The organism is Bradyrhizobium sp. JR3.5 (genome assembly GCF_054057015.1).
Map to the genome: position 1 here is coordinate 3,191,581 of NZ_JBSRYV010000002.1, position 115,343 is coordinate 3,306,923.

The 115,343-nt window shown below is 60.6% G+C and carries 89 protein-coding genes, 1 tRNA gene and 11 pseudogenes (2 of these 101 only partly in view); 64 read left to right on the forward strand and 37 right to left on the reverse strand.

The features are described 5' to 3' along the window. Positions 1-494: the 5' portion of an AraC family transcriptional regulator gene (locus tag ACVWW1_RS32210; protein WP_456658643.1), read on the reverse strand. The gene continues 325 nt to the left of window position 1, outside the view; only the first 494 of its 819 coding nucleotides appear in the window; its start codon is at positions 492-494; the stop codon falls past the left edge of the window. Between the two features lie 228 nt (positions 495-722). On the opposite strand from ACVWW1_RS32210, the gene ACVWW1_RS32215 reads away from it, so the two are divergent. The 5 genes and pseudogenes from ACVWW1_RS32215 to ACVWW1_RS32235 all read left to right on the forward strand — a co-directional run bounded on the left by ACVWW1_RS32215 (position 723) and on the right by ACVWW1_RS32235 (position 6,488). Beyond that, positions 723-2,300 carry an ABC transporter substrate-binding protein gene (locus tag ACVWW1_RS32215; protein WP_456658644.1) on the forward strand — a complete coding sequence of 526 codons (1,578 nt, stop codon included), beginning with the start codon at positions 723-725 and terminating at the stop codon, positions 2,298-2,300. Continuing rightward, positions 2,297-3,298 carry an ABC transporter permease gene (locus tag ACVWW1_RS32220; protein WP_456658645.1) on the forward strand — a complete coding sequence of 334 codons (1,002 nt, stop codon included), beginning with the start codon at positions 2,297-2,299 and terminating at the stop codon, positions 3,296-3,298. The genes ACVWW1_RS32215 and ACVWW1_RS32220 overlap by 4 nt, the downstream gene beginning before the upstream one ends. Continuing rightward, entirely contained in the window at positions 3,298-4,131 is an 834-nt protein-coding gene (locus tag ACVWW1_RS32225) for an ABC transporter permease (protein WP_176534272.1), read from the forward strand. The genes ACVWW1_RS32220 and ACVWW1_RS32225 overlap by 1 nt, the downstream gene beginning before the upstream one ends. Then, positions 4,128-5,834 (forward strand): annotated as a pseudogene (locus tag ACVWW1_RS32230) (dipeptide ABC transporter ATP-binding protein). Before ACVWW1_RS32225 ends, ACVWW1_RS32230 begins: the two are co-directional and overlap by 4 nt. Before the next feature lie 24 nt (positions 5,835-5,858). After that, the gene (locus ACVWW1_RS32235; RefSeq protein ID WP_456658646.1) at positions 5,859-6,488 is read left to right on the forward strand and encodes a pyridoxamine 5'-phosphate oxidase family protein; all 630 of its coding nucleotides are present in this window, start codon (positions 5,859-5,861) and stop codon (positions 6,486-6,488) included. 305 nt (positions 6,489-6,793) lie between these two features. Here ACVWW1_RS32235 and ACVWW1_RS32240 read toward each other — a convergent pair. From ACVWW1_RS32240 to ACVWW1_RS32255, 4 genes and pseudogenes are all read right to left on the reverse strand, one after another. Further along, positions 6,794-9,947: pseudogene (locus tag ACVWW1_RS32240) on the reverse strand (efflux RND transporter permease subunit). 13 nt (positions 9,948-9,960) lie between these two features. Further along, positions 9,961-10,878 (reverse strand): efflux RND transporter periplasmic adaptor subunit, encoded by a 918-nt coding sequence (locus ACVWW1_RS32245; protein ID WP_456658647.1) that lies wholly within the window; start codon positions 10,876-10,878, stop codon positions 9,961-9,963. A 256-nt stretch (positions 10,879-11,134) separates the two neighbouring features. Beyond that, on the reverse strand, positions 11,135-11,782 hold the full coding sequence (locus ACVWW1_RS32250; protein ID WP_456658648.1) for an OmpA family protein: 648 nt from the start codon (positions 11,780-11,782) through the stop codon (positions 11,135-11,137). Between the two features lie 140 nt (positions 11,783-11,922). Beyond that, the gene (locus tag ACVWW1_RS32255) at positions 11,923-13,536 is read right to left on the reverse strand and encodes a caspase family protein (protein WP_456658649.1); all 1,614 of its coding nucleotides are present in this window, start codon (positions 13,534-13,536) and stop codon (positions 11,923-11,925) included. Between the two features lie 368 nt (positions 13,537-13,904). Here ACVWW1_RS32255 and ACVWW1_RS32260 point away from each other — a divergent pair, with 368 nt between their 5' ends. Together ACVWW1_RS32260 and ACVWW1_RS32265 are read left to right on the forward strand one after the other, a co-directional pair. Beyond that, positions 13,905-14,711, forward strand: coding sequence for an N-acyl homoserine lactonase family protein (locus ACVWW1_RS32260; protein ID WP_456658650.1), 807 nt, complete (start codon positions 13,905-13,907; stop codon positions 14,709-14,711). Continuing rightward, complete coding sequence (locus ACVWW1_RS32265) at positions 14,665-15,651, forward strand: NAD(P)-dependent oxidoreductase (protein WP_456658651.1); 987 nt, start codon at positions 14,665-14,667, stop codon at positions 15,649-15,651. Before ACVWW1_RS32260 ends, ACVWW1_RS32265 begins: the two co-directional genes overlap by 47 nt. Positions 15,652-15,789: 138 nt before the next feature. On the opposite strand, the gene ACVWW1_RS32270 is transcribed toward ACVWW1_RS32265, so the two are convergent. Then, positions 15,790-16,239, reverse strand: coding sequence for a MarR family winged helix-turn-helix transcriptional regulator (locus tag ACVWW1_RS32270; RefSeq protein WP_456660724.1), 450 nt, complete (start codon positions 16,237-16,239; stop codon positions 15,790-15,792). Between the two features lie 210 nt (positions 16,240-16,449). Here ACVWW1_RS32270 and ACVWW1_RS32275 point away from each other — a divergent pair, with 210 nt between their 5' ends. From ACVWW1_RS32275 to fahA, 5 genes are all read left to right on the forward strand, one after another. Beyond that, positions 16,450-18,177 carry an FAD-dependent oxidoreductase gene (locus ACVWW1_RS32275; RefSeq protein WP_456658652.1) on the forward strand — a complete coding sequence of 576 codons (1,728 nt, stop codon included), beginning with the start codon at positions 16,450-16,452 and terminating at the stop codon, positions 18,175-18,177. 9 nt (positions 18,178-18,186) lie between these two features. Beyond that, positions 18,187-18,420 (forward strand): DUF2783 domain-containing protein, encoded by a 234-nt coding sequence (locus ACVWW1_RS32280; protein ID WP_456658653.1) that lies wholly within the window; start codon positions 18,187-18,189, stop codon positions 18,418-18,420. A 28-nt stretch (positions 18,421-18,448) separates the two neighbouring features. Continuing rightward, entirely contained in the window at positions 18,449-19,405 is a 957-nt protein-coding gene (locus ACVWW1_RS32285) for an MBL fold metallo-hydrolase (RefSeq protein WP_456658654.1), read from the forward strand. Continuing rightward, the gene (gene hmgA, locus ACVWW1_RS32290) at positions 19,405-20,751 is read left to right on the forward strand and encodes a homogentisate 1,2-dioxygenase (protein ID WP_456658655.1); all 1,347 of its coding nucleotides are present in this window, start codon (positions 19,405-19,407) and stop codon (positions 20,749-20,751) included. The genes ACVWW1_RS32285 and hmgA overlap by 1 nt, the downstream gene beginning before the upstream one ends. A gap of 210 nt (positions 20,752-20,961) precedes the next feature. Further along, positions 20,962-22,233, forward strand: coding sequence for a fumarylacetoacetase (gene fahA / locus ACVWW1_RS32295; protein ID WP_456658656.1), 1,272 nt, complete (start codon positions 20,962-20,964; stop codon positions 22,231-22,233). 525 nt (positions 22,234-22,758) lie between these two features. On the opposite strand, the pseudogene ACVWW1_RS32300 reads toward fahA, so the two are convergent. The 3 genes and pseudogenes from ACVWW1_RS32300 to ACVWW1_RS32310 all read right to left on the reverse strand — a co-directional run bounded on the left by ACVWW1_RS32300 (position 22,759) and on the right by ACVWW1_RS32310 (position 24,897). Then, positions 22,759-23,917: pseudogene (locus ACVWW1_RS32300) on the reverse strand (IS110 family RNA-guided transposase). Between the two features lie 104 nt (positions 23,918-24,021). Continuing rightward, positions 24,022-24,333 (reverse strand): DUF1272 domain-containing protein, encoded by a 312-nt coding sequence (locus ACVWW1_RS32305; protein WP_456658657.1) that lies wholly within the window; start codon positions 24,331-24,333, stop codon positions 24,022-24,024. Positions 24,334-24,419: 86 nt separating this feature from the next. Continuing rightward, positions 24,420-24,897 (reverse strand): annotated as a pseudogene (locus ACVWW1_RS32310) (Lrp/AsnC family transcriptional regulator). A 123-nt stretch (positions 24,898-25,020) separates the two neighbouring features. Between ACVWW1_RS32310 and hppD the strand changes: the two are divergent. Next, positions 25,021-26,139 (forward strand): 4-hydroxyphenylpyruvate dioxygenase, encoded by a 1,119-nt coding sequence (gene hppD, locus ACVWW1_RS32315; RefSeq protein WP_456658658.1) that lies wholly within the window; start codon positions 25,021-25,023, stop codon positions 26,137-26,139. Positions 26,140-26,258: 119 nt separating this feature from the next. Here hppD and ACVWW1_RS32320 read toward each other — a convergent pair whose 3' ends face one another. From ACVWW1_RS32320 to ACVWW1_RS32340, 5 genes are all read right to left on the reverse strand, one after another. After that, positions 26,259-27,371 carry a CaiB/BaiF CoA transferase family protein gene (locus tag ACVWW1_RS32320; protein ID WP_456658659.1) on the reverse strand — a complete coding sequence of 371 codons (1,113 nt, stop codon included), beginning with the start codon at positions 27,369-27,371 and terminating at the stop codon, positions 26,259-26,261. Between the two features lie 249 nt (positions 27,372-27,620). Further along, a complete protein-coding gene (locus ACVWW1_RS32325; protein ID WP_207833872.1) occupies positions 27,621-28,421 on the reverse strand; it encodes an FAD binding domain-containing protein in 801 nt (266 codons plus the stop codon). A gap of 13 nt (positions 28,422-28,434) precedes the next feature. Then, positions 28,435-30,774, reverse strand: coding sequence for a xanthine dehydrogenase family protein molybdopterin-binding subunit (locus ACVWW1_RS32330; protein ID WP_456658660.1), 2,340 nt, complete (start codon positions 30,772-30,774; stop codon positions 28,435-28,437). A gap of 90 nt (positions 30,775-30,864) precedes the next feature. Then, the gene (locus tag ACVWW1_RS32335) at positions 30,865-31,350 is read right to left on the reverse strand and encodes a (2Fe-2S)-binding protein (RefSeq protein WP_097675807.1); all 486 of its coding nucleotides are present in this window, start codon (positions 31,348-31,350) and stop codon (positions 30,865-30,867) included. A gap of 268 nt (positions 31,351-31,618) precedes the next feature. Then, positions 31,619-31,819 (reverse strand): hypothetical protein, encoded by a 201-nt coding sequence (locus ACVWW1_RS32340; RefSeq protein WP_224924731.1) that lies wholly within the window; start codon positions 31,817-31,819, stop codon positions 31,619-31,621. Here ACVWW1_RS32340 and ACVWW1_RS32345 point away from each other — a divergent pair. The 4 genes from ACVWW1_RS32345 (at position 31,803) to ACVWW1_RS32360 (ending at position 36,391) form a co-directional block, all read left to right on the forward strand. Continuing rightward, complete coding sequence (locus ACVWW1_RS32345) at positions 31,803-33,470, forward strand: PQQ-dependent dehydrogenase, methanol/ethanol family (protein ID WP_207833871.1); 1,668 nt, start codon at positions 31,803-31,805, stop codon at positions 33,468-33,470. The genes ACVWW1_RS32340 and ACVWW1_RS32345 overlap by 17 nt on opposite strands. A 26-nt stretch (positions 33,471-33,496) precedes the next feature. Further along, positions 33,497-34,711 (forward strand): c-type cytochrome, encoded by a 1,215-nt coding sequence (locus ACVWW1_RS32350; RefSeq protein WP_456660725.1) that lies wholly within the window; start codon positions 33,497-33,499, stop codon positions 34,709-34,711. 138 nt (positions 34,712-34,849) lie between these two features. Next, positions 34,850-35,530, forward strand: coding sequence for a response regulator (locus ACVWW1_RS32355; RefSeq protein ID WP_456658661.1), 681 nt, complete (start codon positions 34,850-34,852; stop codon positions 35,528-35,530). Positions 35,531-35,611: 81 nt separating this feature from the next. Next, positions 35,612-36,391 carry a LuxR C-terminal-related transcriptional regulator gene (locus ACVWW1_RS32360; RefSeq protein ID WP_456658662.1) on the forward strand — a complete coding sequence of 260 codons (780 nt, stop codon included), beginning with the start codon at positions 35,612-35,614 and terminating at the stop codon, positions 36,389-36,391. Here ACVWW1_RS32360 and ACVWW1_RS32365 read toward each other — a convergent pair. Together ACVWW1_RS32365 and ACVWW1_RS32370 are read right to left on the reverse strand one after the other, a co-directional pair. Then, a complete protein-coding gene (locus ACVWW1_RS32365) occupies positions 36,312-37,868 on the reverse strand; it encodes a sensor histidine kinase (protein ID WP_456658663.1) in 1,557 nt (518 codons plus the stop codon). The genes ACVWW1_RS32360 and ACVWW1_RS32365 overlap by 80 nt on opposite strands. Further along, complete coding sequence (locus tag ACVWW1_RS32370; protein WP_456658664.1) at positions 37,865-39,037, reverse strand: FIST N-terminal domain-containing protein; 1,173 nt, start codon at positions 39,035-39,037, stop codon at positions 37,865-37,867. The genes ACVWW1_RS32365 and ACVWW1_RS32370 overlap by 4 nt, the downstream gene beginning before the upstream one ends. A gap of 463 nt (positions 39,038-39,500) precedes the next feature. Here ACVWW1_RS32370 and ACVWW1_RS32375 point away from each other — a divergent pair, with 463 nt between their 5' ends. Then, positions 39,501-41,534, forward strand: a complete 2,034-nt coding sequence (locus ACVWW1_RS32375) for a methyl-accepting chemotaxis protein (protein WP_456658665.1) — start codon at positions 39,501-39,503, stop codon at positions 41,532-41,534. Positions 41,535-41,681: 147 nt separating this feature from the next. On the opposite strand, the gene ACVWW1_RS32380 is transcribed toward ACVWW1_RS32375, so the two are convergent. Then, positions 41,682-42,074: a DUF3175 domain-containing protein gene (locus ACVWW1_RS32380; protein ID WP_456658666.1), complete on the reverse strand. Its 393-nt coding sequence runs from the start codon at positions 42,072-42,074 to the stop codon at positions 41,682-41,684. Positions 42,075-42,258: 184 nt separating this feature from the next. Here ACVWW1_RS32380 and ACVWW1_RS32385 point away from each other — a divergent pair, with 184 nt between their 5' ends. The 3 genes from ACVWW1_RS32385 to ACVWW1_RS32395 all read left to right on the forward strand — a co-directional run bounded on the left by ACVWW1_RS32385 (position 42,259) and on the right by ACVWW1_RS32395 (position 46,233). After that, the gene (locus ACVWW1_RS32385; RefSeq protein WP_456658667.1) at positions 42,259-43,749 is read left to right on the forward strand and encodes an MFS transporter; all 1,491 of its coding nucleotides are present in this window, start codon (positions 42,259-42,261) and stop codon (positions 43,747-43,749) included. Between the two features lie 3 nt (positions 43,750-43,752). Beyond that, positions 43,753-44,580, forward strand: a complete 828-nt coding sequence (otsB, locus tag ACVWW1_RS32390; RefSeq protein WP_456658668.1) for a trehalose-phosphatase — start codon at positions 43,753-43,755, stop codon at positions 44,578-44,580. Positions 44,581-44,781: 201 nt separating this feature from the next. Next, positions 44,782-46,233, forward strand: a complete 1,452-nt coding sequence (locus ACVWW1_RS32395) for a trehalose-6-phosphate synthase (protein ID WP_456658669.1) — start codon at positions 44,782-44,784, stop codon at positions 46,231-46,233. A 170-nt stretch (positions 46,234-46,403) separates the two neighbouring features. Here ACVWW1_RS32395 and ACVWW1_RS32400 read toward each other — a convergent pair. Beyond that, positions 46,404-47,561: pseudogene (locus ACVWW1_RS32400) on the reverse strand (IS30 family transposase); the annotation flags it as partial. Positions 47,562-48,028: 467 nt separating this feature from the next. On the opposite strand from ACVWW1_RS32400, the gene ACVWW1_RS32405 reads away from it, so the two are divergent. The 6 genes from ACVWW1_RS32405 (at position 48,029) to ACVWW1_RS32430 (ending at position 53,080) form a co-directional block, all read left to right on the forward strand. Continuing rightward, positions 48,029-48,118: transfer RNA gene (locus ACVWW1_RS32405), tRNA-Ser, on the forward strand. Positions 48,119-48,610: 492 nt separating this feature from the next. After that, positions 48,611-49,330 carry a hypothetical protein gene (locus tag ACVWW1_RS32410; protein ID WP_456658670.1) on the forward strand — a complete coding sequence of 240 codons (720 nt, stop codon included), beginning with the start codon at positions 48,611-48,613 and terminating at the stop codon, positions 49,328-49,330. 84 nt (positions 49,331-49,414) lie between these two features. Further along, entirely contained in the window at positions 49,415-50,557 is a 1,143-nt protein-coding gene (locus ACVWW1_RS32415) for a hypothetical protein (protein ID WP_456658671.1), read from the forward strand. 87 nt (positions 50,558-50,644) lie between these two features. Beyond that, positions 50,645-52,033, forward strand: a complete 1,389-nt coding sequence (locus ACVWW1_RS32420) for a hypothetical protein (RefSeq protein WP_456658672.1) — start codon at positions 50,645-50,647, stop codon at positions 52,031-52,033. A gap of 38 nt (positions 52,034-52,071) precedes the next feature. Continuing rightward, positions 52,072-52,371, forward strand: coding sequence for a DUF4062 domain-containing protein (locus ACVWW1_RS32425; RefSeq protein WP_456658673.1), 300 nt, complete (start codon positions 52,072-52,074; stop codon positions 52,369-52,371). Beyond that, on the forward strand, positions 52,352-53,080 hold the full coding sequence (locus ACVWW1_RS32430; RefSeq protein WP_456658674.1) for a hypothetical protein: 729 nt from the start codon (positions 52,352-52,354) through the stop codon (positions 53,078-53,080). Before ACVWW1_RS32425 ends, ACVWW1_RS32430 begins: the two co-directional genes overlap by 20 nt. 670 nt (positions 53,081-53,750) lie before the next feature. On the opposite strand, the gene ACVWW1_RS32435 is transcribed toward ACVWW1_RS32430, so the two are convergent. The 4 genes from ACVWW1_RS32435 to ACVWW1_RS32450 all read right to left on the reverse strand — a co-directional run bounded on the left by ACVWW1_RS32435 (position 53,751) and on the right by ACVWW1_RS32450 (position 57,149). Next, positions 53,751-54,305 carry a septal ring lytic transglycosylase RlpA family protein gene (locus ACVWW1_RS32435; protein ID WP_456658675.1) on the reverse strand — a complete coding sequence of 185 codons (555 nt, stop codon included), beginning with the start codon at positions 54,303-54,305 and terminating at the stop codon, positions 53,751-53,753. 575 nt (positions 54,306-54,880) lie between these two features. After that, positions 54,881-55,252: a hypothetical protein gene (locus tag ACVWW1_RS32440; RefSeq protein WP_456658676.1), complete on the reverse strand. Its 372-nt coding sequence runs from the start codon at positions 55,250-55,252 to the stop codon at positions 54,881-54,883. 71 nt (positions 55,253-55,323) lie between these two features. Beyond that, positions 55,324-56,706, reverse strand: coding sequence for a recombinase family protein (locus tag ACVWW1_RS32445; protein WP_456658677.1), 1,383 nt, complete (start codon positions 56,704-56,706; stop codon positions 55,324-55,326). Further along, positions 56,703-57,149 (reverse strand): DUF2924 domain-containing protein, encoded by a 447-nt coding sequence (locus ACVWW1_RS32450; protein WP_456658678.1) that lies wholly within the window; start codon positions 57,147-57,149, stop codon positions 56,703-56,705. Before ACVWW1_RS32450 ends, ACVWW1_RS32445 begins: the two co-directional genes overlap by 4 nt. 237 nt (positions 57,150-57,386) lie before the next feature. Between ACVWW1_RS32450 and ACVWW1_RS32455 the strand changes: the two genes are divergently transcribed. The 3 genes from ACVWW1_RS32455 (at position 57,387) to ACVWW1_RS32465 (ending at position 59,675) form a co-directional block, all read left to right on the forward strand. After that, entirely contained in the window at positions 57,387-58,286 is a 900-nt protein-coding gene (locus ACVWW1_RS32455; protein ID WP_456658679.1) for a hypothetical protein, read from the forward strand. 141 nt (positions 58,287-58,427) lie between these two features. After that, on the forward strand, positions 58,428-58,625 hold the full coding sequence (locus ACVWW1_RS32460; protein ID WP_456658680.1) for a helix-turn-helix transcriptional regulator: 198 nt from the start codon (positions 58,428-58,430) through the stop codon (positions 58,623-58,625). Between the two features lie 408 nt (positions 58,626-59,033). Next, entirely contained in the window at positions 59,034-59,675 is a 642-nt protein-coding gene (locus tag ACVWW1_RS32465; protein ID WP_456658681.1) for a hypothetical protein, read from the forward strand. Between the two features lie 603 nt (positions 59,676-60,278). Here ACVWW1_RS32465 and ACVWW1_RS32470 read toward each other — a convergent pair. Both ACVWW1_RS32470 and ACVWW1_RS32475 read right to left on the reverse strand, forming a co-directional pair. Then, positions 60,279-61,268 carry a methyltransferase gene (locus ACVWW1_RS32470; RefSeq protein ID WP_456658682.1) on the reverse strand — a complete coding sequence of 330 codons (990 nt, stop codon included), beginning with the start codon at positions 61,266-61,268 and terminating at the stop codon, positions 60,279-60,281. Positions 61,269-61,276: 8 nt separating this feature from the next. Further along, positions 61,277-62,242, reverse strand: a complete 966-nt coding sequence (locus ACVWW1_RS32475; protein ID WP_456658683.1) for a tripartite tricarboxylate transporter substrate-binding protein — start codon at positions 62,240-62,242, stop codon at positions 61,277-61,279. Between the two features lie 129 nt (positions 62,243-62,371). On the opposite strand from ACVWW1_RS32475, the gene ACVWW1_RS32480 reads away from it, so the two are divergent. The 3 genes from ACVWW1_RS32480 (at position 62,372) to ACVWW1_RS32490 (ending at position 64,714) form a co-directional block, all read left to right on the forward strand. Next, positions 62,372-63,313, forward strand: a complete 942-nt coding sequence (locus ACVWW1_RS32480) for a LysR family transcriptional regulator (RefSeq protein WP_456658684.1) — start codon at positions 62,372-62,374, stop codon at positions 63,311-63,313. A gap of 286 nt (positions 63,314-63,599) precedes the next feature. Then, positions 63,600-64,295, forward strand: a complete 696-nt coding sequence (locus ACVWW1_RS32485; protein ID WP_456658685.1) for a CarD family transcriptional regulator — start codon at positions 63,600-63,602, stop codon at positions 64,293-64,295. Between the two features lie 194 nt (positions 64,296-64,489). Beyond that, positions 64,490-64,714 (forward strand): hypothetical protein, encoded by a 225-nt coding sequence (locus ACVWW1_RS32490; protein WP_456658686.1) that lies wholly within the window; start codon positions 64,490-64,492, stop codon positions 64,712-64,714. Positions 64,715-65,906: 1,192 nt separating this feature from the next. Here ACVWW1_RS32490 and ACVWW1_RS32495 read toward each other — a convergent pair. Continuing rightward, on the reverse strand, positions 65,907-66,611 hold the full coding sequence (locus ACVWW1_RS32495; protein ID WP_456658687.1) for a tetratricopeptide repeat protein: 705 nt from the start codon (positions 66,609-66,611) through the stop codon (positions 65,907-65,909). Positions 66,612-67,075: 464 nt separating this feature from the next. Here ACVWW1_RS32495 and ACVWW1_RS32500 point away from each other — a divergent pair. From ACVWW1_RS32500 to ACVWW1_RS32515, 4 genes and pseudogenes are all read left to right on the forward strand, one after another. Further along, positions 67,076-68,195 (forward strand): annotated as a pseudogene (locus tag ACVWW1_RS32500) (SphA family protein). Positions 68,196-68,563: 368 nt separating this feature from the next. Further along, positions 68,564-68,791 carry a hypothetical protein gene (locus ACVWW1_RS32505; RefSeq protein WP_456658688.1) on the forward strand — a complete coding sequence of 76 codons (228 nt, stop codon included), beginning with the start codon at positions 68,564-68,566 and terminating at the stop codon, positions 68,789-68,791. Positions 68,792-69,571: 780 nt separating this feature from the next. Then, positions 69,572-70,400, forward strand: a pseudogene (locus ACVWW1_RS32510) (transposase); the annotation flags it as partial. Positions 70,401-71,143: 743 nt separating this feature from the next. Beyond that, a complete protein-coding gene (locus tag ACVWW1_RS32515; protein WP_456658689.1) occupies positions 71,144-71,899 on the forward strand; it encodes a bestrophin-like domain in 756 nt (251 codons plus the stop codon). Between the two features lie 384 nt (positions 71,900-72,283). Here the strand turns inward: ACVWW1_RS32515 and ACVWW1_RS32520 are convergent, their stop codons facing one another. Beyond that, positions 72,284-73,189 (reverse strand): LysR family transcriptional regulator, encoded by a 906-nt coding sequence (locus tag ACVWW1_RS32520; RefSeq protein ID WP_456658690.1) that lies wholly within the window; start codon positions 73,187-73,189, stop codon positions 72,284-72,286. Positions 73,190-73,300: 111 nt separating this feature from the next. Between ACVWW1_RS32520 and ACVWW1_RS32525 the strand changes: the two genes are divergently transcribed. Continuing rightward, positions 73,301-74,197 (forward strand): sterol desaturase family protein, encoded by an 897-nt coding sequence (locus tag ACVWW1_RS32525; RefSeq protein WP_456658691.1) that lies wholly within the window; start codon positions 73,301-73,303, stop codon positions 74,195-74,197. Positions 74,198-74,487: 290 nt separating this feature from the next. Here the strand turns inward: ACVWW1_RS32525 and ACVWW1_RS32530 are convergent, their stop codons facing one another. Beyond that, complete coding sequence (locus ACVWW1_RS32530; RefSeq protein WP_456658692.1) at positions 74,488-75,291, reverse strand: LssY C-terminal domain-containing protein; 804 nt, start codon at positions 75,289-75,291, stop codon at positions 74,488-74,490. A gap of 666 nt (positions 75,292-75,957) precedes the next feature. Here ACVWW1_RS32530 and ACVWW1_RS32535 point away from each other — a divergent pair. Together ACVWW1_RS32535 and ACVWW1_RS32540 are read left to right on the forward strand one after the other, a co-directional pair. Further along, positions 75,958-77,061, forward strand: coding sequence for a helix-turn-helix domain-containing protein (locus ACVWW1_RS32535; protein ID WP_456658693.1), 1,104 nt, complete (start codon positions 75,958-75,960; stop codon positions 77,059-77,061). A gap of 317 nt (positions 77,062-77,378) precedes the next feature. Beyond that, complete coding sequence (locus ACVWW1_RS32540; RefSeq protein ID WP_456658694.1) at positions 77,379-78,377, forward strand: helix-turn-helix domain-containing protein; 999 nt, start codon at positions 77,379-77,381, stop codon at positions 78,375-78,377. A gap of 56 nt (positions 78,378-78,433) precedes the next feature. Here the strand turns inward: ACVWW1_RS32540 and ACVWW1_RS32545 are convergent, their stop codons facing one another. Continuing rightward, the gene (locus ACVWW1_RS32545) at positions 78,434-78,730 is read right to left on the reverse strand and encodes a hypothetical protein (protein WP_456658695.1); all 297 of its coding nucleotides are present in this window, start codon (positions 78,728-78,730) and stop codon (positions 78,434-78,436) included. A gap of 455 nt (positions 78,731-79,185) precedes the next feature. Between ACVWW1_RS32545 and ACVWW1_RS32550 the strand changes: the two genes are divergently transcribed. The 15 genes and pseudogenes from ACVWW1_RS32550 (at position 79,186) to ACVWW1_RS32620 (ending at position 99,592) form a co-directional block, all read left to right on the forward strand. Then, positions 79,186-80,142 (forward strand): helix-turn-helix domain-containing protein, encoded by a 957-nt coding sequence (locus ACVWW1_RS32550; RefSeq protein WP_456658696.1) that lies wholly within the window; start codon positions 79,186-79,188, stop codon positions 80,140-80,142. Positions 80,143-80,401: 259 nt separating this feature from the next. Beyond that, positions 80,402-82,051, forward strand: a complete 1,650-nt coding sequence (locus ACVWW1_RS32555) for an arylsulfatase (protein WP_173640520.1) — start codon at positions 80,402-80,404, stop codon at positions 82,049-82,051. Positions 82,052-82,343: 292 nt separating this feature from the next. Further along, positions 82,344-82,886, forward strand: a pseudogene (locus ACVWW1_RS32560) (haloacid dehalogenase-like hydrolase); the annotation flags it as partial. 182 nt (positions 82,887-83,068) lie between these two features. Beyond that, positions 83,069-83,993, forward strand: a pseudogene (locus ACVWW1_RS32565) (formylglycine-generating enzyme family protein). Further along, positions 83,990-85,699, forward strand: coding sequence for an arylsulfatase (locus ACVWW1_RS32570; RefSeq protein ID WP_456658697.1), 1,710 nt, complete (start codon positions 83,990-83,992; stop codon positions 85,697-85,699). Before ACVWW1_RS32565 ends, ACVWW1_RS32570 begins: the two are co-directional and overlap by 4 nt. An 844-nt stretch (positions 85,700-86,543) precedes the next feature. Continuing rightward, positions 86,544-86,951: an ABC transporter substrate-binding protein gene (locus ACVWW1_RS32575; RefSeq protein WP_456658698.1), complete on the forward strand. Its 408-nt coding sequence runs from the start codon at positions 86,544-86,546 to the stop codon at positions 86,949-86,951. Then, positions 86,833-89,727, forward strand: coding sequence for an ABC transporter substrate-binding protein (locus ACVWW1_RS32580; RefSeq protein WP_456658699.1), 2,895 nt, complete (start codon positions 86,833-86,835; stop codon positions 89,725-89,727). Before ACVWW1_RS32575 ends, ACVWW1_RS32580 begins: the two co-directional genes overlap by 119 nt. Before the next feature lie 720 nt (positions 89,728-90,447). Beyond that, positions 90,448-91,791: an IS1380 family transposase gene (locus tag ACVWW1_RS32585; RefSeq protein WP_176528776.1), complete on the forward strand. Its 1,344-nt coding sequence runs from the start codon at positions 90,448-90,450 to the stop codon at positions 91,789-91,791. A gap of 351 nt (positions 91,792-92,142) precedes the next feature. Further along, positions 92,143-93,735, forward strand: coding sequence for a peroxide stress protein YaaA (gene yaaA / locus ACVWW1_RS32590; RefSeq protein WP_456658700.1), 1,593 nt, complete (start codon positions 92,143-92,145; stop codon positions 93,733-93,735). Further along, complete coding sequence (locus tag ACVWW1_RS32595; RefSeq protein ID WP_456658701.1) at positions 93,732-94,775, forward strand: hypothetical protein; 1,044 nt, start codon at positions 93,732-93,734, stop codon at positions 94,773-94,775. The genes yaaA and ACVWW1_RS32595 overlap by 4 nt, the downstream gene beginning before the upstream one ends. A 123-nt stretch (positions 94,776-94,898) precedes the next feature. After that, on the forward strand, positions 94,899-97,061 hold the full coding sequence (locus tag ACVWW1_RS32600; RefSeq protein ID WP_456658702.1) for an AIPR family protein: 2,163 nt from the start codon (positions 94,899-94,901) through the stop codon (positions 97,059-97,061). A gap of 5 nt (positions 97,062-97,066) precedes the next feature. Then, positions 97,067-97,174 carry an SEL1-like repeat protein gene (locus ACVWW1_RS32605; protein ID WP_456658703.1) on the forward strand — a complete coding sequence of 36 codons (108 nt, stop codon included), beginning with the start codon at positions 97,067-97,069 and terminating at the stop codon, positions 97,172-97,174. 56 nt (positions 97,175-97,230) lie between these two features. Then, entirely contained in the window at positions 97,231-97,626 is a 396-nt protein-coding gene (gene tnpA / locus ACVWW1_RS32610; RefSeq protein ID WP_456658704.1) for an IS66-like element accessory protein TnpA, read from the forward strand. 471 nt (positions 97,627-98,097) lie between these two features. After that, positions 98,098-98,913 carry an IS1380 family transposase gene (locus tag ACVWW1_RS32615; protein ID WP_456658705.1) on the forward strand — a complete coding sequence of 272 codons (816 nt, stop codon included), beginning with the start codon at positions 98,098-98,100 and terminating at the stop codon, positions 98,911-98,913. Then, a complete protein-coding gene (locus ACVWW1_RS32620) occupies positions 98,825-99,592 on the forward strand; it encodes a transposase (RefSeq protein ID WP_456658706.1) in 768 nt (255 codons plus the stop codon). Before ACVWW1_RS32615 ends, ACVWW1_RS32620 begins: the two co-directional genes overlap by 89 nt. Here ACVWW1_RS32620 and ACVWW1_RS32625 read toward each other — a convergent pair. The 3 genes from ACVWW1_RS32625 to ACVWW1_RS32635 form a co-directional block, all read right to left on the reverse strand. After that, positions 99,547-99,732, reverse strand: coding sequence for a hypothetical protein (locus ACVWW1_RS32625; protein WP_456660853.1), 186 nt, complete (start codon positions 99,730-99,732; stop codon positions 99,547-99,549). The two genes, ACVWW1_RS32620 and ACVWW1_RS32625, sit on opposite strands and share 46 nt — an antisense overlap. A 1,766-nt stretch (positions 99,733-101,498) precedes the next feature. Beyond that, complete coding sequence (locus ACVWW1_RS32630) at positions 101,499-101,702, reverse strand: DUF3606 domain-containing protein (protein ID WP_456658707.1); 204 nt, start codon at positions 101,700-101,702, stop codon at positions 101,499-101,501. Positions 101,703-102,265: 563 nt separating this feature from the next. Further along, a complete protein-coding gene (locus tag ACVWW1_RS32635; RefSeq protein WP_456658708.1) occupies positions 102,266-102,481 on the reverse strand; it encodes a hypothetical protein in 216 nt (71 codons plus the stop codon). A gap of 192 nt (positions 102,482-102,673) precedes the next feature. On the opposite strand from ACVWW1_RS32635, the pseudogene ACVWW1_RS32640 reads away from it, so the two are divergent. Further along, positions 102,674-103,130, forward strand: a pseudogene (locus ACVWW1_RS32640) (TspO/MBR family protein). Positions 103,131-103,560: 430 nt separating this feature from the next. Here the strand turns inward: ACVWW1_RS32640 and ACVWW1_RS32645 are convergent. From ACVWW1_RS32645 to ACVWW1_RS32660, 4 genes are all read right to left on the reverse strand, one after another. Next, the gene (locus tag ACVWW1_RS32645; RefSeq protein ID WP_456658709.1) at positions 103,561-103,833 is read right to left on the reverse strand and encodes a hypothetical protein; all 273 of its coding nucleotides are present in this window, start codon (positions 103,831-103,833) and stop codon (positions 103,561-103,563) included. Between the two features lie 176 nt (positions 103,834-104,009). Beyond that, positions 104,010-105,389 carry a recombinase family protein gene (locus ACVWW1_RS32650; RefSeq protein ID WP_456658710.1) on the reverse strand — a complete coding sequence of 460 codons (1,380 nt, stop codon included), beginning with the start codon at positions 105,387-105,389 and terminating at the stop codon, positions 104,010-104,012. Further along, positions 105,386-105,832: a DUF2924 domain-containing protein gene (locus ACVWW1_RS32655; protein ID WP_456658711.1), complete on the reverse strand. Its 447-nt coding sequence runs from the start codon at positions 105,830-105,832 to the stop codon at positions 105,386-105,388. The genes ACVWW1_RS32650 and ACVWW1_RS32655 overlap by 4 nt, the downstream gene beginning before the upstream one ends. A gap of 676 nt (positions 105,833-106,508) precedes the next feature. Beyond that, positions 106,509-106,679, reverse strand: a complete 171-nt coding sequence (locus ACVWW1_RS32660) for a hypothetical protein (protein WP_456658712.1) — start codon at positions 106,677-106,679, stop codon at positions 106,509-106,511. 444 nt (positions 106,680-107,123) lie between these two features. Here ACVWW1_RS32660 and ACVWW1_RS32665 point away from each other — a divergent pair, with 444 nt between their 5' ends. From ACVWW1_RS32665 to ACVWW1_RS32695, 7 genes are all read left to right on the forward strand, one after another. Further along, positions 107,124-107,348, forward strand: coding sequence for a helix-turn-helix transcriptional regulator (locus tag ACVWW1_RS32665; RefSeq protein ID WP_456658713.1), 225 nt, complete (start codon positions 107,124-107,126; stop codon positions 107,346-107,348). Between the two features lie 235 nt (positions 107,349-107,583). Further along, positions 107,584-108,327, forward strand: a complete 744-nt coding sequence (locus tag ACVWW1_RS32670) for a helix-turn-helix domain-containing protein (RefSeq protein ID WP_456658714.1) — start codon at positions 107,584-107,586, stop codon at positions 108,325-108,327. 336 nt (positions 108,328-108,663) lie between these two features. Continuing rightward, a complete protein-coding gene (locus ACVWW1_RS32675; protein ID WP_456658715.1) occupies positions 108,664-109,989 on the forward strand; it encodes an adenylate/guanylate cyclase domain-containing protein in 1,326 nt (441 codons plus the stop codon). 1,389 nt (positions 109,990-111,378) lie between these two features. Continuing rightward, entirely contained in the window at positions 111,379-111,624 is a 246-nt protein-coding gene (locus ACVWW1_RS32680) for a hypothetical protein (RefSeq protein ID WP_456658716.1), read from the forward strand. Between the two features lie 293 nt (positions 111,625-111,917). Continuing rightward, on the forward strand, positions 111,918-112,061 hold the full coding sequence (locus ACVWW1_RS32685; RefSeq protein WP_456658717.1) for a hypothetical protein: 144 nt from the start codon (positions 111,918-111,920) through the stop codon (positions 112,059-112,061). A gap of 208 nt (positions 112,062-112,269) precedes the next feature. After that, a complete protein-coding gene (locus ACVWW1_RS32690; RefSeq protein WP_456658718.1) occupies positions 112,270-112,446 on the forward strand; it encodes a DUF2934 domain-containing protein in 177 nt (58 codons plus the stop codon). 916 nt (positions 112,447-113,362) lie between these two features. Next, entirely contained in the window at positions 113,363-113,587 is a 225-nt protein-coding gene (locus ACVWW1_RS32695; protein WP_456658719.1) for a hypothetical protein, read from the forward strand. A gap of 53 nt (positions 113,588-113,640) precedes the next feature. On the opposite strand, the pseudogene ACVWW1_RS32700 reads toward ACVWW1_RS32695, so the two are convergent. Both ACVWW1_RS32700 and ACVWW1_RS32705 read right to left on the reverse strand, forming a co-directional pair. After that, positions 113,641-114,174: pseudogene (locus ACVWW1_RS32700) on the reverse strand (3'-5' exonuclease); the annotation flags it as partial. Between the two features lie 12 nt (positions 114,175-114,186). Further along, the gene (locus ACVWW1_RS32705; protein WP_456658720.1) at positions 114,187-114,537 is read right to left on the reverse strand and encodes an exonuclease domain-containing protein; all 351 of its coding nucleotides are present in this window, start codon (positions 114,535-114,537) and stop codon (positions 114,187-114,189) included. Positions 114,538-114,577: 40 nt separating this feature from the next. Between ACVWW1_RS32705 and ACVWW1_RS32710 the strand changes: the two genes are divergently transcribed. Beyond that, positions 114,578-115,343, forward strand: partial view of a DUF2075 domain-containing protein gene (locus ACVWW1_RS32710; RefSeq protein ID WP_456658721.1) — the start only. 1,214 nt of this gene lie beyond the right edge of the window; 766 of the gene's 1,980 nt are visible here — the first part of the coding sequence; it begins with the start codon at positions 114,578-114,580; its stop codon lies beyond the right edge, outside the window.

Sequence of the window (115,343 nt, forward strand, 5' to 3'; positions counted from 1 at the left end):
CGCGGATCGGGCGGTACCTGCACGTGCAGCGACACTTCAGGCATCCTGCCGATCTCATCGAGCAGGAAATCGACCAGCCGGCCGTCGCGCCCTTCCGGGTCGTAACGGGTCGGCATATGCACCGCTTCTTCCATCAATGCTTCGACCAGTGCCGAGACCCTGATCAGGCGGCAGGTTGCCGGCGCATTCCGCACGCGATCCGGCGTGACATAGATGGTCTGGATCTCGACCTCACCCCATGCACGCGACTGGTGCGCGACGCCGGCCGGAATCCACAGGCCATGGCCGGGCGGCACGACGAAATGGCCGCGCTCGGTCATCATCGAGGTCACGCCTGCGGTCTGCAGGATGAACTGATCGCGTCGATGCGCGTGTCGCGCGCTCGTGCTTTCGTTCGGATACGAGGCCGCCATGGCGGCGAGCGGCCGTTCGACCTGTTGCAATTGTCCGGCATAATGCGCGGCGGCTACGGGACCGGCTTGCTTGCGGCACACGCGCAAACCGGCGGTGTCATTTCGTCGCGCTGCGACTTTCAAGTGTCGTGAGCTCCTGATCGATCGTCGTTTTCGCAGGGTGCTCATGCATCTTCCGGGCCAGTTGGCCCGATCGCGATGGTTGTTGTCCCCATTCAGGTAGCGCGGGATACGGCGTTTGGCAACAATGCCTCACCCCGCGACATTCGCCGAAATCGAATGCCTGACGCGCGGCGACGGAGAGGTCCGATGAACAGACGCGAATTCACCAAGGCGATGCTGGCCTGCGGGGCAGCCATCCCGTTCGGTATCACGCGGGCGGCGGGCCAGACCCGCGGTGGAACGCTCAACACCATCATCCAGCCGGAGCCGCCGGTTCTGGTGACCGCGCTGAACCAGCAGCAGCCGACCTTGACACTCGGCGGCAAGATCTATGAAGGCCTGCTGAAGTACGGCGCCGACCTCAAGCCGATGCCCGGCATGGCGCAGTCCTGGGAGATCTCGCCGGACGGCCTGACCTACACATTCAAGCTGTTTCCCGGCATCACCTTCCACGACGGCAAGCCGATGACCTCGGAGGACGTGGTCTTCAGCTGCATGAAGCTGCTGGTGGAGACGCATCCGCGCGCGCGGCAGAACTTCGCACGCGTGGCATCGGCCGAAGCGCCCGATCCGCTCACCGTCGTGTTCAAGCTGAAGCAGCCGTTCGCGCCGTTCATCGGCTGTTTCGACTGCACGTCCGCGCCGATCGTGCCCAAGCATATCTACGAAGGCACCGACTATCGCAAGAACCCGGAGAACGACAAGGCGATCGGCACCGGCCCCTTCAAGCTGAAGGAATGGGTGCGCGGCTCGCATGTTCACCTCGTCCGCCACGACGGCTACTATCTGAAGGACGAGCCCTATCTCGACGAGATCGTCTACCGCGTGATTCCCGATGCGGCGTCGCGTGCGCTCGCGCTCGAGAACGGCACTGTGCAGCTGGTGCAATGGTCCGACGTCGAATTCTATGACGTGCAGCGCTTCAAGGCGCAGAAGAACCTCGAATTCACCACCAAGGGATACGAGTATTTCGCGCCGCACCAGTGGCTCGAAATGAACAACCGCATCGCGCCGATGAACGACAAGCGGTTCCGGCAGGCGGTGATGCACCTGATCGACCGCGAGGCGTTCAGCAAGCGCGTGTATTTCGGCAATGCCAAGGTTGCGACCGGCCCGATCTCGTCGAAGACGCGGTTCTACGATCCGAATGTGAAGCGCTACGAGTTCTCGGTCGACAAGGCCAAGGCGCTGCTTGACGACATGGGACTGAAGGTTGGCGCCAACGGCAAGCGGGCCGAGATCAAATACATTGTGCCGCCCTATGGCGAGTCCTATCAGCGCGCCGGTGAATTCTTTCGCCAGAGCTTTGCACGCGTCGGCATCGACCTCGTGCTCGTCGGCACCGACATGGCCGGCTGGGCCGAGAAGGTCGGCAACTGGGATTATGAGATGACCCAGAACCTGCTCTACCAGCTCGGCGATCCCGCGCTCGGCGTTGCGCGCACCTATATTTCGTCGAACATCAAGAAGGGCATCCTGTTCTCGAACACGCAAGGCTACTCGAATCCCGAGGTCGACAAACTGTTCGACGAGGCCGCCATCACGCTCGATGAGGCCAAGCGCCAGGAGCTCTACAGCAAGGTGCAGCAGATCCTGGTCGAGGATGTGCCGGTGGCCTGGACGCTCGAGATCGAATATCCCATCATCTACGACAAGGGGTTCAAGAACATCGTGACCACGGGCATCGGCTCGCACGAAACCTTCGGGTCGGTCTACAAATCGTGACCCGGCTCGGGAGCGCAGCGGCGATCGGGCTCCAGGCGATCAGCCGCATCGCCCAGCTCGTCGCCGTGATCCTCGTCATCGCGACGTTCAACTTCGTGCTGGTGCGGGCCGCGCCCGGCGATCCGGCCCAGGTGATGGCCGGGCAATCCGGCGCGTCCGATCCAAAGCTGCTCGACGATCTGCGCAAGGAATACGGGCTCGACAAGCCGTATTTCGTCCAGCTCGTGAGCCACCTCGGCCGCGTCGTCAGGTTCGATCTCGGCTATTCCTATCGCCAGCGCCGCCCCGTCGTCGATCTGATCCTCGAACGGCTGCCGGCGACGCTGCTGCTGACGGTCACGGCGTTCTGTCTCGCGCTCCTGATCGGCACCGCGCTCGGCGCGCTGGCGGGGCTCGCGGCCGGCAGCGTGCTCGATACGGTATTCACCGTGCTCTCGCTCGTGCTCTACGCGACGCCGGTGTTCTGGCTCGGCCTGATGCTGGTGCTGGTGTTCTCGGTGACGCTCGGCTGGCTGCCGCCGTTCGGCTACGAGACCATCAACGTCCAGCTCTCGCCAATCGAGCGCGCGCTCGACATCATGAAGCACATGATCATGCCGGTGACCTCGCTGGCAGCGATTTACCTCGCGATTTATGCGCGGTTGATGCGTTCCTCGATCATCGAGGTCGCGCAGCAGGATTTCATCAAGACGGCGCGCGCCAAGGGCCTGTCCGGAATGCGCATCGTGGTCGGTCATATGCTGCGCAATGCGCTGGTACCGGTCGTCACCGTTGCCGGCATGCAGGCCGGCGCGCTGGTCGGCGGCGCCGTGGTGATCGAGACGGTGTTCGCCTGGCCCGGCCTCGGCCGCCTGACCTTCGAGGCGCTGCTGCAACGCGACTATCCGGTCCTGCTCGGCATCTTCCTGATCCTCTCGATCGTTGTGATCGCGCTCAATCTTTTGACCGACCTGGTCTACCGGCTGATCGATCCGCGCATGACCACGGGAGCGGCGTGATGGAGACGGTGCGCGCCTTCCTGCGTCATCCCAGCGGCATGATCGGGCTCGTCCTGCTGCTCGTCGTCGTTGTCGTCGCGATCATCGCGCCGATCGTGTTTCCGGTCTCGCCCTGGGAGATGGTCGGTGCGCCGTTCACGCCGCCCGGCGAGGACGGGCTATGGCTCGGCGGCGATACGCTCGGCCGCGATGTCGCGGCCGGCGTCGCCTATGGGGCGCGCGTTTCGCTTCTGATCGGCATCGCATCGGCGCTCGCAGCGATGGCGATCGGCGTCGTGGTCGGCGCGATCTCGGGCTATTTCGGCGGCAAGGTCGATCTGGTGCTGATGCGGATGACGGAATTGTTCCAGACCATTCCGGCCTTCGTGCTGGCCATCCTGCTGGTCGCGACCTTCAATCCGTCGCTGCTCACGATCATCCTCACCATCGGTGCGGTGAGCTGGCCGCCGCTGGCGCGGCTCACGCGCGCGGAATTCCTGCGCCTGCGGCACCGCGAATTCGTCGAGGCGGCGCTGTGTCAGGGCGAGCGAACCTGGCGCATCGTGCTCGGCCATATCCTGCCGAACGCGATCTCGCCGATCCTGGTCGTGACGTCGCTGACGGTTGCGACCGCGATCCTGCTCGAAAGCGCGCTGTCCTTCATGGGGCTCGGCGATCCCAATTTGATGTCGTGGGGCTTCATGATCGGCGCGGGGCGCACCGCAATCCGCAATGCGTGGTGGATGAGCGTGTTTCCCGGGCTTGCCATCCTCGTCACCGTGCTGGCGATCAACCTGTTCGGCGAGGGCCTGTCCGACGTCCTCAACCCGCGTGTCTCGAGGCGCCGGTCATGAACGAGACCGTGCAGTCCAGCGCACCCGTTCTGGCCGTGGATCGCCTCTCGATCGCGCTTCCTAAAGGCGGCGACCGGCCCTTCGCGGTCGAGAATGTGTCGTTTGAGATCAGGCCTAACGAGGTCGTTTGCCTGGTCGGCGAATCCGGCTCCGGCAAGTCGATGATCGCCCATGCGGTCCTGCAGCTGTGTTGCCGCGGGGCGTCGACATCGTGTCCGGCACCGTCATGGTCGCGGGGCAGGATCCGTCGAAGCTCGACGGCCGCGGCTTGCGGAACCTGCGCGGCGGCAATGCCGCGATGATCTTTCAGGAGCCGTTGTCCTCGCTCAATCCACTCAAGCGGGTCGGCAAGCAGATCGAGGAGATGATCCTGGCGCACCAGCGGCCGACGCCGCCGATGGCGGAGGTCCGCGAGCGGGTGCAGACGCTGCTGACGCAGGTCGGGCTGCCGAACCCGCTCCTGCTGGAGAAAAGCTACCCGTTCGAGCTGTCCGGCGGACAGCGCCAGCGCGTGATGATCGCGATGGCGATGGCCAACCGGCCCGCGCTCCTGATCGCCGACGAGCCGACTACCGCGCTCGATGTCACGACCCAGCGCCAGATCCTGCGCCTGATCGACGATCTCCGGCGCGAGCGTGGCATGGGCGTGTTGCTGATCACCCATGATTTCGGCGTCGTCGCCGATGTCGCCCGACCGCGTCGTGGTGCTGCGCCATGGCAAGGTGGTCGAGCAGGGCACGGTCAGCGAGGTGCTGCGCAATCCGCAAGCCGCCTACACGCGCGAATTGATCGACGCGGTGCCGAAGGCGCGGCTCGCGGACATCCATGACACGATCGTGCGACCGGAGCCGCTGCTGGAAGTCGTCGGCCTGCAGAAGACCTTTCGGGTCAAGCGCGGCTGGTTGCAGCCGCCGCGTGAAGTCGTCGCCGCGGATGGCATCTCGCTGACCATGCACGAGGGCGAGACGCTGGCCGTCGTCGGCGAATCCGGTTCCGGCAAGTCGACGCTGGGGCGCATGATCATGCGGCTGACCGAGCCGGATGCCGGCGCCATCCGCTTCGGCGGCGCCGATCTCCGGCAGCTGCGTGGTGAAGCGTTGCGCCAGGCGCGGCGGCAGCTCCAGATCGTGTTCCAGGATCCGTTTGCCAGTCTCGATCCACGCCAGAAGGTCGGCGATGCCATCGCGCGCGGCCCGATGGCCTACGGCACCTCGCGCGCCGAGGCGATGGCGCAGGCGCGGAAGCTGCTGGTCCGGGTCGGACTGTCGGAGGCCGCCGCGGATCGCTATCCGCACGAATTCTCCGGCGGCCAGCGGCAGCGCATCTGCATCGCGCGGGCGCTCGCGCTGAAGCCGCGGGTCTTGATCGCCGACGAGGCAGTGTCGGCGCTCGACGTCTCGGTGCAGGCCCAGGTGCTGGCACTGCTCGCCGAGCTACGCCAGGAAATGCGGCTCGCGATGATCTTCATCACCCATGATTTGCGGATCGCTGCCGAGATCGCCGACCGCGTCATCGTGCTGCAGAAGGGGCACATCGTCGAGGAAGGCACCACCGCCGAGGTTTTCACCGCGCCGCGTCAGGCCTACACCCGCGATCTGCTCGATGCGATTCCCGGCCGCGATTTCTTCGATCAGCCGGGGTTTGCGGCCGCGGCCGGCGCACGCCAGACGGCGAGGATCGATTCCGGCATCGACGCGGTGTAGACTAACAACAAAGGGAGGTTCGCTATGGGTCACGAGGGCGCAGGCGGCAAGCCGCCGGTCAAGTCGCAGGAGGATCTTCGCGTGCATTTCGGGCAGTTGAGCCCGCTTGCCGAAAAGAAGGTGCTCAACCGTCTCGACAAGTTCTGCCGCGACTTCATCGCGCTGTCGCCGTTCCTGGTCATCGCCTCCAGCGACGGCAAGGGCCATGCCGACGCCAGCCCGCGCGGCGACGCGCCGGGCTTCGTCTCGGTGCTCGACGACAAAACGCTGCTGATCCCGGACCGGCGCGGCAACAACCGCGTCGACACGTTCGGCAATATCCTGGCCTCGCCCGGGGTCGGCCTCATCTTCATGGTGCCGGGCATCAACGAGACCCTGCGCATCAACGGGCGGGCCGAGATTTCGCAGGAGCCGGATCTCCTGACGCCGCTGACGGTGCAGAACGTCACGCCGATCATCGGCATCAAGGTGCATGTCGATGAGACCTACTTCCATTGCGGCAAGGCGCTGATGCGCTCAAAGCTCTGGAATCCCGCCGCGCAGGTCGAGCGCCACAGCTTCCCGACGCTCGGCCGGATCATCGCCGAGCAGACCGCCGCGGTCGAGGTCGCCGAGAAGACGATGGAAGAGGCCTATCGCACGAGACTGTATTAGAGCTTGAGATCACCCGCATGCGCATCCGGGTGATGACCCCGGGTGGTGTGACGCCTTGGATCGAGATCCTTCCTCATCGTCGTCCCTGCCTAGTGCGCAATTGCGCACTAGGCAGGGACGACGTGTTGGAGGGGCCGGCAGACTCACATCATGATTTCGGAATAATGGAAAAATACCGCTGAGTTGCCCGACGAGTCAAGCTGCCGTGTCGAACGCCGGCAGCCGCCGGCTACTTTGCATGGGGTTGTTTTTCGATATTTTGGTGGGCACCCCTTCATCGTGCGCTGACGCGTCGTGCCCTCAGCTCACTCCGCCGCGGGCGAGATCACGCTCGGCGGGCCGGGTGGTCGCTTGGTCTGGTCGGGCTGGCGCTCGCTCGGGGTCAGCTCATGATCGGCATGCGAGACCACGAGCCGCTTGCCGAAGCGCCAGATCAGGCCGCCGATATCGTCCATCACCATGAACATCGCCGGCACGAACACCAGCGACAGCACGGTCGAGAAGATCAGGCCGCCGATCACCGCGAGCGCCATCGGCGAGCGGAATTCACCGCCGGCGCCGAACGCCAACGCCGACGGCATCATGCCGGCGGCCATTGCGATCGTGGTCATCACGATCGGGCGGGCGCGCTTCATGCCGGCGTCGATCATGGCTTCCTCGCGCGCCTTGCCGTCGCGAATCGCCTCAACCGCGAATTCCACCAGCATGATGGCGTTCTTGGTGACGATGCCCATCAGCATCAGGATGCCGATCCACACCGGCGTGGTGAGCTGCTTGCCGGTCAGCAGCAGCGCGCCGATCGCACCGCCGATCGAGAGCGGCAGTGAGAACAGGATGGTGATCGGCTGCAGGAAGGTGCCGAACAGCAGCACCAGCACGGCATAGACCATCATCAGGCCGGCGGTGATCGCGGTGGCGAAGCCGTCGGAGAGCTCGGCGAGGCTCTCGGCGTCGCCGGACGGGCTGACCTTCACGCCCTTCGGCAAGCTCTTCATGACAGGCAGGTCGTAGATCAGCTTGGTGGCGTCCCCGAGCGCGGCGTTGCCGACGAGGTCGGCGGCGACGGTGGCCTGCCGCTCGCGGTCGTAGCGGTTGATGCTGGTCGGGCCCTGGTCGAGCTGGATGTCGGCGACGACAGAGAGCGGCACACCGCCGCGTTCGCCGCGCTGACCGAGCGGCACGCGCAGCTGCTCCAGCATCTGCAGGTCGCTGCGCGCGTTGTCCTCGAGCTGGACGCGGATCGGCACCTGGCGGTCGCCGGCGTCGAACTTGGCCAGCGCCGGGCCGACGTCGCCGATGGTGGCGACGCGGATGGTCTGCGACAGGCTTTCGGGTCGAGACGCCGAGCCGCGCCGCGAGCTCGGCGCGCGGACGGATGCGCAGCTCGGGCCGGTCGAGCGCGGTCTCCGAGATCACGTTGGCGATGATCGGAATCCGCTTCATCTGCGTCGCCAGCTCGCTGGCTACGTTGTTGACGATGTTGCTGTCGGTACCGGTGACGACCAGCGAGATGGCGCGCAGGCCGTTCTCGTCGAGGAACCAGAACCGGATATCGGGGACGTTGTCGAGCTCCTTGCCGATCGACAGCTCCAGCTCGCGCTGGGTGATCTTGCGGTCCGCCTTCGGCGTGTAGTTGATGATCAGCGCGGCGCGGCGCACTTCCTGGATGCCCGGCGGCACGCGGCCGCCGTCGACGAACACGCTGCGCACCTCGGGCCGCTTGCGCAGCCGCGCCACGATCTCCTCGGTGACTTTCTCGGTATAGGCAAGCTGCGAGCCGGGCGGCAGCTCCATCGCGAGCAGCGAGCGCGCGGTGTCCTGCGCGGGCAGGAAGCCCTGCGGCAGCAGCGTGATGCTCCAGATCGATGCGGCGAACACCGCAAATCCGATCAGCACGGTGATGTAATGGTGCTTCACCGACCAGGTGACGAGGCCGTGATAGCTGCGCAGGATGCGGCCGGGCGGCGGGTCGTCGTGGTCATGGTGCTTGAGGAAATAGGCGGCCAGCATCGGCGTCACGAAGCGCGCGGCGAGCAGCGAGAAGAACACCTGCACCGACACCGTAATGCCGAACTGCTTGAAGAATTGCCCGGCGATCCCGGACATGAAGCTCGCCGGCGCGAAGATCGCGATGATGGTGAGCGAGATCGCGATCACCGCCAGCCCGATCTCGTCGGCGGCTTCAAGGGCTGCCCGGTAGGGCGTCTTGCCCATCCGCATGTGGCGGACGATGTTCTCGATCTCGACGATGGCGTCGTCGACGAGGATGCCGGTCGACAGCGTGATGGCGAGGAAGGAGACCAAGTTGAGTGAGAAGCCGAGCAGGTCCATCGCCCAGAATGCCGGGAAGATCGACAGCGGCAGCGAGACCGCCGCGATGATGGTGGCGCGCATGTCGCGCAGGAACAGCAGCACGATGATGACGGCGAGGATCGCGCCCTCGAACAAGGTCGAGATCGCGGCCTCGTAATTGCCCTTGGTGAATTCGACCGAGGTGTCGATCAGCTTGAGGTCGACGTCGGGATAGGACACCTTCAGGGCGTCGATCCGCTTCTGCACCGCGGCGGCGACGACGACGTCGCTGGCGCCCTTGGAGCGCTTGATGCCGAGTGCCACCACCGGCTCGCCGTTGAAGCGGGCGAAGGTGCGCCGGTCGGCGATGGTGTCGGTGACGGTGCCGAGATCGTCGAGCCGGATCTCGCCGCCGCCGAACAGCGGAATCATGGTGCCGGCGAGCTCATTCAGCGTCTTGGCGCCGGCCAGCGTGCGGATCGCCTGGTCGTTCTTGCCGATCTCGGCGCGGCCGCCGGCGACGTCGACATTGGTGCCGCGCAGGATCTGGCTGACATTGACCGCGGTCAGCCCCACAGCCTGCAGCTTGTCGGGATCGAGCGAGACCAGGATCTCGCGCTCGACACCGCCGATGCGTTCGACCTGGGCGACGCCGCGCACGCCCTGCAGCGCGCGCTTGACCACGTCGTCGACGAAGTAAGAGAGCTGCTCCGGCGTCTTGCCGGGCGAGATCGCAGCGTACGTCACGATCGGCAGGCCGATCACGTCGACGCGCTGGATCAAGGGCTCGGTGACGTTTTGCGGCAGGTTGGCGCGTACCCGCGTCACCGCGTCCTTGACGTCGTTGAGCGCGCGGTCGGTGTTGGTCTCCAGCGCGAACTGGATCGTGGTCACCGACAGGCCGTCGGTGATCGAGGACGAGATATGGCGCACGCCCTCGACGCCGGAGACGCCGTCCTCGATCGTTTTGGTGACCTGCGACTCGAGTTCCGAGGGCGCGGCGCCGAACTGCGACACCGCGACCGAGATCACCGGAATGTCGGCGCTCGGCAGCCGCGTCACGGCGAGCTTGGTGAAGGAGACCCAGCCCAGGACCAGCAGGATGATCGAGAAGACGATCGAGGGAAGCGGGTTCCGGATCGACCATGCCGAGATGTTCAAAGCCATTAGCGTGCCCGAATTAGCGTGATCGCGTGCGATCGAGTTCGTCGGCGAACATGGTCTTGATCTGGTCGCCGTCATGCAGCGAGGTGCCAGCATCGGCCACGACGATTTCGCCGACGTCGAGGCCTTCAAGGATTTCGGTCGAGGTGTCGGAGGTCAGCCCGACGCGCACCCTGCGGGTCTCGACCGTGTTGCCCTTCACGACCTGCAGGGTCAGGCGGTCGATCGCGGTGCGCGGCACGGCAACGCCGCAGGAGCGCTTGGCGTCGATATTGGCGCGCGCGAACATGCCGACCTTCAGCGTCGGATTGTTGTTGATGGTGATGCGGACATGCCCGAGCTGGGTGGCGCGATCGATCTGCGGCGAGATCTGGCGGACCTTGCCGACGATGTCGGGCGCGTCGTCGCGGCTGATCCGGACATTGGCGCCGGGATTGAGCTTGAGGAGCTGGAAGCCCGGCACCTCGGCGTCGAGCTCGATCTCGTTGTTGATGGAGATCTTGAACATCGGCGGAGCCTGCGGCGAGGCTGGAGCGCCGGGCGCGGTGCGCACCTCGGTGACGAGGCCGGCCGCCGGCGCGCGCAGCACGATCGGCTTGGCATTGCCCTGCGCCGCCTGCTGCGGCGGCGGGGTCAACCGCGCCAGTTCCTGGTTTTCGGTCACGGTGTCACCCTCGCGGACCAGCACGTCGGTAACCTTGGAGCCGTCCTGGTCGACATTCACCTGCGCCTCGCGGCGCGGCACGATAAAGCCGGTGACGCGGACCATGTCGGAGAAGCAGGCATTGGTCGACTTCGTCACCACGACCAGGGCCTGGCCCGGCGTCTCCTTTTCCTCCGGATGGGAGCGGTGCTCGAACGCGTAATAGGCGACAGCCAGCGCGAGGAAAACCACCGTGCCGAGCGCAGGCTTGAGGTATTGCGAAAAATTCATCGCCTGATCAATCCAGAACTTGGCGCGTATCGACAGTGATTGTCTTGGGCGCTCGTCGAAGTCTCATCTCGCCGTCGTATCGTGTGGGCATCGGAAAGGCCGGGGTCCATTGTTCCGGATCGTGCCCTGACGTCATGTGAGGCGGGTCACCTGTGGGCCGCTTTGGTCGTACGCCCCAAAGCAAATGCGCCCCGCCGGGGTGCGGGACGCATTGTAACCTCAAAAAGCGGCCACGCCACCGCCCATCGCCTCTGGATCACTTGGCGGCGGTGTCCTTGTTTTCGACGTTCACGACCTGCACGCGCCGGTTGATGTCCGCCATCGGGTGGCTCGGGTCCTTCAGCTTGCTCTTGCCATAGCCGACGGTGACGAGATCGGTGCCGTTGATGCCATATTTGTCGACCAGATAGCGCTTGATGGCGTCGGCGCGGCGCTCCGAGAGGCCTTGATTGTAATCCTCGCCGCCGGCGGCGTCGGTGTGGCCGGCGACCACGAAGGTCGAGCCCTTCAGGTCCTGGTTGGTCAAGGCGCGGCCGAGCGCCTGCACCGATGGCAGCGACTTCGCGCTGATGTCGGCGGAGTTGTAGTCGAAGTTGATCTCGAGATCGATCTTCGGCTTGTCCTGGACGATGGTCGCGATTTCCTCGCGCTCAGTCGAGGACAGCGAGCGGGTGGCGCGGCCGCGGACGCTCTGTACGAATTTGGCCTGGTCGGCGTTCAGCCCGGGCGAGGTCTGCGGGCCGGCCGAAAGGCCGCGGGTCAGCGGCTTCTTCTCGGGCGTCAGCGCCTTGATGATCTGATCCTCGGTGACGTCACCAGCGCGGGCGGCCGCCGTGCCGAACGACAGCACGGCGCCGATGGTCGCGATTGAAAGGATCGCGGCCCTTGCCGACGGCTTGAACATTTCGGTCCCTCCTGCGCCGGCTGGCGCGGTTCCATGCAATTCTTCAGATTGATCGCGGGCATCGCTGCCCGGCACGCACCCTCTGATTAGTCGCGCAATTTCGCCCGCGGTTCGAGCCGCGGGCAGGCCTCGTTCATTTGTCACTGTACGCCGTAGTCGGCGAATTCCTTGACGATGTTCGGGTCCATCGCCTTGGCGTTGGCGATGTCGAGATCGCCTTCCGCGACCGAGCCATTGCGCTTCTTGGCAAGGCCGCGCCCGTACAGCGACGAGGTCAGCCGCGGGTTGATCTTCAGTGCGGCGTCGAAATCGGCGATCGCGTTCTTGTTCTGCCCGCCCTTCAGGTTCATCAGCCCGCGGCTGTCGAGCGCATCGACGAAATTCGGGCGCAGCCGCAGCGCCTCGTTGCAGTCCTTCAGGGCCGCCTGCAGGTCGCCGATCACGGTGCGGACCCAGCAGCGATTGTTATAGGCCTCGACATCCTTCGGGTTCAGCCGCAGCGAATCGGTGAAATCCTTCACCGCGAGGTCGTAGGCACCCTTGCTGGCAAAGACCTGGCCGCGGCGATACAGCGCAGCCGCGTCATCCGGGTTCTTGTCGAGCCTTTCGTTCAGCCCCTTGATCGTCGGATCATCCGCGAGCACGGGCGAATTGCTCGGGGCCGGCGTGGGCTGGATCACCACCGGCGGTGGAGGCGCGGGTGGCGGCAGCGCGATCTCGGGCGCTTTTGGGGGAGGCGGGGGTGCGGCCGGCGCTGTCGCGACGGCTGGCTTCGGCGGCGCCGGCGGTGGCGTCGGCGCCGTTGCGGCTGGGGGCGTTGGTGTCGGCTTCGGCGTTGCAACGGGCGGGGCTGGCGGAGCCGGTGGAGGCGAGACCGGCGGTGCCGTTGCCACCTCGGGCGACGGTGACGCGGCAGGCGCGGGCGCGGCGTTCGACGGTCCCGTTGCGCCGCCTGGAACGGCTGCGCCGCTTGGAGTGGCTGCGCCGCCTGGAATGGCTGCGCCGGCTGGACTGAACGAGAAATCCTCGGCCAGCGACGACGAGATCCACGGCACCTGTTCCTGCCGTGAGGCGCGGGTGACGCCGACGCGGGTGCGGTTCAGCGTTTCCTCAGCCATCAGGTCGGGGGTGCGGATCTCCTTCAGCAGTTCCCGCACGAATAGGCTGCGGTCGCTGCCATTGTCCGAGACCACCGATGACAGCGCGGCCGAATACATCACCAACGTCCCGTTGGGTGCGATCACCGGGGCGAGCCCCGCCGAGAAGCTGCGGAAACGGCGCTCGAACGGGTTGCGCCGCGAGGCGTCGACCAGGGCGATCTTGACCCCAGCACCGCGGCTGTTGATCTCGCCGAGCACGGTCTCGAGGCTGAAGCCGTCGCGGCGGACGTCGGCCTCGGCCCAGATCTGGGCATCGATCGGGATCATGTAGCTCTGCCGGTTCGACTGGATGCCGTAACCCGAGAAGAAGATCAGCGCGACCGAGCCCGGCTTGATCTTGCCATAGAGCCGATCGAAGGCGCGGCGCATGCCGTCGCCGGTCAGGTTCTCGCCGACCTCGACGGTGAAGCCGTCACGCTTGAGCTCGTCGGCGACGTCGCGGGCGTCGTTGACCGGCTCCTTCAGCGGCGCGTCGGCGTCGGGATATTTGGCGTTGCCGATGACCAGCGCGAAACGATCGCCGGCAGCGACGGACAGGGTGGGCGACGCGATTGAAAAAATCAGCGTGGCGAGCAAGGCAAGGCGGATTTTCATAATCGCGGCTAATCCAGATCGCGGCATTGCAATGAAATGGCGCCGCTTTCAGCCTGCGCCCCGGGGACCTTACTCTAGCGAAAATCCATTATCAAACCACGGTCAAACCCCCGTCAACGGCCTGCGGCACCATCGCTAATCGCGGCGGCGGTAACGAGGCCGCAGTGCAACAGCCGCGATCATGGCGGCCATCGCCTCCGTGGCATGGTGCAGGTTCCTGCGACTGGATAGTGTGATTGCATTCACAGAGGCTGCGGCCGTCCTGTCATGCGCTCGTCGCACTTTGCGCGGTTTGACCTTTGCGCGAGGCGATGGCTTTGTGGTCGGGACGCCGAGCCATTCAAGAACAGCCAACAAGAGCGAAACCGATGGGAAACGCCTACGAAATCTACGCCCTGCGCTATGCGACCATGTCGCCGCGCACCCCTCACCTCAATTTCCTGGTGCCCGATCCGCACGACACCACGGCGCAGGATCTCGATTATTTCGTCTGGCTGATTCGCGGCCATGGCCGCGACATCCTGGTCGACACCGGCTTCAACGCCGAGGAGGCCAAGGTGCGCGCCCGCAAGCTGACGCTCAACCCGGTCGATGCGCTGGCCGGCTTCGGCGTCAGCGCCGACGCGATCCGCGACGTCATCGTCACCCATCTGCATTATGACCACGCCGGCAATCTGGATCGCTTCCCGAATGCCAAATTCCATCTGCAGGAACGCGAGATGAGCTACGCGACCGGCCGCTGCATGTGCAACGGCATGCTGCGCCATCCGTTCTCCATTGAACATGTCACGCAGATGGTGCGCCATGTCTATGGCGAGCGCGTCACCTTCCATTCCGGTGACGGCGAGATCGCGCCCGGCGTCACCGTGCATCGCGTCGGCGGCCATTCCGACGGCCTGCAAGTGGTGCGGGTCGAGACCGCGCGCGGCCCGGTCGTGCTGGCGTCGGACGCCGCGCATTATTATGCGAACCTGCACAAGCGTAGCCCGTTCCCGATCGTCTACAATGTCGGCGACATGGCGCAGGGCTGGGAGACCGTCGAGCGGCTTGCCGGTCATCCCGACCGCTTCATCCCGGGCCACGATCCGATCGTCAGCGAGATCTATCCGCGCGCCAGCGACAAGGTCGATGCGTTCGCATTGCATCTGGCGCCATCGCGATCGTTCGCGAAATAGCCTCGCGGAGCTCCGCGCATCTGCAACACGTCAAGAAACGTCAAAAAGAAGAAGCGATATGACTGAATACAAGACCCTCGGATTCATCGGCCTCGGCGTGATGGGTGAGCCGATTTGCCGCAACCTGGTCAAGAAGAGCGGCAAGCGCGTTATCGTGTTCGACCTGTCGATTGAGCCGCTGCAGCGTCTGCGCGGCGACGGCGCCGAGATTGCCGGCTCGGTCGCCGATGTCATCAAGCAGAGCGATGTGCTGTTCCTCTGCCTGCCGAGCGCCAAGCATGTGCGCGCGGTGTTCGAAGGCGACGGCATTCTGAAGAACATCAGAAGCGGCCAGGTCGTGGTCGATCTCGGTACGTCTTCGGTCAGCCAGACCCGCGACTTTGCCGGCCAGTTGCAGGCGAAGGGGGCGGCCTGGGCCGACGCGCCGATCGCACGCACCCGGCAAGCGGCGCAGGACGGCACGCTCAGCGTGATGGTCGGTGCGGTGCCCGTGCTCTACGCCGCGATCGAGCCCTTGATCCGCTGCTTTGCCACCGACGTCACCAATTGCGGCGACGTCGGCGCGGGGCAGGTGACCAAGATCCTCAACAACATGGTGCTGTTCGAGACCGTGAACGCGCTGGCCGAGGCCGTCGCGGTGGCGAAGCACAATGGCGTCGATCCAAAGCTGCTGCTGGAAACCCTGTCGAAGGGCTCGGCCGACAGCTTTGCGCTGCGCAACCACGGCATGAAGGCGATCGTGCCCGGCCTGTTTCCGGAGCGCGCGTTCTCGACCGAATATGCGTTGAAGGATCTGTCCTACGCGCTGGAACTCGCCGCCGACGCCGGCATCAGGATCCGCGGCGCGGAGCTGATCGGCACGGTGCTGCAGGAGGCGATCGACAAGGGATCGAAGGATAATTATTTCCCTGTCATAGCGAAGCATATCGATCGGGCGTAACTCCCCCGTCGTCATTCCGGGGCTCGCGAAGCGAGAGCCCGGAATCCATCGGGCCGCACGTTTCGTGGATAAATGGATTTCGGGCTCGTGCTGCGCACGCCCTCAGGTGCGCAATTGCGCACCGGGGAATGACAAATCCTAATACACGTCCTTCGCGTCGGCCTCTTCGCTGGTTTGCACCAGCTCGAGGCTGGTCTCGACCTTGCCGAGCAGGCGTGCGAGATCGCGGCGCTCCTGCGCGGACAGGCAGGATAGGATCTCCTGCTCCTTGCGCAGCAGGCGCGGGATCAGCTCCTCATAGAGCGTCTGGCCCTTCCGGGTCAGTTGCAGGCGGAATTCGCGGCGGTCGTCGGCGTTCTCGACACGCTCGACGATCTCGCGCTCCATCAGCGCCGAGACGGCGCGGCTGATGGTGGATTTGTGGGTGCGGGTGCAATGCGCGATATATTGCGCGCTGCAGGGATCGCTGCGGAAGCCGAGCGTGGCGAGCACGCGCCACTCGGGAATGTCGAGGCCGTAGCGTGCCTGATATTCGCTCGACAGCGCCGAGGATACCTCGGCCGCCAGCCGGTTCAGGCGGAACGGCATGAAGTGGAACAGGTCGAGGCGCTTCTTGGTTGGCGCGACATTGTCGCGCGCGTCCGCTTCCACGGCGCTGCGCGGCCGGGTCTGGAGGCTGGCTTGCAGAGGTCCTAGCCAAAAATTCCTCCAATTTGAGTTGACGGCGGGCCCGACTGGGAGTTTAAGATAGTTGCAAGTGAGACTAATTTAGCAAGGTCGCGGCCGACTCGCAAGGTTTTGTCGCAAAAGGTCCTGGTCGCAAACCAGTCGCACAAGCCGCAGCCAAAAGCCGCCGGCATCAGGGAACATCCAGGGTCACGCAATCAGGGTCACGCAATGGCACAAGCCAATACGGCACAGGCCAAAACCCAGTTCGGCTATCGCCGTCATCCCGACCAGGAGCGGTCGGGCGCCAACGTCGCGGAGCATCCGGTCGTGGTGGTCGGCGCCGGGCCGGTGGGATTGTCGCTCGCGATCGACCTCGCCCAGCGCGGCCAGCGCGTGGTGCTGCTCGACGATGCCGACCGGATTGGCGAGGGCTCGCGCGCGATCTGCTTCTCGAAGCGCTCGCTGGAGTTCTGGGACCGCCTCGGGGTCGGCGACCGCATGGTCGAGAAGGGCGTGGTGTGGAGCGTCGGCAAGATCTTCCACGGTGCCTCGCAGCTCTACCAGTTCAATTTGCTTCCCGAGGAGGGCCACAAGCGGCCCGCCTTCATCAACCTGCAGCAGTTCTATGCCGAGGCCTATCTGGTCGATCGGGTCGAGCAGCTGCCTGAAATCGATCTGCGCTGGCGTAACAAGGTGATCGCGCTGGAAAGCCGCAACGATGGCGTCGCGTTGACCATCGCGACCCCGGAAGGCACGTACCAGGTGCACGCCTCTTTTGTCGTCGCCTGCGATGGCGCCCGCTCGTCGCTGCGGCAGATGGTCGGTGCGGACTTTGCGGGGCAGGTGTTCGAGGACCAGTTCCTGATCGCCGACGTCAAGATGACCGCGGCATTCCCGACGGAACGCTGGTTCTGGTTCGATCCGCCGTTCCACGCCGGACGCTCGGCGCTGCTGCACAAGCAGCCGGACGACATCTGGCGGATCGACCTGCAGCTCAATCCGGATGCCGATCCGGTGGCCGAGAAGCAGCCGGAGAATGTCCGGCCGCGGATCGAGCGCATGCTCGGGCACGACAAGTTCGAGTTCGAATGGATCTCGATCTACAAGTTCCAGTGCCGCCGGATGGCCAGGTTCATCCACGGCCGCGTGATCTTTGCCGGTGATTCCGCGCACCAGGTCTCGCCGTTCGGTGCGCGCGGCGCCAATTCCGGGCTCGAGGATGCCGAGAATCTGGCGTGGAAGCTCGATCGCGTGTTGCGCGGGCTGTCGCCCGAGGGCTTGCTGGAGAGCTATCATATCGAGCGCAGCGCGGCGGCGGATGAGAACATCCGCGAGTCCACCCGCTCGACCGATTTCATGGCGCCGGTGACCCGGCAGGAGGCGCGGCTGCGCCAGGCCGTGCTGTCGCTCGCAGAGGATACCGAGTTCGGCAAGCGCATGGTCAATGGCGGCCGGCTGTCGGTGCCGTCGGTCTACGACACGCCGCTGTCGAGTGGCGATCGCGACAGCTGGCGCGGCGGCCCGCGGCCGGGCGCCTCGATGGTGGACGCGCCGGTGACCGAGCAAGGCGGCGGTTCCAGCTATCTGACCGAGGTTTTCATCAAGCAGAGAACGCGTTTCACGCTGCTGGAGTTTGGTAATGGCGCGGCTGTCGATGTCCCTGACGGCGTCGGCACCATCCGGGTCGGTGGCGAGGGCGGGCTGGTCGACGCGCAAGGCCTTGCCGGCAAGCGCTACGATGCCGCGCCCGGCACCGCCTATCTGCTGCGGCCGGACGGCTATGTCGCGGCACGCTTCCGCAACGTCACGCGGCCCGCACTCGACGCGGCGCTGGCGCGCGCAGCCGGCCTGAATTGAGGAGCGGTCATGGCTCTGTCGACGAGTTCGAACTTCGTCAGTCCCGATGACGCCTTCCGCGCCATCGTCGAGGCGCATCGCGGCCTCACAGAGACGCAGAGTGCCGATCTCGATGCCGCCCTGGTGCTGGTGCTCGCCAATCACATCGGCGATCTCGACGTGCTGCGCGAGGCGATCGCGCTGGCGAAGCGGCGGATGCTGGACGTGAGCCAGCAGCAACAACAGCAACAGCAACAACAATAGCACTGATCAAACGGACAGGATTGAACTGATGGCCAAAGGTTTTGCATCGACCACGGATCTCGCGGAGAAGAAGGTCACCTTCTCCGAGATCGGCACCGATCTCTACGCCTTCACCGCCGAGGGCGATCCCAACACCGCTGTCATCGTCGGTGACGATGGCTGCCTGGTGTTCGACGCGCAGGCGACGCCGGCGATGGCGAACAAGGTGATCGAGCGGGTCAAGGCCGTGACCGACAAGCCGATCAAATATGTCGTGCTGTCGCACTATCATGCGGTGCGCGTGCTTGGCGCCTCCGCCTATCACGCACAGGGCATCGTCGCCTCGCAGGAGACCTATCGCCTGATCCAGGAGCGCGGCCAGCAGGACTGGGATTCCGAATATGGCCGCTTCCCACGGCTGTTTCAGGATGCCGCGAGCATTCCCGGCCTGACCTGGCCGACGCTGACCTTCGAAGGCGAGATGTCGATCTATCTCGGCAAGCGCGAGGTGCGGCTGATGCAGCTCGGCGCCGGCCACACCTCCGGCGATATCGTCGCCTGGGTGCCGGACGCCGAGGTGATGTTCTCCGGAGACCTCATCGAATATCACTCGGCTTGCTATTGCGGCGATGCGCATCTGCGCGAATGGCCGATGACGCTGAACGAGATCCGCGCCTTCAATCCGAAGGCGATCGCGCCGGGCCGCGGCGATGCGCTGAAGGGCCTCGAGACCGGGCGCGATGCGATCGCGATGACCCGCGATTTCGTCACCACGCTCTACGGTGCCGCCGAATCCTCCGTCGCCAAGGGCCGCAGCCTGAAGGAATCGATGGCGGCGACGCGCGAGGTGATGGATCCGAAATTCTCTGACTTTGCGATCTACGAGCACTGCCTGCCGTTCAACGTTTCGCGCGCCTATGACGAGGCGTCCGGGATCGACGATCCCGTGATTTGGACCGACAAGCGCGACCAGGAAATGTGGGCCGCCCTGCAAGGAGGATCATGATGAACATCAATACCTCGCCTGAGCAGATCGTTCGCAGCTCGGGGCAAGTCACGCCGGGCTACATGTCCGGCTTCGGCAACAGCTTCGAGACCGAGGCCTTGCCCGGCGCGCTGCCGATGGGGCGCAACTCGCCGCAGCGCTGCGCCTATGGGCTCTATGCCGAACAACTCTCGGGTTCGCCGTTCACGGCGCCGCGCGGCACCAACGAGCGCTCCTGGCTCTATCGCATCCGTCCCTCGGTGCGGCATTCCGGCCGCTTCGCCAAGGCGGATGCCGGGCTGTGGCGCACCGCGCCGTGCCACGAATACGACATGCCGATCGCGCAGCTGCGCTGGGATCCTGCTCCGATCCCGAAGCAGGACATGACCTTCCTGCAGGGCGTGCAGACCATGACCACGGCCGGTGACGCGAATACGCAGGCCGGCATGGCGGCGCACGTCTATCTCATCACCAAATCGATGGTCGATCAGCATTTCTACAATGCCGATGGCGAGATGATGTTCGTGCTGCAGCAGGGCAATCTGCGCCTCGTCACCGAGTTCGGCCGCATCGATGCCGAACCGGGCGAGATCGTGGTGATCCCGCGCGGCGTCAAATTCCGCGTCGAGATTCCGAATGGCCCGGCGCGCGGCTATCTCTGCGAGAACTACGGCGGCGCCTTCACGCTGCCGGAGCGCGGCCCGATCGGCGCCAATTGCCTGGCCAATTCGCGCGACTTCCTGACGCCGGTGGCTGCCTACGAGGACAAGGACACGCCGACCGAGCTCTACGTGAAGTGGGGCGGCGCGCTGTTCAAGACCATGCTGCCGCATTCGCCGATCGATGTCGTCGCCTGGCACGGCAATTACGCGCCATATAAATACGACCTGCGCACCTTCTCGCCGGTCGGCGCGATCGCGTTCGATCATCCCGATCCGTCGATCTTCACGGTTTTGACCTCGCCGTCGGAGACCGCCGGCACCGCGAACATCGACTTCGTGATCTTCCCGGAGCGCTGGATGGTGGCCGACAACACCTTCCGGCCGCCGTGGTATCACATGAACATCATGTCCGAGTTCATGGGCCTGATCTACGGCGTCTACGACGCCAAGCCGCAAGGCTTCGTCCCCGGCGGCATCTCGCTGCACAACATGATGCTGCCGCATGGCCCTGATCGTGAAGCCTTCGAGCATGCCAGCAATGGCGAGCTCAAGCCCGTGAAGCTGACCGGCACCATGGCCTTCATGTTCGAGACGCGCTACCCACAGCGGGTCACGCAGCATGCCGCGACCTCGGCGACGCTGCAGGACGACTACTCGGATTGCTGGAAGGGGTTGGAGAAGAAGTTCGACCCGAACAAGCCGTGACGCCTCCACCCTCCCCTGGAGGGGGAGGGTCGGTTCGCATGCAGCGAAGCGGAATGCGAAACGGGATGGGGGTGATCTCTCAACCGGGCGATGTGTTCGCGGATAGACCGTCACCCCACCCCGCCGCTCATTTCATTCGCGTCGACCCTCCCCCTCCAGGGGAGGGTAAAGAAGATCAGCTGTTGCACTTGATTGCACATCGGAACCCCCATGCCCCACCCCAACGACCCAAAGCTCCGCTCCTTCATCGACATCGCGCCCACTTCGGACTTCCCGATCCAGAACCTGCCCTACGGCGTGTTTTCGTCGAAGGACGGCCTTGCGCCACGCGTCGGCGTCGCGATCGGCGACTATGTGCTCGACCTCTGGGAGCTCGAACAGGACGCGCGGCTCGATGTCGGGCCACTCGGCGTGTTCTCGCAGCCGTCGCTCAATGCCTTCATGGCGCGCGGGCCGAAGGTCTGGTCGGCGACGCGGGCGCGGATCAGCGAGCTGTTGCGCGCCGATCATCCCGAGCTGCGCGACAACAGGGAATTGCGGGCGCGGGCGCTGGTGCCGATGGCGGACGTCCGGCTGCACATGCCGTTCGCCGTCTCGGGCTATACCGATTTCTATTCGTCGAAGGAGCACGCCACCAATGTCGGCGTCATGTTCCGCGGCAAGGACAATGCGCTGCAGCCGAACTGGCTGCACATGCCGATCGGCTACAACGGCCGCGCCTCGACCGTGGTGGTTGGCGGCACCAAGGTGCGGCGGCCGCGCGGGCAGCTGAAGCCGCCGACCGCAGACGTGCCGAGCTTCGGCGCCTGCAAGCGGCTCGACTTCGAGCTCGAGATGGGCGTCGTGGTTGGCCAGGCCTCGCCGATGGGCGAGATGCTCACCGAGAAGCAGGCCGAGGAGATGATCTTCGGCTTCGTCATTCTCAACGACTGGAGCGCGCGCGACATCCAGCAATGGGAGTATGTGCCGCTCGGCCCGTTCCAGGCCAAGGCGTTCGCGACCTCGATCAGCCCGTGGGTGGTGACGCGCGAGGCGCTGGAGCCGTTCCGCATGCAGGGCCCGGCGCAGCAGCCGGAGCCGCTCGCTTATCTCAAGCAGACCCAGCCGAACAATTACGACTTGCAGCTCGACGTCGCGCTGCGCGCCGGTGCGATGAACGAAGCGAAGACGATCTGCAGCACCAGCTTCAAATACATGTACTGGTCGTCGGTGCAGCAACTGGTGCACCACGCCTCCAGCGGCTGCGCGATGAATGTCGGCGATCTCTTAGGGTCCGGCACGATCTCCGGTCCCGAAAAGCATCAGCGTGGCAGCCTGCTCGAAATCAGCTGGAACGGCACCGAGCCGGTCGAGCTTGCCAGCGGCGTCACGCGCTCGTTCCTGGAGGACGGCGATTCACTCGTCATGCGCGGCTGGTGCCAGGGCGACGGCTATCGCATAGGCTTTGGCGAGGTCGAAGGAACGATCGTCGCGGCGGAGTAGGTTGTTTCTCCGTCATTGCGAGCGAAGCGAAGCAATCCATCTATCCCCGCACGGAGAGGTGGATTGCTCACATGGGGATTTGGTGTGTCAAGATTTATGGTCAGCTCTTTGTTCGATTTTCGGGCCAGCTCTTCGTCCCGACCATGGGCCGGTTTGGAAGGCGCGCGCAGATCAGGTCAAGACCGGCCCGGCAGGGCCGCCGCGAAGCGGCTTGGTCTTGAGCTGAGCGAGCACGCCTTCAGGCTCGTCGGGTCGGGAAGTGCGGCGTGAACTCCTCCTATGTTCGGCGATCCAAGGGTCGAGCCAGTTCGGGCAATCTGGTTTGCATGCCAGATCAAACTCACATTCGGTCGTCGCTCGGTGGCGACTGCACCAACATTCCGCTTGCGGCGGGCAGGCTCGAGAGGACGGGACCATTCTTCGTTGCGGCGTTTGAAGCCATGCAATCCATCGGTTCGTCCGCCCGGATCGGCCGAGGCTGATCAACCTCGGCAGATTGGTTTTAAGCTTGCAGGAAGCCACGCATCAGGCGGCCTTCATCTCGGCCCCCTCGATCACGACGCCGGCGGTCACGTATTTCCACAGTGCCCACGAGCAGCTTGCGGGCCAGCGCCACGATCGCGCGCTTGCGGCCGCACTGCGCCTTGAACCATTGGGTCAGCGCCGATTGCGGCTGGTGGCGCACCCAGAGCCAAGCGAGCTGGATCATCGTGGTTCTCAGGCGCGGATTGCCGGCTTTCGACACGCCTTGCTCGCGCTCGATCCCACCACTGCGCCAGGGCGTCGGCGCAAGTCCGACATAAGATGCGACCTGACGGCGGTTGGCGAACTGCCGCCAGAAGGCTTCCGACCACAGAACGGCAGCGAAGTTCGAGCCCAAACTCTTCAGACCGAGCAGCATCGCAACCGGGGTCGATGCAGCCTTCCCGCCCGACGGCTTGCTCGCGGCCAGCAACGCATCCTGCTCGCGCTCCACCGCCGCAATCTGCTCCAGCAGCAGTTCGAGCCGGTCGAGCTCACGGTCGATCTGCGCCTTCAGATGCGGCAGTAATGCGCGCCCGTCTCCAGTCCGCAAGGCCTCCAGCCGCTTCCGTCGATCCCGCCGCAACGGCGCATAACCCGATATCCCTTGCGCGAACAGAAGACCCTTGATCCGGTTCACATGCTCGACCCGCTCCGCGATCAATGTCCTCCGTTCGCGGCACAGCCGGCGGCGATCCTCCTCTTCGGGAGAGGGAGCAACAACCATGGCGCAGACCCGAGGCTCGCCGCGCTTGTAGGCCAGAAGCGTCCGCAACAGTGTCTCCCCATCCAGCCTGTCCGTCTTGGCTCGCTGGCGCCGGCGCGGCGTCGCAATCGAGGCCGGATCCACCACATGGCTCTCAATGCCTTCCTGCTGCAGGGCCCGGTGAAGCCAGAACCCATCCAGCCCCGCCTCCTGGATGGTGATGATCGGATAACTCTCGCCCGTGCGCGCCTGCGCCTTGCGCTTCAGCTCCGCGAACAGCTTCAGCAGTTCCGCAAGATCGCCGGCCACCACGCTGTGTTTGGACATCTTCTCGCCTTTGCCCGGCGAAAGCGAGGTGACCAGCCAAGTCGAACGGCTCAGTTCCAATGACGCGAAAATTGCGCCAAACTGAGTGCGGATAGCGGCCAGTTTGTCGGAAGGATGATCGAGCAACATCGTCGTCTCCAGGTTGAATGGGTGCAACCTCAGTCTGGCCTCAGACTTGGTCGCTATCCACTCCCCATGGAATCTTCGCTTCGCTCGCAATGACGAGAGGAACCTCACCGCTCCTCGGGCCTGACATCCCTCAGCCGCGCCGTATTCGCCGCGCAGTCCTCGAGGCTGTATTTCAAATGCACCCGCTGGTCCGACGGCGGCTGGTTCGCGATGCAGACGCCCGGCCGCCACGGCTTGGCGGGCCGGATCGGCCGCGGCGCGAAGCCGCCGCCGCAGTTCGGGCAGACATTGCCGAGCTTCGTCTCCGCGCAATCCGCACAGAACGTGCATTCATACGAGCAAATCCGGGCGTCGACAGCGCTCGGTGGCAGGTCCTTGTCGCAATATTCGCAGTTCGGTCGCAGCTGCAGCGCCATGGTCGTCTCTCTAACTGGATGTTGGTGGAATGATCGCAGGTCGTGCCACCGAAGCGAATGACGGAATTCCCTCGATTTGCGCCAGGTTAGGTCGGTAACGCCTTCAGCGGCAGCTTGGTGCTCTCCTTCAGGCGGTCGAGCACGATCGAGGAGCGCACATGCGCCACGCTCTGGTGCGGCATCAACACGTTGTTGACGATGTCGGACAGGCTCTTCAGGTCGCGCAGCATCACCTTCAGCACGTAATCGGCATCGCCGGTCAGTGCATAGGCCTCCTGGATGTCGTCAACGCGGTTGACCAGCTCGCGAAACCGCTTGGCGTTGTCGGGCGAGTGGGTCGCGAGCGTGATGTGGATGAAGGCAATCAGGCCGAAGCCGAGCGCTTCGCCGGCGAGGTCGGCATGGTAGCCGGAAATCACCTTCTCCTCCTCCAGCCGCATCCGTCGCCGCGAGCATTGTGAGGCTGACAGCCCGACCAGGTCGGCCAAGCTGCTGGTTGGTGAGCCGGCCGTCGTCCTGTAGCGCGGCCAGCATTTTGAGGTCGAAGGCGTCGACGTCTGGCATGCGTAAAATGTCCATTTCATGCACGGATCGTGTGCGATTCTAACAAATCAGGGGCCATTTTGCACGCACGTTGCGCAGCAGGTGACGGAAACTGATCTCCAGACAAATCAGGGAGTTACCGCCATGGGGCCGTTTCCGCACGACGCGCCGCCGGCCGAGATCAGCGCCGACAACCCGATGGGCACCGACGGCTTCGAGTTCGTCGAATATGCCCATCCCAATCCGGCCGAGCTGCATGCCCTGTTCAAGCTGATGGGCTTTGTCGCGGTCGCCCGCCACAAGACCAAGGCGATCACGGTCTACCGCCAGGGCGACATCAACTATCTCGTCAACGAGGAGCCCGGCAGCCACGGCTTCAACTTCGTCGCCGCGCACGGCCCCTGCGCGCCGTCGATGGCGTTCCGCGTGGTCGATGCCAAGCATGCCTATGAGCGCGCGATCGCGCTCGGCGCGGAGCCGGCGGATGTGTCGTCCGCGGCGAAGACGCTCGATGTGCCCGCGATCAAGGGCATCGGCGGCAGCCTGCTGTATTTCGTCGACTGCTACGGCGCCAAGGGTTCGGCCTATGATGCCGAGTTCGAGTGGCTCGGAGAGAAGAATCCGCGTCCCGCAGGCTCAGGCCTGTATTACGTCGATCATCTCACCCACAACGTCCATCGCGGCCGCATGGATGTCTGGACCGGCTTCTATGCCAAGCTGTTCAACTTCCGCCAGATCCGCTTCTTCGACATCGAGGGCCGCGCGTCCGGCCTGTTCTCGCGCGCGCTGACCAGCCCGGACGGCAAGATCCGGATCCCGATCAACGAGGATGCCGGCGATTCCGGGCAGATCGAGGAATATCTCAACACCTATCACGGCGAGGGCATCCAGCACATCGCCTGTGGCGCGCGCGACATCTATTCGACCGTCGAGACGCTGCGCGCGGACGGCCTGCCGTTCATGCCGTCGCCGCCCGACACCTATTTCGAGCGGATCGATGCCCGCCTGCCGCAGCATGGCGAGGACGTCGTGCGGCTCAAGAGCAACGGCATCCTGATCGACGGCGAAGGCGTGGTCGACGGCGGCCAGACCAAGGTGCTGCTGCAAATCTTCTCGGCGAATGCGATCGGGCCGATCTTCTTCGAATTCATCCAGCGCAAGGGCGACGACGGTTTCGGCGAAGGCAACTTCAAGGCGCTGTTCGAATCGATCGAGGAAGACCAGATCCGCCGCGGCGTGCTGAAGGTCGATCACGCGGCGTAGCTGCGCGGACCTGGTCGCGGCGTAGCCTGGTCATTGCGAGCGAAGCGAAGCAATCCATCTCGCCGCTCGCGGAGATATGGATTGCTTCGCTTCGCTCCCCGCAATGACGGTGGAGGAGGCTATTTTCCCGCCTTCCACGCGTTCGCCACGTCACCGATGCTGGCCAGCTCCGGCTCGCGGATCGCCGACGGCGTGCGCGAGAAGCGCGGCGCAGGGGCGGGCTGGGTGACGCCGTGGCGCTCGACGAACACCTGGCGGGCGGCCATATGCGGATGCTTGGGGGCTTCCTCCATGGTCAGGATCGGCGCGAAGCAGATGTCGGTGCCTTCCATGATTCCGCACCAGTCCGCGCGCGACTTGCTCTTGAACACCTTTTCCAGCTTGGCCTTCAGCGCCGGCCAGGCCTTGCGGTCCATCTGCGCGTCGAAGTCGGCGTCGGTCAGGTCGGCATGCTTGCGCAGCAGCGCATAGAACTGCGGCTCGATCGAGCCGATCGAGATGAAGTTGCCGCAGGAGCATTCGTAGACGCCGTAGAAATGCGCACCGCCGTCGAGGAAATTCTGGTCGCGGCCGCCGCTCCAGCGGCCCTGCGCGGCCATGTCGTAGAACATCGACATCAGCGAGGCTGCGCCGTCGCACATCGCGGTATCCACCACCTGGCCCTTGCCGGACTTCTGCGCTTCCAGCAGCGCGGCGAGCACGCCGACCACGAGGTAGAGCGCACCGCCGCCGAAATCGCCGACCAGGTTGAGCGGCGGCACCGGCTTCTCCTTGGTGCCGATCGCAGCGAGTGCGCCGGTGATCGAGATGTAGTTGATGTCGTGGCCGGCGGCGTTCGCCAGCGGGCCTTCCTGGCCCCAGCCGGTCATGCGGCCGAAGACCAGCTTGGGATTGCGCGCGAGCACGACGTCGGGGCCGAGACCGAGACGCTCCATCACGCCGGGACGGAAGCCTTCGATCAGTGCATCGGCATGGCTGAGCAGGTCGAGCACTTCAGCAATCGCCGCCTTGTTCTTGAGGTCGAGCTCGATGACTTTGCGGCCACGGGTGGCCACCGCCTTCAAATTCTTGCCGGCGCCGACCCGATCGAGGGTGATGACCTCGGCGCCCATGTCGGCGAGCAGCATGCAGGCGAACGGGCCGGGGCCGATGCCGGCGAATTCGACGATGCGGAAGCCGGCGAGCGGGCCCGAAATGCGAGCGGCGGTTTGGGAGGCAGGTTTATCGAGCACGTTGTTATCCGTTCGTTGTGGGGCGTTAAGCGGCTGAGGTGTTTGCGGCTGGCTTGGTGCCGAATGTCATGCCTTCTCCCAGCCGTCCGTGGGACGGTATTTTTAATTAGCTGATTAGCTAAATTGTCTCGCCGAACGCGCGATGAGGCAAGCGTCTTTTGCCCCGACGTGCCGGTAAAACGAGGCGCCGGTAGAACGCGAACGGCGCGCATCGCTGCGCGCCGCCGCTCGACTTGTGTTTAGGCGCTATCAGCCGGCGGCAGTCACTGCCCGCTGTCCCATCACCTTCACCAGATTCGCGCGGTAGTCCGCCGAGCCGTGGATGTCGGCGAGCAGGCCGCTCGCCGCGATCGTGACGCTATCGAGCGCCGAGGCCGCCCAATTCGCCTTCAGCGCCTGCTCGATCGGCCCCACCCGCATGACGCCGCTTTGCGATGCACCGGTCGCGGTGACGCGGACGTCACCCGACTTGGTCTTGGCGACGAACACGCCAGTCAGGGCAAAGCGCGAGGCCGGGTTCGGAAACTTGGCATAACCCGCCTTGGCCGGGATCGGGAACGTGACCTGCGTGATGATCTCGCCATCCTCGAGCGCCGTCGTGAACAGGCCCTTGAAGAAGTCATCCGCCGGGATCGAGCGCTTGTTGGTCTTGACCGTCGCGCCGAGCGCCAGCACCGCCGCCGGATAATCCGCCGCCGGGTCGTTGTTGGCGAGCGAGCCGCCGATCGTGCCGCGATAGCGCACGGCGGGATCGCCGATCATCGACGCCAGATTGGCGAGCGCCGGGATCGCCTTCCTGACCGCATCGCTTTGCGCCACATCGTAATGCGGCGTTGCGGCCTTGATGGTGACGGTGTCGCCCGAAACCTCGATGCCGATCATCTCCTGCACCTTGGAAAGGTCGATCACGTCGGACGGGGCGGCGAGACGCTGCTTCATCACGGGGAGCAGGGTTTGTCCGCCGGCAAGGAATTTTGATTCCGTGCCCTTGGCAAACGTGGCTGCGGCGTCGGCGACCGAGGAAGCGCGGTGATAATTTGTCTCGTACATGGCTCTTCCTCCCTCAACCGTGAATGGCGTGCCAGACGCGATCGGGCGTCGCCGGCATTTCCAGCTTGTTGTTGCCGATGGCGTCCGTGATCGCGTTGATCACGGCAGCAGAGGCGCCGATCGCGCCGGCTTCGCCGCAGCCCTTGACGCCGAGCGGGTTGCCCGGACACAGCGTCGTGGTGTGGGAGAGCTGGAACGACGGCAGGTCGTCGGCGCGCGGCATGGTGTAGTCCATGAACGACGCGGTCACGAGCTGACCGGTGTCGTCATAGACCGCGCCCTCGAGCAGCGCCTGGCCGATGCCCTGCGCAAGGCCGCCATGGACCTGGCCTTCGACAATCATCGGGTTGATCAGCCGGCCGAAATCGTCCGCCGCCACGAAGTCGACGAAGGTGGTCTTGCCGGTGCCTGGATCGACCTCGAGCTCGCAGATATAGGCGCCGGCCGGGAAGGTGAAGTTGGTCGGGTCGTAGAACGCCGTCTCCTTCAGGCCGGGCTCCATGCCGTCGGGCAGGTTGTGCGCGGTGTAGGCCGCGAGTGCGACCATCGGCAGCGCGATCGCCTTGTCGGTGCCGGTGACCTTGAACTCGCCGTTCTCGATCACGATGTCGCTCTCGGAAGCCTCGAGCGCATGCGCCGCGATCTTCTTGGCCTTGGCTTCCACCTTCTCCATCGCCTTCACGATCGCCGCACCGCCGACCGCGATCGAGCGCGAGCCGTAGGTGCCCATGCCGAACTGCACCTTGTCGGTGTCGCCGTGGACGATCGACACCTGGCTGATCGGCACGCCGAGCCGCTCGGCGATGATCTGGCAGAACGTCGTTTCGTGGCCCTGGCCGTGGCTGTGCGAGCCGGTGAGCACCTCGATGGTGCCGACCGGATTGACACGGATTTCCGCCGATTCCCACAGGCCGACGCCGGCCCCGAGGCTGCCGACCGCCTTCGACGGCGCGATGCCGCAGGCCTCGATGTAGCAGGAGACGCCGATGCCGCGCAGCTTGCCACTGGCTTTGGCCTTGGCCTTGCGGGCCGGGAAGCCGGCATAGTCGATTGCCTTCATCGCCGCATCGATCGAGGCGTGGAAGTCGCCGACGTCATACGCCATGATCACCGGCGTCTGATACGGAAACTGGTTGATGAAGTTCTTCTTGCGCAGCTCGGTTGGGTCGACCTTCAGCTGCCGCGCCGCCGTCTCCATCATGCGCTCGAGCAGATAGCTCGCCTCGGGGCGGCCGGCGCCGCGATAGGCGTCGACCGGCGTGGTGTTGGTGTAGACGCCGGTCACCTCGGCATAGATCGCTGGGATCACATACTGGCCCGACAGCAGCGTCGCGTAGAGATAGGTCGGCACCGCCGAGGAAAACAGCGACATGTAGGCGCCGAAATTGGCGTGGGTCTTCACCCGCAGGCCAAGGATCTTGTTGTCCTTGTCGAACGCCATCTCCGCCTTCGAGACGTGGTCGCGGCCATGCGCGTCGGTCAGGAAGGCCTCGGAACGGTCTCCGGTCCACTTCACCGGGCGATTGACCTTCTTCGAGGCCCACAGCGCCACCATCTCTTCCGGATAGATGTAGATCTTGGAGCCGAAGCCGCCGCCGACGTCGGGTGCGATCACGCGCAGCTTGTGCTCGGGCGCGATGTTGTAGAACGCCGACAGCACGAGGCGGGCGACGTGCGGATTTTGCGAGGTGGTGTAGAGCGTGTAGTGCTCTTCGGCCTGGTCATATTGTGCGATCGCCGCGCGCGGCTCCATCGCGTTCGGCACCAGGCGGTTGTTGGTGAGCTCGAGCGTCACCACGTTGGCGGCCTTGCTGAAGGCGTCGCCGACCGCGGCTTCGTCGCCGATGTGCCAGTCATAGACGATGTTGCCGGGGGCTTCGGGATGCAGTTGCGGCGCGCCCGACTTGATCGCGGCCCTGACGTCGGCCACCGCGGGAAGTTCTTCGTAGTCGACGACGACGGCTTCCGCCGCGTCCTTGGCCAGGTTCTTGGTCTCGGCGATCACGACCGCGACGGCCTGTCCGACGAAGCGCACGGTCTCCGGCGCCATCGCCGGCCACGCGCCCATTTTCATCGGTGAGCCGTCCTTCGAGGTGATGGCCCAGCCGCAGATCAGATTGCCGACCTTGTCGTCGACGATCTGTTGTCCGGTCAGCACCGCGATCACGCCGGGCATCTTCATGGCCTCGGCGGAGTTGATGCCCTTTACCTTGGCATGTGCATGCGGGCTGCGGATGAAGTGAGCGTAGCTCATGCCCACCATTTTGACGTCGTCGACATAACGTCCCTGGCCGGTAATGAACCGGCGATCTTCCTTGCGCACGACTCGTGCGCCAATTCCTTCAACACCCATAGTCTAGTCCTCCCGACGGAGATTCGATTTGCCGCCGTTTCCATCGAGACCGGCGGTGATGAGCTTGATCGTGTGTACTGCGTGGGCCGGCTATTCGGCGGCCTGCGCGACCTTCATACGGCCGGCTGCATCGAGCACCGCCTTGACGATGTTATGGTAGCCGGTGCAGCGGCAGATGTTGCCTTCGAGCTCGTGGCGAACCGTTTCCTCGTCGAGCTTGCCGCCATGGCGGTGCACGATATCGACCGCGGACATGATCATGCCGGGGGTGCAATAGCCGCACTGCAGGCCGTGATTGTCGCGGAACGCCGCCTGCATCGGGTGCAGCTCGTCGCCCTTGGCGAGGCCTTCGATCGTGGTGACGTTGGAGCCCGCGGCCTGGCCGGCCAGCATGGTGCAGGATTTGACCGCCCGCCCATCGACATGGACGACGCAGGCGCCGCACTGGCTGGTATCGCAGCCGACATGGGTGCCGGTGAGGTTGAGGTTTTCGCGCAAGAGATGCACGAGGAGGGTCCGGTCCTCGACGTCGACCGAAACCGCCCTGCCGTTTACCGTCAGTTTGACTGTAGACACGCGTTTCTCCCAATAGCTTCGTTATGGGCCCAGTAGACCACGCTTCATATGGGACGTAACCGCGATCAAAGTCGTAGGTGCGGCCCTGTCGTGAAGGCGCCGGGCTGTACTTTCGATCCTAGCAGGCAGCCGTTCAATGAGCAATTTGCAAGCTGCCGGGAGCACGCTCCGGCGCGATGAAATCACCCCGCAGTGCAAGCGGTTTTCCGCAGATCAATGGCGCCTGCGGCGCGTCAAAATCGCCGCCGCGATTGCTACTACCTTCCGCCTATAACGACGCAATAGCGTTGCTGTCATTTTCATCGCCGACGCAGCGACAGAAGATCGCTGGTTCATGAAATTGGGTATCGATCCGCGCGCGCGATGCATCCATCGCGGCAACGAAACCATATTGGAGGAAGCCAATGAAGCTGAGGAGCGGGATTTTCTTTGCCGGTGTGTCGCTGGTCGCCATGGTGATGGCAAGCATTGGCGCGTCGAAAGCGAATGATTCCGTCGTGAAGGCGGCGTCCGATCCGAACGGATGGGCAATCGCCGGCCACGACTACGGTAATACGCGGTTCAGCCCGCTGAAGCAGATCAATTCCGAGAATGCGGGCAAGCTGCAGCTGGTCTATTCGCTGTCGCTGGCCTCGCTGCGCTCCAACGAGTCGTCGCCGCTGGTGATCGGCAAGACGCTGTATGTGTCGACGTCGTGGGGGCCGAAATACGTCTATGCAGTCGATGCCGCGACCGGCGCGCGCAAATGGACCTGGCAGCCCGATATTCCGGATGACGTGCTGCAATACGCCTGCTGCGACGTCAACAATCGCGGCGTGTCCTATGCCGACGGCAAGATCTTCGTCGGCCGGCTCGATGGCAAGCTGACCGCGCTCGATGCCGAGAGCGGTAAGGAGCTCTGGACCTCGACCGTCGTGGACTACAAGCAGGGCTCGGTCATCACCTCGCCGCCGCTCATCGTCCGCGACAAGGTGATCACCGGCTTCGGCGGCGGCGAATATGGCGTCCGCGGCTCGTTGCAGGCCTTCTCGCTCAAGGATGGCAAGCTGCTCTGGCAGACCTACACGGTGCCGGCGCCGGGCGAACCCGGCAGTGACACCTGGAAGGGCGACACCGGACTGCATGGCGGCGGCGCCGCCTGGCTGGTCGGCTCCTACGATGCCAAGTCCGACACGGTCTACTGGGGTACCAGCAATCCGGGACCGTGGAATACCGGCGTGCGCTCCACCGGCGACGGCAATTTCGGCAAGCTGACCAACCTCTACACGGCCTCGACGCTGGCGATCGATCCCAACACCGGCAAGATCAAGTGGCACATCCAGGGCACGCCGGCCGACGCCTGGGATTATGACGGCGTCAACGAGCTCTTGCTCGCCGACCTCAAGATCAAGGGCGCCGAGACGCCGGTCCTGATGAAGGCGGATCGTAACGGCTTTTTCTTCGTGGCCAACCGCGAGACCGGCAAGATGATCTCGGCCGAGAAATACGTCTTCGCCAACTGGGCCAAGAAGTGGGACATCAACACGATGCGGGCGGAAGAGGATCCGGACAAGCGTCCCGGCCCCGGCCATCCCGCCAAGGACATCTGCCCGAACCTGATCGGCGGCAAGAACTGGCAGCCGATGTCGTTCAACCCGCAGACCGGCCTCGTCTACATCCCGAGCAACAATGTGTGCATGGACTGGTCGGTCTCTGACGTGAACTACAAGCGCGGCGTGTTCTATCTCGGCGCCGAATTCCCCACCAAGCCGGGCCCCGGCGGCTTCCTCGGCGAACTCGTGGCCTGGGATCCGATCGCCAATAAGAAGGTGTGGAGCATCAAGGAAGACCTGCCCTTCAACGGCGGTACGCTGACGACTGGCGGCAATCTGGTGTTCTCCGGCAACCTGCATGGCGACTTCCGCGCCATCGATGCCAAGAACGGCAAGGTGCTGTGGAGCAAGAACCTCGGCAGCGGCATCGGCGCCGGTCCCGTGACCTATTCGGTCGACGGCAAGCAGTATGTCGCGATCGTGGTCGGACGCACCGCGGCGCTGCCGGCCTTCCTCGGTGACATCGGCAAGAAGATGGTCGCCGCGGCGCCGGAAGGCGGCTCGCTGTTCGTGTTCGCCCTGCAATAACGATCGTCAAGGAGGCAGCATTGTCCGTGTCCTGCATCGCCCGAAACGAACTGCGCACCCCCTCGCGCAACACGCGGTTGGAACATGCAATCCGGACCGTGCTGCTCTCCGCCCTGCTTATGGTGCCGGCCCTGGCGGCCGGCGCCGACGAGACAAAACCGCCGCTGCGGCTCTGCGCCGACCCGACCAACCTGCCGTTCTCGAGCGACGACCCGGGCAAGCCCGGCCTCTATCTCGAGATCGGCCAGGCGGTGGCGCAAAAGCTCGGCCGCACGGTGAGCACCAACTGGTACAAGTCCTATTTCGGCAAGCGCACTGTGCGGGAGACGCTGCTCAGCAAGCAGTGCGACGCCATGGTCGGCCTGCCGCTGGTCGACGATTTCATGGGGCCGGCGGTGATCTTCTCCAAGCCGATCGCCCATGAAGGCTATGCGCTGGTCGGTGCCAGGGATCGCGCGAAGGATCGCAAGCTCGCCGGCATCGACGACCTCAAGGGATTGCGGGTTGCGGTGCAATATCAATCGACCCCGCAAAATCTGCTGGCGCTCCGTGACGACATCCAGAAGGTCACCGTGCTCAGCCCGGAGGAGGGCATGGCGGCCCTCGAACAGGGCAAGGTCGACATCGCCTTCATCTGGGCGCCGGTGGCGGGGTGGCTCAACAAGACCACCTATGGCGACAAGTACCAGATCGTTTCGACCGAGGGCGACGGCCTGCTCTGGGCGACCGCGATCGGCTTCGCCAAGGCGTCCGGCGCGCTCCGCGATGAAGTCGACGCCGTGCTGCCGTCGCTGCAGCCGGAGATTTCCGCCCTGTTTGCCAAATACGGCGTGCCGAACGGCGCTCCGGTGAAGTTCGGCGAGGCAGACCAGGCGACGACGTCGTCCGTCGGAGCCGGCGAACCCGTCACGGTCGGGCAGGCGGCTTCGGCCGAGAAGCCGGTCCAGACCGCTGCGACCGCCGGAGATGCCAAGGGCGACGCCACGGCGGGGCGGGAGGTCTTCAACGGCACCTGCGCCCATTGCCACGGTCCGGACGCGGTGCAGGCCGAGCGAAAGATCGATCTCAGGTTGCTCAAGAAGCGCTATGCTGATGACATGGAGTCGACCTTCTGGAAGACGGTCCATGACGGGCGGCCGGCCAAGGGCATGCCGGCCTGGAAGGACGTCTTCAGCGACGACGAACTCAGAAGCGTATATGCCTATCTGCAGAGTGTGCAGGATACCGGCGGATCGAACTAGCCGCTACGATCGGCAATAGAAGCGTTTTCAAGCGAAGTGGATACCGGTTCGCGTGAAGAAGACGCATCAGAACATGGATCGGGTGCCCCGTTCCGATTCAATCGGAACGGAAACGGCTCGAGCAGTGCGAGGGTCCTCATGATGGGGTTCCTGATCATCGACGACCACCCCCTGTTTGGGGAGGCGCTTGGCAACGCCATCCGCATCTCGCATCCCGATGCCCGGATTTATGAGGCCACCTCGATCAAGGGGGCCCTTGGCATCCTCGCCAGCGAGCCGAATATCGACCTCGCGCTGCTCGATCTGCTGCTGCCCGACGTCATCGGCTTCTCCGGCTTTCAGAAGATCAGGGATCGCTATCCGCGGCTGCCGATCGCCATCGTCTCGAGCGAGGAGGACAAGCACACCATCCGCGAGGCGCTGGAAATGGGTGCGGTCGGCTATCTGCCCAAATCGACCTCGCTCGGCGAGCTCTCGCAGGCGATCGCGCGCGTGCTGAGCGGATCGGTCTCGGCGCCGCGGGACTTCGTCGCGGTCGGCGCGCTGGAACAGTCCGAGACGGCGCGGACGCTGCGCGAGCGGATCCAGAAGCTGACGCCGCAGCAAATCCGCGTGCTTCACTTGATCATCCGCGGCCTGCAGAACCGCGAAATCGCCGCCGAGCTCAAGCTCGCGGAATCCACCGTGAAGGCGCATGTCACCGAGATCCTGCGCAAGCTGAAGCTGTTCAGCCGCAACAAGGCGATCATCGAGCTCGGCAAGATTCCGCTTCCCGTCCTTGAAGCCAGCTCGGGTGCGAAGGTAGAGAAGGCGCCCTAGGTTTGCTGCGCTGCAAGGCGAACGCATCCGGGGTGCTTCCTATAGGCTGCCGCCCGGCTTTGAGATAACGTCGTCCGAACAATGGCTGTCATCAGCGATCCGAGGGAGGACGGCGCAGCATTGACCACGACCGCGCCCCTGGCGGACGAGCCGCCGCTCGATAAGGCGGGTGCGCCTCGACTGCTGATCGTCGAGGACCACCCGCTGTTCCGTGCCGCCCTGATCGGCGTGATCGGGGCCGAGTTTCCCGACGCCGAGGTGCTGCAAGCGACCTCGATCGATGGCGCGCTCGACGTGATCGCCGCGCGCGACGGCCTCGATCTGATCCTGCTCGATCTGTCGATGCCGGGAACCACGGGCCTGCTCGGAGCCTACCGGGTGCGGGCCGCGGCGCCGCGCAGCGCGCTCGTGATCGTGTCGGCGCATGACGATTCCCGGATCATCGGCAGCGCGATCGCGCTCGGCATTTCCGGATTCATTCCGAAGTCGACGCCGAAGGTCGAACTGGCGCGCCTGCTGCGCGGCATTCTCGAAGGCGAGGTGTGCCTGCCGACGCGTTTCCGCGATTCGGCCGCCGCACGGAAGGGCCAGGCCGACACCAGGCAACTGGTGCAGCAGCTCGGCCAGTTCACCGCGCAGCAGCTTCGCGTGCTCGACATGATCTGCCGCGGCCTGCAGAACAAGCACATCGCCTATCAGCTCGATATCTCGGTCACCACCGTGAAGGTGCACGTCTCCGAGATCCTGCGGAAGCTCGGCGTGCGCAGCCGGACCGAGGCCATCATCGCGCTGTCGAAACTGGATTTCGGCAAGCACGATCATGCGCCGGTGACGGTCTCGCCGCCGTCGCATGGCGACTAGAGCCTTTCCCGTTCCGATGGAATCGGAACGGGGCTCCAGGTTCTTGTCTTGACGCGTTTTCTTCACGCGAACCGGTATCCACTTCGCTCGAAAACGCTCTGATCATAGCCGCGCGCTCGACTGCTCCGCCGCCAGCAGGAACGACAACAGCGAGCGCATCTCGGCGGGCTTGATCGGCTTCTTCAGCAATTCGTGGCCGAAGGCCGAGACGTCGGAGGCGGCCTTGGCCGAGTAGTCGGCGGTCACGATGATTGCCGGAACCTTGGCGTTGATCTCGCCGCGGATCACGTCGACGGCCTGGATGCCGGTCTCGCCATTGTCGAGGTGCAGGTCGGCGATGATGGCGTCGGGGATGCCGTCCAGTGCGTGGATGCGCTCGAGCGCCTCGGTCTTGGAGATCGTCACGGCGACGTCGCAGCCCCAATTTCTCCAGCAGATGGGCGAGGCCCTCGGCGCTCGAGAGGTCGTTCTCGATCAGCAGGATCTTCGCGCCCTCCATGCCGCCATAGCGATAGTCGACGCTGGCCTGCTCGCGCACGGGGATCGCAACCGGATCGAGGGTGCGCGGCACGGTGACCGAGAACACCGAGCCCTTGCCGGCGCGTGAACTCAGCCTGATGTCATGACCGAGCAGGTCGGCAAACCGGCGCACGATCGAAAGGCCAAGCCCGATGCCGGCCTTGTCGCTTGCGCCGGCGTCCCCGCGCTGAAACTCGACGAAGATGGCTTCGCGCTGGGCTTCCGGGATGCCCGGCCCGGTGTCATGCACCTCGATGCAGATGTCGTCGCCCTTGAGGCGGCATCCCATCAGCACCGTGCCGCGCTGGGTGTAGCGCAGCGCGTTGGCCACGAGGTTTTGCAGGATCCGGCGCAGCATCAGCGGGTCGGAGCGAACCACCGCGGACGACGGCATGATCTTGAAGCCGAGGTTGCGCTTGGCGGCGGTCGCCACAAATTCCTGCTCCAGCGGCTCGAACAGCGAGGCGATTGCGACTGGACCGAATTCGGGCCTGAGCACGCCGGCGTCGAGCTTCGAGATGTCGAGCAGCGTGCGCAGCATGTCCTCGAGCGTCGCCAGCGAACGGTCGATCTGGTCGGTCAGCGCGACGCTCTTGGGCTCGCTGGCCATCTCGGTCAGTGCGGACAGCGTCAGTCGCGCTGCATTGAGCGGCTGCAACAGGTCGTGCGTCACCGAAACCAGCACCGATGATTTCAGCGAGCTTGCCGCCTCGGCCTGCTGCTTGGCCTGCAGCAGGCGTCCGTTGGTCTTTTCCAGCGATTGCAGCGCCTGCTTGAGCTGCTGGGTGCGGTCACGCACCTGCTGATCCAGCGCGATGGCCGTCTCGAACAGCGAGAAGGCATTGAGCTGCTGGTCGGTCGAACGTTCGACGCGCGACATCAGCGCCGCGTTGATCTTGCGCAGCTTCTCGGCTTCGCGTTCGAGGGCCGCAATGCGCGTGGTCGTGCTGTCGGTCATTGCGGGGCGACAGCCCGCTTGCCGATGGCGATGCCGGTCAGCGTCTGGTTGACATGCATGGAGCGATACTGCTCGCCATAGGTCTGAAAGCCAATCACTTTGTTGCGGCGATAGAGCTCCGACATCTCCCGCGACAGCTGGCGTTGCTCGACGTCGAGCCGGCGCAGCACGCATTCGAAGCCGATGAACATCGAGACCTCGCCGAGATCCTCGGTCAGCTCCTGGAGCAGGCGGCTCGTCACGTCGATCGGATCACGTTCGCGCGCCACCGTCAGCACCATGCCCTCGTCGATGGCACAGAAGAATTGGAGCGACCCGTCCGGATTGGTGCGCTGGATCGACCGCGCGTAATAGGCGCCGCCGACGCGCACCAGGACCGGATGCGCGGCGAACGAGAACAGTTCGAGCTTGCTGTCGCTGAGGCCGACGGCACGGGAATATTCCAGCGCGGCGGGCTCCGCATTCAATTCCTTGACGATACGGTGCTCGATGTCGGCCTCGGTCACCACCATCTTGGTCGAGGTCGGCTCGAAATGGTCGCATTTGAAGGTGCGGAACGGCAGCCGCGTCCGGATCAGGATCAGGACGGCAGCGTCGGTAAAGGCTTCGCCGCCGTAGAAGATCCACGACTTCTCGAAGCGCAGGCCGTCGCCGGCGGAGCCGCCGACCACCGGAATGTCGCCGAGCGACGCGTAGATCGCCGACATGATGGTTTCCTCGCGCTGGCACATGCCGTCGATGAAGAGCAGCCCGAAGGAATCGTCGGTGTGATCGCAATGCTCGGTGCGTTGCGCGAATTCGTTCTGCAACTCGGTGCACATCGAGCGGCCGTGATCGACCCGGAACGTCGCGAGATCGAACAGCGGCCGGGCCGCGATGACGAAATCGGCGGCGTTGAAGCCCATCGCGACGACGCTGTCCTCATCCCAGCCGCCGGGCGACAATTCGCCCGCCGTGGTGCAGCCGAAGATCGGAACGTCGGGCATCTGCCTCGACAGTTCGGCAATGAATTCCTTCGGGTCATAGAACGGCGACACGAACACCACGAGCATGGCGAGATCAGTCGCCGCCAACTGGCGCGCGATCTCGTCGGCGGCTTCCTGCGGCCCGTTGGTCTTTGCCTGCACCACGACAATACTGTCGGTGGCGCTGCCGTTCTGCTTCGCCAAAGGCGTTCTCCCTGACCAGAATTTTTTGCTTTTCTTGGCGCGGCCGGTTGAAGCCGCGCGGGCCGTAAGGGCATCCGGGCCAAGCCGCGATGGTTCGCGGTCCGCCCTGCCTTTATATTCTAGGTCGTGAGGGGGATGTCATGGGCCGCGCGGCTTCGCCGGCAGCTACGCTCGCCGCAAGCGCCAGCGGCGCCGACCGACGCGATGACATGGGACACCTCCCGATGTGTTGTCCTGGCCCGGGCAGGGACAGGTTTGATCGGTTCTAAACTATCGGGCCGGACCCGCGCGTCAATCACCTTGCCCACCCCCCCGGGCAGACCAAGGTAGTACCGGGCCGATACGGGCGTGGCGCTGCCCATTTACCGGGCCTTATTGATTCTGCCTTAGTTTTGCCCTCCGGGGGCTGGGGCGGGTTGCTGCCGGACCCCGCGTGGTTTTCAGAATGAAGACGGGGGTTGGAATGCCGGGACTCAAGCGATCGCTGTCGATCAGGTTCCCAACCCTCAGATTTCAAGCCAAGATCATGCTCGGCTTTGCCGTCACGCTGGCGCTGTCGGCGGCCACCATGGGCTTTGCCTATATGGGCTTCGAGCGGGTCTCCGCCGGTGTCGGCTCCTACCGCCAGAGTGTCGCGGAAGCCGACCTCGCCCGCAACATCGATCGCGAATTGATCTCCTACCGTTCGCTGGTGCGCTACTACGTCGCCACCGGCAAGGAGGACGACGCCAAGGCCGCGCTCGCCGCCGAGGCCAGCCTGAAGGACGCCATCGTGGCGTCGATGAAGGGCACCAGCAATCCGGCCCGCCTCGAGCAGGTCACCAAGCTGGAGCGCGAATTCCGCGCCTTCACCAAGATTTTTGCCGAGATCGTCCGCATCAAGGACGAGAGCGCGCAGACCGCGCAGAACAGACTGGTCCGCAGTGCGACCTCGATGCGCTACAAGCTCGACGATCTGCCGAGCAATGCCGACGATTCCGAGCTGCAGTCGATCCAGTTCGGCGCCAAGAAGGTCGCCGACCAGCTGCAGTCGATCACCGGCGCCGTCAACACGTTCGTCGTCAACGGCGACAAGACCGTTGCCACCAGCGCGCTCGCCCGGCTGAAATTCGCTGACAATCTCGTGAAGGGGATCACCTCGAAGAACGAGCGGATCGCCCAGGGCGTGAAGGACATCACCGGGTTGCTTGAAGAATACCGCGAGGCGCTGGCCAAGCTGATCGCAAATGCGAAGTCGATCGACGACCTGACCGTCGAGATGACGGAATCCGCGGCCGCCATCAGCCAGGGCGCGGCGGCGATGAAGTCCGACCTGCTCGCCGACCAGAAGCGGCTCGAGAACGAATCGCATTCCATGATCGGCGAAACCGAGCAGCTGATCGTGATGCTTGCCGCGGGCAGCTTCGTGCTCGGGCTGGTGTGGGCATTCCTGCTCGGCAAGGGCATTTCGCGCCCGATCGCGGCGATGTGTGCGGCGATGCGTGAGCTGGCAGCCGGCAATTTCGACGTGGTGCTGCCGGGCCTCGGCCGGCGCGACGAGCTCGGCGAGATGGCCGGCGCCGTGGAGGAGTTCAAGGTCCAGGCGGTCGCCAAGGCCGAGCGCGATGCCGCGACCCAGGAAGCGCAGAACAAGGCGAGCGCGGCCGCTCGGCGCACCGAGTTGATTCGCTTTGCCGACGAATTCGAATCCGCCGTCGGCTCGATCGTCTCCAATGTGTCGGCTTCCGCCGTGCAGCTCGAATCCGCGGCAGGCACGCTGACCCGCACTGCCGAGACCACGCAGAACCTGTCGAGCCAGGTCGCAGGCGCCTCCGAGGAAGCCTCCAGCAACATGCAGTCGGTTGCTTCCGCGACCGAGGAGCTGTCGGCGTCGGTCGACGAGATCGGCCGCCGCGCCAAGGAATCCAGCCAGATCGCCGATTCCGCCGTGCGTCAGGCCGAGCAGACCGACGCCCGGATCGGCAAGCTCTCGCGCGCCGCGCAGGAGATCGGCGACGTGGTCAAGCTGATCACGGCGATCGCCGAGCAGACCAATCTCTTGGCGCTGAACGCCACCATCGAGGCTGCGCGCGCCGGCGATGCGGGCCGCGGCTTCGCGGTGGTCGCCGCCGAGGTGAAGTCGCTGGCGAGCCAGACCGCGAGAGCCACCGACGAGATCTCGACCCATATCTCGGGCATGCAGGCAGCGACGCAGGAATCGGTTGCCGCGATCAAGGAGATCGGCGGCACGATCGGGCAGATCTCCGGGATCGCGACCAACATCGCGAGCTCGGTCGAGCAGCAGAGCGCGGCAACGCAGGAGATCGCGCGCAGCGTGCAGAACGTCGCGCAGGGCACCCAGGAAGCCGCTTCCAGCGTTACCCAGGTCAACCGGGGCGCCACCGAGACCGGAGTCGCCTCCGAAGAGGTGCTGAACTCGGCCCGCTCGCTGTCGGTCGAGAGTTCGCGGCTGCGCGAGGAGCTTGACCGCTTCATGGCGAACATCCGCGCGGCGTAGACCCACAAGTGTCGTCCCGGCGCCGGCCGGGGCCATAACCACCAGCGTTCGTTGGCGTGCGGATAACTCGCCGCTTGCCCTTTCCGATGGCCGCGGCGTATGGGTCCCGGCGCCGGGACGACGCCGTTAGTCGACGAGACGGCGGGGCTAATCCCGTCCGAACTGGTGCTTCAATTCGACCTTGGCGCGCTCCAGCCGTGAGCGCTCGGTCTTGGGCAGCGTCTTCCCGGCGCGGTTGATATAGAAGGTGAGCATCGACAACGCGGAACGATAGGCGCCGCTCTTGCGGCGCGTGCTTTGCTCGGCGGATGTTTTCAGCGATGATGCGATCTTCTTCGCGCTCGTCTGTTTGAACACGCCGCGCTTGAGGTCGAGCGCATCGCTCTCCCTCGTGACCCGCTGCGACCAGCGCTTCGTCGTCGTCTTGCTCGCTCCGCGCTTGCGGCGTGTCATGCTGGCGGATCGTGCGGCCGATCTCCTTGCTGGTTTTCGCGTTGATTTTCTTGCCGTCTTGCGCGTGGTTTTCTTGTGCGCGGCCATCAATGCCTCCGTAGCTGTCGAGCCGAAAACCGTCCGCCGCAATCGCGGTTCCTATGCCGCATTGCGGGAACCCTTGCCCGACTGCGGCGTTGACATCGCGTGGCGGGCACTCCGTTTGCCGCAATCCTGGGAAAGAGAGCCTTGGAACACACCGTTCCGGGGTCTTTCTCGTTGGTCGATTCTGATGACACTGCAGCGGACACAGTTGAGCTCTGCGACCACGCACGAGGCGGCTGCTCCAGTCGCGCCAAATGACGACCGCATCATCGAGACCTCGATCCCGGTTCGGCTCGACAATCTCAGCTGGAGCGGCTTCCACACCCGCGTCGTGCTGGCGCTCGGCATCACCTGGATTCTCGACGGGCTCGAAGTGACGCTCGCCGGTGCGCTGTCGGGCGCGCTGAAGGAGAGCCCGACGATGAGCTTTTCCAACGCCGATGTCGGGCTCGCCAGCAGCGCCTATCTCGCCGGCGCTGTGCTTGGCGCGCTCGGTTTCGGCTGGCTCACCGACCGGATCGGCCGCAAGAAGCTGTTCTTCATCACGCTCGCGCTCTATCTCTCGGCGACGGCCGCGACCGCGCTGTCGTGGAATGTCGCGAGCTACGCGCTGTTTCGCTTCCTCACCGGCGCCGGCATCGGCGGCGAATACACCGCGATCAATTCGACCATCCAGGAGCTGGTGCCGGCGCGCTATCGCGGCTGGACCGATCTTGTCATCAACGGCAGCTTCTGGATCGGCGCCGCGATCGGTGCGGTGAGCGCGATCGTCCTGCTCGATCCTGCGCTGCTTGCGCCGGATCACGGCTGGCGGATCGCCTATTTCACCGGCGCGGTGCTCGGCCTCGTCGTGCTGTTAATGCGAATGTGGATTCCGGAAAGCCCGCGCTGGCTGATGATCCATGGACGCCCCGAAGAAGCCCACAAGATCGTTTCCGATATCGAGACCTCCGTGCTCGGTCACGAACAGCCGAGCGAGAGCTTCGAGAAGATCAAGCTGCGGATGCGCCATCACACGCCGCTGCGCGAGGTCGCGGTGACCTTGTTCTCCACCTACCGGCAGCGCTCGCTGGTCGGGCTCGCGCTGATGGCCGCGCAGGCATTCTTCTACAACGCGATCTTCTTCACCTTCGCGCTGATCCTGACCGATTTCTTCGGCATCGCCGCCAGCAATGTCGGTTGGTACATCCTGCCGTTCGCCGCCGGCAACTTCCTCGGGCCGCTGCTGCTCGGCCGCCTGTTCGACACGCTGGGCCGCCGCACCATGATCGCGTTGACCTATGGCGTCTCGGGCGTGCTGCTGGCGCTGTCCGGCTATCTGTTCTCGATCGGCGCGCTCAGCGCGCAGACCCAGACCATCGCCTGGATGGTGATCTTCTTCTTCGCCTCGCCGGCGGCGAGCGCCGCCTACCTCACCGTCAGCGAGACGTTTCCGTTGGAGGTCCGCGCGCTTGCGATCGCCGTCTTCTATGCTGTCGGCACCGGCATCGGCGGCGTGATTGGACCGGCGTTGTTCGGCGTGCTGATCGACACCGGATCGCGCAACAGCGTTTTCGCCGGCTACCTTCTGGGGTCGGCACTCATGATGATCGCCGCAGCCATTGCATGGCGCTATGCCATCGCGGCCGAGCGAAAATCGCTCGAATCTGTCGCGCGACCGTTGGCATTTGTGGAGTAGACTATGACGAAGCATGAATTGGCCGAAATGCCCCTGGATGATGACATCACTCCCGACAGGACGACTGACAGCGCGCCGGCATCGCTGATTCCGCCGCTGGATCGCACCGCGGTGCTGCTCGACATCGACGGCACGTTGCTCGATTTCGCACCGACGCCGCGCGAGGTCTGGGTGCCGCCGGAACTCGCGACCACGCTGAAGCAATTGCATGATCGCACCAACGGCGCGCTGGCGCTGGTCAGCGGCCGTTCGCTCAACGACATCGACCTGATCTTCGCGCCGGAGCAGTTTCCCGCGGTCGGCGGCCATGGCGCCGAGATGCGGCTGCAGCCGGACAGCGAGGCGGTCGCGGCGCACGCGCCGCCGCTGGACAAGGAATTGAAGCGCCGCCTCGCCGCGATCGCCAAGCTCAGCCCCGGCATTCTGCTCGAGGACAAGGGCTATTCCCTGGCGCTGCACTATCGGCTGGCGCCGCAGGCGGAGAGGGCGATCTATGAGGCGGTGTCGCTGATCCGCGCCGAGCTGCCGAATGCGCCGATCGAGGTGCTGCCGGGCAAGAGCGTCTGCGAGATCAAGCATTCCGGCTTCACCAAGGCAACCGGCGTGCGCGAGCTGATGACGCATGAGCCATTCAAGGGACGCCGCCCGTTCTTCATTGGCGACGACGTCACCGACGAGACCGTGTTCGCGATCATGCCGGGTTTCAACGGTCTCGCGTTCTCCGTCGGCCGCCGCGCCACCGGCGTCGCCGGACATTTCGACGGGCCGAGCGATGTGCGCGAGTTTCTCGCGCAGCTGCTCGACGACGATAGGGACGGCAGCCTGTCCTAACAAGTCAGATTCATCGCGACCGATCCGAATGCGGTGCTTTTGCGTCGTGTGAGCGATCTCGCATGAATTTTTCTTTTCGCGAGTTCCCGCGAGTTCCTTCGCGCTCCGCCAGAATTTGGTTTCAATTGGGAGATTCTTTGATCCGGAACCATCTTGATGAATGGTTGTTAATACGCGAGTTGACCAACAGGAGGGGACCGGGTGAACCTCGTCGTCGTATCGAACCGCGTCTCGCGCGGAAAACCCAATGAACCCATGACGGGGGGGCTGGCTGCGGCATTGTTGCCGGTAGTGGAAAAAACAGGGGCAATTTGGGTTGGTTCCAGCGGACGCGTCCGCGACGGGAACTTGAAGGAACCTTTTGCAGAGGTCGAAGCTCTCGGTGCGGGCGCGCTGGCGATGCTCGATCTGCCGGCCGCGCACTATGGCGGCTACTACGAGGGCTTTGCCAACTCGGCGCTGTGGCCCGCGATGCATTCGCGCGCCGATCTGATTCGTGCGTCGCACGAGGACTACGCGAGCTATCGCGAAGTGAACGCGTTCATGGCGCGCGCGCTGCTGCGCTTCCGCAAGCCTGATTCCGTGTTCTGGATCCAGGACTATCACTTCCTCGCACTCGGCGCCGAGCTGCGCGATCTCGGCGCCACGCAGCCGATCGGCTTCTTCCTGCACACGCCGTGGCCGGCGCGCGCGGTGATCGCGGGTGTGCCCAATCATCGCGAGCTGATCGAGGCGATGCTGTCCTATGATCTGATCGGCTTCCAGACCGATGAGGACTGCGAGAACTTCCTGAGCTACGTGCAGAATGATCTCGATTTTGCAGTGCGCAACGGCGTGATCAATTCGTCGTTCGGCCGCACCCGCGCGGCGGTGTTTCCGATCGGGATCGATCCCGGGAAGTTCGCGCAGCAGGCGACCAAGGCGATGATGCATCCCGACGTGACGCGGCTGCGGCGCAGCCTCAACGGCGAGAAGCTCGCGATCGGCGTCGACCGGCTCGATTATTCCAAGGGTCTCGTCAACCGCATCAAGGCGTTTGACAAGATGTGGACGCTGCATCCGAACCTGAAGCGTTCAGTGTCGCTGCTGCAGATCGCAACGCCGTCGCGCGGCGCGATCGAGGCCTACGGCAATCTCGCAAGCGAGGTGGCGAAGCTCGTCACCGACGTGAACGGCGTGCATGGCGAGGTCGACTGGACGCCGATCCGCTACCTCAACAAGGGCTTCGGCCAGGGCGTGCTCGCAGGGCTCTACCGCACCGCGCAGGTCGGCGTGGTGACGCCGCTGCAGGACGGCATGAACCTTGTCGCCAAGGAATACGTCGCGGCCCAGAACCCGGCCGACCCCGGCGTGCTGGTGCTGTCGAAATTCGCCGGTGCGGCGAACGAGCTCGACGCCGCGTTGCTGGTCAATCCGCATGACATCGACGGCATGGCACGTACCTTGGCGACGGCGCTCGCGATGCCGCTGACCGAGCGGCGGATGCGCTGGGAAGCCATGATGGAGAAGCTCAACAGCGGCACCATCCAGCAATGGTTCGCCGATTTCATCGAGGCGCTGCAGGATACGCACAGTGCGGGAAACGCGGCGCTGCCGGAGCCACCAAGTCTGTGGCCGCGCCGCACGGCGGATCTTGCCGCGCGATATCACTAGTCGCATCGCATAGCAGGATGGGCACGCCTGCTTTGCCCGTCCTCGTGCATCGTTGTCTTCCGATTCACCTGTCAAAACAGCCCCTCGGTGTCATCACCCGCGCATGCGAGTGATCCAGTATTCCAGAGACGCCGAGTCCAATCTGATAGGCCGCGGCGTACTGGGCGGTTTCAACCGGTCGTCGCAACACTTTTGCTCGCACTGAGCAGTTCGTTGAGAGTTTCGGCCGGCGTTTTCCAGCCGAGGGTTTTTCGAGGCCTGGCGTTGAGTGCGAGAGCCACGGCCTCAAGGTCGTCGGCATTATGTATGCCGAGATCGGTGCCTTTTGGGAAGTACCGGCGCAGCAATCCATTGGTGTTCTCGTTGGTGCCGTGTTGCCATGGGCTGTGAGGATCGCAAAAGTAGACCTGCACGCCCGCATCGATCTTCAATCGTGCGTGCGGAGCCAGTTCAGCCCCTTGATCCCATGTCAGCGACCGCCGCAATTGTTCAGGCAAGGTGAAGATCGCGCGGGTAATCGCGTCGCGCACGGCCTCAGCACCATGACCGGCGAGCGCAGATCCTTTCTTCACATGAACTCCTCTTCCGCCAGGCGCGGCAGATGCAGCAGAATGGTGAAGCGTGTCGTGCGTTCCACCAAGGTGCCGATCGCAGAACTGCCAAGGCCCAGAATGAGATCGCCTTCCCAGTGGCCCGGCACGGCTCGATCGGCTACCTCCGCCGGGCGTTGACTGATCATGATCTCGGAAGGAATGAAGCTCCTGCCTTTAAGTATGCGCGCTCTCGGCATCCGCAGCGCCCGCCCAGTGCGCAGGCAAGCCGTCAGTTCGCGGCGCAAAGCTCCACGACCTTGCACATAAAGTGCCTGATAGATGGCCTCGTGACTAATGCGCATCGTCTCATCCCCGGGAAAGTCGAGCCGAAGACGGCGAGAAATCTGTTCCGGGTTCCACGCCGTCGCCCAGCGCCGATTCTGTCGATGCACGGCCCCGGCGCCCCTTCCACACGACCTTCGGGCCGGCGAGGGACGCGCCGTCCACGGTAGCGATCATACCGGCAAGCCTGGCCTGCACATAATCTCGCAGAGTAGGATTCTGCGCCAACTTCGCCGGCCTTGGCCGCCGGGCGGATTGATCAGCGTGCCATTGTGCCGTCGTAGCTCGGTATTCTGGAGCGCCGTGGCGGCGCGCCACGTTGCGCTGAAGTTCACGAGAGATCGTGCAGGGAGAGCGACCGAGCTGACGAGCGATGGCTCGTACCCCCTGGCCCTGTGCACGCAAGATCGCGATCTCCTCTCGTTCGGCGAATGAAAGGTAGCGCCCTGATGGCGGTTTTGACGACCGCGAAGCGCCCCTCGATCGGGTGAGACGGGCAAACCATACACCGAGTTACATTTCTGATAAAGCGAAATATCTTTACGCATGAGGATTGACAGGTTTTACTGAGTTGCCCGTCGGGTTGTTTTGTCGCGCCTCGCTCGCCGTCATTCCCCGGCGCATCTCCTGGCGCGAGCCCGAATCCATCAGGCCGCAACACTGTGGTGAGGTGCATTCCGCGCCTGATGTTTCGCGTGCCGTGGCATAACCGGAGGGCGGCCCGATCAGTGCGTCCGGTGATTTGCGCCGGTCCCGGACTAGCCTCCGGCCAAAATCGCGCGCCGTTGCAAGCAAGGCCGCTGGACGGGGCTGCGGACGCCGCCAATTTATCCAATATTTTCAATCCATTGGGGAAATTTCGCGGTCCGGCCCCACGCTCCCTTGCAAAATCCGCCTCAGCCCTTCAAGAGAGGCCTCCCGGAGAGATGGCCGAGTGGCTTAAGGCGCACGCTTGGAAAGCGTGTGTGCGGGAAACCGTACCGTGGGTTCGAATCCCACTCTCTCCGCCAGTTTGCCCCAAAACTTCGTACCTCGACACCGAGGGAGGCTCGAAAACGCGGCTATTTTCGCGTGTTTTTACGATTCGGAGAACGCCGGCCGTACTTAAAATGCGCCGTGAATGGGCCTGGAGAATGCATTTTTCTCCGAATCCTAGAACGTCGGGAGTCGGTACGGTACGGCATTTTTGCGGGAAACAGAGCCTTTATTGAAAGCTGGTTTTGAATCTCTCTCGCTCAACGAAGAAAACCTCCGGATCAGACCGTAGGGTCGTTCTCGCCGCGGCCAATCACTCATACGACCTTCACGCAATTAAACGTGCGGGAATTAGGAAGCTTGGTGTCAATTAGCAGAGCACACTAGCAAGGCGGGGCGTTAAAGGACCAATTGTCCATTTACAATATATACAAAAGGCTTTTCCGAATCCCTCGGATTCCATTTTGCATAGCAGAAGATTCTTCCGCTATCGTGCAACGCGAGTCGCGTATGTGGGACGATTTGAGATGGTGAAGCCGCCAAAGCCACTAAATTTTGAGCAAAGCGCTACGCCCGGCTGCGCGGACTTGCTCGAAGTCGTTCTTTTTGCGCCTCAAGGCGCTAACGAACATGACTTCTTGCTTGGTGCGGATGTGCGGTTCGGGACAATGATGATTTCATCAGACGACTGGTCCAAATCGGTTGAGATTGGCTTGTCACGAGCAACCTTGGGGCTTGGTCTTCGCGGGTGTGAAATTGACCCTCAGGTTCACCGATTGGGGGACAAAACACCAACTGGCTCAAAGACCCGCCGCGAGAACGTCCAGACCGTCCAGACCATCAAGCAGACCGGGTCTGGGTTTGGAGGGCGGCTGTCTGCAAGCTCAAGTGGGAGCCTTTCCGGGAAGGCCGATGCTCACGTGAGTGGAGGCGCGACGCGCGATAGCAAGATCCAATCGACTTCAAAGCAAGCAGTAGAAATCCACGAACAGCCTGTCGTTGCGATGTCAGGAAACAAGTGGCGCTTCTCAGCGGTCGGTGAAGATTTCATGCAGTCCCGGTATTCGGGAAGTGAAGCATTGTGCAAACTGAAGGTAACAGCGCCCTCAATTGCGGTTGAAGCCCAGCTTAGCTTCCATCCCAAAGACCTCGCAATCATTGACGTCGAGACCACCTCACAGTCGCTCCTAGATAATTGGAAAAGGTCACCGAACAAAACAGCTATAGCTAAGGTTTCTCATCGCTAAGCACCTCCGCGCGCTCAATCAAACCGAAAACACGGGCGGCGCAATAACCGGATGGGCGTCAACGCTGAGAGGCGAGCTTCTGAAATGAACGATGATCTTCCCCGGTTGCTATTTGAGCTGATGGATTCGGAGGAGGAAGACTTCCCCACGCTCGTCGCTAGATGTGGCATCGACCCCGCCACGGATTTGCAGCACTGTGACTTGAGCAACGTCGATTTTGGGACGCTGGTCACCGACACGCTAAACCTCACCGGCTCCAATATCACCGGCGCCAATCTTTCGAAGGTACGCTGTCGGAAACTCATTGGCGCAGAGAGAAGGCTGATTAAGCAACCGGATGATTTAAGCGAGGTGTTTCGCAAAGTCGCGGTCGCGATTCAGAGATACCAAAACTCCGATTGGGTCTTGGATCAAATCGCAGCCAGGGATGACAACTACTCTCCCGTCCTTGCATTTTACGACTCTACGGTTGAACAAGACGTGCTTACTAAACGCATCTGCGAATATCTTGGTAATGGCGCAATGCTCAATTCGGGCGCGCCTTTCTCGCTGCACACTAGAAATTTCCTCTGGTTTTACACGCGAGCTGATAAGAGCGAATTCAAGTTTGATCCGGCTTCTTTAGAAAGGAACTTCCTCAAAATCCTCACACGCCACGCAAACGTTCACGACATAGGAGTGTACCCATTCAATAGCAATCGTGCATCTGTGCAAAGGGTCGAAGAGAGTGTGGTGGGCAAAACGCTCGGCGATCTGCGAACATCGTTTGCACGCGCGCTAAGTCGCGAGCTAACGCCGGAGCGTGGACTAATTTCCGTCAATCGTGCAACTGTGCTATTTTCGGGATACCCACCCATATCGCGCAAACTCTACGACGACCTTTGTGCTTCAACGAAGAAGAAGCTTTGGTTGATATTTCTGTGCTCGTCACGGCTGGAACCTCATTTCAACGCCGACGAAGGAAGAATGTGGAGGAAGGTTGTTGTCCCAGCATACTCGGTAGGACAGCAGCTGGTCTCACAATCTGACATTCCTCGATTAGTGCGGCGCATTGGGATTGCTTCCGAGAACCAAATTTCCGTGGGGTCATTCACGCTGTCGCAGTTAGACGCAATGGCTGGGTCGTCAGCCTGTTCGCTCACCGAGCTCAAGGCTCACCTCTTGAGGCGCCTCAACGAGACTCGGTCGACCGCCCGTCCTGGGGCAACGAAGGGGTATGTTCTGTAGTCGCCAGTTTAGTTGTCTTGCGCTGGTTCGCTAATGAGGCAGCCCAGCCGAGACGACAGTGTCACGCCGCAGGATCTTCGCATTCAGATGAATCAGTCGGTTCCAATGACCCATGACCACGTGCTTGTAATAGATGGGCGCCCATCAAAGGGCTCTCTCGATAGAGGACGGTTACTAACAACCCAGTCGCTGTACGAGTACAGCACAATCATCTGGGTCGTAGACAGCCTAGCCAACGAACTGGTTGCCTTTCCGCCACGCACAAAGGCGGGCAGACTAGATGTCGCGCTGGCGCAGCGAATGACGCAAATTAAAGCTTGGGTCGCTGAGGGGCACAATCTCATAGTTGTGGGGCCGTCAGCAGCCCCTATCGTCCGTCCATTTCAAGATGGTACGAACGCCGTGGCCCGCGTGGAGGCAATGTTTCCTCTGGGCTCCCTGCAGATGACGGCTACTCATGGTGCAAAAGTTGAATTGGCTTCCGGAGGTTCAGTGGGACCTCTGCTGGAGCCATTCTTGAGCAGCATGTCCTATCGAGCCACTCTCGTCGCTCCGCAACTCGTGCCGCTGGTGGTTGCCCATCGGGCGACGCCCGGAGAGAGGTTTGCTGTTGGTGGGTATGTGATGGAGGGGAAGGGGAAGGTGTTTTTCATCCCGACCTTCCAGAGCCAAATGGAGGAGAACGTCGAGCAGTTCTATAGTGCGATTTCTCAACTGCCGGATCGTACGGCCGCAAAGGTCGAAGTCCTTCCAGAATGGTCGGACAAATTCAGGACGAGCCGGGAGGCCGATGTGATGGCTCGCATCGAGCGGCTGAACGAAAAGCGGATGGAGCTCGATGCTCAGATTGCGTCAGAACAAGCAATACTTGCTGCAGACGCCGGCCTAAAGCGCCTGATAGCTGGTACGGGGGGCGGCTTCTCAACTGCTGTGATTGCCGCGTTGCAGGAGCTTGGGCTCAGCGCAGTAGAAGGCCCAAATTCTCGCGCGGACATTATTGCGGCTTGCGCGGGGCGCTATGTTGCCGTCGAGGCAAAGGGCATTGATGGCCCGGTGCGGGAACGACAGTATCGGCAAGTCGAGCGGTGGATGGCAGAACTAAATGCCGCTCTCCACTCGGACGCCGAGGAAATTCGTGGTGACCCCGAAATACGCAAATACGCAGAATGTGTAGGTAAGATACAAATGCCGGAATACGACGGTGGCGACGCTAAGGGGCTGTTAGTTGTCGGCACCTTTAGGCAAGCGCCACTCGACCAGCGCAATGACCCCGATTTTCCCAACACAGTCCAGCGATTGCTGGAACGGTCCGACACATGCGGAATGACGGGTCTGCAGCTGTTTGGCTTGGTAGTGTCCGCACGAGGTGACCCAAGTCTTAAGCTAACCATCCAGCGGGAATTGGTTGAGACGAGGGGAATATTGGAGCGTTGCAAAAATTGGAGCGAGTTTCTCACCAAGGTGCATGTCGGCTAGTCCACTAGGCCGCCGAAGCGAGTCGCGGGGTTCAGTAAGTGCAAAAGAAGTATCAGGTCTTCATTTCCTCTACATTTAAGGATCTTTCGGAAGAGCGTCAGCAGACGATGAAATCGGTGCTGGATATGGGCCACATACCGTCAGGCATGGAGGTCTTCCCAGCAGCCGACGTTGAGCAGTTTGAGTACATCAAAAAGATAATCGATGAGTGTGACTACTACGTCTTGATCGTTGCTGCCCGTTACGGCTCGCTCGATGATGCCGGTATGAGTTTTACGGAGAATAGAGTACCATTACGCCGTACAGCAGAAGAAGACGGTGCTCGCCTTCATTCATAATGATGTAGGGAGTATCCCGAGCAGTAAGACGGACTTGGAGCCGGAGCTGCAGCAGAAGCTTTCCGCATTTAGGAAGGCGGTTTCTAAGAGTCGACTGGTAGTCTTTTGGTCGTCGCGGGACGACCTGAAGGCGAAAGTTATCATCTCGCTTCACAAGGCGATGTCTGACTATCCATCGGTGGGCTGGATGCGAGCCGACGTCGCTGCGAGCGAAGACCTTCTGTCGCAAATGAATCAACTTCGTTTGCAGAACGACGAATTGCGATCCAAGGCAGCGCCTAGGTTCGAAGGCGCGGATATGCTTGCTGACATCGATAGCAAGGTAGTCGTTCGTTACACGCACGCTGTTTGGAGTTCGCAAACAAGTAGATACAACAATGTACCTGCTCAGTTCTCGGTCGACTGGAAGTCACTATTTGTGCTGATTGGCCCTCAGTTCGTCGCGCCAAGGTCGACTATTGATGTCGCTATGTTTATTCATGTTCTCCAGGAGAACGCGCTCATTCCGAGCGCTCGCGAGGGCGTCCAATTGTTTACGAGTGACCTGAACGTCATAGACGCGCAACTTCAGGCCTACGGTCTTATCTCGTCCGAGTTGGCCGGAACCGTGAGCGGTGGCGTTGGACGTTTCATGGAACTCACACCGCTCGGACGTCGTCGACTATTAGAGTGGTCAACTGTCAAATCGTCTGAAGGCCCGTTGAGTTAGGACGAGGTCGAGAAGCCCCAAGCCCGTTGATCCGTGGTAGCAACCAAGTCGCAGTCAGGCCGATTTGTGTTCACCACGCGGATTGCAAGAAAATGACCTAATCCGTCGCATTGCGCCTGCTTAACTAGAAACGGCCGCTCGCGTGTTCACAGATCAGGAGGCGCATAGCGTCGGCCGATCGATTTAGGCTGTTCCCGATCAGAACAACCTAAACGCGGCCACGGCGTTACATTACCGTCTGTGCATGGGGCGACCAGCTCACTTGTTGAGAGGAAGGGACCAGGAAGGGCCAACCGAAATGGAGACGCCGCTAGCGCGAGCTTGGACGGACGAGGTAGTAGAGCAGGTTAGGTCGCTGGGAAGGGCAAACTGTCGGTGCGCGAGAATCTCACGGAGCGGCCCGCTCATGGCAGGCTCCTGCGCGCTTTGGCCAATATCTCCAGACTCACATCTCATGCCGGCGCCACATTGGCATCCGTGCGGGTCGTTCGTCCACACTAGGTGCCAATCTCGCACACCTAGCCGAGGCCGCCACGGATCTCGCGGCGCGTCTATTCGTTCCTTACGCTCTGCGGGTGGCGTTTGTGTCCCTAGTAAACTTCGCCCTGTATCGACTGGCATTTCGCGTGCACCCATGTCTTCATTGTGCGATGCATTCCTGCAAAGCGCACTACAGGACCTCGACGCGAACTTCGACAACGCCACGATTCATAATTCCCAGGCTGCGCGCAGCGCCGCGCGAAAGGTCGAGTACACGCCCCCTGATGTTTGGTCCGCGGTCGGTAATTCGGACGACAACTGATTTATCCGTCGCAAGATCAGTTACGCGGACTTTCGTGCCGAACGGCAGGCTGCGATGTGCGGCTGTTGGCAGCTCGCGGTCGAATGCAACACCGCTCGCTGTTTTACTCGTCCGATACGAATAGAACGAAGCCTTGCCAGAGAAGGTGCGGCGGACGGTGCGCGTGGCGGGTTTATCTTGCGAACCGTTGTCCGGTACCTTTTCAGCATTTGGAAGCTGCCCTTTTGGATCTTCCTTCGTCTGATCAGGTCTCGCAGGACCGGGGTCCGCGTGCGCCTTCGGGATGATAGACCATCTCTCGTCGAACGTTTGCGCTGCAGCAGGATTTGTGAAGGTGGCCGTCGAGACCGATACAGCCGCTATTGCAATAATCTTCGGAAAAGCACGCATGAACGATACCTCACCAAAAACGATTACGAACAATGCGACGTGCTAAGCAGCGTTCCATGCATCGGAATAGGTGCGTTGCTTTGCGTACCTATCCGCGTAGGAACAAGAGAGGATCGTGCAAATCGGGAGGTCAGGCGGGCTACCTGGCTGGGTCAAGCCCACGGGGATGAAGTTCCGCCTCCGCTTCGCTTGTTCTTTTACGCCCCGGGACGACTGATCTGTGATGTTGCGGGCGACCCATCTGAAGCAGTGCATGATTGCGTCGCACAACAAAGTTCGGGGTTTAGATAGAGTGCGGCGGATGTAAAATTGGCCGTAACTCACACGCCCGGGACCCTTAGAATGCGGCGAACACTGCTGATCAATCCCTTCAATTTGCTCGCCGAAACACCAAGCCGGGATGCGGGCTCAGCTCAGAGGTCTACGCCAGTCTGCGCCGGCTGCGGTTCAGACGACATTGTTTGTCACGCAACCATCCAGTGGAGCAATGAAGCCCAAGACTGGCAATTGACCAGCACGTTTGGGCAGCCCGCGCAATGCAATCGCTGCAAATCCGCGTGCAGCATTGAATGGATCGCGGCAACCTAGCCGCGGGGCGTGTCTGTGGTCTAGGCGGCCTGACCATGAAAGAGAGTTTCTTGCTGGTTCCACTCGACGGGGAGCAGCTTAAGTAACCTCGCGAGATCAAGCCCGACCGGTTGCTGGCCATTGAGAATTGCTTCAGTGAGCACGGGCGAGAGAAGTGTCAATCTGAGCACGCGGCAAAGGTAGGATTCGTTGATCTTCTCGGCCTTTGCCAACTCGCGGACGGAAGCAAATCGGTTCGACTCAAGCATTCCACGCCATCGATGAGCGCGAGCAATCGCCTTGATCAAGGTATTGTCTACACGCGGTTCAGGCCGTGACCAAACGTGCGATTCGGACGGAGTCACCACACGCTTGCGGCCTCCTTGGCGACGCAGCGCAATCGGTATGCTCACGACGACAGTGCGGCCGTCCCGGCTCAATTTCGGGAGGCTAGGTTGGCCCACGGTGATAGAAGCTGATCGGATCATTCGGCGGCTTGCAAAGTTGGTTTTGGGCTGAGTTGATGGGCGAGGGAGGTCAAGCCCTCGATCTTGAGAGTGATATCCAGCTTGTCCGGTCGGAGATCGGCACGCTCAACGAGCAACTCAACGATTCGGGCTTGCTCCGCTGGAAAGAGCTCGTTCCAAAGCTCGTCGAACCCTAGGAGCGCGGTGCGGACATCACTCTCGTTGAGATCCTTGCGCAACTTGCGTGCCGCGCGCCAGGTCTGAACGATGACCTCTGGCGTCTGGAGCAGGAGGCGAACTTGGTCGATAACGATGCGTTCGATCTCGGCAGCAGGAACCATCCTGACCGGGCAGTCCGACCTGCCCTGTTTGAGCGCGGTCTGGCTGATGTAGTAGCGGTAAAGGCGCCCGGATTTCCGGGTGTGAGTCGGCGTCATGGCGGCGCCATCGGGGGCGAAAAGGAGGCCTCTCAGCAATGCGGGCGATTGGGCACGAGCATTGTTTGCCCGCTTGCGGGGGCTTTCCTTCAGGATGCCGTGGACCTGGTCCCAGAGCTTGCGATCAATAATCGCCTCATGCTCGCCAGGGTAAGACGTACCTTTGTGGACGGCTTCGCCGATATAGACCCGATTGTGCAGGATCTTATACAAAATGCCCTTGTCTAGCGGTTGGCCATAGCGGTTTTTCTCGCCTGCCGCGATGAGCTCGCGCGCTACCAGTGTTGCGGACTTAAGTTGAACGAAGCGACGGAAGATCGATCGCACCCGTTCAGCATCCACCTCATTGATCAGCAGCTTGCGATCGCGGACCTCGTAGCCGAGGGGCGTCCAGCCACCCATCCATTTGCCACGCTTGCGGGACGCCGCGACCTTGTCGCGGATACGCTCCCCGATTACTTCCCGCTCAAACTGCGCAAACGTGATCAAGATGTTCAGCGCCATGCGGCCCATGGCGTCCTTCGTATTGAACGACTGGGTCACGGAGACGAACGTGACACCGTGTTGCTCGAACAGTTCGACAAGCTGGAGGAAGTCGAGCATCGAGCGAGAGAGGCGGTCGATCTTGTAGACCACGATGACGTCGATCTTGCCGGCCTTGATGTCGGCCAGGAGCCGTTTGAGGGCAGGGCGTTCAAGCGTGCCGCCAGAGAAACCCCCATCGTCGTAGCGGTCCGGCGCCGGTGTCCAGCCTTCAGCCCTCTGGCTGGTAATGTAGGCCTCGCAGGACTCCCGCTGCGCATCGAGCGAGTTGAAATCCATATCGAGGCCTTCCTCGCTGGACTTGCGGGTGTAGACAGCGCAGCGGACCTTACGATCTGCTCCCGCACGGCCGGACGTGCCTTCATCGAACGGATTGGCTAGGCGCTTCTCGCCGCTTCGGAGGCGGTGACGCAGGCTCATTTGCGGTCCTGGGTGTTCTTGAGGCCGAAGAAAATCCAACCGTTCCAGTTGGTCCCGGTAATCTCACGAGCAACTGAGGATAGCGATTTGTAGGGGCGGCCCAGATACTCGAAATCGTTGGCGCGGACGGTCACGCAATACTCCACGTCCTGCCATTCCCGGATCAGCTTGGTTCCGGCGATTGGCCGCAAGGCGGGCCTGACTTTGCGCTCGGCCGGCCCCTGGTTGGCATATTGCTTGGCCAGGGCCTTCAGACGCTCCTGGGTCTCGCGGCTTAAGCCGCCATAAGCCAACTCCTGGATGCGGTAGGCTAGGCGGCTTTCCAGGAATCGCCTGTTGTAGGCAGGCGGCTCGGTGTCGAAGAGCTCACGCCAGCGGGCTTTCAACGCCGGAGCCGAGGCTCCCTTAAGGGCCGCAAGCTGGGCCAAAACGCTGTTTTTCACGGGGTCATCTCCTTACTGTTTTGCCGGACATGACCCTCAACGACTGCCCCACAGTCGAGCGGATTTTCGCCGCTGCAGCGCGATAAATGACTGGACTTCCGCTCCAGAAGACGCTGAAGGCCGGCGGCCAGGAGCGAGGCTAATTCGGCCAAGTCTTCTTGATTGCGATGATGAGCTTCCGGTTGCATGACCGGCAAGCTGCATTCCGTCGAAAGCGCGCGCTAGATCGATTTTGGATTGCAGCAACTGGTGGGCGTCAAACGTGACGCATCGCAAACGGTCGCCGTGGATATTTGCAGATTTGCCTGTCTCGAGGACGATCAGTTGCTTTTAATTGCGGCCAAGCCCCGAATCACTGAGGCATCGATGTCAGAAAAGCAGCAAAGAATACCGCTCAACGAAGTGAAAGAGTTAAGCTATTCGGTAGAGGACGGGCCAGTGGTCGTTAGCACAAGGACCCGCGGCTTCCTGTTGGACGTCGACGTCAGGGACCTGAAAGACACGCTGCATAAGCGTATTTTTAAGCCAAGCGGGAGAACGGCGTTGGACGCTCTCGCCAAACGACTGCGTACTCATTTGGATACGAAAGATTTGCCGACTGACAAATCGCTCATCACGCCGATCGAACGTGATTGGGGGTACGTGCCTGAGGAGCATGGGATCGTTGCTGACGAAGACCTCTGGCTTGGCATAGCTCGTGATTGCACGCAGCCCTTGAGCGAAGATCGCTTAGCCGCCGAACTTCTACATGCAATAGTGCGTTTGCTCACGAGATTTAACGACGACGACCTGAGTGATATATTTCGCGCGATGTACATGTACCGCCTGCACTCAGCGGCCGGTGAAATCAACGAGTTGGCTGTCGAGGGAAAGGCTTCTAGGGACAACAGAGCAAAAGGGTCGCAAGCCAAGAAATCGAAGGGAGAATTGCAGCGTCAATTGATCTTGTCGATTGCACGAGAATTCTGGAATCAGAATCCGAAGCTGAACGGCCAAAATCGCAATACCGCAAAAAAGATCGAAAAAGCCGTAAACGACGAACGGAAGAAGCAAGGGATTGGTCGCGAGCCTCTCGCCGTGAAGACCATCTCTGACCAATTGCGCCTGGCTTTGAGAGAGGCCGGCGCCCAGCCGTAACGGCTTCTCTGAATTCGCCAGTTCGGACGTACACGCATTCCGAATTGTCCAGTTCGGACGTACAGCTGGTTGGATCAGGCTCGCCGGCTGGTTACCCCTTGAAGCGCTGAAACGTATTTGATCGCGCTCCAGGAGGTTCCGATGACTATCCCCGAGTTTGGCAACATCGCCCTGCTCAATGAGAAGCAGGCCGCGCGCTTGCTCTCAATCTCATTTCGAACGCTGCAAGCTTGGCGGAGAACAGGCGCCGGTCCATCCTTCATTAAGCTGGGGCGCGCAGTCCGTTATCGGCCACAAGATCTCCTCGAGTGGGCCGACGGACATCGTCGGGCGGGTTAGTCCGACTAGCCACCATGACAGCAGGATCCAAGAATCCCGATCTGTTTGATCGAGCGAGCCCCTCCTGCGCGCTTACTCCGATCGCACAAGAGCTCGAGGCCTACTTCGAACGCGGAGGTTCGATCGATGGTGCAGTGCCATTCGTCGCGGCTCTCGAGCGCGCTAACAAGCGAGCGCATTCTGTTCGGAGGCAAGATCAAGGGCGTGGCTGCCGATTGCCAGCCAAATGGCACCCGACGTCAAGTGAACTGCAATTCGCCTTAGAGCGCGGTTTGAGCCACGAGCGTGCGCTGGCTGAAGCCGAAAAATTCACGAACTACTGGACAGCTAAGGTGGGCACTGGCGCGACGAAGCGCGACTGGAGTGCCACTTGGCGAAATTGGATCATTGCAGCCGCGGAGCGCATCTATGCCCGTCCTTCCTATCCCGCTTCCCAACGTTCGCAAACTGGATCGGATGCCATCTTGGCCGGAATGGGTCGACTTGCGCGTGCGATCGATGAAAGACGAGTGCCAACGATCGCTGGTGGACGGGAAGTACAGGACGCTGCCGACGCTCCCCGTCAACTTGGTTTTGACCCAAGATCAGAGAGAGGTGATTGAGCGTTATGTCTCCGACGTGAATGCTCTCTGCCAGCAGACCCCGGCTCAGCACGAAGTTTGGGAGCGGGCTACGCTGGCCAAGATCACAGCGCTGCTCATGGGCCAATTTCGCAATGCCCGGCTTACGGCTGTAGAGGCCGAAATAGCCGGGAAGCATTATCTTCTGGCCCTTAGCGATGTGCCGTCATGGGCAGTCGAAATTGCGGTCGATAGCTGGAGCAGCGGCTTCTGCGGAAACAATGAACATGGCGAACCGTACGATTGCGGATGGCGGCCTGTTCCCTTCGTGCTGAAGAAGATTGCTATCAATGTGACCTACCCTCTGTACGCGCAAACGCGAACGCTGCGCCGACTTCTTGTGGCCGAGCCGATCATCGAGTTTAGCGAGGAGCACCGCGCCAGCATGAGAGCTAGGGTCGCCGGCCTGTTACCTTCGGCGCGCGTTTAATTCGTTTGTATTGAGTTCGTATGCGCTGGTCGGTTAACGGCGGCGGCGCATATTGATAGCCTACCGTGGGATGCAGCCAAAGCAAAGCCCGGCCTCGAGCGTGAGGGCGGCTGCCGGCGAGATGATGATCGCCGCAAGTAGACGCGACCTGTGCAGCACCATCGCATGCACGGGGTCCGATAGCGACGGGCCTGGCTCCGCCGAGCATGATCGCTGAGGACGTGGGAAGCATCTCGGCGCGAAAGCGTTGGGATTGCTCGCCTATGTCCTCCGCAACAAACCATCACCACCGAACATTCGAGCGTGTTCTGATCGCATGAGCTCGGAACGTTGGAGGAGTTAGGTGGGTCGATGCGGCTGAAGTCGGACGATCGTTCGCTTGACCAGGGTGGGGTCGAAAGTCTACGAGCGTTTCTCGCCGACCGGTCTTGCTGGTTCGCACGCAAATGTTCGGAAATAAAAACAAAAAGCCCACTTGGGCTAAGTCGGAGGAATCTGCTCGTGCCGTTCGCCGGGGCGCGAGGGCTTTGATCGAAAGCGCCCGTCATAGAGAAACATTGACTGTCGCATTCCAAGTCTCAACAAAGCCGCGACTCGGTCAGATTAAATCGGCCGGCGCGGAGAACCGCGATGGCACGGAATCCCATTCTCGGTCAGGAGCCGATAATATTCCCTTTCGGTCCGTTCCCGTCCACCTGGACCGCGCAGCATGTTTAAATCGCTCATCGCGCACGACCTGCCCGCGTCATCGGTACCGGGCAATTCCGGCATCGCACGTTCGACTAATAGCAGTCTGCCGTTTCGGGGAAGCGCTTTGCGGCAGTTTCCCAAAATGATGCGGCTGCGCTCATCATCCCAGTCGTGAATAATGCTTTTCAAGATGATCGCATCGGCCACTGCAGGCACCGCGTGAAAGAAATCGCCTGCAACAAAGTCGACGCGGTCGGAGATTCCGAGGTGCCCGAAGTGCTGGTTGGCGGCGTCGGCGCACCTCGGCAGATCGAAAACCGTTCCGTTGATATTCGAGTATTCTCTCGCCACGGCGCCCATGAGTTCCCCGGAGCCGCCTCCGACATCCATCAAGTGGGAGATCGTGCCAAAGTCGTAGGCTTGCAACAGATCGTGCGTAACCAGCCGCGTCAGGTCTGTCATCGCTTCATTGAATATCCGCACATCCTCTGGCGTGCGCGCCATCAGATCGAAATTGTCGTCGACGTCTTGGAGTTGGGCAGCCGTCTTCCCCGACATGATCGAATCTAGAAGACCCTCCCACCTTCTGATCAGCATGGAGCCTTCAAAGATGACCCAGTTCTTGAACGATCGTTCAGCAGCACCGTCGAGCCCGACCCCCAGTTCGTTTAGCAAGTAGCGGCCTTCGCCGACGCGAGAGCAAATGCCGACGGTCGAGAGAGCGACGAGCAAGCGCGCCAGTGCGTCCCGGTCCGCGTGGGTTCGACTCGCGAGTTCTTCGACAGTTCGCGGTCCGTCGCGCAGCAATTCGGCAAGGCCCAACCTGGCGGCGACATAGATCACAGCCGTCACACGGTGCGATTGAACAAGGTCCAACAACTGTTCGGGGGGATTGGTGGTCATGTGCCGCCCTAGTCTTCGATCGGGAATCCTGACGCCCTGACGATCGGTCCCCAGCGTTCGAACTCGGCGCGCTGGATATGTTTAAGTTCGTCCGATGTCGTTCCTGTTGGCTCGCACCCCATGGCATGAATCTTTGCGCGCATTTCGGGATCGCTCCCGATTGCAATGATCTCCTTTCCCAGGCGCTCAATGAACTGACGCGTGGAATGGGCAGGCGCATAGAATGCGAACCACCCGGCCGCGTCGATATCGATCCCGCTCTCCTTCAGAGTTGCGGTCTGGAGCAGGAAGGAAGATCGCGCAGCGGCTGCGGTGGCGATGATGCGTATGCCACCGCCCCCATATTGCTCCAGGAGTTCGGAAAGAAACGCCATATACATCGGGACCCGGCCGGCCAGCACATCCGGGAGGGCAGCAGGCGTACCCCTATAGGGGGTGTGGCGCAGGTTTAGGCCTGTGATCCGGCCAAACTCGCCGCAGATGAAATGAGGTGCTGTACCTGCTCCCGGCGAGCCGTACACGGCCTGTTCGGGATTGGCCTTCATCCAGTCGATGAGTTCGTGCACCGAATAGATGGGCAGCTTCGCGCTGACCGCCAGAGCCAGATCGACCGTCATCACCTGTGAAAGTGGCACAAAGTCGCGCTCTGCATCATATCCCAGGCTCCTGAAGAGATGCGGCTGAAGTGTGAATTGTGAAGCGGAAGCAAACAGCACTGCCTCCTCTCCCGGTGCGGCATTCTTGACCGCCTGAGCGCCGATGCGCCCGCCAGCGCCAGCAAGGTTCTCCACAATCGCCACCTTGCCGAGCCTGGTATGAAGCCGCTCGGCAAACAGCCGGGCGATCGAATCTCCCGACCCACCAGGCGCGAATGGAAACACGATCTTCAGCGGCTGGTCGGCAGCAATAACGGGTAGCGGAAGAGCCAGAGCCGAAAACCCGGCCAGTATGGCGCGACGCGAGTAAAACTGCACGGCGTTCTCCATGTGCTTGGGACAGCAATGCGATGATCCGGCCGACTTTCCATCTCGCTATTCTGAAGCAACAACGCTATAACCCGAAATTGCATTTTCGGATCGGGCTATAACGTGAGGTGAATACCCATGCAGTGGCACGACCGCATCGGCCGACGCCTGCGCCTCAAGGATCTGCACACGCTGCAGACCGTCGCAGAGGTCGGCAGCATGGCCAAGGCGTCTCGCCGTCTCGGTCTATCGCAGCCGGCGATTTCCAAAGCTATCGCCGATATGGAGCATGCCGTCGGAGCTACGCTGCTGGATCGCACTTCGCGCGGAGCTGAGCTCACTGAGTGCGGTCGCCTTCTCGTCGATCGCACGCGCGTCGTTTTCGACGAAATAAAGCTAGGTGTTAGCGACATCGTGCAAAGGTCAGATCCAGCGCAAGGGCTCGTTGCGATCGGTACAACCGAGCCGGTCACCGCCATCGTTACAGAAATTATCGGACATCTCGTCCGCAGATATCCAGGCATCAGGTATCATATCACGATAGGTGATCGGGATGCCCTTGAGCATGCTCTGCGCCAGAGAATGCTTGATCTGGCCATAACGCGCTGGGCGCCGTTGCCGGTCGCTGATGATTTGTCCGCGGAGGTGCTGTTTAGATCCTCCCTTGCGGTGATGGCGGAGCGACGGCATCCGCTCCTGCGATCGAGGAAGAAGTTGAAGCTCGCAGAACTTATGCAAGAGCAATGGACGCTCTCGCCGCCCGATTCCTTTTTGGGGCGTACCGGCCTCGAGCTATTTCGGCGGCATAACCTGCCGCTTCCGCCAACGACCGTCACCACGATTTCAATCTACATGCGGTTGAATCTGTTGGCGAGCAGCCGGTTTATTACCCTATTGCCGATGCAGATACTCAGAATGCGATCGAGTAGCGCATGGCTGCGCGCGCTGAACGTCGATCTTGGCGATACTTCGGCCCCGATAGCCTCAATCACCCTGAAGGGACGACGGACCGGAGGCGCCGTCAAATTATTCCAAGAGGCCAGCCGGGAGGTCTGTAAGGCGCTGGTTGGAGTGAGCTGATGGTCCGAGCGGACTGTTCATAAGCGGACCTGACGAGTTTATGAGTACGCGCCCCAGGTAGATTGGCCCTTCATTTTTTAGAAGTCTTGCGGAGCAAGAACTATCGCCCGCAGCAGATCTCTGAAGCTGCCCCCGGGCGTCGCTCTTTTGACCCAAATGAGCTTCGTTGATTCCTCGATAGGGAACAAGTTGCCAAGAAACCACAGCCATCGAAGGGAATGTGAGTTGACCGTATTTCTCGTGGCGACGCGCGTGCTCGCGGCCTATTGGTGAGGGACTGCAATCAATGATTTTAAGTCCAGCATTTCGTTCTGACGTTCTGATCACAGCGGGAAATGGCAATGGAGCCAATTTCCCGAGCCGCGGGGCAAATCGCGAGATGAATTTTAGCAGTCAATCGCCGTCCAATCGTTTGGACTCTGCGCATTCCATACCGGTAACCTCCGTCGATCAAACCAGTGGGAACCGTTGCATCGAGACGCGCTTTGGATTCAAGGCAACTGATCTGATCGTGTACCCGGCTCACGGCGTCGGCCAAATTGTCGCGATCGAGGAACAGGCGGTGGCAGGAGCTCAGCTTGAGTTCTTTGTCGTTTATTTTGCGAAGAGCAAGATGACGCTACGAGTTCCTACAAGAAAAGCGGCGAGCGTCGGGATGCGTGAGCTTTCCGATCCAGCTGCCATCCAGCACGCGCGAAGTATCCTCAGTCAAGCGCCTCGCAAAGCGCGAGGTAATTGGTCCCGGCTTGCTCAGGAATATGAGAGCAAGATCAAGTCTGGAGATATTCTCGCGATCGCAGAAGCGATGCGCGATCTCTATCGGCCGGAGTTCAATTCCAGCCAAAGCTACAGCGAACGACAGCTTTATACGTCTGCACTCGAGCGCCTGTCGGGAGAGATTGCCGTTGTCGACGGCGTCACCGAAGCCGCGGCGGTCAGAGAGCTTGAAAGTCTTATGACTGAGGCAAGGCGAAGCGCCTAAACCTGCTACGCACGCGCTATCTCTGTGAGGGCTGGAAACTCGACGAACCGGCGGCCGAGCAGGCGCTCGCATATTGTCAGAAATTCGCTGAGGGCGGCTCGGCGCCTGACGAAGAGCAGGAAGCAACTGCAATCAATTTCTTTAGTCGTCATGGCGTCTCTCTCGACCGGATATTCCGAGGCGATGTCAATTCGATGATGTGCGAATTGGCGAGCTATTCACACCGAGCAAAGTTGATTGCTTATGGCATCGGCTCCGAATCCAAAATCGAGCAAGTCCTCTATCGAGGGCTTGCTCGCGCCTGCCTGCTCATGTCGGGGAAATGCGGTTTCCCGAGGGAGGCAAGAGCATCCGCCGCCGCTAGCCAGCCAAGTAAAAAGCTCGGTGATTTCGCCCACGACATGCTCGGTGGGCTGTGAGGCATCCAGGACAGGAGCGCTTCGACTGGTTGATGGGGGTGGGGGGTGGGTGTTTCCTCAGGGGAACGTTGCTCGCGGACCGGCCTCACTCTCATTCAGGGATTTTTTTCGAGTCGATGGGATTTTGCGCCCCGCTCTCAACGGGGCAGCAGCTGTTCCTTCGAAAACGATTGATATCTGAATCGCTTACGAAGGGCCCGGGGCTGATGAACCGGGCGTCGCTGGTACGAAGCGGTGTTTATTTTCAGATGACGAGACATACTAATTTGCAAAGACGAATCACGTCAATTCGCCGCTGCAGCCGGTCAGCAACCAATGGCCATTTAGTCCCAGCAGGCCTCTAGACCCACTGTGCAACCTATTGTCAGCGCCGACCTATGCAGAGGCGATGCATGGGAGGACCAGGCAGCTGGTCCTGTCCATCATCTACACCGTCGGCAGCGCCGAGCCGCAGCCGAAACGGAACGACTTACTTTGTTGGCTCGGTGATCGTGGTGCCGTGGCGCGCGTTCCGTCGCTCCTCGCGTCCTGTGCGCCGCTCCTGACGCCGCTCTGCGCGTCCCGTGCGGCGTTCCTGCGTCCGCTTCGCCGTTCCTGTCGCCGCTCGGCGCCAGACTTCGCCGTGTACCCGGTGAGAGGGCTTTTTGGTCGGGCGCGGACAGGCGACGTTACGAGGCGACGGCATCATGGCATGAACCACACTTGGTAGGTCACTTTTGAGGTCCCGCCAGATGGCACGCTGTTAAAACGGCGACATCCGCGCCTAACCAAGACGTTTCTCACGGCTGAAGCCCAAACCGCCACTCCTCCCGCCACCCCGCGACGCCGCCCACGGGATTGCCCCCGGCGTTATGCCGAACCGCCGCGCGCGCCACCGGATCGAGGCCGTAGCACGACACGGCCGGGCGGGTAACCTGACGGTAGGTCAGCTCATTGAGAAAGAGCGGACGTCGGTCGGCTTGACCGCCATGGGCGGCTTTTGACCGAAGCGAAATACGCTGTGCCGCATCAAGCTTTATTCCGTCAGCGCTGCTTGAGTTTGCGACCGCCGCAAACCGAACGTGCAACGTCGCTGATCGCACTTTTGCGACATGCCGATGAACCTTCCGGACGTCTTTCGTCGGAAACAGACCGGAAGTGTTTGGCGCGATCAAGACTGCACTTTTTACCGGTACATCAGCACTGCAACCCGCTAACGAGAAGGTGGCTGCGTAGCCGGCTTCCAGTCGCGCGCGAGCCGCTGCGCTTCGGCAATCTGAGCTGGGGTCATCCTCCGTTCGGCCATTCCTAAAGTCTCGACCGCTTTTTGTTCACCCTGTGCCGCCGATAGACTGAACCACATGTGAGCACGAACATAATCCTGCGGCACACCCCGGCCTTCCGCGTACATGATCCCGAGAAAGAGTTTGGCTTTGGAATGGCCTTGCTCCGCAGCCTTCTGATACCAGATCATCGCCTCACTAGAGTCTTGCCGTACGCCTTTTCCGAATGCGTATTGGTTCCCAAGCAAAAACTCGGCGAGAGCGTCACCTTGTTCTGCAGCCTTCCGAAACCACATTACTGCCTCGGTCTCGTCCTGCGCCATGCCTCGGCCATCGCGACATAGGACTCCAAGATTGGTTTGGGCGAGGACGAAGCCTTGCTCCGCAGATTTCCGAAACCATTGCGCTGCCGCGGTATCGTCCTGTTGCACGCCCAGACCAGACACATACATTAACCCTAGATTGTACTGCGCTGTAGCGTCGCCATCATTGGCCAGCGGACGAATAAGACGCAGCGCCTTTGCGTAGTCGCCTCGGGCATGCGCCTCAACCGCATCCTCGAACGTGCCAGCGGCCACAGGCGCGGCAAAGGCAGACACTAGAACGATGGCGGCGAAAGCGCGCTTGAGTTTCATGGTCTGGCGACCTTGCTCATGGCTGGGCTCGATCAACATAAGCCGTCGTGAAATGCTAGCTCGATGAGACGCAAAGCTTATCCGAAAGCGGAAACACAGTCTCGTAAGCGAAAGCACGAGATGGACTTCCCTATTGGCTCGTTCCACTACCAAACGCCGGGTGGGCGACGCGGTGGGCTCGGAAGGCGTCGTCGAAATCGAAAACGTCCGGCAGTTATTGTCGGATCAGATAGACTTGCGGCAGAGAAACAGAGCCGTTGGCACAAACTGCATACTTTTTGCGGATAAAATACCTGTCATTTCCGGCTATCCCCTTTGTAGCGCCTGTGGCTGATGGGCCGCAGTCTCCAACTCTTTTTTGGCAAACCTGTCCTCGCTGAATTTACGTGGTGAGCCCCACCTGTTCCAGGATTACAGTGTCCCCCGAGTTGTAATCGGAGGCGACACACCTTACGAGGAGCAATATGACAGCGGGAATTGCATTGGCAGCGGCGAAAAGCGGGCGGCCCATCTCAGCACATCGACGAAGACTTGGCGTTGCTGCAGTCGTCTTGGCGCCCGCGATCACGTTTTTTTCCCAGTGTGCGTTGGCCGATGAAAGCGGCATTAGCTTCTGGATCCCTGGTCTCTTTGGAAGCCTCGCGGCCACACCGCAACAGCCGGGCTGGTCATGGGCGAATATCTACTACCACACCTCTGTATCCGCCGGGCGCCGACGTCGCGCGGGCGCGCGAATTCACGCTCGGTAGGGTTCCGGCCAACGTTACTGTCAACGCAAATCTGAATTTGAGTGTCAACGCCACCGGCGATCTTGGCTTTGTGCTCCCGAGCTATGTATTTGCAACGCCAGTGCTCGGCGGCCAGGCGTCGGTGTCCCTCCTGGCAGCGTATGGCGTCGTCGGCACCAGCCTGGCGGGGACTTTGTCCGGCGTGGCCACGGGCCCGTTCGGCAACACCGTTCCCTTCGCGCGGTCCGACACCATCAGCGACGCGACATGGGGCTTCGGGGATTTGGCGCCGCAATTCGCATTGCGCTGGAACGCCGGCGTGCACAACTACATGACCTATATCACCGGCGACATCCCGGTTGGCGCTTACCAATCCGATCGCTTGTCGAATCTGGGTATCGGACACGGCGCGATCGACGCCGGCGGCGGCTACACCTATTTCAACCCGCAGACCGGACACGAATTCTCCGGGGTGCTCGGCTTCACCTACAATTTCAAGAATACTGCGACGCAGTATCAAAACGGCGTCGACATGCATTTCGACTGGGGCGCATCGCAATTCCTGTCGAAGCAGGTCATGGTTGGCCTCGTAGGCTATGTCTACAAGGAACTCGGCTGCGACAGCGGTTCAGGCGACCGTGTCGGCTGCTTCCAATCCCAGGTGGTTGGGGTCGGTCCCCAGATCGGGTTTCTTTTTCCGGTCGGCGACATGCAGGGCTATCTCAATTTTAAGGCTTACGGAGAGTTCGCTGCGGAAAACCGGCCATCAGGTTGGAATACCTGGGTGACCTTCTCAATCTCGCCGCCCACGCCCGGAGCGCCTCCGACGACAAAGCCGATCGTCAGAAAATATTAGGATCAACCAACCCGCCGGTCCACCGAACCGCCAAATTTGCTGAGCCGCGCCTACGAGGCGATCGAACGACGTCGCCGATCGCTGCGATGCTTGAGTCCGTTTTTGACCCCTTTTGCGAATTAGCGGCCCGATGCTGATTATGTCCGACAACGGGTGTAACCACGAAGCTATCGGGGACGGACGCAACTGGCCCACAACGAACATAAAGACCTCGCAACAAGCACTCGAAGCCAGCCCCTATCAATGCGCTCAGTTGACCTGATACGGTGGCCCGCCCGAGGGCGATATGCAATGGCGGGAATTTCTTGGCGTCGTTGATGGTGCGGTGGTCGGGGGCCGCACGCCATGCACGCACAGGAGGGCCTATAATGAAGACATTTGCTGCTTTTGTCGCGGTCGCAACGATTGCCGGTTCGTTCGCCGCGACGCCCGCAAGCGCACAGCGTGGCGTCGCCGCTCCGGGCCGCTATTACGAGCCCGTCCCTTACGGAGCAGGTCGCGGGCCATACGACGATTTTGGCAGTTGCGAATGGGTGACACAGCGCTTCTGGGACGGCCATGGCTGGCGGGTCCGCCGCGTGCGAGTATGCGGCTGATCCGCAATTGCGGCGAGATCGGACGACTCGTAGCAACCCCCGACAGTCGAGCGAAGGCCATCGAAATGTCCGGGACCGCCACGCGCAGGCCGACGAAGACTGCAATGATCTTGGCTTTTTGCCAAAGTCCGACACTTCCTTTTTCGATCACGCTGTATCGTGGATTGGCTACGAAAGTGGTTTGCCCCTTAGGAGGATAAAATGAAGTGGGGATCAATCGCGCTGTGGGCGTCGCTAGTAATTGGGTTCTTGGCTGGAAGTACTGGAACCGGGAGTGCCGTAGTTTACTGCCAATACGGTGGCTATCCTGCCAATTGCGTCGTACGGCCCGGAGCCGTAGTCGCAACAAGCCATGAGCCTTACAGAATTCCACCTTCAATTGATGCTCGCACGCGCGGCCTTATTAGGCAGGACTTATTCGATCGGAATAACCGGAACAACCTGCGATCGGATTGGCCCAGTCCGCCTGCTCAACCGGGCCAGTTCTGAAAAGTAGCGCTACGGCGCAGTCGTGGCTTTGCGAGTGGCCGCAGACCGCCAAATTCGCGCCCGTTTCACACGAAAAAAGTTCGGAAATAAAAACAAAAAGCCCACTTGCATTAAAGTCGCAGAAATCTGCTTGATGTTAAGTCTTCCCCGAAACGCGAGGCATCGGGACGATCGGCTTCTGGGCCCTAGACGCGCATCGCCACCCTCGAGTTTAAGTCGGCTTTTGACCCTGGCTGTGTGAAAACGCCGCTGCTTTGCTATGATTTACTCGTGATTCTGCCGGGGAAGCTGATGAGGCGCTTCGTTGAGCAGGCGGATCGTGGGCAGTGGACGCTATTGCCCGAATGCCTCGATGATTTCATTGACGAGAACAACCCTGTTCGCGTGACGACGTGTTTGTCGATGCGCTCGATTTGGCTGAGATGAGCTTTGGGGGGGAGCCAGCAGCGACTGGTCGGCCATCGTACCACCCCTCGATCTCCTCAAGCTTTACATTTACGGCTATCTGAACCGGGTGCAGTCAAGCCGGGGACTCGAACGCGAAGCCGGACGCAATGTCGAAGTCATGTGGCTGCTGGGTCGGCTCACACCTGATCACAAGACAATCTCAGACTTCCGCAAAGACAATAGCCTGGCGCTGCGCAGGGTATGTGCTCGGTTCGTCGAGCTCCGCCGCGAGATGGGCCTCCTCGCGACGGCGAGCGTCGCCATCGATGGCAGCAAGTTCAAGGCCGTGAACAACCGCGACAGGAACTTCACACGGGCGAAGGTGGAACGACGGCGTGCCCAGCTGTAGGAGAGCATCTCGCGCTATTTGAGCCAACTTGACACGGCCGACCGGCAAGAGCCGACGGAGGCACTGGCCGCGAAGGCGACGAGGCTTGCCGAGAAACTGACGAAGCTAAAGGAGGAAATGGGGAAGCTTGCCGCTTACGAGAAGCAGATGCTTGCTTCGCCTGACCAGCAAATCTCACTGACCGATCCCGACAGCCGTTCGATGGCGACGAGCGGGCGCGGTTCCGGCGTCGTTGGCTACAATGTGCAGGTCGCCGTAGATACCGAGCACCATCTGATTGTGACACATGAGGTGACGAACAGCGGCTCGGATCGGGCTCAGCTGGTGCGAAGCGGTGTTTATTTTCAGAGAACGAGACATAGTACTTGCAAGGACGTAACGCGCAATTCGCGCTGCAGACGATCAGCAACTTATGGCCGTTTAGTCATGGTAGACCTCTAGACCCACTGTGCAAACTCTTGTCAGCGTCGACCTATGCAGAGGCGAGCATGGGATGAGGGCCACGCAGCTGTCGGCAGCGCCGAGCCGCAGCCGAAACGGAAGGCTTACTTTGTGGGTTCGGTGATCGTGGTGCCGTGGCGCGCGTTCCGTCGCTTCTCGCGTCCCGTGCGTCGCTCTTGAGGTCGCTATGGGCGTCCTTGCGGCGTTCCTGCGTCCGCTTCGCCGTTCCTGTCGCCGCTCTGTGCAAGACTTCGCCGTGTCCTTGGGCCGGCGTCGCGAGGGTGGCGGGAGTAGAGGTGGTTTGGGCTTTAGCCGGTGAGACCGTCGGAGCCGCAGCAGGAACGACAAGCCCAAATGCAGGCGCGTCTCCAAAGAAAGCGAGCGCGCTGCGACGAAAGACGCTTTCGGCTCCGCAGTGCCGGTCTAGCCACGCTTGGTGCAAGTGGACAGAATGGCAATGGCAGCAGGAAGCCTCATGACCATATAGGGTCAACGTGTCACTCTTTCACGGTTGGATAACGGTCAAAGGCGATCCGATTTGCGGCTGGTCTGGTCGTCTTGCGCTCAGACGGCGTAAACGTGTCACGATGACAAACGGCTAGACAGCTCGCAGTCGAGGGCACAACATGGAAAGCTTGGCGCATTATCCTTTTTTTGTGTTCGTACTTACTTTCATTTTCCTGTCGATTGCCACGATAGCGGGTGCCTCCTTGCACAAGCGATACCCAACTGTCACGGCAGATCATAAAGACGATTTGGGCATCATTCTTGCGGCCACACTGACACTCTTGGCGCTGATCATAGGCTTCAGCTTCGCCATGGCCACGAACCGCTACGATGAGCGCAAGAGGCTTGAAGAAGCGGAGGCCAGCGCGACCCGTACTGAAATAGCGCGAGCCGAATTGTTGCAGCCAGTAGAGGCCGAGAAAGTACGCAAGCTGCTGAGAGAATATCTTGATCAGCGCATATTGTTCTATGACATCAGGGACATTTCGCGACGAGCGCAGATAGCTCAGCGCACCAGCCAACTGGAGGACGATCTCTGGGTACCCATCCGCGAAGCTGCGGCGGCGCAGCCAACGCCTGTGGTCGCCCTCATAGTCGCCGGCATGAATGATGTGTTTAAGGCTCAGGGCGACGCTCAGGCAGCCGACTGGAACCGAATTCCTATTGCTGCATGGCTCTTAATGGCAGCAATCGCTTTGTGCTGCACAGTGTTGTTGGGCTATCGTGCGCGTACTTCTATGCGACTGGCTCTCGTCCTTCCGCTCGTGGTCGCAATCTCCTTCTTTTTGATCGCCGATATCGACGCCCCACGTCACGGTCTCATTCATGTCGGTCCGGAAAACTTAAAGAGTGTGGCCCTTGGGCATACGCAGTAGACGATGGTCCGCGCGGTATTGCATCCCATCGGTGTCGGGGTCCCTCTGAGGCGCAGCAACGTGCGGGGAGGGCGCGACGAAACCTGCGCGTATTTGTAAAAGATGCATCGCACCGAAATTTCATGGAGATCGAAAGGGTACGGCGGGCCAGATGGCCAGCCAATAAACACAGATCGGCTGGGACTGATCGGTTTGTGGTGCTTGCTCGATTCGGACTTCCATACCGCGGTCGATCATTCGCAGGCGCAGTCGGCCAAGAGCGGTCTTGAATTTTCAATGAGAGCTCCAGCCTCTCGTTTCTCACCGGCTACCGCTCCGTCCTGACACCGGTCCTGATATTGCAAAAACATCTGCACCGAACCATGCGCCGGTGCTGTAAACCGCCTACACGTTGATCTCGCCCGCGGCCCGCACAATCGCTGAGATGGCTGCTTTAGCTGCCGGCGACGAGGTTCTCCCTCGCAAACGCACAATGCCCGTGGTCGATGTCGGCGATTGCCAGCCGTGCACGATAAGTCGGACGAGCCTCCCGGATTCCAGCTCCTCCCCCACCGCCGCGGTCGTCGCACCCAGAACGGTATCCGTGGTGAGCGCGACCGTCTTGAGCATGCCATAGTTGTCGCACTCGAGCGCAATGGTGGCCTCCTGGCCCTCAGGCAGGCCCAGCAGGGCGGCTAGTTCCACCTTTGAGGGACTCAGTAGCTTAGGCACCGCGAGACCGTACGCCCAGATTTCCTGCAGCGTGTGCTCGCGGCCGGCCAGCGGATGGCCTGCTCGCACGTAGAGGTGGGCCGGTTGCCCTCCGATCAGCTGGATATCCAGCGCGGCGTCCCTAGGCATGTCGCGCACATCCGCGGCGAAGAACTCAATGTTCTCGGAACGCAGGCTCTCCAGCAACTGCATCCAGTTGCCGACCTCCATGCGCAGCGCCACCTGTGGATACTCGCGGCGCAGCGCCACAAGCGCGCGTGGCATTAGGGTGATCGTCAGCAGCGGTCCGACACCGAAGGGCGTGTCGCCGAGCTGGCCGTCGCGGTAAAGATCTATGTCGCGCTGCAGGCAACGTGCTTCGAACAGGAGCTTGCGCGCTCGCTCGATGACGAATTTGCCGGCTGGGGTGGGACGCACGTCACCAACTTCGCGGTCGAACAGGCGAATACCCAGGTCGCTCTCAATGGCTTGAATGCTGCGGCTGAAGGCCGGCTGGCTGAGGTGGGCTGCTTCGGCGGCGCGGGCGAAGTGCAGAGTGTCCGCAAGGGCAACGACGTGGCTGAGGCGGCGCAGGTCCATGGCATTGCTCTCCATGCATTAAAACAATGCGAAGTATGCATTGGACGCATTACGGCGCCAACTACTAAGACTATTCTCACAATCCAGAACATGAGAGCGGAGACGCCCCACATGAGTTCGCAACTGCAATACCTCCTGATCGGCGCCTGCATCCTAGGCTTTGCGGCCATGGAGCTCATTACCCGGCGCTACCAGGCCGCCGTGCGCGGCACCGCGACAGCCAACGACGCTTGGCTCGAGGTGCTGATGTTCGTCAGTCTGTTAGCCATCACCCAGCCGATCGCACTGCTGGGCAGCAACGCCTTGTGCAACTGGCTCATGCCCGCGCAGCACAACGCCTGGTCCAACCTACCGTGGTGGGCCATGACCGGCTTGCTGCTGATCGGCGATGACCTCACGCAGTACCTCTGGCACCGCGCCTCGCACACGCCGCTGCTGTGGCCGCTGCACCGCGCGCACCACAGCGCGGCCTACATGAGCGTGCGCATTACCTACCGCAACAACTTCTTCTATTACCTAATGATGCCGGGCCTGTGGATCGGCGGCGTGGCGGTATACCTTGGTTTCGGCCCGGTCTACGCGGCGTACTTAGTGATCAAGCTGGCGGTCATCCTGGGTGCGCACTGCGCCTGGGCGTGGGACGCGCCGCTGTACCGCATACGCGCGCTGCATCCGCTGATGTGGGTGCTGGAGCGCACCATCTCCACACCGGCCACGCACTGGGCGCACCACGCTCTTACCAACGAAGATGGCATCGGCCACTACAAGGGCAACTTCGGCAACCTGCTGTTCTTCTGGGATGTGCTGTTCGGCACGGCGCATATCACGCGCAAATATCCGGCCAAGATCGGCCTGCAGGACGACATTCTTTTTGGCCCGGAGCGCTGGACGACGCAGATGTTCTACCCACTAATCCACTCCAAGCGCGAGCATTCGGCGCTGCGCCCCGGCGGCTATGGCTTCACCGAAGCCGACCTACAGACCGAAGCTAAAGAGAAGGCTGCTTGAGCGACCGCGCCAGACTGCTGGTTTGCTCCCGCCCGTGTGGGTAGCGCAATCGAGGCGCAACAGCAGACGTTCGCGATGCCTCGGAAGGAACTGAAATGCGTAAGCATCTAGTCCGTGAGCGGGCCTATTTGCCACGCAGAGATGACCGGAATGGAAACCATCGTGAGGCGGAGCACGGCGGTTGTGCCGGTCTTCATCCGTATCGTACAGGTCTCCATCAGAGGCAAGAGAGTCTTCGAGCGTTAGCGCCCGCGTTGCCAGGATCGCCCCCTGCCGAAGCCGCGACAGCGTCACTGGGCGAATTGCCTGCTGATTCCGTGCCAGGCTTGATCTTTGAGGGCAATCAGGGTCGGAGGCGGCAATTCAGTTGGTGGTTGGGTTCTCCTGACACCGTTCACGACCAGGCGGGCGACGTCGATTTCTCCATCTGTGTAATAGGCGTCGCCTTCTCCATTTCGACCGAAGAGGGTCGGTCCTATTCCGGAAATCTGGAAAAACGCCTCGACCATGCCAGCCACCTTCAGATCATGCATCAGCAGGTCACGTTCAGCATCAATATCCGGTCCGATATGATGGGTGACTTGGCCCGTGTCGTGGCTTAGTCCGACACCGCGATCGAAGGTGATCGACCCGAGCCAAACTGGGCGACCATCTGTACCTTTTTCAAGAACCTGCCACAGCCGGACATGGTGCCGCCGATCGGCGCTCCTACCGTCTGGCTTCTCGAAAGCAAGCTGTTCCTCTTTCCCTTGATAGTAGAGCGGACTAACGGGCGCGTCCCGGTATGGGCGGTCAAGCATGACGCTGCCGATGATTTCGATGCTCGTTCTCAACGTGATCGGATCGGCGGGAAACCATTCAGCGGCATTCATGGCGCGAATGATGTCTTCCTTGCCGCCGACAAGCCCGACGTTTAGAGCGTCGCCGGGAATGCCGGCAGAGGTACGTGTCACCATGGGCAGATTCGTCAAATCTGGCTCATGCTCATGATGGCTCCACATCGCGGGCAACACGAGGTAGGCCGATATGAAATAGACGACTGGCACGGCCCCGAGAGTGATCAGCCAACGACGGCGTTTTGCGGATCGTTTCATTTGAAGCCATCCCCGCTATTGCTAACAAAAGGCGCCTTGGCGCGACCCAAGCCAGGGAGTTAGGTAAACGTTGCCTCCCAGTGCGGATGGCGCGCTACCGATCGTATGAGGCATTTTCAATCAATCGAATATGCAGAAGCGGCCGGATTGCAGAAGATTCCGGGATGGCACCCCGCTCTTTCGGGCGCTTGATGTCAATTTCATCGACGACAAATCAGCCAAGCCCGCCGAGATCAAGAATTCCATCCGCCGCCCTATTCGGTCGCCCCGCATGCAACTCCGTTGGCGATTTGTTGAAATACAGAGGTCTCGATGCCGTTTTGGACACGGCTACCCTAGGGTGGACCTGGTCGAAGTGAGAAGGATTAGAAGGCGATCTTCCCGGCCGTCAGATTCTTGATTGTGAGAGGAAGGCGCAATGCGATGAAAATCGTCAGTACCCAAGAGCCCGTCTCTTTTGCTTTGCACACGCATAGGTTTTGTGTCAGGTTCCTGACCTATTAAGGAACTGTTTTTCCCTGATTGAAGACCACCACTATCTATTGCAGTCCAGGCCATGACGGATCAGGCCTTTCGTCCCCGGAGCGAAACGCCAACGACCTCTTATAGAATTTGGACGCCGCTCTCGCGCGGCAAACAATTTTCCAGTTCGGCAAGGAGTGTGGGATGCCCTTCACCAACTCTTTCGTCTTTTCCGATCCATTGCCGTATCAGGCAGCTCTGCGCGTCTTCGATTTGGAAGTCATTCCCACGTGCACGGGTAAGTTTCGGGCAGAGTTAACGCAAATCGATTTGGAAAAGCTGCGGATGGAGCGCGGCCATGAAAATCTGCCGCACGTCGTCGCTGGGTCCGCCAAGCCCGGTCGCAAAACGATTACGTTCCTCACCGGGGAGCAGGTGATGGTATACTGCGGTCATGAAGTCTTGCTGGGTGATATTATCATCCTGAGGACAGGTTCCCAACATCAACGAAACAGGGCGAACCACCACTGGGGATCGATGTCTCTGACGCACGACGACTTCGCGGCGGCTTACGCGGCCACAACCGGTCGCGAAAACTCGGAAGCAACTCTCAAGCTTGTTGTGCGACCGAATTCTGACCTCATGTCGCGACTGTTGATGGCGCATGAGATGGTTGGACAAATGGCGGAGATGACCCCCGATGTGCTCGCGATACCTGAGGTGTCGCGTGCTCTCGAACAACAACTGATCCAATTGATGATGAGATGCCTGGACGAAAGCGCGTCGTCAGAAGTGACGGCCGGTAGTCACCGCCATGGTCTGATCGTCGCGCGGCTCGAGGGCTTCCTGCAAGAGAATCCCAAACGGCCGCTGTATTTGATGGAGATTTGCACCGCGATAGGTGTCGCAGAGCGAACACTCCGGGCCGCCTGCCAAGAGCATCTGGGAATGGGCCCGATCCGCTATCTTTATTTGCGAAGAATGCACCTGGTGCGCCGTGCGCTCTTGGGCGCGGATCCCTCGACCGTTACCGTCACGCGGATTGCGACCGACCACGGCTTCTGGGAGCTTGGCCGATTCTCAGTTTCTTATCGCAACGTGTTTGGCGAGTGTCCCTCGGAAACGTTGCGTCAGGGTGCGAAAGACAGGCCCGGAGTGTTGAAGCGGCCTTCGCAGCTGGCTGCGCGTCAACCACCGCTAGGCCCTTCGAGGGCGGCTTTATCTGCCCCGAGTCGCCATTTTCGCACAATCGAAATCGCTCGGCCCAGCTCAACTCATGCGCAGACTAATCATAAAGCGTCGGCTTAACGGACAAACTGAGCTGGGCGAATGGACCAGGCCAATCTGATCGGAAGCTGTTCGGGGTTTGAGCGATCAACTGAGCGTTGTCTTACAATAACGTGGTCGTTTGTGGCGTTGCGCGGCACATTGATGTTGCCTGCATTGTGAGCAGCCGCATGCCTGGTGGGAGCTTTGCCGAAATATGATCGTCAGGAGCACCGTGTAAAAATACAAAGCATGGCGAGCACGCCTATCTTGGTCGTCGAAGAAGCGAAAGCACATCTATCAACGCATGCGTTGCACCAAGCATCAGGCGAAGCGGACGAGAATCGGGAGGAATGAAAATGCCTTCGAGCCAGATTTTCGCGTTTAGAGATCCGTTCCTCTATCAGGCGGCTATTCGAGCTGCGGATTGGGAGATATTCCCGACGACCAAAGGAGAATTCCGCGCGGAGTTGACGCAGATCAATTTGAACAAACTCTGGATGCAGCGTCTCCACGAAACACTACCGCAAGTCCAGGTCGGCACCGTCAGACCGGGACGCAAAGTGATTGGCTTCCTCACCGACGTACATCAGCGAGATATTCAACATCGCGGCGCGAACATTTCGCCTTGTGAGATAGTTACTAACTCCGATGTGATGCATATAAAAAGCGCGGGCAACAGCCGCTGTGGCGGAATGTCTCTGACTGATGATGATTTTGATGCAGCGTGCCAAGCGCTCATGGGCGGCAAGTATGAACCTTCTCCGTACAAGCACGTCGTTCGGCCCAACCCTTACTTGATGACGCGATTGCAGACGTTGCATGAGATCATCGGGCAAATGGCTAAGGCGACACCCGACATTCTAGAGCTGACCGAAGTGGCTCGTTCCCTGGAGCAGCAACTAGTCCACTTGATGGTCAGGTGCCTAACAGAGGGCGAGCAGCCCGAGATAAGCGGCGGCGGTCGTCGTCACAATATAATTGTTTTGCGGTTAGAAGAGCTTTTGGAAGCAAACCACGACCGGCCGCTGTACCTGACAGAAATCTGCGCTGCTCTTAATACAGCGGAGCGGACGCTCCGTGTCGCCTGCGTGGAGCATCTGGGAATGGGGCCGATCCGTTATCTCTCCCTGCGACGAATGCATCTGGTACGCCGCGCACTATTGCGCGCAGATCCTGTGATGACGACCGTCACGCGGGTAGCTACCGATCACGGCTTCTGGGAGCTGGGCCGATTTTCAGTTTCTTATCGAAACTTGTTTGGGGAGTCTCCCTCGGAAACGTTGCGCAGGCCGGTGCAGGATAAGCCCGAACTGCTCAGGCGCCCATCGTCGCTCGCTGGCGTTACCTACCAGTAGACGCTTGATCGAGCGCCGCGATGGATTGAGCTGCCGTTTTCGCATAGTCGATATTGCTAGGTCCGGCTTGGATGGTGCTGCACAGCACGGGCTCCAAACCCCGTTGTCAGCGTTCCATCGATGGTCGCGGCCGACCGACCGAATAGTCCGATAACACCGACCGCCAGTTGGCCGCCGAGAACCGGGGTACCGAATGTATAGGTCGGGTTAAGCAGCACGAGATCCGTTTGCGCGTTCAAACTGGCATTGAAGCTGACATTGACCGTCGGCGAAAATCCGCGGATCTGAATCTCTCTTGCCGCGGCGACCGCACCGGAAGCCGCCCCACTGGTGTGATAGTAGACCGTTCCCATGGCCCAGCCCGGCGCCGCCTGCGGGACTGCTGACCTACCGGGCAGCCAGAACGAAATGCCGCTTTCGTCCGCAAGTGAAGCTTCGGGAAAAAAGAATGAGCACCGCGCCGATTGCGCTGGGCAGCGAGAGCCAAAGGTGCCTTGCACTTCGCCGATCGGGCTGCATCCGCGTGGCCTCATAGTACTCTCGTGCAAAGACTATCCTAAGTTTTGGGAGAGGCTATGCGAAACGGCGAAAACCGTAACTCTTCCGCTCGTAATGCGTTCTAGCAACACTTCCGAGCACTGCCAGCTAGCTACATCCTAAAAGGGCGCCCAGGGCGGAAACAGAACGCCGTCCCGGAAAGCGCCCTCAGCTTCCGAAGTTGCATAGCCGGATCACCTCTGATCTTCCATCCTGCACGTTCGGCCATTGCGGTTTGCGATGACGGCGCGCATCGAATGAGACGGCCTGGATGGCGGAGCACGGCACAGCCACGTTTGCCAGTCCCGAAGACTACAGCGCCGCAATTGGAGCTGCGAGGCTCAGCCTCTTCGTCACCGCCGGGGGAGATTTCAACGGGCGACTGACGTGGTTGAATGTGGGCGGCCTGCACGTGGTTCGCGGGCGGGAGAATATCCCGCGCATCGGCTTTCTTGTGCTGCCGCCGGCCCAGGCGATCATCTCGTTCCCCGCGAGCGGAGAATCGTCCTTTGCGTATTGCGGGGTTGGCTTGGATTTCGGCGATTTCGTATTCCATAGCCTCGGCGAGCGCGCCCATCAGCGGACCGATGCGGAAGGCGTTTGGGGGCTTATATCCCTTTCACCAGAGCAGCTCGCGGCTTGCAGCAGGGCACTGACCGGGCAAAGCATCAGGCCACCATCACAAGGCCAGGTCATGCGGCCCGCGCACGATGCCGCAAAAGGCTTGCTAGGGCTATTTTCAAAGGTGTGTCGACTCGCTGAAAACAAACGTGCGCTAATCGCCAATCCGGAGGTTGCGCGAGCCCTCGAGCAAGAGTTGCTTCACGCGCTTGTCAATTGCCTGACAACCGGCTCTGCCGCCGAAAGCCCAAGACGGAGACGACGTCACACCGATGTCATGATCCGCTTCGAGGAAGCCTTGGCAGCTCGAAGCGAGCCGCATTTGAATGTGTCGCAGCTCTGCGCGGCAATCGGCGTGCCGGAACGCAGCCTGCGACAATACTGCGCCGAGTTTCTGGGCATGAGCCCGACCCGGTACTACTTGTTGCGCCGCCTAAACATGGCGCGTGCGGCATTGCGGCGCGCCGATCCGAAGACGGCAAGTGTGGCGGCGATCGCGCGAGACCATCAGTTCGTGGAGCTCGGACGCTTCGCCGTGGCTTACCGCGCCGTGTTCGGCGAAATGCCATCGTCAACGCTGCGCCGCGCTCGATCCAAAACGGAATGATCTAAAAGGTTCTGCCGAAGTCGCATAGCGCACCCTACGCGTACCTAGGAAGATCGATATCGACAGGCAGCGGACGGCCACGGCGAAAGCCGTCGGCAAAAATGATCTGTTGCCTGCAACCAAGCGCCGGAATCCGAAGGATCTTTCCTAACACGCATCGCGATTCGCAATCGGAGGAGCTGGAGTCATGAACATCAGTAAAAGCTTAAGAAGCAAGCTGGTTTCAAGTGTTGCCTTGGCGGCAATAAGCCTGCCCGCAATGAACCTGACGGCATCCGCCCAGGCGCCGGCCGGCAAGCCGAACATTCTCTTCATCATGGGCGACGACATCGGCATCATGCAGCCGAGCATCTATCACCGAGGGCTGATGGTTGGCGAGACGCCAAACATCGACCGCATCGGAAACGACGGCGCGCTCTTCATGACATATTATGCCGAGCAGAGCTGCACCGCTGGGCGCAATGCCTTCTTCACCGGCATGCATCCGCTTCGCACGGGCATGATTCCGCCGCAACTGCCCGGCAGCCCGTCCTGGCTGCGGCCAGGCACCCCCGCCGTCGCCAAGTTCTTGCTCGACCTCGGTTACAACACCGGTGAGTTTGGCAAGAATCACCTTGGCGACAATCCCGAGGCGCTACCAACTGCGCATGGTTTCCAGGAGTTCTGGGGGTATCTGTACCACCTCGACGCGATGCAGGGAGTGAGCTTCCCCGACATCAATAAGAGCCCGACCGTGCAAGGGATCGCGCCGCCGTGCAAAGCAACGCCGGTCCCGGGTCTCGCCGAGGTGCCCGGCGCTGTCGACCCGCGGACAACGACCTGCCTGACGCCGCCGCGGCCGGTGCTTGCCTGCAAATCATCGGACGGCTCGCAAGCGAACCAGACCTGCAAGGACGAAGGTCCCTTGACGCTCGACCGATCACGAACTGTGGACGAAGAAATCTCGGCGAAGGTCATCGACTATCTTGATCGCAACGATCCCAAGAAGACCAACAAGCCGTTCTTCGTTTGGTATAACCCTGCCCGCATGCACATTACGACCGTGTTGCCCCCCAAATACGAGGCGATGATCGGCGAGCCCGGCGGCAAGGACTGGGGCCTCAACGAGGCCGGCATGAAGCAGATGGACGACAATATCGGCTACGTCCTCAAGAAGCTCGAGGATATGGGTCAGCTCGACAACACCATCATCGTCTTCACGACAGATAACGGCGCAGAGAACATCACCTTTCCCGATGGTGGCACCACGCCCTTCAAGGGCGGCAAGCTGACCACCTGGGAAGGTGGCATGCGCGCTCCGCTAGTCGTTCGCTGGCCGGGCCACATCAAGCCGGGCACGGTCAAGAACGAGATGATGTCAGCGCTCGACTGGCTGCCGACGCTGGTGGACATCGCAGGCGGGCCGAAGGGCGACGCTCTGAAGAAGCAGATCGAGGCCGGAAGCTATCCCGGCATCGTCAAGACCACGCTCGACGGCGTCGATCAGCGCGCCTATCTCGAAGGCACGGACAAGTCGGCGCGCGAAGTGTTCTTCTACTACACTGGCGCGCAGCCTTCGGCGGTACGCTACAAGAACTGGAAGATGTACTACACGATGGTGCCGGACACCGGCACCGGCGGGTTGTTCGGAGCGCAGAGCTTCCATTGGACGCAGGTCGCCAACATCAAGCGTGACCCATTCGAGCAGACAGTCGGCTCCGATGCCAAATCGCTGCTGGGCTATGCCGGTTCGATCGGCTCGCCGAGCACAGCCTATCTCTACGACTGGAATATCCTGCCCCTCGGCCAACTGCTCTGGGAAAAGGAGCTCTTCTCGTACAAGGACTTCCCTCCGATGCAGGCGCCGGAGACCTATAACCTCGACGGCATCCTCGCGGAAATGAAGAAGGCCGGCCACCAGAGCGAATGACTCCGACGTCCGAACAAAGTGGTCGGCTCCAACGAGCCGGCCACTTCACTGCCAGACATAGCGGTACAAGTCACCTCTCGTCACGGGCCTTCCGCGGACCTCATTAAGCCGAAGGCTTTTCGCAAAGGCCAGGTTCATTCTCGGTCGAGGCAAGCCCTAGAGAAGCTGAGGCTGCTCCCGTCAAGTAACTAGGCGGTATGTGCCAGAGCAAATGGAGACGATCATGAAGACCAGTCATGAGATCTCCTCACTTTAATCGCCGCATCCTTCTCTCTTCGCTGGCGGTGCTTCCTTGCTTTCAGCCTCACTTCACTCCAGCGCGGTGATGGCACGAGCGCAGGGCGTTGCGCTGCCTTCCTGGAATGACGGCACCGCCAAGGCGTCTATCGTCGACTTCGTCGAGCGCGTTACGGAGCACGGCGGGCCGTATTTCGTGCCACCCGATCAGCGTATAGAAACCTTCGACAATGACGGCACGCTTTGGGTCGAGCAACCAATGTATGTGCAGCTCGCCTTTGTGCTCGGCCGCGTGAAAATCGTGGCTCCGATGCATCCGGATTGGAAAGACAAGCAGCCGTTCGCGGCGGTGCTGGATGGCGACCTGAAGGCGGTGGCGGCTTCCGGCGAAAAGGGCCTGGCCGAACTGGTCGCGGTCACTCACGCCGGCATGACAACGGTGGAGTTTGAGACGATCGTCACCGACTGACTTGCGAACGCGCGCGATCACCGCTTCAGACGACCTTACACCGAGTTGGTGTACCATCCCATGCTGAAGTTACGTGCCTACCTGCGGACGAACGGCTTCAAGACCTTCATCGTGTCAGGCGGCGGCATCGGTGAAGCTTTGTTGCCGCAGCCGGCGGGCCCCTTGCAGGATGGTAGTTTTGCCGAAACTGCATAGTGCGAGAGGCCGCGATGCGGCAATCTGATGGTCGCTGTGGGTCGGGATTTGTAATGAGTTTCACCAGTACGAAAAATGCCCGAGGGCAAGCGGTCGAGCGCTCCGTAGACGAGGGAATGGTTTATATTCCGGGCGGGGCTTTTCGCATGGGATCGGATGGGCACTATCCGGAGGAGGCGCCGGCGCACCGGGTTGTCGTGGACGGGTTCTGGATAGACCGAGCGCCCGTCACCAATCTTGAATTCCGGGAGTTCATCAACGCCACCGGCTACGTGACCTTCGCCGAGCTGACACCCGATGCAAAGGACTATCCCAACGCATTGCCGCACATGCTGAAGGCCGGCTCCCTCGTCTTCACACCGCCCAAGACAAGCTGTCGACCTGCGCTATTGGGGCGAATGGTGGACGTTTAGATTCGGGGCCAGTTGGCGCCGTCCCTATGGACCGCACAGTAACCTCCGCGGACTCGACGATCATCCGGTCGTGCACGTCGCCTATCGTGACGTGGAAGCCTATGCAAATTGGGCCGGCAAGGAATTGCCGACCGAGGCCGAATGGGAATTCGCCGCACGCGGTGGCTTGGATGGCGCTGAGTTTGCCTGGGGCGACGAACTGATGCCCGGCGGGAAGCATATGGCGAACACCTGGCAGGGCAACTTCCCGCACGAGAATCTGGCGACCGACGGGTTCGAGCGGACTTCGCCGGTCACAGCGTTCCCGGCCAATGGTTACGGTGTGCACGACATGATCGGCAACGCTTGGGAGTGGACCACCGATTGGTACTCGCCGAAGCACGAGGCCGATGCGCCGAAGGCGTGTTGCATTCCGGAAAACCCGCGCGGTGGTCCGGAGACGGCAAGCTACGACCCACGGGATCCGAAGATCAGGATTCCACGCAAGGTGCTGAAGGGCGGCTCGCATCTTTGCGCTCCCAACTACTGCCGCCGTTATCGTCCGGCCGCGCGCCATGCGGAGCCGATCGATACGTCGGCCAGCCACGTCGGTTTCCGTTGCATCGTCAGGAAGAGGAGTACGTCATGAGCAGCGACAAGATTCCAGAAAATTCCGAGACCAGCGCCACGTCATCCAGCACAGGTTTGAAACGCCGCGATCTGCTGCTCAGCGGTAGCTCTCTTGTAGCAGCTTCGGCGTTTTCGGCTGCCGGACTGACAAGTCCCGCAGAAGCGCAACAACCGACCGCGGCGCCTGCGTCGACCGGCCAGCGGCCCAACATCGTTGTCATCATGGGTGACGATATCGGCATGTGGAACATCGGCGCCTATCACCGGGGCCTCATGGCCGGCCGGACCCCGAACCTCGATAAGATCGCCGCTGAAGGCATGATGTTCACCGACTACTACGCCGAGGCGAGTTGTACGGCTGGGCGCGCCAACTTCATCACCGGCGAGTTGCCGATTCGAACCGGCATGACCACGGTCGGTCAGGCCGGCGCATCCACAGGCATACCCGCACAGGCAGCAACGATCGCTACCGCACTTAAGGGAATGGGCTATGCCACCGGGCAGTTCGGGAAGAACCACCTTGGAGACAAGAACGAATTTTTACCGACGGTGCACGGCTTCGACGAATTCTTCGGCTATCTTTATCACCTCGACGCGATGGAGGACCCAGCACATCCGGGATATCCGCAGGAGCTACTGAACACCGTCGGTCCGCGCAACATGCTTCATTGTTATGCGACCAATGTCGACGATCCCACCGTGGATCCGCGCTGGGGCAAGGTTGGCAAGCAGAGGATCGAGGACGCCGGAACGCTCTATCCCAAGCGGATGGAAACCGTCGACGACGAAATCCGTGACCTCGCCCTGAAGTTCATCGACAAGGCCAAGGCCGACAACAAGCCGTTCTTCCTGTGGCTCAATCCGACCCGCATGCACATCGTCACCCATCTGTCGCCAAAATACGAGGCGCTGCGCAATTCCAAGAACGGCTGGACCATCCATGAAGCCGGCATGGCGCAGCTCGATGACGACGTCGGCATCGTGATGCAGAAACTCAAGGACATGGGCGTCGATGACAATACCATTGTAGTTTTCACGACCGATAATGGCACCGAGGTCTTTACCTGGCCGGACGGTGGACAGACGCCGTTCGCGCAGAGCAAGGGCACAGTCCTGGAAGGTGGGTTCCGTGTACCCTGCATGATCCGCTGGCCGGGCAAGGTGCCGGCCGGCATGGTTGAGAACGGTATCATCTCCGGGCTGGACTGGTTTCCGACCTTTCTCGCGGCAGCCGGTAACCCGAACATCGCCGAAGAGCTGAAGAAGGGCAAACAGATTGGTGACACCACCTATAAGTGTCACCTGGACGGCTATAACCAGATGGACATGATCACCGGAAAGGGCCCGTCGAACCGGCACGAAATCTTTTATTTCGGCGAAAGCGAGCTTGGTGCCGTGCGCATCGACGACTTCAAATATCGTTTTATCGACCAGCCTGGAGGCTGGCTGGGTGAAAAAACCAAGCCCGATGTGCCCTATTTGATCAACCTTCGCCTCGATCCCTTCGAGCGCACCGGCTGGCCAAATAGCGGGACCAAGGAGGGTGCCCAGCAATACTTCGACTGGTTCAAATACGAGTTCTGGCGTTTCGTGTTTGTCCAGCAGCAGGTGGAAAAATTGGCCATGACGGCGATCGAGTTTCCGCCGATGCAAAGGGGCGCGAGCTTCAATCTCGATGCAGTGAAAGCGAAAATCGCAGCAGCCCAGGCAGCCATCGCCAAGTAGGTACGCTGAAGTTCATGACGGGTGCCCAAGCCCAGGGCGTCCGTCATGACGAGCGTCCCGTGGCCTGACCTGCTTGCAGTCTGCAAAAGAGACCATACCACTGCCGAGAGAATTTCGGTGGCGGGCGAAGCAAACAAACCGTGCAATCAATGAAGCAACAATGCAAGCCGCTCGATTGCTGCGACGAGCCATATGCTGGTGAGACACCATCACCGAACCGACAATCATTCAGGTGCGTTGTGCAGGGAGGAAACAAGTTATGAGATCGAACAACGCCGTTTGCGCTCTCTGCGCAGTGCTTCTGTCATTACTTTCGCCGGTCGCTAATATGGGACCACTTGATGCACGCGACACCGATCTCTCCTCACGCGTGTTCGCGGCGGCTCAGACCGCCAAGCGGCAATGCGTGAATACCTGTCGTGCGCGATATCGCGACTGCCTCGCCACGAAACAAATACCATCTTTCGAGTGTCGGGGCGTTTATCAGGATTGCACCCGTTTCACTTGTAATGCTGTCCAGGGATGACCGACGCGCTGTCTAAACGACGCGATGAAGCCGCGGATAGCCGCGATCGCGGCCTGAGGCCCACTCGGGCTTTTGCTCCAGTACTGACGTCCCTCTCGAGCCGTTTTTACACGACCAAGACCCAAACCCGACATGAGACCTGATCAGCGAGGGACTGTAGCTGCCATTTATTACCGCGGGCGGCTCTAAGCTGTTATAGTTCGAGGATTGCGCAAGGCATGTCCTCAGTGGGGTCAGATGCGACAGCGCGAGTTCATCAAACGCTTGGGCGGCGTAGCGGCAGCTTGGCCGCTCGCCGCGTTTGCGCAGCAGCCGACCATGTTGAGACAGCTGGCCTTAGCCGTTTGCCTGTTCCTGCTCGCATCGTATCCTGCCGTTGCGCTCGATCCGGTGTCCCTGCAGCTCAAATGGAAGCACCAGTTTCAGTTCGCTGGCTACTATGCAGCCGTCGAGCAGGGCTTTTACCGCAACGCCGGTCTCGACGTGACGATCCGCGAGGGCGGTCCCGATATCGACGCCGCCGAAGCGGTTGCCGGCGGCCAAGCGGATTTCGGCGTCTGCACCTCCAGCGTCCTGCGCGAATGGGTGATGGGCCGTCCACCTGGTCGTGCTGGCCGTCATCTTCCAGCAGTCCCCAGCGATCATTCTTGTGCCGCGCCGGGCCGACATCAGAAGCGTCTCGGACTTGCGGGGCCGCACGCTGATGGACACGCCGGGCAGCGATGAAATCGCTGCCATGTTGAAGCACGAAGGTGTGGATTATGCGGCGATGCCGCGCATTGACCACCGGGGCGATCCACGCGATCTCCTGGCCGGCAAGGCCGACGCGATGGTCGCCTACAACACCAACGAGCCATTCGTCCTTGAACAGCTCGGCGCCGCGTATCGCACCTTCTCGCCCGCGGCATACGGGGTCGATTTCTACGGCGACAACCTGTGCACCTCCGAAGCCGAGGTGAAGGCCCACCCCGAACGTGTGGCGGCATTCAGGACCGCGAGTCTGAAAGGCTGGGCATATGCGCTGGCGCATAAGGACGCGACGGTCGATCTCATCCTTAAGGCCTATTCGGCAAAAAAGAGCCGCGAGGCCCTCCTGTTCGAAGCTGCCCGCATGGATACCCTAGTCAGGCCGGGCCCCAGCCTGATCGGTGAGCAGGATGCTGCCCATTGGCGACTCATCGCCACGACCTATCACAAGCTCGGGTTGGTGGCTGACAATACGCTGCCTGCGGGACTGATGTGGACTAGCGAAGACGACATCGGAGAGCACGGGCTGATCGCAGTTTTGCTTGTCGTTGCCGGATTGGCCATTGTGGCGCTGGTTTTGTACCGAAGCCGCTCCCTGCGGAGGGCATTAGCCCGGTTCGGAGCATTCCTGCCGGTCGCCACGATAGGGCGGCCGAGGCTGAGTGTTGTCATGTCGTTGCTGTTCATCTGCCTGAGCATTCCTATTCTCATTTTCATTCTGATCTACAATTACAACAAGAATTCCGCCGGCATGGTATCGATCCTGAACGATGCGGTCGCGCAGACCAGCCGCTCCGGCGTCGAGCGCGCCGAGAACTTGATCGACAGCACCGAAACCCCGTTGCGCTTTCTCGCCGAGGTGGCTGCCGCTGATCCCAGCTATTTCCGCATCGAGCAAAGCAATGATCTGTTGTACCGCGCGCTGACCTCGGCAGCGCATATCGACGCCGTCTATGTCAGTTTCGAGGATGGTTATCATAGGGTCGTCACCCGGATGGACGACGATCGCAGACGTAACGACCCCCGTATTCCAGCGGCTGCAAATTGGCACGCCAGCTATATCGACGCGATCACCTTTGCGCTCTCGCGGGTTCGGCATCGCAAATTTTTTGACGTCTGGCCGCATTTAATCGGCGGGTACGATGTTGCAACCGACTTGGACATCAGGACCTTACCCGGCTATCAGACGGCCAAGACGACACGGACCCTTGCGGTGACCGAGCCCGCAATCAATCCCGACACCGGATTCCCTATTCTCTACTTGCGTGTTCCAATCTTCCGCGGCGTCAATTTTCTCGGCTGCGCAACGGCCAATATCACCATGGACGTGTTGTCGCGGTTTCTCGACAAACACCGCGCCAGCGCGCACAGCGTCACACTGATCGCTGACCGCAATAGCGGCGAGATCATTGCTTTTCCGTATATGCAGAAGAGCGTGCGCGTCGAGAAGGGCAAACTCAAGATCGCGACCCTGACCGATATCGACGATCCGGATGTCCGGGAGGCTTCTCGCCGACACGCCGGTGCCGATACCGACCGCTTCGTTTTTCGGTCCCCTGCAAACGGACGGGATCTGATTGCGGCCTTCGCCAATTTCCCGGATGGCTTTGGCCAGCCGTGGCAAGTACTCACCTTGACGCCAATCGACGATTTCGTGGGGACGTTGAAGGAGACCAATCGGTTGATCATGGTGGTCATCATCATCCTCACCACGATCGAGCTGTTCTTCATCTATATCGCGGCCAGCCGGCTGTCGCGGCCAGTAGAAAACGTATCGCAGCAATTGCAAGCCATCGAAGGTTTGCAGTTCGACGTCCCGGCATCGCGGCCATCCAACATCAGGGAAATCGCAAAGCTTGAATCCGCAGCTGCGCTGCTTCGCAACTCGCTGAAATCGTTTTCCTCCTTCGTTCCGCTCGATGTGGTCCGCCAACTCATCAAGTCGGGCATTCCGCTGACCCTGGGCGTCGAGCCGCGGTTCCTCACCGTGTTCTTTTCCGACCTGGAGAATTTCTCCACACACTCGGAAACCCTGGCCCCGGAAGACTTGCTGGTGCAGATCTCGACCTATCTCGAGCAAGTTTCCGGCGCGATCATGGTAGAAGGCGGGACCGTCGACAAATTCATTGGCGATGGTGTCATGGCGTTCTGGAATGCTCCGATTCAGTGCCCCGACCATGTTCTGCGCGCCTGCGCGGGCGCGTTGCGAGCGGCACGGCGCATGGAGCGGGTGAACGATAGCTGGGAAGCGGAAGGACGGCCGCGAATCCGCATCCGGATCGGGCTCAATTGTGCCAACGTATTGGTCGGCAATGTCGGCTCCTCGGCCCGGTTGAGCTACACCGCTTTAGGGGATGGCGTAAATGTCGCGGCGCGACTTGAAGGCATCAACAAGCAGTTTGGCACAACCATCTGCATCAGCGACAGCATCTATGACGAAGTAGGAGCCGAGATATTGGCGCGGCCCTTGAAGCGAGTTCAGGTCAAGGGCCGCAAGACCAAGTTCATGATCTTTGAATTGCTTGCCTTGCGCACCAGCTCCGACGCGGAGCTGAGGGCTCGCGACCGGGACGAGCAGCTCTGTGCAATGACGAGGCTAGCCTCGCAATATTTCGAGGCTGGTGATGTTGCTGCAGCGCAGCGGGCGTACCACTCTGTACTTATTGCCTTTCCCGGCGATCCGGTGGCCAAATTTATGCTGACGGAATGCGAAGAGTGCCGTGCTGGTCGATACCCCGGAAGCGGTCGTCTTTGATTGAGCAATGTCAATATGTTACATGGGCGGCAGAGCTTGGCGGCTCTGAGTAAGTTTCGTCCTAGATTCCCTCCCTCCGCCACTTTGCCCTAAAACTTCGTACCTCGACACCGAGGCAGGCTCGAAAAACGCGGCGTTTTCGTGTGTTTTTCTGATTCGGAGAATGCCGGTTGTACTTAAAATGAGCCGTGAATGGGCCTGGAGAATGCATTTTTCTCCGAATCCTAGAACGTCGAGAGTCGGTACGGTACGACATTTTTGCGGGAAACAAAGCCTTTGTTGAGGGCTCGGTTTGAATCTTTCTCGCTCGACCAACGCCTGGACCGCGGCAGGTACGGTGATCACTACAGCTTACCCTTGTGAGCATGCCGGTGGGGTATTTCCGAATGGACGCGTATTTTTTTCTTCGCTTAAATCGCATCAACCGGGGCGCACTCGGAATTGTGGAGCGGTCACCTGAACCTCCTCGATGATGATGAAAAGAGCGCCGCTCTTTCGCTAACAACAAGCCGCATTGACTTGGAGGGAAGAGAGTGAGCAAGCGCGGCGATTGCCAGCGAAAAATAAGGGCGGACGCCGCGCCCCAGGGGGACTGCTCTAGCCCGTCTTATTCATCAGCGGCTTGTTGAGAGGCTGGCGAGCGTGGCGTAAGCCGCTGAGATGGCGTAGGATTCGGTTGCTGACACCCACCCTCCGCGCATCCGGGCCGCCACACTCGCCATGACCGACGATACGAGTCTGCCGTTCTCATTTCCAGCCGTTTCCCGCAAGAAGATCACAGCCTCGTTCGACGGCGGCAAGCTGACGTCGGATGGCGGCGTCATGCTTCTGGCCATGGCGGACCGGCGCCTCGGCTTGGCCGCGAAGTTGTCCTGCGTATTCCCCGAGCGGCGCGATCCGGGACGCATCGTGCACAGCCTTGCGGATATGATCCGCGCCCGCATCTTCGCCATCGCGTGTGGCTACGAGGATGGCAATGATCTCGATCGTTTACGCGGCGATCCGGCGTTCAAGCTGGCTTGCGGCCGACTGCCGGACACTGGCCGGGATCTGTGTTCGCAGCCGACCCTATCGCGCCTGGAGAATGCACCACACCTGCGCGAGGTGATCCGGCTGAGCTCTGTGCTGGTTGACCTATGGATGGACAGCTACGCGCGAGCGCCGAGCGCAATCACGCTCGACATCGACGACACGGTCGACGTGGTGCATGGCCGTCAGCAACTCTCGCTGTTCAACGCCCATTATGATGAACACTGCTTCCTGCCGATCCACGTCTACGACACCGAGCACAGCCGGCCTGTTGCGGTCATCCTGCGCCCCGGCAAGACGCCGAGCGGCCGCGAGGTGCGGGCACACCTGCGCCGCCTGGTTCGGCGCATTCGCCGGCGCTGGCCCGATACGCGTATCACCTTCCGCGGCGACAGCCATTACGCCGGCCCCGAGGCGATGACTTTTTGCGAGCAAAACGGCGTCGATTACATCTTCGCGCTAGCCGGCACGAAGCCGCTCGCCAGAAAGGTCGACGAGGTCTGTGATGCATTTCGAACCGAACGTGCGATCGAGAACAAGATCGTGGTTCGCGGCTACACCGAGACCCGCCACGCGGCCGGCTCCTGGCATCGTGAGCGCCGCGTCGTCGCCCGCATCGAGGCAACCCAACAAGGGCTCGACGTCCGCTACGTCGTCACCAGCCTGGATATCGGCTCGGCTGAGTGGATCTATGACAGCCTCTATTGCGCTCGCGGACAGGCCGAGAACCTGATCAAGCTGCACAAGACCCAGCTCGCCTCCGATCGCACCAGTTGCCGCTCGGCGCTCGCCAACCAGGTCCGCCTCGTCTTCCACACCGCCGCCTATTGGCTCATCCTCGCCGTGCGCGATGCCATCCCAAAGCCGCGCGATCTGGCAACGGCCGAGTTCAACACGATCAGGCTCAGGCTTCTCAAGATCGCAGCCCGCGTCATCGAGACCGCCACCCGCGTCCGTCTTGCCTTCGCTGCGGCGTGCCCCGACGCCGACCTGTTCCGCGGCTTGGCAAACGCTCTCGTCCCGCAAGCACCCTGACGCGCGGGGCATGAGCCCCCGGTCACCCCGCTGCCGTCCTCCAACGCGTTCACGAAGTCGGGTCGAAAAGCGGCGAAAAAGCCGAAGCGTTCGCGCGCGCCTTCACCCCGACCGGAAATGTTCCAGCTGCCCCGCCCGGCAATCATGAATAAGACGGGCTAGCTTGCCAGGGCAGTACGATCTCAAATTTTTGCACCAAAAATATTGCCGAGTGTGAAATCCATTCCCGTTTAAGCGATCCGTCCGCGCCGGTATGCTTGCGCAACGAAAGGCGTAAGCCAGGTGCTCATCTAAGAGGTTGCAGTAGGGGGGCGATACCACTATGCAATAAGCTCGAGGGGCGGGGGACGTATGGCAGGCTTAGTTATCTTTCTTCACGGCTTGGGCGGTGACGAGACGAGCTGGACGGCTGTGCCCGACTTTCTGGCGAAGTCTCTGGGCAGCGATTTTGAAGTCGCCAATCCTACTTATAGTGCCAGAAAACTTAGTCCTGCGGACCTCGAAACCAGCGCAACGCAAATCCTCACCATCTATCTAAACACAAAGTTTCCTGACGCTTCCCCAATTTATCTGATCGGTCACAGTTTAGGCGGGCTCGTCGCACGGGAAGTTTGCCGGAAGCTCTTGGTGGAGGGGCCGGATGACCTTCTGCAGCGGATAAGGGCTGTTATTACTGCTGGGAGTCCCTTGGAGGGAGTGCCCTATGGAAACTGGTTTTTTCGTCAGCTCAAACGGCTAAACCCGAAGGTTGCAGCCCTCGCGAATCCGAAAGAGCTTTATGCCAAATACCGTCTTGCGATCCGAGAAGCGCAGAAGCGAAAAGTAGCGCGACCAAAATTATTCCATCTTGGTCTCGAAGAAGACCGAGTGGTCGCTAAGCATATAAAAGATAATTTTACTGATGACGATCAGTCTGCTGGAGTTCTGCCGGGCACTCACACTGGTTTCGCTGAGGGACGAAAAAGCGCCGAGTACGTTGCTGACGTTTTGGTCAGCACGATCCGCGGTGTCCAGAACGGTGAAAGTGTAAAACCCTCGACTCCCGTGAGTACAACCATAGTGCCTGCGGCCCAAGCAAGCGAGACGCGGCCTCCAGATCGCCTGATCCTGATTGCCTGTTCACATGGCAAGAAAGATGGAGGTGGGGCCTATTCTGGTCAACCGCTTCGCTGGGTGCCGGAAGCCACTCTGCGGCAAGATTATTTGGCTAAGCGCAATTACATCTATTCCGTCTTGAAGGACGGAAAGCTTGTAGACAATTTTGAAAGGGGCGGTAACCGATCCCATCAGCCTGCAAATGCAAGGCTTGTTCACGGCCTCGATCTAGGAGGCGTTGCAACAACCGCTGGCGAATATCTTCCAGCGTGTGAACGATACTCTGGCCGTCTGTACGGAAGAATCTCCAAAGACGGTTGGGAAAGCTACTTCCGCAACACTCCTCAAGTGAAGGTTTTGATTATGTCCGGACTTTACGGGCTGATCGAACCCGACGAGTTCATTCAAAACTACGACGTTCATTTATCGGATACTCACAAGGAATATGGGTTGGACGTGAAGTCGCAGTGGTTAGAGCTATATACAAGTACGCTGATCTCCTACGTGCGCCACTCTTGGAGTGGCGGTCGCAGAGTGAACATCTTCAACTTTCTTGGCGATCATCATTACGTCGATGCTATACGGTGGCACAGTCTTCCGAGAGAGGCGTGTTCAGTTTTCCATTTTACATCCCTGACGTCGTCAGACGTCGCCCTCCTGCCGCCGGCTGGTACATTGGTTGATGCGATCTTGAAGAAACCATACCTTCTGGAAGGCTTTGAACGGGACCAATTCGACCAATACGCACTTACTGACTATGGGCAGCCCCCGAGCGGTCTTTCAGATTTTAAGTTCGGCTTCGAGTCCAGGGTCGGGCTCAGTGCCCCCGCTTCAACGGGCCGCACGTGAGTTATTTAAAGGAAGTCAAAGTTTGGCTCGGTCAGAGCGTCGATACGAGTAGCATCTGCTCGAATTATCAAGAACTGCAATCGCTGCCTTTTCTGACAAGTCTCGGCTGTGCAATTAGGCGGCCCTCTCTTCGCAAGACTCATCTGAATGCAAACTTGAGAGTGAAGCTGGGGCTAAACGGTCCGTTGATGGTCGACTCTGGCGGTTTTGCCTTATCGATGAATCCGTCGGCGAAATGGTCCCTTCGTCACGTCGGAGATGCCATTCGAGACATACAGGCTGATATCTTTGTAACGCTCGACATCCCACCACATAGGACAGATTGTGCGCGGGATAGAATCCGGAAGATTCGACAATCGGCGGACAACTATGAACGCCTGCTCGAGCGTTTTCCCGATAAAATCATTATGCCCGTAGTTCATGGCCGAACACGACGGGAGGTGGAGTGTTGTATAGACTTGATCGCGTCAATATCTCCTAGACCGAGATGGGTTGGAATCGGAGGCGTTGTTCCCTTGCTGCAGAAGCGCAGGCTGCTCGCCGATTGGGGCGACAGTACAGAAGCTTTTATTGCGATGTGCCTCCGTTCGGTGAGCTTACGATTTAACCACTCAAAAATTCACGTTTTCGGAGCAGGCGGCACTCGCACGTTTCCAGCGATGGTTGCGTTTGGTGCCGACTCCGCGGATTCGATTGGCTGGCGACAGGCCGCGGGGTTTGGCTCCGTATTTCTGCCGCTGAAGAGTCAACGCATTGTCGCTCGGCGTGGAGACGAGCGGGCAGTCCGCAAGGTGTTAGACAAAAGTGACGCGGATGATTTGATGCGATGCGATTGCCCAATCTGTAGGAGCCGGACCACCTCTAAACTGCGCATAGCTTCCTTCAAGAAGAGCTTTCACAACAGATCGATTCACAATGCATGGGTGATCGCAAATCAATTCCTGCGCTGGCCCCCTTCCAGAGCCGACCTGTCGTTGTTGGTTTCCGAAGGGCGGTTAGGCCCTCAATGGGCGCTAGCAATGAAGGAGAATGCAGTTTGACGCAGACTTGAATGCATTCGATAGATCGCGCTCAACGCAGTTGCGGCATGAACGGGTTTTCTAAGTCGCCGGTTTGCAAGGCGACAGCCGTTCGCTATTCTGCTCCGGTTTTGGGGACATACGATGCAACCAGAATACCCGCAGCCTCAACGGGCAATTTTGCTCGAGGGCCTCTTGGCAGAGCTAACACGTTATGCAGAGAGCGAAGGGCTTGCGCACAATGTGGCATTCCGGCAGCAAGCGCTGGAGTGGATTGGGGTCGGGACTGACGATGAGACATATCATACCGATGGCGCTGGAGATCGCGGCTTAGATTGCTATCGGTTTGCAAACGACGCACTCGAAATCTACCAATTCAAATCCCAAGACTTTCTAGCCGACCCAAGTGCCGTAGAGACGCCCGCCGGTCCGGCCTTTTTGTCCGACATAAGCCGAATTGCTGCTTTGCTCACGACTGCGGATGAGCCGCATCAAGAAGCAAACAGACATGTCAAAAGGTTCTTAAAGCAGCTTCAGGGCGCTGCGCGGACATTCCAACAAGCTGAGCAGGCGGTCCAAGCTGAAGCTAATCCTGAACCGAGAACGTTTACGATCACGATTACGCTCGCGGTGCTTTCTAGAGGGCTTACGGCGCAGGCCTCCGAGGAGATCGAAAGCCTCAAAGACCAACTTCAAGTCTTGAGTGTCTGCGGCACAGATGTCTTGGTTGACCTTCGACTGCTCCTTCTGGACGACTTCCTTGCGATCCGATGGAAAACACAAAATGTGAATTGGAAGGACAGCCGTGGGCGTAACGATGACAATATCAATCTACGTATAGAAGGGCCGATCATTTCGGATCGAACCGGGATGATCTTCTATACTCGCGCCATCGACCTTGTTGATGCATATCTCCGATTCGGCTACCGCATCTTCGAGCCGAACGTGCGATGTGAAATAAAGAAATCGTCCGTCAACAGGGAAATCGCAGCACAAGTAAGAACTCAAAAAGGCATCAAGGACTTCAAGCATCTCAACAACGGCGTTACAATCGTTTGTGAAGCGCGAAGCAAAAGCTCCAACGCCATAAGGGTGAAAAAGCCGGGCATTGTGAATGGCCTGCAAACGGTCAGCACCCTTGCCTCCACATTTACTTCGCTGTCAATAGATCTCAAAGACGTCTTCGCGAACGACTGCCACGTCCTGGTGAGGCTGTATATAAAGGACAAGATTTCCGTACCGACACTTGTCAAGGCGACCAACAACCAGAATCCGATGGAGCCGCGTAATCTGCGGTCGAACGATGACGAGCAAATCGTTTTTGAACGCGCCTTCGCGGAAACGGGTTGGTTCTACGAGCGTAAGCAATTTGCTTGGGAAGCTTTTGCGCAGGATGAGGTTAGCTGGCCGACGCTAAAAAACAAAAGAAAGCAAGCGTTCCAAGTCCGCAATGGCGTAGGAAGGCCACTTACGCGGCTGATCGACAATCAGGACCTAATGCAGACTTGGCTTTCGTTTTGCGGGTTCGTGAACGAGGCGGTTCAGCGGCGACGAGACTTCTTCGTATCAGACCGATTTTATGATCGCGTTTTCAAAGTACGCATCAGCCGACACGGGTTTGATTACGACTTCCAATGGTCTAGTTCTAAGATCGACGACGATGCGGCCCCTGATGCTCCGGCCGTCGCTGCTCTGTTGATTAGTCATCTCACCTATGGTCTCGCAAACTCTCTCATCCCCAGCAGCAGAGATCATCGTAGGCAGTGCATCGCAAGGCTAAATCTGGAAGGGAAAACTCGTGAAGAGCAGGACCTGCGGCTCAACGACGATCCGCTTTGGTTGGCTGGCTTGATACGATCTGCCGCCCCGATGCTTTTCACCGAACTTTGCGGGTTTGTTCTTTTTCGCAGTTTGAGAACCGATCTTTACACTTTAGCTCCCAAACTTCTCGCGAAATCCGATCTTAAACCGTTGTTCGAGCGGCTCGAGTACGATGCAATTGCACGTGTGGTGGAGCGGGAGGACCCAACGCCCAAGAGCAACGAGCTCTTCTCGCAGCTATGGCTTCTCTTCAACGATTTGGTCGAACGTCTAGCTGAGGATCAGGCTTGGAAGAACAGCTTCTTTCAGCAATCCTCGCGGCCGCGCTTCATGTACTCACCTGAAACCAGAAAGCGGCTTCTCAAAAACTTGGAGCAGTACGATAAGACGTGCGCGAGCCGAGGGCTCAAGATGGTTTGGTCCGAACATTTCGACCAGTCCAAGGGAATATTCAAAGCAGTCGAAAAGACTGCTCGGTCATTTTAATAGCGGTGTTCTATCTCAACGGCAACGGCGTGACGCGCGATGTCGCGGCCGCGATCAAGTGGTTCGAGCGCGCGTGCGAGGGGTACGCATCCGACGGGCGCCGTCTTGCGTGACGCGTGGTAATTCGCGAAGCGTGTGACCTTAAGTCTAGCTTTAAGGTCATCAGGCGATGCGGGTCGAAGTTTGGGGCGAGCTGGAGCGGCGGCGGCGCTGGTCGCAGGATGACAAGGCGCGGATTGTCGAGGAGACGTTGGCGCCGGGCGCGAAGGTGACAGAGGTTGCGCGTCGCAACGGAGTAGCGGCCAGCCTGGTGTTTACCTGGCGTCGACAAGCACGGACATCAGAGCAGCTTGTACCTTCCTTTGCGCCGGTGCAGATCGTCGCTACGGAAGTGGAGGAAACTCCGAAGCTTTTGCCTGCGGGTGACGGCCGAGTGCGCTCCGTGGCAGCCGCGCGTACTGGATTGATCGAGATCGATCTTGGCTACCGACGACGCATCCGGGTGGATGCACACGTCGATCCGGATGCGCTGGCGCGGGTTCTCGAGGTGCTTGACCGCCGATGATCTCGGGACTGTTGCGCGGTTGGCGATCGCCCTGGGTTAGCGAGCCTGTATCGGGGGAACGAGGCCATGGCTTCCATGCGTTTTTTCAAAGTGACCTTCGTGTAGTCCTCGCCCTTCGTTCTCGCGGAGTGTCCGCAGATGGCGTCAAGGTCAGCTCGTTCAGTCCAGCCTCGTGACCGTAGGTCTTGAAGGTATACCGCCACCCATGATTTGGAAGGACCATAGGATCGGAGACCGCCTGTCGCACCGCCTTGCGTATGCGGCTGTAGACACCCTCAGCCGGTCCTGCGGCTGTGCCATCCTTGTCGACATCGCAGAACAGATACCCTCTCGCGTCAGTGTGGCGTCCTAGCCCGTCTTATTCATCAGCGGCTTGTTGAGAGGCTGGCGAGCGTGGCGTAAGCCGCTGAGATGGCGTAGGATTCGGTTGCTGACACCCACCCTCCGCGCATCCGGGCCGCCACACTCGCCATGACCGACGATACGAGTCTGCCGTTCTCATTTCCAGCCGTTTCCCGCAAGAAGATCACAGCCTCGTTCGACGGCGGCAAGCTGACGTCGGATGGCGGCGTCATGCTTCTGGCCATGGCGGACCGGCGCCTCGGCTTGGCCGCGAAGTTGTCCTGCGTATTCCCCGAGCGGCGCGATCCGGGACGCATCGTGCACAGCCTTGCGGATATGATCCGCGCCCGCATCTTCGCCATCGCGTGTGGCTACGAGGATGGCAATGATCTCGATCGTTTACGCGGCGATCCGGCGTTCAAGCTGGCTTGCGGCCGACTGCCGGACACTGGCCGGGATCTGTGTTCGCAGCCGACCCTATCGCGCCTGGAGAATGCACCACACCTGCGCGAGGTGATCCGGCTGAGCTCTGTGCTGGTTGACCTATGGATGGACAGCTACGCGCGAGCGCCGAGCGCAATCACGCTCGACATCGACGACACGGTCGACGTGGTGCATGGCCGTCAGCAACTCTCGCTGTTCAACGCCCATTATGATGAACACTGCTTCCTGCCGATCCACGTCTACGACACCGAGCACAGCCGGCCTGTTGCGGTCATCCTGCGCCCCGGCAAGACGCCGAGCGGCCGCGAGGTGCGGGCACACCTGCGCCGCCTGGTTCGGCGCATTCGCCGGCGCTGGCCCGATACGCGTATCACCTTCCGCGGCGACAGCCATTACGCCGGCCCCCGAGGCGATGACTTTTTGCGAGCAAAACGGCGTCGATTACATCTTCGCGCTAGCCGGCACGAAGCCGCTCGCCAGAAAGGTCGACGAGGTCTGTGATGCATTTCGAACCGAACGTGCGATCGAGAACAAGATCGTGGTTCGCGGCTACACCGAGACCCGCCACGCGGCCGGCTCCTGGCATCGTGAGCGCCGCGTCGTCGCCCGCATCGAGGCAACCCAACAAGGGCTCGACGTCCGCTACGTCGTCACCAGCCTGGATATCGGCTCGGCTGAGTGGATCTATGACAGCCTCTATTGCGCTCGCGGACAGGCCGAGAACCTGATCAAGCTGCACAAGACCCAGCTCGCCTCCGATCGCACCAGTTGCCGCTCGGCGCTCGCCAACCAGGTCCGCCTCGTCTTCCACACCGCCGCCTATTGGCTCATCCTCGCCGTGCGCGATGCCATCCCAAAGCCGCGCGATCTGGCAACGGCCGAGTTCAACACGATCAGGCTCAGGCTTCTCTCAAGATCGCAGCCCGCGTCATCGAGACCGCCACCCGCGTCCGTCTCGCCTTCGCTGCGGCGTGCCCCGACGCCGACCTGTTCCGCGGCTTGGCAAACGCTCTGGTCCCGCAAGCACCCTGACGCGCGGGGCATGAGCCCCCGGTCACCCCGCTGCCGTCCTCCAACGCGTTCACGAAGTCGGGTCGAAAAGCGGCGAAAAAGCCGAAGCGTTCGCCCGCGCCTTCACCCCGACCGGAAATGTTCCAGCTGCCCCGCCCGGCAATCATGAATAAGACGGGCTAGTCCGCCGAAGCGCTGCTCCATGGAGAACTCGCGCCGCTCCGCATCGCTCTTGGCGATGAGGAGAGGGTTGCCTCGCCTGGCTGCTTCGTTTGCCTCGGCAATTTCGAGCCAGCCTTCGACCCTCAAGCCGGGGTTGTTCTCCAGCCCTTCTGCGAAAGCTCGGTAGACGATGCCTGACGACGCGGCGATCTGCTTGGCTGTGAGAGGTTTGGGGCTTTCACGGAGTGCCTTGAGTTGTCGCTCAACGGCGGAAGCGACCTCAGCGCATTTCGCCCTGGCGGCGGTGCGGTCAGCGGTGCCGAGAGAGATGCTGATGTGCTGCTTATACCAGCAGCGCGGTTGGCGCCCCTTCAGCAGCCTCTCTAGGATTGGTATAACGCCTGCGGGGGATCGTTCGGCGATAGTACCAGTTGTCGGAACCGATTCTTGTTGGGCAGGCCATTCTCAGAACCATAGATGCAGCACCCCTGTGCATCAGGAGCGGCGCAAACCTCAATCTCTTCAATAGGCAATTGATCTTTCAGTGGAATCACTGGTGCTGCCGGACAGGATTGAACTGTCCGATACCTACCCTTCATTCCATAACATTCGATGCGCGAATCCGGACCGCCGGAAAGGCTCGTGCTCCGGGACAATTCAATTGCACATGGTTTCAGGTGGTCGGCTGTCGTGACGCGGCCGTAGACAGGCGCGACGCAACATCCCACGATCGGAGGCCAAAGAGAGACCGCATGCGCATCAAATGCGGCCTCTCCCATCGATTCAGGACGTCACCACCAATGGCGGTGATGATGCCGCCAACCGTAGTGATGGCCCCGGTGCCAGCCATAGTGGCGACCGTGGCCCCAACCGTAGTGATGGCCGCGCCCACCGTGATGGCCCCACCCGTGCCCGTGCCCATGCCCATGGCCGCCTCTGACCTGTATAACGCCATCGTCCGTGCTACCCAACGTATGTGGCGTTGCCATCGGCATGGCCGATGCCGACAAGATTGGCGTGAGCGAAAAAGCACAGCCAATAAATGCGATTGCGAGAAGCCGTTTCATCCTATGAGTCTCCACCCTTTTCGACTAATAACCCGACAGATTATCAGTTGCGTGTTGGAATGCCCGCTGAACGGAGCGTTCACCTCCGGTTCACGGCCGCTGCGTCCGGAGCCGAGCAGAGTTCGGCGCACTCTTGCGATGGCGTCGACCAAGAGCCTGATGAGCAACATTCATGGAACGTCGTTCGGATCGGGTGGTTGGTTGGCGGGGCTCACTCTGGAGGACAAAATGAAGCGCACAATCATCGCACTTTCTGCAGCATGCCTGATGGCTTCGAGCACCGCCGTTTTCGCACAAGGCGTCTCGAGCAAATCTCCGGGTCATGAGATGCAAGACAGGGGCTCCAAGAAGGGAAGCCCTGGCGCCTCAGGCTATGCGCCTGGACAGGAAATGCAGGCAAGAGGCTCGAAGGCTGGCAGCCCCGGCGCCTCGGGATACGCTCCCGGTCAGACGACAGGGGCCAACACTGGAATGAAGTCGGGCGGCTCGACTAGGGCCAAGTAGCCGGCTTGCGGGTCTTCCCAGCATTCGGCTGGGACGACCCGCGTTATCTCGGCCTTGGGCCGCGCGGCGCCGTGGCAAAGTTTAGACCTAGAACCTTGGCTCTGAGCCGTACCGCTGATTCGCTGCGGCTCATCTCGACGGCGATGTCGACAGCGTAGCGACCTTCCGTGATGAGCTTATGCAGAAGGTCGTCTTCAGCGGCATCCCAGGGGCGGTTCTTTGGCATCGTGATGCAAAACAGTCTGTAGGGCCAATTCGTACTGGCGAGCCTTTTCCAGCAGCGCGTCTCTGACTGGACCAGGCGGCAGAAGCGCGGCCTGCCTTCGCGCCTCCCGTGCACATTCAGCGCTCACTTCTTGTTCTCTCGTCACGATTTGCCTCCAGCTCCTTGCGGACGGCCGCGGCGGAATTCCCGACTTTATCGACGACCTTACGAAGCTCTTCCTTTGAAACACCGAGCGCATGAGCCCAGCATTTCATTTGATCAGGCGCGTGCAGATCGATTTTTGAGCGCTCGAATTGATCTTTCTTCGTAAGGCTGTTCATTTTCAAACAACTGCGGCTCGGGCGCTACGTTCCTAAGTAGGAACTGGTGGCCTGCTTCGTGTGTTCATCCGATCAGGAGGTGCCCCATGGCAAAAGCAGCATGGAAGCGACGGGCTTACCCATCGGCAAGGAGGGCCCACGCAAAGCCAACCCAAAGTACAAGCGCCGTTCGCGCCAGCCCTGGACGGATAAAGAAGTCAGACAGCTTCGGTCGCTGGCGAGAGCGAACACCCCAACAGGCGTCATTAGCCTACAGATGCAGAGGCCGAAGGGCTCGATCGCGAGCAAAGCGCATCGGGAGGGCATCTCGCTGCGGCCGATAAACCGCTCACCGTACAACCGCCGCAAGAAGTCGCGGCGCTAATTCTTGGTAGGCGGGTTCTCCTCGAGGACCCCGCTCACATCGGGCTTCTCAACGCCTACATCAATGTCGTCGGAGCTGTTGCACGCGCACCTCATCCCTGCGCCACACTGGCAACCACGCGGATCCTTCGTCCACGGCAAATGCGGATGGTTTTCGCAGACCCAGCCCAAACCCCCGCAGATCGGACAATTGGGATTGATCATGCCGCGAGCAGGCGCTTGTAGCGCCGATATGCGTCGATGGCATGGTTTGCTAGCATCAGTGGCCGATGCTCACCAGCCCGCGCCATGTCGTCGATGTTGCGAAGAAGGAAGCGACTCGCGTCGCCAGGATCTGTGATTTCGCCGGAGCGCTCAAGGAAGTCCCAGGCGATCTGAATCGACTTCTCCACGAGGATTGGCAACAGCTCACTCATAGGAGTCAGAAACAGACGTCGATCTCGATGGTTCCTCTTGCAAATTTCGCCGGCTCGCGGGCACATTATCTGCCCCCCGAGTAACTTAGCGTGCCGTCGGGTGACGCCGCGAATGGTGCCCCCGGGATAATTGACCCGTCGATGTCTGTATTGTCCTATTCCTGACCGTTGCTGAACGTGCAATATCGGCTCATGAAGGCACGAAATCGAAGTCTGCTCATCTTTCTTGTAGCCGTTGTGGGTGTTGGTTGGCTGATCGGCGCAACCAACTTGCCGGGCGCATGGTACGCTGCGCTGCAGAAGCCGTCATTCAATCCTCCAAACTGGGTGTTCGCGCTCAACCTGGACCATTCTGTACGTGATGATCGCAATCGCCGGATGGCGTACCTACCTACAGGAGATTAATGGCCTCGCCTTGCAAGTTTGGCTCGGACAGATGGCACTTAATTTTCTTTGGTCTCCCATCGTCTTCCGATTGCACAACCTGGCTATGGGACTTTCGGTCATTGTTCTGCTGCTGGGTTTGATACTGCTTTTTATAGTCCTGCAATGGCAGGCCAATCGGCTCGCTGCGCTTTTATTTTTCCCCTACGCGGCCTGGGTGGCGTTTGCGTCGCTCTTAAACTTCTCTCTGTACCGCCTAAACTAATCCCGGCAAGTTCATCGCACGCGAGCGTGAACGAGCCGGCGCGTGATACCGCACGCCTCGATCGTGCATCGGACGGGTGGCGATCTTCGTAAACAGTGCACGATTGCATCGCACAATGAGGTTCGGGGTTTCGAAAGGAGCCGACGGATGTAAGTTAGCAGCGTGCTCACACGCCCGGGACCGGCCGCATGCGGCGGACACTACTGATCAACCCCTTTAATCTGCTCGCAGAAACACCTAGCCAGCGCGCGGATCCGGCTCATAGATACACGCCGGTGTGCGGATGTTGCGGCTCAGATGACATTGTTTGTCACGCGACCATCCAATGGAGCAATGAGTCCCAAGATTGGCAATTGACCGGCACTTTCGGTCAACCTGCGCATTGCAATCGCTGCAAATCGTCGTGCAGCATAGAATGGCTCTCGTCTAGCTAGCCGCTCGCCGTCATTTGTTGCAAGAGAGCTTCTTGCTGATCCCACTCGACTGGAAGCGACTTGAGCAAAGTTGCCAGGTCCAGCCCGACCGGTTGTCGGCCGTTGAGAATTGCTTCTGTGAGCGTTGGCGAGAGTAGCGTCAGCCGGAGCACACGGCAGAGGTAGGATTCGTTTATTTTCTCAGCCTTTGCCAAGTCGCGGACTGAAGTAAATAGATTTGACTCGAGCATGCCGCGCCATCGATGGGCACGAACGAGCGCCTTGATCATAGTGTTGTCGATCCGCGCTGGAGCAGGCGACCAGGGCGATGAGTCGGCCGGGGTAACAACGCGCTTCCGGCCTCCCTGTCGGCGCAGCGAAATCGGTATGCTCACAACAATAGTGTGGCCATCACGGCTCAATTTGGGGCGGCCGGGTGAGCCGATGGTAATAGGAGCGGGGCGCGTCATTCTGCAGCCTGTTGCAGGGCTGGTTGCGTATTGAATTGGGTGGTGAGTGAGGTTAGTCCCTCAACCTTGAGCGTGATATCCAGCCTATCCGGCCCAAGATCGGCGCGCTCAACGAGCAATTCAACGATGCGAGCTTGCTCTGCTGGAAACAACTCATTCCATAGCTCGTCAAACCCGAGAAGCGCGTCGCGGACATCCTTCTCATTGACGTCCTTGCGCTGCTTGCGCGCTGCACGCCAGGTCTGAACGATGACTTCAGGCGTTTGAAGGAGGAGCCGAACTTGATCGACGACGATCCGCTCGATCTCGGCAGCCGGCACCATTCTGACCGGACAGTCGGACCTGCCCTGCTTTAGAGCTGTCTGGCTAATGTAGTAGCGGTAGAGCCGACCAGATTTCCGTGTGTTGGTTGGCGTCATGGCTGCTCCGTCAGGAGCAAAGAGGAGACCTCTCAGCAGTGCTGGCGATCGCGCACGAGCGTTATTTGCTCGCTTGCGGGGGCTCTCCTTTAAGATGCCGTGGACCTGGTCCCAGAGCTTGCGATCGATAATCGCTTCGTGCTCGCCGGGATACGATGTCCCCTTATGCACGGCTTCGCCGATATAGACCCGGTTGTGGAGGATTTTGTACAGGACACCCTTGTCCAGCAGGTGGCCATATCGGTTTCTTGCGTCGGCGGCGACGAGTTCGCGAGCGAGCAGCGTTGCAGACTTAAGCTGGACAAATCGTCGAAAGATCGATCGCACGCATTCAGCGTCCGGCTCGTGGATGAGCAGCTTGCGGTCGCGGACTTCGTAGCCGAGGGGCGTCCAGCCTCCCATCCACTTGCCGCGCTTACGGGACGCCGCGACCTTGTCGCGGATGCGCTCGCCGATCACTTCTCGCTCGAACTGCGCAAACGTGATCAGGATGTTCAACGCCATGCGGCCCATGGCGTCCTTGGTATTGAAGGACTGAGTCACGGAGACAAATGTCACGCCGTGCTGTTCGAACAGCTCGACCAGCTGGAGGAAATCGAGCATTGAGCGAGAGAGGCGGTCGATCTTATAGACCACGATGACATCAATCTTCCCGGCTTTGACGTCCGCCAGGAGTCGCTTGAGGGCGGGTCGCTCTAACCTTCCTCCCGAGAAGCCACCATCGTCGTAGCGGTCTGAAACTGGTGCCCAGCCCTCGGCTCTTTGGCTCGTGATGTAGGCCTCGCAGGACTCCCGCTGCGCGTCGAGTGAGTTGAAGTCCATGTCGAGCCCTTCCTCACTCGACTTGCGAGTGTAGATGGCGCATCGCGTTTTACGTACAGCGCCCGGGCTTGCGCTGACATCAAACAGGCCGCTTGAGCGCTTTGCGCCGCTTTGAGGGCGATGGCGGAGGGTCATCTGCGGTCCAGAGTGTTCTTAAGGCCAAAAAAGACCCAGCCATTCCATTTGGTGCCTGTGATCTCGCGGGCGACCGAGGAGAGGGACTTGTAGGGCCGACCAAGATACTCGAAGTCGTTCAAGCGGACCGTCACGCTATACTCCACGCCCTGCCATTCCCGGATCAGCCTAGTTCCGGCGATTGGGCGCAAGGCAGGCCGGGCTTTGCGCTCAGTTGGCTCCTGATTGGCATATTGCTTAGCCATGGCCTTCAGGCGGTCTTGAGTCTCGCGGCTGAGCCCGCCGTAAGCCAATTCCTGGATACGGAAGGCCAATCGGTTCTCCAGGAAACGCCGGTTATAGGCGGGAGGCTCGGTATCAAAGAGCTCGCGCCAGCGGGCTTTAAGAACGTCGACAGGGGCGCTCTTCAGGGCCACTAGCTGCGACAGGACGTGGGTCTTCACAGGGTCATTTCCTTGCTATTTTGCCGGACATGACCCTCAACGACCGCTCCACAGTCGAGCAGATTTTCTTCGCTGCGGTGCGATAAAGGACTGGACTTTCGCTCCAGAAGACGCTGGAGGCCGGCAGCCAGAGTCGCGCCTAGTTCGTTTAGCCGGTCATCGTGATGTGCAGTCATACGCCGTTACTCGGCGTAGTCGTCGGCCCGGTCCAACAGTTTCATATGAAACGGTAAAAGCGCGTGCGACATGGCAAGTGAACGTAATCTATGCGGTCGCGTTCTTGTGCATTTTTCCATCCCATATTCTTCCGAACAGGCTCATTCCGCGAAAAGCTGGCATACTGATTCGCTGGCTCAGCTAGCGAACACTGAATAGGTAGGTCTCCATGCTTTTGGACGCGGTAAGTTACGCGCAGCTCAATCTGAACGGTCTCTCTCTCGCGGAAGGATTTCGCAAGAGCGTAATTGAGGACCGCGAGATCATTGCGATCGGACAGCAGATTGGGGATCGTGCGATTTTCTCGGAGGGACAATTTCCAGGTCCCGTCGTTGATTTCCATTGGCCCCTGGACGCAACGGCGGAAAGGATTGCCTATGGGTTCGTGAGCTCGTCCGTCGTGCTTCTAGAGAAGCCATTGCCGACGCCTTCAGCGCTACATGTTGCAGCTTCCAATTTACTAGCCGATCGCTTCACGACGCTTATCGGCTGCCTCTCTCGTGGAGAGATAGTCGCGGTTGGTACCTTCGCCGCCACCGGCGTTGAGGGCGCAATTGGAATAGGTCAATGGAGGCGTAGCGATCTCGCCATTGACGTGGAGAATAGCGCCGTTTGCGAGATCCGAAACCATCGTCCTGTTCCTGTCTGGACGGGTGTCTGGCTTCAGCAGCCCATTGCGTTACCGGTGAACGATCAATCAGTGAGCCCGGGGCTAGACACTCAAAGTCCAACGAAGGCTCGAAAGCAAATCCAAAGCAGAAATAATTGCCGCAACGAATGTATCGCTTGGCTCACCTCCCTCATGTCAGATCCAGCATGTTCACCTATGACCAATGACGAGCTCTGGTCAGAGGCTCAACAGAGATGGCCAAACACGCTCAGCGAACGAGAATTCGCCAGGTGCCGGGCTCTCGTACTCGGCCGCTTGAGCGATGAACAACGCTATCTGTGGGCTCGCCCGGGACCGAAGCGTAAATCGTCGCAATTCTGATCACCGCACTTCGAAATCGCGTCAGCTATTTTCGGGGCTCCAAAGTAGCCAGTCTTACTGCATCGAAACAGATGCAGTTGTGACATGCCCCTCACCAACACCATTGAAGATTTAGATGCCCTTCTTAGGGAGCAGGATGCGGCCGATCTGCTGTGCCTGTCTGTCCGAACGCTCCAGTCGTGGCGGATGCGCCTGGCAGGGCCGCCTTTCGTTCAAGTAGGCCGCGCCGTTCGCTATCGCCGTCGCGATCTGATCGCTTGGATAGAAGCAAATACCTGCGGGGGGGGACCGTCGGAGCGACAGCCGTGAAGAAAAAGGGATCGAACGGGTCCGGCTATTCGGCTGACGAAAAACCTCCCGAGTACTCCGTATACCTCGGTCGTCGACGCCTCGGCCGCTTCGTACAGGTTTCACCAAAGCTGTATGCTGCCTTTGATGCCGACGATCGCCCACTGGGCCGCTTTCGTGGCCGACGCGCTGCATACGCTGCAGTCTCCAATCATTCGAACCGCCCGAAAAGCTGTTCCGATCCGGGCAAGTTCCGATGAGTTGGCAGGCAACAGCGTGGGCATTGCACCAGAAAGTCGGCCATTGCGGGCGGAAGCTCTTGCTCCTAGCAATCGCGAACTATGCCGACGAGCACGGCTATTGTTGGCCCTCGCAGAGGACACTCAGCGAGCATGCTGAAATGTCTCTCGACACGGTTCAGAGGCAGACCAAGAAGCTGATCACTCAAGGCCTAATATCCGTCACCAGGGCGCCCAAGCGCCGCGGTCAATGGCAAACGTTTCACTACCAGCTCAACATGTCCGACGCGGCAACCAAGCCGCAAAAAGCGGCTACGCCTGAAATCTTTCCGCCAGCTACGGGTAACCCGTATCTGGTGAGTGCAGATTGCGGCTTGACCAGGCCGCACCGCGGACGAAAGCCGAGCCGCATAGCTGTGCGGCTTAAACCTTCAATAGAACCTTCAATAGAACCTTCAATTGTTATGGCCGATGAGCGTTCGCGAGCAAGCGCCAATCCACCTACGGCTAACCCGCACATGGATCGGAGTACAAAGGCGACGACTAGCGTTGCCGAGCGACTGAAGGCCTTCCAAGCTAAGCAAGAGCCCACCGAAGTCACCCAGAACCGCATAGCTCAACGCTTGGGCGGCTGGGAAGTGCTTATGCGGATGACTGATCGCGAACTGGAGCACATCACAGCATTGGAGCGACGCAGGCAGCTCGACGACGGGAGGCTCTATGAGGCGGTCTTGCGGTCGATGTCCGTCGATCGGTCTTAACCAGCCCGCAGCCCGCTACAAAGTCGGAGCACCATTGTGCTCTAAAGTCGGGCTCTTTGCTGCTTGGACTTCGAGCCCAGGGGGTGGGCAAAAGTCTGGAAGCTTGGATACGCGACCGGTCCCCATGGTTCACACGCAAAAAGTTCGGAAATAAAAACAAAAAGCCCACTTGGGCTAAAGTCGTAGAAATCTGCTCGATGTCAAACCTGCTCCGGAACTGAGGCATCGAGACGACTTTTGGCCGATGTCTGCTTTTTGACCCGTTAGAGACATCAAGAGCGGGGTTGATCTTGACTTTTCCGGCGGCAACAATGGATCGGACCTGAGGTTCGCCCGATGACCGATTTTAAATTGCCCGAGACGCGGTACGCCCAAAGCGGCGATTTCAGCATCGCTTACCAAGTGATGGGCGATGGACCGATCGATTTGATTTTGGTTCCCGGCTTCGTCTCGCATATCGAGTTCGCGCATGAACTAACCGGTTTCACCAACTTTTTGCGGCGGTTGGCGAGCTTTGCTCGTGTAGTGACATTCGACAAAAGAGGACAGGGTTTGTCCGATCGCATGTCTGGCGCACCCTCGCTGGAAGTGCGGATGGACGACGTGCGCGCGATCATGGATGCGATTGGCTCGAAGCGCGCTGCTTTGGTTGGGTTCTCCGAAGGTGGTTGCATGAGCATCCTTTTCGCCGCGACATATCCTGAGCGCGTATCGCATCTTATTTTGATTGGCTGCTTTAGCCGATCCGCAGATCGATTCTCGCATGATGCGTGGGAGGCACGTATCGAACAGATCGTAAGCCATTGGGGTGCCGGGGAACTAATCAAGACGATCGCTCCTAGCGAGGCAAGCAAACCTGTGGCAATTGCACAATTCGGAAAGTTCGAGCGGCTGGGAAGCAGCCCTGGCGCGTTGCGAACGATCTTGCAGCTCAACCGTCAGATCGATGTTACCGCAATTCTGCCGACGTTGCAGGTGCCGTCGCTGGTGTTGCATAGTAAGGCCGACCTTCAAGTTCCGGTCGAGTTCGGCCGTAAGCTCGCGACGGCGATTCCAAACGTGAAGTACATCGAATACCCAACCGGCGACCACGCGTTCTGGACTGGCGATCCTGAAACCAAGCTCGGTGATATCGAGGAATTTGTTACCGGCCATCGCGATCACGGCACAGCCGAGCTTGAGCGCGTGCTCGCGACCGTTCTGTTCACCGACATCGTCGAATCCACGCGAAGCGCCGCGGAGATGGGTGACTATCGCTGGCGCCGCCTGCTCGACGAGCACGACCAACTCGCGCAGAAGATTGTCGACAAACATCGTGGCCATCTGGTGAAAAGCACCGGTGATGGCATTCTAGCGACCTTCGATGGGCCGGGCCGCGCGGTGCGCTGCGCACTCGCCTTCGGCTCTGCGGCGAAGGAGATTGGCCTGCCGCTGCGCGCTGGTTTGCATACTGGCGAAATCGAGATCAGGGGCACCGATATAGGCGGCATCGCCGTGCATGCTGCCGCGCGTGTCATGTCACATTCCAGCTTCGACGAGGTGCTGGTGTCGCGTGTCGTCACCGACCTCGTCGCAGGCGCTGGGCTGAGATTCGCGGAGCGCGGTTCGTTCGAACTGAAGGGGCTTCCCGGCCGTTGGGACCTGTTCGCAGCCACTGGTTAGCCGTTGAATCGCAAGACCGCCTTCCCCAAAGCGGACATCCCCTATTCGACAGCCGGTCGGCTTTGACCAGTTGCTGGGCAGGATTGCTGCTCCGAGGGGGCGGACGGGGGGATGGGGGTGGTCATTTCCCTAGGGACCCCGCCGCTCACGTACCGGCCCCACTCTCACTCAGGGATTTTTTTCTAGCCGATGGGATTTTGCGCCCCGCTTTCAACGGTGCAGCAGCTGTCGCTTCGAAAACCATTGATATCTGAATCGCTTACGAAGGGTCGGGAGCCGATGAACCGGGCGTCACTGCTGCGAAGCCGTGTTTATTTTCAGATGACGAGACACAGTAGTTCGCACAGCCGATCAGCAATTAATGGCCATTTAGCCCTAGCAGGCTGCTAGGGCTAAATGACCCAAGGAGGCGGAATGCCACGTTAGCAAGTTATTGGCTAGTAAGCAGAATCGGCGCAGGTTGTGCTCGTTATCCACGAATTTAGCCCTAGCAGGCCGCTAGTCCCACTGTGCAACCTCTTGTCAGCGCCGACCTATGCCGAGGCGATGGATGGGAGGACCAGGCAGCTGGCCCTATCCGCTGGGTAGGGTCGGCAGAAATCGGTGACGTCAAATTCGTCCGGATCTGGGCGTGGCGAAGCGCTGTTCGCTGCGGCGATACCTTGCGGTGGATCGAAACGGCGAGCGTCAGCCGTCCATCTTTGCCTATTTCCGCTAGCGAAATCCCGGCCGCCACGCCGGCAGGACAGAACACTAGGTGATGACGCAAGTTGGAGACCAGCGCATTTGACCCTATCCACCAGATAGGGTCAGCGGAAGTCATGTCACTAGCCGCTTGTTCAACTGCGACCATCGTCACCGAATGCGATCCGGTCGATCCGGCCAAGGCGCGCCACGCGCCGAGATAATTACATTCAGGCCTGGCAGCTGAATGGATACTCGCCAAAAGGCACACGATCGGTTGCGATTCAGTCATGAACGCTTACGCAATGGCATTTCCCGCAGCTGTCGCTACCGCAGCCTCCATTGCCTGAAATTTCCGAACTCGGCCAGCCGCGTTGGCGTTCCGAAAGTTGCGAGCGCGCAACCAATTGCGCGTCTCGTGAACAGAAAACATTTGACGCGACGAATTTTCTCTGCGTTTACATCATCACGTTCGTCGTAGGTGAAATTGCCTGCACTCTTTAGGACCGTCATGCGCAACGCACGCACGCACATCGCAGAGACTGCCGCCCGCGTCCGGCCGCTTATTCGGCGGGCCGATTGGTCGTGCGTGTCCGTGATGACACGGAGCGTGAATTTTCAGCTCGAAGCGAAGCTGATCCGCAAAGCAAGAGTGTAATTCTCGGCGCCGGGCTACTCCCTCCGCCGAAGCGGCAGGAGGGCAAGATGAACGCCCGCAACGACCTCAAGAAACTATCCGATCAAAGGTTGGACGCGAGGCTTGTGTTGGCAGCGGCTCAGCTGCGATTTGCCGCGCGGGTGGATTTTCTCGTGGCTCGCTGGCTCGAGCGTTGCGCGACGAACGCCGAGGCCGCGCAACGGTTGCTGAAAACCGTTCAGAAGCCGTCCGCAAATTCGGGATGGGCCCGAGCCTCTGGCGTTTCATCTCCACGTTGGGATGGGTCGCCATGATGGGGTCTGCGATTTCCTTGGGGGCTCGGGACTCAAGGTCCGGCAGTCGAACGGACCCGCGCCAAGGCCCACAATCCCATGACGACAAGATAGTCAATCCGGGCATGGTTGTCCGGCTGCGCCCCACATGGCCACATCCTTGACGTGATCATCAAACGTCCCCGGCGCCGTCGTGCGAACCGTCCCAGGCGCCCATCTCCGCGGAATGAAGGCCCTCGGAAAAACGGGGGTGCTGACGATTGCGGACGAGGGATGGCGGTCGATCGGGGGTGACCGCACGCCGTAGCACCAGTATGCGTGGCTATGGTCGGACCGGCAAACCACTCGACATCGATCAGTACACCTTGCTTGATCTCGTCGGTGACATGGTCGGCGTTGTGAGCTTTCTCGAAAGCAAAGAAGCCGCTATCGTCGGTTCGCGGGCATCCGTGCGCTGATTGAGTGAGTTGAGCTCGGAAGGGCGGCTCACGTTCTACGTCGAGGCAGAAGCGCGCGCTGCCTAGATGTTCGGCTGCATGATCTAGCGCGCCGTGCGAGTGTGAGCTTGTAAGTTCGACTTCGCGCGGGCGCATGCCGCGCGCTGATCGAAAGCCGGACTGGAACTCGCAAGCCGCGCCAAGCTTTGGTTGTGAAAAGGAGAGTGAGATGGCGGGTGTGACCGAGAAAGAAATTCGAAAGCGGGCTTATGACCTTTGGCAGAAAGCCGGTGGGCCCTCAGGTAAAATGGATGCATTTTGGTACGAGGCCGAGAAAGAACTTCTTGCTGAAGGCAAAGACGTGGGCGAGGTACCGCCTGGAATGACAGACAATCTGCCGATCTGACGGATTGATTCGAAGTTCTCGTTCTTAGACATCGTAGATGCCGGCATTGAAGAGGGCGATTTCGGTAACGTCATTCATTACCGCAAGCGGGTGTCGCGCCGGTTGCGGAACTATTAAGCCAACTCCGAGTTCCTAATGCACAATTCAGGAGGACATCATGGATTTCGGAAAGGGCGCAATCCTTTGGCTGCCTGGTGTGCCACTACCTGTAATTTTGCTGATTGCGTTGTTCTGGCATCACTAGGGCTCTACGTAGCCCCGATGGCGACGAAGGCTCGCGACTTATGTCGGGAGCCTTTTGTGTTCGGTGGTCGTTTGACGGGGTAGTGCGGATTCAAGTCTTGCTCGTCCTTGGAGCCATCGATGGCAAAGAATAGCGCGGAAAGCGAAGAAGCGCCCGGAAACCCATTTAGTCGAAAATTTTAAGAAGCTAGCGGTGTCCTCGCAGGCCGTGTTGCTGCTGGAATTGGGTAAGCTCTATAGGAAGACTAAGGCAACGCGGCTCGGATTGCTGAATAAGGAGGTCGACCAAAGTTCTACGCTGAGAAAGCGAATCATCAAAAAATCTCGCGCAAAGCCGACCGCGAAATATCGCAGCAAGAAAGGCAAATCAAACGTATCTCACTCTCAGAAATAGGGCTGCCCGAGACTGGGAAGATTGGACGGTCGCAGCCAGCACACACAGTACCAAAATGGAAGAATTGCGCGCCACACGCGGAGAAAATCGTGTTCGGGCCTAACGTAGGGCCACCGACATTCGGTAGCCGTGCAATTTGCGCAGTGCACTAACCTTCAGGCCGGCTTCAATGGCCGCAGTTTGCGTTTTTCCTGGTCTATTCCTTGTTAGCCACGATTTTGCCTCTGAGTAACCGGCAAATTGCTTAGTGTCATGCAGCGATTCGCATGGGGCATTGGGATGCACGAGCTGGCGCTTTGGAACGGGTTGACGCGCAGAGAACAGCGAATTGTCATTCGGTTGTTCGGTGGCGGATCCACTCACGGCGACCGCATGATGGAAGCGAGCAACCTTATGCGGTTGGGCCTCATCTCAGACAATGGACTGACCTCCGCCGGCCTTGAGGTATTCAAGGCTGCGTTCAAGGCGCAACGTGAAGCGCGTAAAGCAGGATCGATGGCTTAGCAGCTGGCGCTCGATGTGAGCCGAGATCCGCGACTGTGATTACGCTAGATCATTTACACGCGAATCGAAAACCGATTCATCGCGCTTAATATCTGCTGTCGTGGATCAACGTCCTGCAGATAGATCGTCGTTCTTAAAAACTCGATTTCGGCGGCCTGGTGAACTTCGTCAACATCGACGTACCAAGACCGTGGTCTTCCATCTGATCCATCACTCCACCGATAGCCTCGCTTTTTCAAAGCGTCCTTCAGTTCGAAGGGGGATTGTTCAGCCCATATGCGGATTGTCTTGCGCCGCGCGCGCTCAAGAAGAATGGCGAAGGCGGATCGATTGAGGGTCCGTATGTTGGATGACAAGATCTCAACCAAAGCACGGCAATCGTCAATTGCCCGATGGGCTTGGTGAAACAGGCCAACCCCGGCTAACAAGTAGCCTAAGCGCGATCCGTCAAATCCATGTTTGCGCCACTCGATTTCTGTGGCGGAGCACGCCCAAGGCTTGCGTTCGAAAACTGGCCAATAACGTTCCACGAACTTCCGATCAAAGTTCGCGTTGTGGGCGACGATGATCACAGCGTCGGAGACAAACGCCGAAACAGCCTATGCCTCGATCCGACGCCCCATCACCATTTCGTCGGTAATGCCAGTAAGTTCAGTGATCTCAGCAGGTATGGGATTCTGAGGCTCGTTGAATGACGAGAATACGTCCGTGATTCGAGCTATTCTGTCATCTGGCAGATAGTCGAATTTCACCATCGCAAGTTCGATGATTTCATCCTGCCCTGTATTGAGCCCAGTGGTCTCGACATCGAGCAGAATGCCAGTCTGTGTTGCTTGTCCTTCGCATAAGGCGAACTCGGTTCGAGGCGCAAGACGACGAAGCACCCGATAGTCGGGAGACCTCATCAGCATATCGGCCATTGTCGCTAGATCGATTTCGTCCGACGTCATAGGATCAACCAACAAAATAGGCGGAAGTGCGCAAAATTCGATGAACGGTGCCTTTTATTCTAGCTCGATCCAAGAGCTTGTCGATCATGCCCCTGAAGCTGTCTTAGGAATCCTCGCCAAGCAAAATCCTTTCGCGTTGGATGCACTGCAGCGCAATGCATGGCTGAGTCAGATCGACCTTGTGCGGGCTCAGTTTCGCGGGCTGGACGGTTGGATTGCGTTTGAGTTCGCGATCCCACGCATGGGCAAGCGCGCCGATGTGGTGATGACGTCAGCGGGGATCGTCTTTGTCATCGAATTCAAGGTCGGTGCGCACCAGTTTGATGCAGCGGCTATCGACCAGGTGCTGGACTACGCACTCGACCTCAAGAATTTTCATTCCGGTAGCCACGAGCGACGAATAGTCCCGATCGTCGTCGCCACCATGGCTGAGCTCCCTTCGTTTGCTCTGACCTGGGGTGCAGACAGTGTCGCGAGCCCGATCCGCTCGAACGGAGGAAATCTTGATCAGATCATTGGGCGGGTCATTGCTCAGACGCCGAGGCAGAACGACCTCGAGGGCGCACAATGGGCAAAAGCCGGATACAAGCCCACGCCGACAATTATTGAGGCGGCCCAAGCGCTTTATCAAGGGCACCGAGTTGAAGGCATTACTCGTTCCGACGCTGGCGCAAAAAACCTAAGTCAGACGGCTGCCTGCCTGGCAGACGCCATCGAGGATGCCAAGTCGCTGGGACGAAAGGCCATCTGCTTCGTCACAGGGGTGCCGGGCGCCGGCAAGACGCTGGCGGGCCTCAATCTGGTGA

Bases quoted from the DNA above. Each gene is read 5' to 3' on its own strand.
- ACVWW1_RS32525 (WP_456658691.1), top strand. From the start codon at position 73,301: ATGAGTTCGCAACTGCAATACCTCCTGATCGGCGCCTGCATCCTAGGC.
- ACVWW1_RS32555 (WP_173640520.1), top strand. From the start codon at position 80,402: ATGAACCTGACGGCATCCGCCCAGGCGCCGGCCGGCAAGCCGAACATT.
- ACVWW1_RS32695 (WP_456658719.1), top strand. From the start codon at position 113,363: ATGCACGAGCTGGCGCTTTGGAACGGGTTGACGCGCAGAGAACAGCGA.
- ACVWW1_RS32340 (WP_224924731.1), bottom strand. From the start codon at position 31,819: ATGCTTGCCATCACCATGGCGACCAGCGACACACCGGCAAAGAAAATC.
- ACVWW1_RS32470 (WP_456658682.1), bottom strand. From the start codon at position 61,268: ATGACCACCAATCCCCCCGAACAGTTGTTGGACCTTGTTCAATCGCAC.
- ACVWW1_RS32600 (WP_456658702.1), top strand. From the start codon at position 94,899: ATGCAACCAGAATACCCGCAGCCTCAACGGGCAATTTTGCTCGAGGGC.
- fahA (WP_456658656.1), top strand. From the start codon at position 20,962: ATGCCCCACCCCAACGACCCAAAGCTCCGCTCCTTCATCGACATCGCG.
- ACVWW1_RS32690 (WP_456658718.1), top strand. From the start codon at position 112,270: ATGGCGGGTGTGACCGAGAAAGAAATTCGAAAGCGGGCTTATGACCTT.
- ACVWW1_RS32630 (WP_456658707.1), bottom strand. From the start codon at position 101,702: ATGAACAGCCTTACGAAGAAAGATCAATTCGAGCGCTCAAAAATCGAT.
- yaaA (WP_456658700.1), top strand. From the start codon at position 92,143: ATGGCAGGCTTAGTTATCTTTCTTCACGGCTTGGGCGGTGACGAGACG.
- ACVWW1_RS32490 (WP_456658686.1), top strand. From the start codon at position 64,490: ATGATGTGCGAATTGGCGAGCTATTCACACCGAGCAAAGTTGATTGCT.
- ACVWW1_RS32265 (WP_456658651.1), top strand. From the start codon at position 14,665: ATGCGTTCGCATTGCATCTGGCGCCATCGCGATCGTTCGCGAAATAGC.
- ACVWW1_RS32305 (WP_456658657.1), bottom strand. From the start codon at position 24,333: ATGGCGCTGCAGCTGCGACCGAACTGCGAATATTGCGACAAGGACCTG.
- ACVWW1_RS32585 (WP_176528776.1), top strand. From the start codon at position 90,448: ATGACCGACGATACGAGTCTGCCGTTCTCATTTCCAGCCGTTTCCCGC.
- ACVWW1_RS32445 (WP_456658677.1), bottom strand. From the start codon at position 56,706: ATGAGCCTGCGTCACCGCCTCCGAAGCGGCGAGAAGCGCCTAGCCAAT.
- ACVWW1_RS32535 (WP_456658693.1), top strand. From the start codon at position 75,958: ATGCCCTTCACCAACTCTTTCGTCTTTTCCGATCCATTGCCGTATCAG.
- ACVWW1_RS32225 (WP_176534272.1), top strand. From the start codon at position 3,298: ATGGAGACGGTGCGCGCCTTCCTGCGTCATCCCAGCGGCATGATCGGG.
- ACVWW1_RS32255 (WP_456658649.1), bottom strand. From the start codon at position 13,536: ATGAAAATCCGCCTTGCCTTGCTCGCCACGCTGATTTTTTCAATCGCG.
- ACVWW1_RS32365 (WP_456658663.1), bottom strand. From the start codon at position 37,868: ATGACCGACAGCACGACCACGCGCATTGCGGCCCTCGAACGCGAAGCC.
- ACVWW1_RS32420 (WP_456658672.1), top strand. From the start codon at position 50,645: ATGAATCAGTCGGTTCCAATGACCCATGACCACGTGCTTGTAATAGAT.
- ACVWW1_RS32635 (WP_456658708.1), bottom strand. From the start codon at position 102,481: ATGAGTGAGCTGTTGCCAATCCTCGTGGAGAAGTCGATTCAGATCGCC.
- ACVWW1_RS32460 (WP_456658680.1), top strand. From the start codon at position 58,428: ATGACTATCCCCGAGTTTGGCAACATCGCCCTGCTCAATGAGAAGCAG.
- ACVWW1_RS32705 (WP_456658720.1), bottom strand. From the start codon at position 114,537: ATGACGTCGGACGAAATCGATCTAGCGACAATGGCCGATATGCTGATG.
- ACVWW1_RS32675 (WP_456658715.1), top strand. From the start codon at position 108,664: ATGACCGATTTTAAATTGCCCGAGACGCGGTACGCCCAAAGCGGCGAT.
- ACVWW1_RS32355 (WP_456658661.1), top strand. From the start codon at position 34,850: ATGATGGGGTTCCTGATCATCGACGACCACCCCCTGTTTGGGGAGGCG.
- ACVWW1_RS32660 (WP_456658712.1), bottom strand. From the start codon at position 106,679: ATGGTTTCGGATCTCGCAAACGGCGCTATTCTCCACGTCAATGGCGAG.
- ACVWW1_RS32385 (WP_456658667.1), top strand. From the start codon at position 42,259: ATGACACTGCAGCGGACACAGTTGAGCTCTGCGACCACGCACGAGGCG.
- ACVWW1_RS32465 (WP_456658681.1), top strand. From the start codon at position 59,034: ATGCCCGTCCTTCCTATCCCGCTTCCCAACGTTCGCAAACTGGATCGG.
- ACVWW1_RS32235 (WP_456658646.1), top strand. From the start codon at position 5,859: ATGGGTCACGAGGGCGCAGGCGGCAAGCCGCCGGTCAAGTCGCAGGAG.
- ACVWW1_RS32685 (WP_456658717.1), top strand. From the start codon at position 111,918: ATGCGTGGCTATGGTCGGACCGGCAAACCACTCGACATCGATCAGTAC.
- ACVWW1_RS32325 (WP_207833872.1), bottom strand. From the start codon at position 28,421: ATGTACGAGACAAATTATCACCGCGCTTCCTCGGTCGCCGACGCCGCA.
- ACVWW1_RS32415 (WP_456658671.1), top strand. From the start codon at position 49,415: ATGAACGATGATCTTCCCCGGTTGCTATTTGAGCTGATGGATTCGGAG.
- ACVWW1_RS32380 (WP_456658666.1), bottom strand. From the start codon at position 42,074: ATGGCCGCGCACAAGAAAACCACGCGCAAGACGGCAAGAAAATCAACG.
- ACVWW1_RS32480 (WP_456658684.1), top strand. From the start codon at position 62,372: ATGCAGTGGCACGACCGCATCGGCCGACGCCTGCGCCTCAAGGATCTG.
- ACVWW1_RS32270 (WP_456660724.1), bottom strand. From the start codon at position 16,239: ATGCCGTTCCGCCTGAACCGGCTGGCGGCCGAGGTATCCTCGGCGCTG.
- hmgA (WP_456658655.1), top strand. From the start codon at position 19,405: ATGAACATCAATACCTCGCCTGAGCAGATCGTTCGCAGCTCGGGGCAA.
- hppD (WP_456658658.1), top strand. From the start codon at position 25,021: ATGGGGCCGTTTCCGCACGACGCGCCGCCGGCCGAGATCAGCGCCGAC.
- ACVWW1_RS32410 (WP_456658670.1), top strand. From the start codon at position 48,611: ATGGTGAAGCCGCCAAAGCCACTAAATTTTGAGCAAAGCGCTACGCCC.
- ACVWW1_RS32495 (WP_456658687.1), bottom strand. From the start codon at position 66,611: ATGAAACTCAAGCGCGCTTTCGCCGCCATCGTTCTAGTGTCTGCCTTT.
- ACVWW1_RS32545 (WP_456658695.1), bottom strand. From the start codon at position 78,730: ATGGGAACGGTCTACTATCACACCAGTGGGGCGGCTTCCGGTGCGGTC.
- ACVWW1_RS32285 (WP_456658654.1), top strand. From the start codon at position 18,449: ATGGCCAAAGGTTTTGCATCGACCACGGATCTCGCGGAGAAGAAGGTC.
- tnpA (WP_456658704.1), top strand. From the start codon at position 97,231: ATGCGGGTCGAAGTTTGGGGCGAGCTGGAGCGGCGGCGGCGCTGGTCG.
- ACVWW1_RS32330 (WP_456658660.1), bottom strand. From the start codon at position 30,774: ATGGGTGTTGAAGGAATTGGCGCACGAGTCGTGCGCAAGGAAGATCGC.
- ACVWW1_RS32645 (WP_456658709.1), bottom strand. From the start codon at position 103,833: ATGATCAAGGCGCTCGTTCGTGCCCATCGATGGCGCGGCATGCTCGAG.
- ACVWW1_RS32260 (WP_456658650.1), top strand. From the start codon at position 13,905: ATGGGAAACGCCTACGAAATCTACGCCCTGCGCTATGCGACCATGTCG.
- ACVWW1_RS32540 (WP_456658694.1), top strand. From the start codon at position 77,379: ATGCCTTCGAGCCAGATTTTCGCGTTTAGAGATCCGTTCCTCTATCAG.
- ACVWW1_RS32245 (WP_456658647.1), bottom strand. From the start codon at position 10,878: ATGAATTTTTCGCAATACCTCAAGCCTGCGCTCGGCACGGTGGTTTTC.
- ACVWW1_RS32505 (WP_456658688.1), top strand. From the start codon at position 68,564: ATGAAGACATTTGCTGCTTTTGTCGCGGTCGCAACGATTGCCGGTTCG.
- ACVWW1_RS32530 (WP_456658692.1), bottom strand. From the start codon at position 75,291: ATGAAACGATCCGCAAAACGCCGTCGTTGGCTGATCACTCTCGGGGCC.
- ACVWW1_RS32345 (WP_207833871.1), top strand. From the start codon at position 31,803: ATGGTGATGGCAAGCATTGGCGCGTCGAAAGCGAATGATTCCGTCGTG.
- ACVWW1_RS32670 (WP_456658714.1), top strand. From the start codon at position 107,584: ATGAGTTGGCAGGCAACAGCGTGGGCATTGCACCAGAAAGTCGGCCAT.
- ACVWW1_RS32620 (WP_456658706.1), top strand. From the start codon at position 98,825: ATGACTTTTTGCGAGCAAAACGGCGTCGATTACATCTTCGCGCTAGCC.
- ACVWW1_RS32570 (WP_456658697.1), top strand. From the start codon at position 83,990: ATGAGCAGCGACAAGATTCCAGAAAATTCCGAGACCAGCGCCACGTCA.
- ACVWW1_RS32250 (WP_456658648.1), bottom strand. From the start codon at position 11,782: ATGTTCAAGCCGTCGGCAAGGGCCGCGATCCTTTCAATCGCGACCATC.
- otsB (WP_456658668.1), top strand. From the start codon at position 43,753: ATGACGAAGCATGAATTGGCCGAAATGCCCCTGGATGATGACATCACT.
- ACVWW1_RS32215 (WP_456658644.1), top strand. From the start codon at position 723: ATGAACAGACGCGAATTCACCAAGGCGATGCTGGCCTGCGGGGCAGCC.
- ACVWW1_RS32680 (WP_456658716.1), top strand. From the start codon at position 111,379: ATGAACGCCCGCAACGACCTCAAGAAACTATCCGATCAAAGGTTGGAC.
- ACVWW1_RS32375 (WP_456658665.1), top strand. From the start codon at position 39,501: ATGCCGGGACTCAAGCGATCGCTGTCGATCAGGTTCCCAACCCTCAGA.
- ACVWW1_RS32650 (WP_456658710.1), bottom strand. From the start codon at position 105,389: ATGACCCTCCGCCATCGCCCTCAAAGCGGCGCAAAGCGCTCAAGCGGC.
- ACVWW1_RS32515 (WP_456658689.1), top strand. From the start codon at position 71,144: ATGGAAAGCTTGGCGCATTATCCTTTTTTTGTGTTCGTACTTACTTTC.
- ACVWW1_RS32280 (WP_456658653.1), top strand. From the start codon at position 18,187: ATGGCTCTGTCGACGAGTTCGAACTTCGTCAGTCCCGATGACGCCTTC.
- ACVWW1_RS32615 (WP_456658705.1), top strand. From the start codon at position 98,098: ATGACCGACGATACGAGTCTGCCGTTCTCATTTCCAGCCGTTTCCCGC.
- ACVWW1_RS32665 (WP_456658713.1), top strand. From the start codon at position 107,124: ATGCCCCTCACCAACACCATTGAAGATTTAGATGCCCTTCTTAGGGAG.
- ACVWW1_RS32520 (WP_456658690.1), bottom strand. From the start codon at position 73,189: ATGGACCTGCGCCGCCTCAGCCACGTCGTTGCCCTTGCGGACACTCTG.
- ACVWW1_RS32485 (WP_456658685.1), top strand. From the start codon at position 63,600: ATGATTTTAAGTCCAGCATTTCGTTCTGACGTTCTGATCACAGCGGGA.
- ACVWW1_RS32550 (WP_456658696.1), top strand. From the start codon at position 79,186: ATGGCGGAGCACGGCACAGCCACGTTTGCCAGTCCCGAAGACTACAGC.
- ACVWW1_RS32360 (WP_456658662.1), top strand. From the start codon at position 35,612: ATGGCTGTCATCAGCGATCCGAGGGAGGACGGCGCAGCATTGACCACG.
- ACVWW1_RS32575 (WP_456658698.1), top strand. From the start codon at position 86,544: ATGTTGAGACAGCTGGCCTTAGCCGTTTGCCTGTTCCTGCTCGCATCG.